This is a genomic window from Flavobacterium zepuense (assembly GCF_007097145.1).
In the GTDB taxonomy this organism is placed as follows: domain Bacteria; phylum Bacteroidota; class Bacteroidia; order Flavobacteriales; family Flavobacteriaceae; genus Flavobacterium; species Flavobacterium zepuense.
The window spans coordinates 288,358-403,700 of record NZ_VJVZ01000001.1 but is presented as its reverse complement, the minus strand read 5'-3'; the positions used below and the strand labels follow the sequence as shown (position 1 = coordinate 403,700).

Genomic DNA, 115,343 nt, shown 5'->3' with positions numbered 1-115,343 from the left:
AAAATTAAGGCTGCCACTAAGCACTGCCTGGATTTTATGCACCCTGTCGCCACTGGCTATCAGGTTTTTAAGCGTGTCGATAATCGGAAGGCCGGCACCCACATTGGTCTCGAACAAGAACGGGGCATTGTACTGGCGACTTAGGTTTTTAAGCAGTTTGTAATTTTCATATTCAGATGAGCAGGCCACCTTGTTGCAGGTAACCACGGCAATACTGTTCTTTAAATACTGGGCGTAGGTAGCAGCAACCACATTGCTGGCCGTGTTGTCTACAAAAATACTGTTGCGCAGGTTAAGCTGCTTAATCGCGGCAATAAAGCCATCGGTAGTGGTAGGTTCGCCGGTTTCCAGTGCGGTTTTGTAGTTGTTGAGGTCGATACCTTCTTCTTCAAAATACATTTTACGGGAGTTGGAAAGGCCGGCTATACGAACGTTAATCCTCAGATTATCTTTAAGGTAGGCGTACTGCGACTTAATTTGGTCTAAAAATTTTTCGCCCACGTTGCCCACGCCCATAACAAACAGGTTAAGCTGCACGGTAGCATCTTCAAAAAAGGTTTCGTGCAGAGTATTCAGGGCTTTTTTAACGTCTCTGCTATCAATAACGGCAGATATATTACGCTCTGATGCGCCCTGTGCAATAGCGCGAATGTTGATATTATTCTTACCCAGCGTGCTGAACATGCGTCCGCTTAAACCCTGATGGTTCTTCATATTTTCGCCCACCACGGCAATAATAGACAAACCATTTTCTATAATGGCAGGGTATATTTTAAGTTGCCTGATTTCGAAATCAAATTCGGCATCAATGGCGGCTTTGGCTTTTTTAGCCTCTGCATCCACAATTCCTAAGCAAATACTGTGTTCAGACGATGCTTGTGTAATGAATATAACGTTGATATTCTCTTTACTAATAACCTCAAACAGGCGTTTCGAAAATCCGGCAACACCCACCATACCGGGGCCTTCCAGCGTAATAAGCGTAATATCATCTACGTTACTGATGCCGCGAATAGGGTTCTGGCTCTTAACCTCGGGCACTTTGCTAATGGTGCTGCCGTGGGCTTCGGGCTCAAAAGTGTTTTTTATATGCAGGGTTATATCCTTGGTCAGGATAGGCTGAATAGTAGGGGGGTATAGCACTTTGGCACCAAAGTGTGAAAGCTCCATAGCCTCTTCAAAAGTTATGTAGGGTATCGGCTCGGCCTGTTTAACCAGTTTGGGGTTGGCGGTATAAATACCGTTAACATCGGTCCATATCTCTAACGACGGTACATTAAGTGCAGCGGCAATAATAGCAGCGGTATAATCGCTTCCGCCACGCCCCAGCGTAGTGGTATAACCGTCGCCCGATTGAGCTATAAAGCCCGGCAGCACGGTAATATCGTTTTTATTTTCGGCAAAATAACCTGCAATCAGGCTATTGGTCAGTTCAAAATTAACCACGGCCTTACCAAAACGGCTGTTGGTTTTAATCAGCTCGCGGCTGTCGGCTAATACGGCATCTTCGCCATGGCCTTTTAACACTTCAGATATGATGTAGGATGATAGTACTTCGCCAAAAGAAAGTATCAGGTCTTTAGTACGTTCAGATAATTCCCCTAACAGGTAGCAACCGTCTAAAAGTGTCTCCAGGCGGTTTAATTCGCGCTTGGCATGGCTAAGTACCGAACTTTGTTCTGTGGCCGGCAAAAGCGTTTTAATAACCTCCAGATGGCGTTCTTCCAGTTGTTGTAGTACAGGCTTGTAATCTTCATTTTTTTCGGAGGCGTTAATGGCTGCTGCAAGTAGCAGATCGGTAACCCCGCCAAGGGCCGAAACTACCACGACTACAGGCGCTTCCTGTTTTTTTTGTTTGATTATGGTTATACAACGGGCTATATTTTGGGCATTAGCTACAGATGTTCCGCCAAATTTAATGATGTTCATACACGGTTGGTTTATGGTAAAGATAGATTTTTGACACGGATGTTTATGCTATTTTCTGTTAAGAAAATAACCCTTAATCGGCTATATGTAATGATTATAACCCCAATGGGGTTGTAGTGGTTGTAATAATGGTAATAGCAGCAACTCCGCAGGATGCAGGGGCAGGTATAGTTAAATATTTGTTGCTGTTAACCGTCATATACTTACAAATGTAATAAATTTACGTAGCTGCAAAAGAGCTGCTTAGCTTTTTACCAAATTTTTATAATTACAATAATTATACTGGCAAATGAAGATTTTTGATACCATAAACATACGCGAGGCTGATAAAACCACAATAACAAACCAAAATATAACCTCCTACCAGTTAATGGAGCGTGCAGGGCTTGAGGCTTTTTTATGGATTAAAAAGCATTACCCCGATAAAGAGACTACCTTTCATGTTTTTTGCGGACAGGGCAATAACGGTGGCGACGGGCTTGTAATTGCACGCCTGCTGTATGAAGACGGTTACCCGCTTAAGGTTGATATAGTGGAAGAAGCAGGCAATCCCACTCCTGATCATGAGTCTGCCCTTGCGGCCTTCACATCTACAGGTGCTGTTCACGATGAAAATTCGGAATATGAGTATGAAAAAGGCAAGCTGATATACATAGATGCGCTGTTTGGTATTGGGCTTAACCGCGAAATGCCTGATAGTGTAAAAAAGGTGGTAGATTACATTAACGCTTGCGAGGGGCAGGTACTTAGTATTGATGTGCCAAGTGGTATGTTTATGGATAGGCCTACCAATTTTGCCGTTAAAAGCGATATCCTGCTCACCTTTATGTTCCCTAAACTGGCGTTTTACCTGCCGGGCAATTGCGAATACATCCGCCGTATAAAAATACTCGATATTGGACTTGATAAAGATTTTATAAAAAACTACGTGTCAGATTATTATTTGGTTAGTCCGGCGCATGCCAACCAAATTTACCATCCCATACAACCACATGCCCACAAAGGTACGCAGGGCCATGCACTTATTATTGGCGGCAGCTATGGCAAAATAGGGGCGGTGTGCCTTGCGGCAAAAGCAGCGCTAAAGTCGGGTTGCGGGCTGGTTACGGCTTACATTCCCAAATGTGGGTACAACGTGATGCAAACCGCTTTTCCCGAGGCTATGGTACTTACCGATGGTGATGAGTACATAACGAAAATAGGCTTCGATTTGCAGCCTAAAGCCATTGGGATAGGTCCGGGTATAGGGCAACATCTTGAAACACAACAGGCTATAAAGGAGTTTCTTAGCAAGGTAAATGTACCGCTGGTAATAGATGCCGACGCGCTTAATATACTTTCATCTAATAAAGAGTGGCTGGAATTATTGCCGGAGAACACCATTCTTACCCCACATCCTAAAGAACTGGAACGCCTTATGGGTGGCTGGGATACCGATTTTGATAAGATAGAAAAAATGAAAGTCTTTACTAAACAGCACAATATTATATTAGTAGCTAAAGATGCGCATACTATGGTGGTGTATAAAGGCAGTATTTTTATCAATACAACGGGCAATGCTGCGCTGGCAACAGGCGGCACGGGCGATACCCTTACCGGCATAATAACCGGCCTGCTGGCACAGGGGTATGAGGCGGCACATGCGGCCATCTTTGGTGTTTACCTTCATGGCCTTACGGCAGATGTTGCCATTAGCGAAACAAGCATGCAGGCATTTACAGCTATGGATGTTGTTACGTATTTGGGTAAAGCCTATCTTAAAATTGAGGCAGAACGCAGGCAAAAATGAAAATATAACAAATAAGTTGTTTTTTAATTGCCGATTAGTGAATTTTGGGGATTCTAAGCTGATCAACATTATGGACAACATACATTATATTAGTACCGATATATTATCCCTTGAAACTGTGAACGATATCCTGCAACAGGATAAAAAATTAGCCTTATCGGAAGAGGCGCGGGGTAACATAGAAAGGTGCCGCGCTTACCTTGATAACAAAATGGCATCTTTAGATAAGCCCATTTACGGCATTAATACAGGGTTTGGGTCACTTTATAATGTAAAAATATCTAACGATAACCTCTCTAAACTTCAGGAAAACCTGGTAAAATCGCATGCCTGTGGTACCGGCGATGAGGTACCCGAAGCTATCGTTAAAATAATGTTGCTGCTTAAAATACAGTCGCTTAGCTACGGTAACAGCGGCGTGCAGCTGCAAACGGTTGAACGCCTTGTCGACTTTTATAATAACGAAATTTACCCCGTAATATACACCTTAGGTTCGCTTGGCGCTTCGGGCGACCTGGCTCCGTTAGCGCATTTATCGCTGCCGTTACTGGGTGAGGGTGAGGTGTATATGGATGGTTTCCGCCAGCCTGCACACAAAGTACTGGCTAAAATGGGGTGGGAGCCTATTGTTTTAAAATCAAAAGAAGGGCTGGCGTTGCTTAACGGCACCCAATTTATGAGCGCTTATGGCGTTTATGTGCTTCTAAAATCGATAAAGCTTAATTATTTAGCCGATGTTATTGGCGCAGTATCCTTAGAAGGCTTTGACGGACGTATAGAACCTTTTGATGAGCACATACACATGGTGCGCCCCCACAAGGGCCAGATTGTAACTGCCCGCAGGTTTAACGACCTGCTTGAGGACAGCGAGATCATAGCCCACCCTAAGCAGCACGTTCAGGATCCATATTCATTCCGTTGTATACCGCAAGTACATGGGGCTACCAAAGATACAGTTGACTATGTAAAGAAAGTATTTAAGACCGAAATTAACTCGGTAACCGATAACCCTAACATATTTGTAGAGAGCGACCAGATCATTTCGGGCGGGAATTTCCACGGGCAGCCGCTGGCACTAACGCTTGATTTCCTTGCAATTGCTATGGCTGAGTTGGGTAGTATATCCGAAAGGCGTACGTACCAGCTTATCTCCGGCCTGCGTGGGCTGCCCCCGTTTTTGGTAAGCAATCCGGGATTAAATTCAGGGTTTATGATTCCGCAATACACTGCCGCAAGCATTGTGAGCCAGAACAAACAGTTGGCAACCCCTGCAAGTGTAGATAGTATAGTGTCCAGCAACGGGCAGGAAGACCACGTGAGTATGGGTGCCAATGCTGCTACAAAAGCCTACAGGATAGTTGAGAATATAGAGCGTATACTGGCTATTGAGCTTATGAATGCCTCGCAGGCATTGGAGTTCCGCAGGCCATTGAAGTCAAGCGATTTCATCGAGATGTTCATAAAATCATACCGCGAAGAAGTGCCATTGGTTACCGAAGACCGCATCCTTCACTACGATATTGAGAACACCATTGCCTTCCTGAATAATCTGCATCTGGATGAGAGTGTGATAGAGTAGGTGGAACGTGGATGCGGTAATACGTGGATTTGGTGATTTGGAGGAGGTGAATACGGTGATGCGTGGATTTGGTGATGCGTGAATTTGGTAAAATCAGTAAGGAACATTGAATGCGGCTCAGGTATATGATACTACACTCCTTTCTTCACGCACGTCTTTGCGAGCGGAGCTTGCGAAGCGCGGCAATCTCATCGTTGTTTGTCAGAATTATGAGATTGCTTCGTCGTGCCTTCTCGCAAAGACGCATTCGGGTATAGTACGGTAAATACAAACAACCATATCCACGCCCCTCCAAATAATCAAATTAACGAATAACCAAATAACCACATCCACACATCCACCCTCAAACAAATCTCCACATCAACAAATCCGCAATAAATTGAATACCTTTGCACAAGCCTCTTAAATTTGGGTACTATGAAAACTTTGTTTGCTTTTGCCGCTGCTGCGTGTTTTGCTGTTTTTGCCCCGGCCATGATGGGTATAAAAATAGGGAGTAGCGAGGAGACCGTTAAAAAACTGGCACTTAAAGAGGTAACGCATACCGAGGGTATGTACAAATACCGTACGGATAACGGCAACGACTTTTCTGTAACCATAGAAGAAGGCAAGGTTGTTTACATGGAAAACGACTGGCTTCAGCAGCCTGAAGGCGCGCAATCGTTGCTGCCGGGCTTTGTTTTTGGCAAAACTACCCTTAAAGATATTCGCCAGCGTTTTGGCAGCAAAGGCTTTGTTTATGCCGAAAACCAAAACATGGTTACTAAAGAATACCTTTACGAGTTTACATGCTACGAGATCACATCGCTTAATAATGAGGTACTTGTGGTGGTTACCAAGATACCGTTTAGCACCACTGTGGGCGAAAATACGGATGTTTCTAAACTCCTTACCCTTGATGCCATAGTGGTAGCCCGTAAAGAATACCTTGAATATTTATGGGGCGAACAAAAGGCGTATAGCACTGGCTATAAAAAGATTATGCTGTAACGTTAATTTAGTGTAAAATCTTTACATAAATACTTCTCCGGAGCATCCTACGTATAAAAAAAGTAGTACTTTAGATTGCAGTAATTATAACAAAATGCTTGAGAAAGTAATAGTAGGAAGCGAAGAGTGGTGCGCATTCCCGGAGTTGGGAATACCCACCATTAAAGCACGTGTAGATAGTGGCGCCAAGACTTCGGCGCTGCATGCCATCAATATTGCCCCCTTTGAAAGGGAGGGCGAAAGTTGGGTAAAATTTGATATCAACCCCATACAAAATAACTCCAAGGCCGTGATACACTGCCAGGCCCCGCTTGTAGATAAGCGTGTGGTTAAGAGCAGTAGCGGGTACCGCGAGCAGCGTTATGTAATAAAATCGCGCATTCAGGTGGGCGATATCGACTGGGATGTAGAAGTTACGCTAACCAACAGGGACTCTATGGGTTTCCGTATGCTGCTGGGCCGCGAGGCCATGAGCGGGCGCATATTGGTAGACCCGGAACAAAAATACCTGTTAGGCCAGCCTACCCGCGAAAAATTAATGGAACTGTACGAAAAAGGCGAAGAGCCCAAACGTGGCCTGCGTATTGGTGTACTGGCCAGTAACCCAGAGTTGTACAGCAACAAGCGCATTATGGAAGCCGGTGAGAGCCGCGGCCACGAAATGCACTTTTTAAACCTTAAGTACTGCTACATGAAGCTGGATGCCGATACGCCAGAAATTCATTACCGTGGCGGCAGGGTGCTTAACGACTTTGATGCCGTTATACCCCGCATTCGCCCCAGTATGACGTTTTACGGCTGTGCCCTGACCCGTCATTTTGAGGCGCTTAAGGTATTTTGTTTAAACTCGTCGGCTGCCATTAGCCAGAGCCGTGATAAACTGTATTCGTTACAACTGCTATTAAATAGCGGAATCGATATCCCAACCACGGGCTTTGCCAATTCCCCGCTTGATACCAACGACCTTATTAAAATGGTTGGCGGTTCGCCGCTTATCGTTAAATTGTTAGAAGGCACGCAGGGTAAGGGCGTAGTTTTAGCCGAAACCAAAAAAGCCGCAGAAAGCGTTATCAATGCCTTTAAAAGCCTAAATGCCAATATACTGGTTCAGGAGTTTATTAAGGAAGCTAATGGTAAAGACATCCGTTGCTTTGTGATAGACGGCAAGGTAGTGGCTGCCATTCAGCGTGAAGCGTTGCCGGGAGAATTCCGCGCTAACATTCACCTTGGGGGTACGGCATCGGTAATAAAAGTAACAGCCGAAGAAAAGCGTATTGCCATCCGCGCCGCTAAAGCTATGAACCTAAAAGTGGCCGGTGTAGATATCATACGTTCCTCTAAGGGCCCACTTTTGCTGGAAGTAAACTCTTCTCCCGGACTTGAAGGTATTGAGGGAGCTACCAATAAAGATATAGCCGGAGAGATGATCCGCGCTATAGAAAAGAACTTTAAGCGCATTAACACGCCCCCCATCATACCGGAAGGTACTGTATAAACTTCTTATGCCTTTGTGGTTCGGTTTTAGTACCAAACTACAAAGGCAATTTTTAAATTCAACTTATTTTAAAGGATATAACTGCCGGCCATCATAGCCGGTCAGCTTGTTGAACCTACTACAAAAAGTCATAGAAATATGAAAGGGAAACTGAAATACATAGCGTTAGCCATAGCTGTTTTTGGCGTGTTTAGCTTTGTCGCGGGCAACGTTTTTAAGCTGATGCACTGGCCGTATGCGTCTGAAATTAAAATATTGAGTTACCTATTGCTTATTTTAGCAGCATTACTTACATTTATATGCCTTTTTAAAGCAAACCGACAAACCCAGTAGTGCGCGTATGATAAAAAAAATTACCCTCTTAGCTGTTTTTACCCTACTACCTTTCTTCGGCTTTAGCCAAAGCAATGGCTGTGAGCATCTTAAAAACGGTACTTTTAAAGTTACCGACCCAGCATCTAAAAAAGTATGCATTATAAAACGCGACGGCAATGTGCAGACCGAGCGCATGGAGGAATCATCTGAAACCTATGATTTTGACCTTGCCTGGATAGACGATTGCACCTACACCCTTAGCCCTACAGCGGGTACGCTTTCTCGTAACAGTAGTGTTGCCAAGGCTGGCATCATGACTGTTAGGATCATTAATGCGAAAGACAGCACCTACACGCAAAAGGTTACGGTTTCTACAAACAAGAAATTCCGAAGGATAGACCAGGTTACGATGATAAAGGACAGGAAGCAGTAAAGGTCATCAGGATAATAGCGATGTTGTAAAGAAGTGATTTATGTAATATAAATCAGTACATTAGCGCAATACATTAACCTGTTATGAAAAACCTTGCTGCATTTTTGTTATTGCTATTGCTGTTGTGTTCCTGTACCGGCGAGCGCAAAAAGATTGATAATACCTTTAGTTATAACGAAGAAATTGAAGAGTTAGCATCAGACTTGTTTGCCCGTTATAATAAGAACACCTTTTTTGGTTATGATAACGTACAGATGTTGCTGCTCACAAAAAAGCAGCAGCGCCTGCTTGCCAAAAAACTGAAATGCACCGACGTAAGCGTAATTTATACTGCAAAAGACACCACAGGCACCGATAGTATTGTACTGTTCAGGTCGCCATCCCAATATTATGGCAACTATTACACCATAGCCGTCGATATGAAGAAAACACCTGTACACAGGCCTACCGAAGCGAATAGCGTACGGATATCAGGTAGGGTGTATTATTACCAGTTTCGCAGGCCGTTCTATTTTAGCAGTTTAGAAGCCACGACGGTACCCGATAAACCTAAACATTATTGCAACTAAACTGTCCCATACACACCCTGCAACTGGCTGTAATGCACAGCAATAATCTACTCAAACAGCCGTAGGTTTGTAAAAAAAATACATGGCCAAACAAAAACTATCTGACGAAGATCAGGTTACGCAATATATAGCAACATCAATACACCCGCTGGCAACCACAATGCAGGCCATACGGGAAGTAATTTTAAGCACGGATGCAACTGTATCTGAACAAATTAAGTGGAACGCCCCCGCCTTTTACTATAATGGCGCAATGGCAGCCTTTGATGCGAAGGAATATAAGCGGGACATTGTGGTATTTAACCTGCGAAAGGATAATTACATATTGCTTATCTTCCCTACCGGGTCAGTCATAAATGATACTACAGGAATTTTAGAAGGTAATTATACCGATGGCCGACGCATGGTTGCAATTCATGGTGAGGCTGATTTCAACACCAAAAAAGTCGCCCTTCAACAAACAATAAAATTGTGGTTGGCACAAGTTGAAAAATAATAGTATTATACCGATTGGTATATTTTGTGATTTGGGTTAAAAATGCAATCTAAAAATATACCAATCGGTATATTTTAGTACTTTTTGAGGCTTATTTATGGTAAGTTTAACCCCTCACTATGTACGATTTTGTAACTTTAAACGAAATCCAAAAGTGAAATATCAGTGTTAAATTCTGCCCCAAACCTCTTTGCTTCGCTTAATGCCGACAACCTAAAATTAAAAAACCGCATTGTTATGGCTCCTATGACGCGCTCCCGAGCCATTGGCAACGTACCAAACGACCTTATGGCCCAATATTATGTCCAACGGGCATCGGCAGGGCTTATAATTACCGAGGGTACGGCGCCATCGCCCAATGCTTTAGGCTACCCGCGCATACCCGGTATCTTTGATTATGAGCAACTTGAAGGCTGGAAAAAGGTTACCGAAGCAGTGCACGAAAAGGGAGGTAAGATAATAATGCAGCTGATGCACGTGGGGCGGATCGGTAATTATGAGAATATGCCGGAGGGTACCACACTTGTAGCACCATCGGCTATTAATGCTGATGCAGAAATGTTTACAGATGCTAAAGGGTTGCTTAAAACAAATACTCCAAAAGAACTGGATTTAAGTAGCTTACATGCAACCATTGAAGAATTCGTAATAGCCTCTAAGAACGCAATTTCGGCTGGTTTTGATGGTGTGGAGCTGCATGGTGCCAACGGTTATTTACTGGAGCAGTTCCTAAATCCGCATACCAACACCCGTACCGATGAGTATGGAGGAAGTATAGAAAACCGCTGCCGTTTTGTAATTGAAGTAACCCAGGCGGTTGCCGAAGCTATTGGTAGCAAGCGCGTTGGAATACGTTTCTCACCTTACGGAATCTTTAATTCTATGCCTAAATATGACGAAGTATACACTACGTATGAATACCTTGCAAAAGAAATGAACAAGCTGAATATCTTATACTTACATGTTGTAGATGCCGCCGCAAGGCAATCGCAGGAAGGTATAGGGTTGATTTCGGCCATGCGTGGTTATTTTACTGGCTTACTGATACTTAACGGCGGCTATACAGGGGAAAGGGCTACTGCTGCAATTGAGAGCCGCGAGGCCGATATGGTGTCGTTCGGGAGTTTGTTTATTGCTAACCCTGATTTGCCATATCGCCTTGAGCACGATAAGCATTTTACTCAACCTGATGAGGCTACATTTTACACTCCCGGCGAAAAAGGTTATACTGATTATCCCCTCTACAAAGAGTAGAAGTAAATGTGTTTAAATGACTGTATATTATTTTGTTGTGAATTTTTTTTTAATGTGCTTGCCTCAAATAACCAAATCCACAAATCCCCAAATTAAACATTCCGGAGTATCCATTCTGCAAATTCCGGGAAGGAGTAAAAAATCTCGTCGGGGTTAAGGCGGATAAGCTTTTCGGGTTCAGCGGTTTCGGCCCAGGCGGCGGCAACTATCGGTATGCCCACCTCCCTGCACGCAATAATATCGCTTGGTGCATCGCCCACATATATTACCTCGTTAAGCGGCACATTATTAAAGGCCCTGAGTATCGCTTCGATACCATCGGGCTTACGCGGACCCTCGGGCATACCGGTTTCAATAAACTCAAAATACTGGCTTAAGCCGAATTTATCTATCGAAACATCGGCGCTGGCCTTACCTTTACCGGTAACCATAGCAATGCGGATGCCTTTGCTTTTAAGGCTGTCCAACAGCTCTTTAACGCCATCAAAAGGGGCGGGGCACATTTCGTGGTAAGCCTGGTAATGCATAAGGTAGTCGGCCACACCTTGGTCGTAATGATCGGGCGCCAGGGCCATAATAGTTCCTTCTTCAGATGGGCCAAAGGTGGCGATGATCTCCTCATCGGTTACACTACGGTTAATCAATGGCTCTACCGAGCTACGGAACGCTTTAATACAAAGGGGCAGGGTATTGGCGAGGGTGCCATCAAGGTCGAATATTACGGCTTTTAGTTTATGCATGGCTTTAATTTTTAATTGATGTTTTAAAGTTAACTATTTACCCTGAAGTATACAGTTGCTTTTAGGCATTAAAATTACATGTTGGTATTTCTAGCCGTACCGTACTTTTTCCTGTCAATATAATTTCTTAATCTGGTTCAATGCTTATTAAGTTGCGATTGGTAAATATTTGCATCCTCAGAATTGCTGAGGATTAATTTAATTTTAGATACACAAACTATGAAAATTTTAAGTTGGCTGCCACTGTTATTGTTTTACAGCGTGGCATTACAAGCCCAATCTAACATTACCATAAAGGGTAATATTATTAACGATCTTGAAGGATACGACGAAATTTATTTTAAGTACAAAGGAGAGCCTTTAGATACGGTTAAAGTTGTTAATGGCAATTTTGTGATTATAATGCCATTTAGAAAAGATGATATGCCCTGGATATATGACGAATATACATTGAAAAAACTTGGAGAAAGGCCATTTGGTTTGATGGCAGAGCATCCCGGAACTATTGTACTAAACGATATAGATGTTAGAAGTTTCTCATTCCGCATTTCGGGCATGCAATCTGCTATAGATTATGAGGAATTTAATACTTTAAGCCAAAGTACACATACAGATATCGTTAAAGAGCTCCAAAAAAAATATCCGGTAACTCCGGAATATACCAGGGGTGGCGATGTCTCGTCAGAATATAGAGCATATAACAACGACTATATTGAACTGTTTAACAAATATACCGTTATTGTACTCGAAAAATTTATTAAAAATCATCCTGATTCTTTTGCAGCTGTACGTGTGCTAAAATGGAATATGGAAGGGATGGATGCCGAAACTATAAAAAAATATTATGCCCTGTTAAGTAAAAAAAGGCAAAATTCTGATGAAGGCAAAGAAATCGTTACATTTATAAATGCCTTAAAATCATCTGCTGTTAACAACCAGATCAAGGATTTTGTTCTTTTGGGCCCTGATGGAAAAAATGTCAGCACAAAATCATTACGGGGTAAATATGTACTGATTGATTTTTGGGCCAGCTGGTGTGGTCCCTGCGTTGCCGAATTTCCTAATATCAAAGAGTTATATGGAAAATATAAGAATGAAAATTTTGAGATACTAAGCGTTTCTATCGACAAGAGTAGTAAGGCGTGGCTTAACGCTTTAGAAAAGCACCAACTTCCCTGGCTACAGGTAAGAGATGAAAAAAATTCGGAAGCTTATAATTTTGCGGTATCAGCAGTTCCTGTAAAAATTCTGATTGATCCAAAAGGAAAGATTATAATGAGAGACGGAGATATTGAAAAAAAACTTAGTGAACTATTTGGAGTCAGGTAAGTTTGCTAAAGTAACGTTTAGCGAAAAAATTACCTCTTAAAAAAAGACCTATACAATTTGTATAGGTCTTTTTTTAAAGAATATAAATGAAATGGAGGCTTTTAAGCAGTTAGGGGTTGGGTTGCTGTTGAGTATTACTGGTGCGATCGACATGCTCGTACCCTAATATTTATGGTTTTACCGGCACGAGCGAGACGCTCGCGTTAGCAGATGTTTCGTAGAGACGCAATGCTTTGCGTCTTTTCAATGTTTATTTATGGGAGACGCAAAGCATTGCGTCTCTACAACCCAAACATACCAAAAAATCCCTTACAAAACCCGTAGCCTCACAAAACAAAAAACCGCACAATTACGTGCGGTTTTTAGAATAAAAAAGTAACATATATATAACCTAAACGGTAATGGCAGGGGCAGGTGTAGCGGGCTCAAAGTCCAAAATAACCTGGTTGCGTACAATATCTTCAAAAGTTTCGCGCTGCCTTATCAGGTGGCCTTTGCCTTCATACCAAAGTACTTCGGCAGGGCGCACGCGGCTGTTATAGTTACTGCTCATGCTAAAGCAATATGCTCCCGCATTGCGGAAACACAATATATCGCCCTCCTTAATCTCGGGTATGCGGCGGTTGTTGGCAAAAGTGTCGGTCTCGCAAATGTAGCCAACCACGCTGTAAAAGCGCTCTTTGCCTTTAGGATTGCTAATGTTTTCTATATGGTGGTGGCTGCCGTACAGCATAGGGCGAATAAGGTGGTTAAAACCACTGTCTATCCCCGCAAATACGGTAGATGTTGTTTGCTTAACCACATTTACCTTAGCCAGGAAAAAACCGGCTTCGCTCACAAGGAATTTACCCGGCTCAAACGTAAGCGTTAAGTCGCGCCCATACTCAGCACAGAAAGCGTTAAAACGCTTGCCCAGTTTTTTGCCCAGCTCTTCAATATCAGTATGTATGTCGTCTTTCTTGTAAGGCACTTTAAAGCCGCTTCCAAAATCAAGAAATTCAAGCTCCTTAAACTGTGCAGCGGTTTCAAACAAGATCTCGGCAGCGTATAAAAACACCTCGATATCAAGAATGTCAGAACCCGTGTGCATATGGATACCGTTAATGTGCATGCCCGTATTTTGAACAATGCGCAGCAGGTGCGGCATCTGGTGGATAGAGATACCAAATTTACTATCGATATGCCCAACCGAGATGTTGCTGTTGCCACCCGCCATTACGTGCGGATTGATGCGTATACACACCGGGGTAGTGGGGTGCTTGGCGCCAAATTGCTCTAATATAGAAAGATTGTCTATGTTTATCTGAACACCCATAGACGCAACTTCTTCTATCTCTTCCATAGATACACCGTTAGGCGTATAAATGATCATTTCGGGCTCAAAACCGGCTAATAGCCCCAGGCGTACTTCCTGTATGGAAACGGTATCTAAACCAGATCCCATTTGTTTTAGCAGCTTTAAAACCGATATATTACTTAATGCCTTTACGGCATAGTTTATCCTTAAATGTTGTACTTTAGAGAATGCTCTCTCCAGTTTGTTGTACTGCGACTGTATCTTTGCCGCGTCGTATACATACAGCGGACTTCCAAATTCGTCTGCCAATTGTACCAGTTGTTTCGCTTCCATCTTTTTTCCTTATAAGAGTACAAAATTAGGTATCAAATACCACGCAAACAAGCAAATAACGCAGGCTTAACAAAAAATAACAAAAAGTTACAAATATAACAATAATTAAAAAATACTATTATATTTATAACTTTAAATTGTGTTTACAAGCGTATTTACCAGTTGTTTTTGTACCAGGTATCGCTGTAGCCGTTGTGTTCGTCGCTTTTGTAAAACAATATTACAGGAAGCGCCAGGATTAAAATGATGATCTCTTTCATACCTTTTTTGTTTAGTGTGGAGGCGCCGGTAATGCCCAAAAGTTAATAATTAAGTATAAAAGCAAGGTGAGCCTTCTTACTGCCGGGGCAGCATAATTAACTATTTAATCTAAAAATTCCTGATAATTTGTAAGAACGTAACTGCATACAAAACCGTAACGGTATTTGTTAAAGGTTCGTATTTAGTAAATTCAATTATATTAATACTATGTTATGAGATAAACAAAAAACACCACTACTTACCGCACAGTGAATTAACTGTGCTAATAGTAAGTAATGGTGTTGTATATTTAACTTTTTCATCCCGGTTTTTTATAATAGATGCATAAAAACCGAAAGGTTGCGTTACAAAATAAAAAGATGCGCGTTAAAAGTTTGTTAACGCACAAATATAAGGTTGTAGTGCCCGGCGTAGGCATTGTGTATTTTAAGGGTATCGTTACTAATGCTCATACATCCGCCTATACCGTCTTTATCTCTAATGGTAAAAATTTGCGTGCATTCGCCCGAAGTTATATTACTTATTTTATAGTTATACGATCCGGTTTGCATACCTGTAAATTCAGGCCCTTTAATATGGTTTTGTACATTAACCGTACCTGCATTTTCTGTAAATGTCCAGTTAATGTCGCCATCTTCATACTCAGATCCCGGCTTACCAATAGAACTTGTTATTTTAATAAGTTTCCAGAGGCCTTCAATAGAGTCGGTTTTTTCAACAACCGGATCTTTTTCCTGCGTATCATCAGTACAGCTTAAAAAAAGCAATACGGGCATCATCATATATAACATTCTCTTTTTCATACCATAAAGGTATTCAAAAGATGTACCAATAATCAAAATTTAACTATAAAATAGACCCAAAACAGTGTTAACGTACAAATGTAAGAATATCGCCATCTACATGAGCACTGCTTACCCTAAGTGTGTCGTTAGTTATTGATATACAGCCATAAGCATCTTCTTCAATAAATAAAGCATCATTACAAACCTGGTTCTCGGCACCAATGGTATAGCCATAATTGCCGGTTGCCAGTGCGCTGTAATTATCTGCCGATGCGCTATTAACTACATCGATTTCTCTTTCCTGCTCGTCAAAAGTCCAGATGACTATGCCTTCGTCATACCCAATGTTCGTTGCGCCAAAGCCGTTGTGTATTTCTACGAGGCTCCATGAGCCCTCAAGCCCTGCTGTATTAATTTGGTCATCATCGCTGCAACCGGTTATTGCCAGTGCAGGCAGTAATAGTATAAGGAGTATCTTTTTCATGGTGGTTGTTTATTTATAGATGCTGCAAAGTTAAATTAGTTGCGTTGCGTTATCACTTTTTTAAGCAAATGTAAAGCTATACTTTTTTAGCAGGAAAAAAATTGAAAACCTTTCGGCTATACAAATGTAATTTGCTATTTTTGTTCCACTTTTAATAAGATAAACGCATTTAATATGAATTTACACGAATATCAGGGAAAAGAAATACTGGCAAGCCACGGCGTGCGCGTGCAGCGTGGTATTGTAGCAAATAGCCCTGCCGAGGCTGTTGCTGCTGCTAAAGAGCTTACTGCCCAAACAGGTACAGGCTGGCATGTTATTAAAGCACAGGTACATGCGGGTGGCCGCGGTAAAGGTGGTGGCGTAAAGCTGGCTAAAAACCTACAACAGGTAGAAGAGATTGCAGGACAAATAATAGGTATGGACCTTATTACACCGCAAACTCCTCCTACAGGTAAAAGGGTACACAAGGTACTTGTTGCCGAAGATGTTTACTATCCCGGAGAAAGTGAAACTTCTGAGTTTTATGTGTCTGTACTATTAAACAGGGGTAAAGGCCGCAATATGATCATGTATTCTACCGAAGGTGGTATGGATATAGAGGAAGTTGCTGAGCACACCCCGGACCGTATTTTTACCGAAGAGATAGACCCGGCTGTTGGCCTACAGGGCTTCCAGGCGCGAAGGATAGCTTTTAACCTTGGCCTTAGCGGCAATGCGTTTAAAGAAATGACTGTGTTTATCGCTTCGCTTTACAAAGCATATATTGATAGCGATGCATCAATGTTTGAGATCAACCCGGTGCTTAAAACATCTGATAATAAAATTCTTGCTGTAGATGCTAAAGTTGTTCTTGATGACAACGCACTTTACCGCCAAAAGAAATATGCAGAAATGCGCGATGTTCTTGAAGAGAACGCTATTGAGGTTGAAGCAAAAGAAGTTGGCCTTAACTACGTAGACCTTGATGGTACTGTGGGCTGTATGGTAAACGGCGCAGGCCTTGCCATGGCAACTATGGACCTTATTAAATATGCAGGCTTTGAGCCGGCTAACTTCCTGGACGTGGGTGGTACTGCCGATGCTAAGCGTGTAGAAACGGCTTTCCGTATCATTCTTAAAGATGCTAACGTAAAAGCTATCCTTATCAACATATTTGGTGGTATTGTACGTTGCGACCGTGTTGCTCAGGGTGTTGTAGATGCTTACAAAAACATGGGCGATACTATTAAAGTGCCTATTATTGTACGTTTACAAGGAACAAACGCAGAGCTTGCCAAAGAAATTATAGACAACTCAGGCATGCCAATCCTTTCTGCAACATTGTTCCAGGAAGCCGCAGACCAGGTTAAAGCTGCTTTAAGCTAAGAATTAGTTTTGTTGCACCGTCCGCGTCATTGCGGGAAGGAACAACGAAGCAATCTAATATAAAAAATCCCACGCCACAACGGCGTGGGATTTTTGTTTTGTGTAGGAATTGGTCTTTCACGGTTAAACTTTTAAAGAATAAATACTTATAGTAATTACCGGAGGAGACTTTTAAAATCTATTGACTTTAAAGGATTTACATCTAACATTTACTTTAAACAGCTTGGGTAAAGTTGAGCGTAAAAGTTGTGCCTTCGCCAATTGTACTTTTTACGTTGATATCGCCACCTTGTGCCTCCATAAACTCCTTACTAATGGCAAGGCCGAGGCCTGTACCTTCTTTTTCGGTACCCGGCACCCTGAAATATTTATCAAAAATACGGGTCTGGTACTTAGGTTCAATACCCGTACCTGTGTCAGTAATTAGTACTTGTATGGTGTCGTTATTCTGTAACGTTTTAACTGTTACAGAAGTATTTTCATAACTGTATCGTATGGCATTAGATAAAAGGTTAGAAACTATCCAGGCTGCTTTTTCTTTATCTGCAAAAATTAGCGGTAAATCAGGAGCTGTATCAATGTTTAATCGGATTCCTTTATAATCGGCCAGTTTTTGTGTGGCAGCAACCGCATTACTAATGATAGAATTAGCTGTGCAGGCTTCCATTTTTATTTGAGAGCGCCCTGTTTCTACCTGGGTTATGTTAAGCAGTTCGCCTGTAGTGCGCAGCAGCCTTTCAGCATCATCGTTAATGCCTTCTACCAGGCCTTTTTGCTCGTCATTGAGCTTGCCTGTTTGTTCATTAGCGAGTAATTGCAGGCTCATTTTTATACTTGCGATAGGTGTTTTAAACTCATGCGATACTGTTGCTATAAAATTAGTCTTGGCAAAATCAAGTTCTTTGTAAGCCGTTACGTTGCGCAATATTATAAAAGAGCCAATGGTTCTGTCGTCGGTTTCGCCGGTAGGCACAATACTTATAGGTGCCAGGAGTTTCTCAAAATAACTCTCCTTATCATCTGCATAAATTTTAAGGGTACTATTGGTATTATTATCTGCCTGCTGTAAAAGCGATCGTATAAGATCGTTGTGCAGGGCAACCTCTTCGGCTTTTTTACCAATGGTTTGCTGCCTTTTAAGTCCGGATACCTGTAACGCTTTTTCGTTAATAAACAAAATTGTGTTATTCTCATCAAGCCCTAAAACAGGATCGTGCAGGTTATTAACCAGTGTTTCAATACGTTTTTTTTCTATCAGCAGCTTATCAAGGTTGCTGTTGCTGTATTCCTGCAGCTTCTCTGCCATGGTATTAAAAGATCTTGCCAGTGTGGTGAACTCATCATGGCCTTTAAAGTATACCCGCTGCGCGTAGTTTTTGGCGGCTATCTGGCGGATGCTCTCGGTAAGGTCGCGTATGGGGTTCGCAATATAACCGGGAAGGTTAAAAATAAGTGTGAAGCCTAACATAAAGCACACTGCGCTGGTGCAGGATATCCACCAGACGGAGCTTTCTGCTGTTTTTTCAGCCGTAAGGCTTTTACGCTGAATGGCATCCATATTAAGCTTCATGATACTGTTGAGCCCCTGCCTGAAGTTTTGAATGTATACCCCATTTTGCGGATCTGACTGCAACCCTGCAAAGTGTCTTGCAAGGTCATCGGTAAGTTCTTTTTCGCCTATTTCTGTGATGTTTTGCTGTTGCTTTACAAGATAGCCCTGTAGGGTGGCAAGGTCTTTTTGGGTCAGAGCAGGAGCATCGGTAACCTTGTACATATTGCGGGCGTAATCTAATGATATGTAGTTAGCTACCAGTATGTTTTTGGTGTCTTGTGCTAAAAGGTTTACCTGCCGTATAGCCAGCGCCGAAAGCAGTGTAATAAGCAAAAACAGCATACCGGTACCTATAGCCAGCTTGGTTTTTATTTTCATGATCTATGAAAGTATAATAAGGTCAATATCACTCGAAGATAATTTATTTAAAAGAGCCTTAAAAATATTGGTAGACAAAATAACCTTTAATAATTTAATATGCGGTTTACCAATGCAAATGGTTGTTATTTTACGTTCTTCGGCTTGTGCGGTAATCGTGCCGGCAACGCGGCTGCTTTGCACTTTTATTACTTCGGCACCCAATTCTGTAGCCAGTTTAAAGTTATTAATTAGGTGGCGTTGCTTATCAAGGGCTATTTTGTCGCTGCTTTCATTCGGGGTTTCCACATACAATAATATCCATTTACTGTGGTAATAGTTAGCAAGGCGCGCCGTTTTTCGTATTACCGTTTTTGCCGTATGGTGGTTACTGCTTATGCAAGCCATAAAACGTTCCTGCTTAAAAGCGCTTGTGCCGGTAATTTCAGCCTCTACTTTGCGCTCCACCTGGCTCGCTACTTCTTTTAAAGATAGCTCCCTGAGTTGTAGTATATGCTCTGCCTTAAAAAAGTTATTTAGTGCCTGCGGAATTTTATCGGGCGTATATATTTTGCCTTCTTTTAGGCGCGTAATAAGCTCATCCGCAGTAAGGTCTATGTTTACAACCTCATCGGCAGCTTTTAATACGCTGTCGGGTATGCGTTCCTTAACCTCAATACCGGTTATTGCCCTTATGTCGCCGTTGAGGCTTTCTATATGCTGAATGTTAACCGCGCTTATCACGTTGATTCCCGCATCAATAATATCCATCACATCCTGCCAGCGTTTTTCGTTCCTGCTGCCCTCAATATTAGTATGAGCAAGTTCATCTACAATAACAACTTCTGGCCTAAGGTTAATTACAGCCTGAACATCAAGCTCCTGTAAAAACTTGCCCTTATAAAATATAGAGCGTTGTGGCACAATGGGCAGCCCATCGAGCAGGGCGTGGGTTTCTTTACGGTTATGGGTTTCTATAAACCCTATCTTTACATCAATACCATTGCGCAGCAGGGTATGGGCTTCCTGTAGCATACGAAAAGTTTTGCCTACACCGGCACTCATGCCAATGTAGACCTTAAACTTTCCTTTTCTCGATTTTTGTATTAAATTGAGAAAATGCTTTACATTATCATCTCTTTGTTCCATTAAAATGAAATTGCCAGTGCTGTAGATACAAACGTATTGCTGTTTTTTGTGGTGTCGCCTTTTACAAAAACATCATCTTTACTATTTAAGCTGCGTGCTTCTATACGCCACATTACATTACTGTATATGCTGTAATCAAAATTTAGCGAGTAGCCAAAGGTTTTAAACCCATTAGCTGTTTCTGTGCTGATGATAACACCATCTTCATCGGCATAATATTCGCCCCGCGCACTAATAGCAGCTTTATTGCTAATGGCATACTTTGCAATAAGAACAGGCGAATACCAACTACTGTAACTTTTACTGCCTTTTGCCTTTTGCTCGGCACCAATATCAAAACCGGCAATTAAACCCAGTTTGTCGTTAAGTTGAAACTGCCCGTAAAAGTTATGGAAGTACCGCATACGCTTATCAATTTCGGGCCTATCGTTACCCACGAAAGAGCTACTGTTTAATGTAACCTTTGCGGAAGGCTTAAAGGTTAGCTGATGCCCAAAAGCCAATGTTTTGTTACCGTCCGGCCTTTGTATGCGCTGCCAGCCATTAAGCACCAAGCCACTAATAAACCATTGCCCGGATGGTGATGTGTACGATATTTTTGCCCCTGCCTCATAATAAGGAGAGTTGTCTGCCAGTATGCTACGGGTTAAATTCCAGCAGTCTTTACCAATGGCGCTCTCAAACCCAATGTGTGAGCCAAAAATACCCGCATCTACCCAAAGGTTAGCAGTTTTAGATAGTTTAACGCCCGCATTAGCCTCATATATATTTTTCATTACACCTTCCTCTGCGGCAAGGTTAGCATTGGCATAAGTACCTGCCATAAGCGCTAAATTGCCGCGTGTGCTACCATTATCATAAGCAGCTTTTATAAAACCCAGATTAAGCGCCACCTCGTTATGGCGGTTGTGCGAATAGATAAACGCAGGGCGGGTGTTATTTTCAGGCTCATTAAAATCGTAAGTGTAATAGGTTTCTATGTAACCGCTGAATTTTAAAGACGGAATTTCTGATAGCGGAAGTATTTTAATGGTATCTGTTTGTGCTGTTGCGGCAAAGCCTGTTGCAAGCAGTGCGGCTATTTTAAAGATGGTTTTCATTACTTTAGTTTGTCGAGTGCTAAGTTAAGTTGCAATACGTTAAGTTTTTCGGTTCCTAATAAACCTAAAAGCGGTTTTTCGAGGTGTTGTGCTATAAGCTGGTTTACTTGTATCTCGCTTACATTACGTGCCTTTGCTATACGTTTAACCTGTATGCTGGCAGCGGCCAGCGAAAGGTGGGGATCGAGCCCGCTGCCACTGGCCGTAACCATTTCGGCTGGGATGTCCTTTTTAGCGATACCGGGATTTTTTAGTAAAAAGGTGTCTATTCGGGATTGCACAAGGGCAAGGTAATCAGGATTAGAAGGCCCTTTGTTACTGCCACCGGACCCTGCGGCATTGTAATCTACCGCGCTGGGACGGGGCCAAAAATATTGGTCTTTTGTAAATGCCTGTGCTACGTTAGTATGGTAGCGCTGGCCATTGTTGTTTGTTACAAAGCCATCACCTTGGTTAGGTGCCAGTTGTGCAATACCCCAAATACTCATGGTGTAGAAGCCAGAAAAGAACAGGGCGCAAAATAATGTTAGCCTGATGGCCGGTATGATGTTATTTTTCATTATGTTATGATTTAGAAGAATAGGGAAACCAGCATATCTATCAATTTGATGCCGATGAACGGAATTATGATACCGCCAAGCCCATAAATGAACAAGTTGCGACGCAGCAGGGCAGAAGCCCCTATGGGTTTATATGCCACCCCTTTTAATGCCAGAGGTATAAGGAACGGAATTATAATCGCATTAAACAGTACTGCCGATAAGATGGCGCTTTCCGGGCTGTGCAGGTGCATAATGTTAAGGCTTTGTAATTTAGGTATCGCTACAATAAACAGTGCCGGAATAATGGCAAAATATTTGGCTACATCATTAGCAATACTAAAAGTTGTAAGGGTGCCACGTGTCATTAACAGCTGCTTGCCAATTTCTACAATTTCAATAAGTTTGGTGGGGTCGTTATCAAGGTCTACCATATTACCGGCCTCTTTTGCAGCCTGTGTGCCGCTGTTCATGGCAACGCCCACATCGGCCTGGGCAAGGGCAGGTGCATCATTAGTACCATCGCCCATCATGGCTACGAGCTTGCCACGTGCCTGTTCGGCTTTAATGTAGTTCATCTTATCTTCGGGCCTGGCTTCGGCAATAAAATCGTCAACACCGGCTTTTTCGGCAATAAACTTGGCGGTTAACGGGTTATCTCCGGTAACCATTACCGTTTTTACACCCATTTTACGCAGGCGCTCAAAACGTTCTGCAATGCCGGTTTTTATGATATCCTGAAGCTCTATTACACCCAAAACCTGCTCATTTTGAGCAACTACCAGCGGCGTTCCGCCATTACCGGATATCTTTTCTACCACTTGTGTAACTTCGGCAGGAAATATATTGCCTGCTTTTTCTACAAGGTTTTTAATAGCATCAAAAGCTCCCTTGCGAATGCGGGTTTCGTTAAAGTCGATACCCGAACTGCGGGTTTCGGCAGTGAATTTTATAAACCTCGGACTCTGGATGTTGAAACTTTTAGGATCAACAGCCCCAAACTCAATAATCGACTTACCTTCGGGCGTATCATCGCTCATAGAACTTAACACGGCGGCTTTTATAAAGGCTTTCTCATCTATACCTACAGCGGGGTAAAAGTGGGTGGCTTTACGGTTGCCTATAGTTATGGTACCTGTTTTATCAAGCAACAGTACATCTATGTCGCCCGCTGTTTCTACCGCCTTGCCCGATTTTGTTATAACATTGGCGCGTAAAGCCCTGTCCATTCCAGCAATACCTATGGCTGATAGCAACCCCCCAATGGTGGTAGGGATAAGGCATACAAATAAGGATATGAATGATGCAATGGTTATGCTAATGTTGGCATAATCGGCAAAGGGTTTTAGTGTAGTACAAACAATGATAAACACAAGGGTGAATCCTGCCAGGAGTATGGTTAAGGCAATTTCGTTAGGTGTTTTTTGGCGCGATGCGCCTTCTACCAAGGCTATCATCTTATCCAGAAAACTTTCCCCTGCATTGGTGGTTACCTCGACGATTATTTTATCGGACAATACTTTTGTACCGCCCGTAACCGAACTTTTATCGCCGCCTGCCTCGCGTATCACCGGGGCACTTTCGCCGGTTATGGCACTTTCATCTATAGTGGCAAGGCCCTCAATTATTTCGCCATCGGTAGGGATTATATCACCTGCCTCACAAACAAACCTATCGCCTTTTTTAAGGGTAGATGAGGGAACAATTTGTATTTCATCTTTATAAATTTCGCCAATAAGTTCTATCTTTTTAGCAGGGGTTTCTTCCCTTGTTTTCCTAAGGCTGTCGGCTTGTGCCTTACCGCGTGCTTCGGCAATAGCCTCGGCGAAATTTGCGAACAACAGGGTAAACAACAGTATCAGGAATATTATAAAATTATAGGCAAAACTGCCTTGGCTTGTCTCGCCGGTAAGTATCCAGATGCACACACACAGCATAATGGCAGTACCAATTTCTACAGTAAACATTACCGGATTTTTTATGAGCGTAGCAGGGTTAAGTTTTATAACAGCCTGTTTTAGAGCCTGCTTTACCAATATAGGTTGAAACAGGCTTGCATTTTGAGTTTTCATTTAAATGTTTTTATTGGTATAATGAAAAATATTCGGCTATTGGGCCCAATGTAAGTGCAGGGAAGAAGGACAGTGCCGCTACTATAAAAATTACTGCAAAGACCATAAAACCAAAGGTTGAGGTATCGGTTTTAAGTGTGCCGGAACTTTCGGGTACGTGCTTTTTAGCGGCAAGCAATCCTGCAATTGCTACGGGGCCTATAATAGGCAGGTAGCGCGCCATTAGCATGACAATACCTGTGGCAATGTTCCAAAACGGGGTATTATCACCCAGGCCTTCAAAGCCACTGCCGTTATTTGCCGATGATGAGGTAAACTCATACAGCATTTCGCTAAAGCCGTGGTAACCGGGGTTGGCCAGCCAACCGGCATAGGCTTCCGGATTGCCTGCATAAAGGTGGCTTGCCAATGCAGTACCTGCCAGTATAAGGAACGGGTGCAGCAGCGCTATTATCATGGCGATCTTCATTTCTTTAGCTTCTATTTTTTTACCAAGGAATTCCGGTGTGCGGCCTACCATAAGCCCACTAATAAATACACCCAGTATTATAAAGATGTAAAAGTTAAGGAACCCTACGCCTATACCGCCATAAAAGCAGTTAACCATCATGCCCAATAGGGTAGTGGCACCACCAAGCGGGGTAAAACTATCGTGCATGGCGTTAACTGAGCCATTACTGGTACAGGTAGTATAGGTAGCCCAGTTTGCCGATGACACTGCACCAAATCGTACCTCTTTACCTTCCATACTGCCCATGTTTTGCGATATGCCCATGTTATCGATAGCAGGATTGCCGCCTGTTTCTCCAATAACGGTAGGCAGTAGCAGTAACAGGAACCCAAGCGTCATTACACCAAAAATGGTATAGGCTAATTTTTTGCGCTTTAGCACATAGCCCAATGCAAATACCAGTGCTATGGGAAGTAATACGATGCTTACGCTTTCTACAATGTTGGTAAGGTAGTTAGGGTTCTCCATAGGGTTGGCAGAATTAGGCCCGTAAAAGCCACCACCATTTGTACCCAGTTGTTTTATGGCAACAAAGGCTGCCACGGGACCACGGCTTACATCCTGGGTTTTACCCTCTAATGTGGTAATATGGTCTTTGCCCCCAAAAGTCATTGGTGTGCCGTTAAATACCAGTATAGTAGCTACTACTATGCACAAAGGCAATAACACACGTGTAGCAGACCGCACAAAAAAACTGTAAAAGTTACCCAGTGTAGTTGATGTTTTTTCTTTCATGGCCATAAAAACCACAGCACAAATTGCCATACCACAAGCCGCACTAATAAACTGCCACAGCATAAGGGTTAACTGCCCTAAATATGACAGGCCGGTTTCTCCGCTATAATGTTGCAGGTTAGTATTGGTTATAAAGCTTACTGAGGTGTTAAAAGCGAGGTCGCTGGTCATGGCAGGATTAGCATCGGGGTTTAGCGGAAGCCAGTCCATGTTAAGCAATACGAACATAGAGAGCAGGAACCACACAAGATTAATGGTAAGCAGTGCACCAAGGTGCTGTTTCCAGTTCATTTCTACTTTATCATCTATGCCTCCCATTTTAAAGAAAAAGCGGTCTATGGGATTAAATAGTTTATCGGCCCAGGTAGGTTCATAGTTAAATATTTTGCCAATGTAACGCCCTAATGGGATGGCAAGCAGCAATACAATGCCGTACATGGCAACGATGCCTAAAATTTCAGTGTTCATTAATTAAAATTTTTCGGGTTTAACAAGTACATAGCACATGTATACAAATACAAGTAGTGCTGTAATAAATAATGCTGTCATAATTTGTTTTAGATTTTGTCGAAAAAGTCGACCGATTTAATAAAGAGTAGACAACGATATGCCTGCCACGATGAGGATAATTGTTGTTTCCATAATGTAGTGCTTAAACCTCCGAGGTGTTTATCTGGGAAATATATTCCTGTTTTAAAGATGGTGGGAAGAGCTTTGACACGGTGCAGTGTTTCAGTTCCATAAAAGTGGAAACGGAATATACATACACGTTACCAATGGCATTTTTTGTTTCGTTACTATCGGTACTAAATAGTAGTTCGGCTATATCAAGGCATTTTTTCGCACGGAGTATGTTGCCAAGCCGTATGCAGTTTTTTGTTATCTCTGCAAATTGAGCAGCTTTTGCGGCAACTGTTTTCACATTGTTTTTCATTTTAAAACTTATTTGATGTTCTGTACCTGTATAGCCAAACACATACCCTTTTGGTGGTGTAGTTTTAAATGATTTATTATTAGATGTTTATGTTTTAAGTGATACCTGTGCCAAATAAAAACCCTATCATTTTGATAAGGCCGATGCTTTCAAAATGATAGGGTAGTAGGAAAGAATGTGTAACTTTAACTAAGATATACTGTATTCGTCTATCTTACGGTATAGGGTAGCGATACCAATATTAAGCAGGCGCGCCGTTTCGGCTTTGTTGCCATTGGTATGGTTAAAAACTTTTTGAATGTGTAATTTTTCGGCAGAAGCCAATGAAAATGCCGATAAAATCTTTGTTTCGCCATCCGAAGCATTTTCTGTTTGCGCCAGCCTTATTTCGGCAGGTAACGTGTCAACCGAAAGGGTGTTGCCTGTTTCTAAGATAACGCTGCGTTCTATAACATTTTTAAGTTCGCGAATATTGCCCGGCCAGTTATGATGCTTAAGCGCCGCTGTAAAGTTGGGCGACAATGCTGTAATTTTTTTATTTATTTTAACGGCAAATGTTTTCAAGAAGCCGTTAGCCAGGGCCTCAATATCTGCAACGCGCTCCCGCAGGGCAGGCAGTTTTATGGCAAATATAGAGAGGCGATAAAAAAGGTCCTGACGAAACCGGCCTCCTTCGATCTCTTTAGGCAAATCGCGGTTTGTGGCGGCTATAATACGAACGTCAGCTTTGGTTATTTTGCTTTCGCCTACTTTAATATACTCCCCATTCTCTAAGACGCGCAATAATTTTGCCTGCAGGTCAAGCGGCATTTCGCCTATTTCATCTAAAAATAAGGTGCCCTTGTGGGCTTCTTCAAAAAGGCCTTTTTTGTCTTTAACAGCACCTGTAAATGCTCCTGCAATGTGTCCAAACAATTCGCTTTCCAGCAGGTCATGACTAAAGGCAGAGCAGTTAATAGCAACAAAATTTTTATTTTTTCTGGGGCTTGCCTGGTGTGTGGCATTAGCAAACACCTCTTTACCTGTACCTGTTTCGCCGGTTAGCAAAACAGTGGTATCTGTACCGGCTACTTTTTTGGCAAGCTCTATAGCAATGGCAATGGCTTTAGAGGACCCTGTAATACCATCAAAAGAATATTTTTTTTCGAGTTTTTCTTCTAATTGTACCACGCGGCGGCTAAGGCTGTTCTTTTCGAGCGCTCGCTGCAAAAGCGGGATGATCTTATTGTTGTCATCGCCTTTAACAATGTAATCAAAGGCACCATTTTTTATGGCCTGCACACCATCGGGTATGTTTCCGTAAGCGGTAAGGAGTATTACTTCGGTTTGTGGGTAGGTTTCCTTAATTTTCAGCGTGAGCTCTACACCGGTGCCGTCGGGCAGCTTTACATCGCACAGCACGATGTTAACCTCTTCTTTAGCCAGTTTAGCCAGCCCTGTTTTGCAGTCGGCCGCCTGTATTACATCAAAACCTTCCAGCGTTATTATGCGCGCCATGAGGTTTCTTAGCTTTTCCTCGTCGTCTATTATAAGGATCTTACTCACAACAATTTTTTGTGTAAAATTAGCAATTATAATAGTTTAAATACAAAACTAAATCTTGGAGTGAATGTATTGTATAGCAAATGTTAAACCCATTAGCATTTTAAATATATTGGTACTATATTTGCACTATAATAACTACTATTTGGGGTCGACTGGTTTTGACAGCAGGCCGAACTGAACAGTAAGCACGTCGAGAACTGAGACAATTCTCGTTAATAAATGGTCTTACAATTTTAAACGGCGAAAATAACTACGCTCTAGCTGCATAATCTAAATTAAAGTAAGATTAGCCTCGTTCCTGCAAGGCAGGAAAGCGAGATTCTCCTAAAAAGCCCTGGTTTATGGCGTTTTGTATAGGGGAACCGTAAAAGTAAACCTGGGGGTCTTTTTGCTTCGCGGAGGCCCTGAGAAAACAGAAGCTAAGTGGTGTGTGGCGGTTTCTGGCCTTGCACACTATCGAAAAACCAAGCAGAAACTAAACGTGTAGAAAGCTCTTTGCTTCCCTGTTTGGACCCGGGTTCGATTCCCGGCGATTCCACAAGAAAGATTAAAAACGCCATTGGAAACAGTGGCGTTTTTTTTTGGTACACTCTATGAACCACGGTTTTTTACTTTAAATCTCGTTACCTTTTTTAGTTTAGCTTTGTAAGGCTTTTACCTGTTATTACATTGGCTATATTTATTAGAGTATGACTTGGAACTTGAGGTAAAAAGTAAGGTAATTAAATATGGGAATATAACAACGAAGAATGATGTTTAGAAAATTTATTAAACCGATTTCAGCGGGTGTGTATGAATGTATTAAATATGCATTATACATTTCAAATGGTTTTTTTAGTAATTATTTAAAAACAAAGGAACCTCAATTAAAAGAATCTTCGCTAAACTCCTTAAAAATGCTAATGTTCTTTGTTTTGTTTCTGTGTTACATCATTGTATTCGGTTTCCTTCTTAACTTCAATGTAATTGCTTTCAACAATTTTTTTATAATCGCATCAGCTTTTATTATTTATATATCAATTCATTTGTACGTTAAACATAAGGTCAATTACGAATCTATAATCCATTGTTTAAAAAATAAATACAAATGTAACGAGCCAAAATTCACATCTACTTTTTTTTTAATGTGGTTTTTTACTGTTTTTATATTTTGGCTTGTACCAATGCTTTTTAACTTGTATAAATAATATAATGTGACAATCAAGTAAGTTTAATAAGATCACGAATGTTGGAATTTGATAAAACTCCCTACTCACTCCACCAAAAAAACTCTAAAAAACTGTCTAAAATGTTTTATAGTGGCTTTTATTTATCCAATACTTATCAGCCTTCATCAATTAATAATTTATAATATCGTTAGATTAAAGGTTATGACTTTTTTGTAATATTTTTGGTTTTTAAAATGGAATATTGTTATATTTGAATGCTATTATTTAATTTTAAGTGATAAATTTTTAATACATCGTTTTCGTATTTAATAAAGTCACAAATTCAAAACCAAATTTGTAAATAAACAGCTATGAAATTTGCAATTATAAAAGAGAGAAAGTCGCCGCCGGATAAAAGGGTTGTTTTTTCGCCCACTATGTTATTAGCCTTTAAAGAACAGTTCCCTCAGGCAGAGATCATGGTAGAATCGTCTGACGTGCGTATATTTAACGATGACGAATACCGCAATGCAGGCTTTGATGTTAAGGATGATGTATCTGACTGTGATGTATTTATAGGTGTTAAAGAAGTACCCGTTGATGCTTTGGTGCCGCATAAAAAATACTTTTTCTTTTCGCATACCATTAAAAAACAGCCGCATAACCAAAAGATGCTGCAGGCTATTATTGATAAAGAAATTACCCTATACGACCATGAAACCGTTACCGATGCCAACCATAAAAGGCTAATAGGCTTTGGCCGTTATGCCGGTATAGTGGGCACATACAACGCATTCAGGGCTTTTGGTCTTAAATTTGAGTTATACAACCTGCCAAAAGCGGAGACCTTACAGGACAGGGATGCTCTTATAGCAAGGCTTAAGAGGATCGTGTTGCCACCCATAAAAATTGTGGTTACCGGTAAGGGTAAAGTAGGTGGGGGCATTAAAGAAATATTAGATGCCATGAAAATTAAGGAAGTATCGGCAGATAATTTTCTTAACAAGGTGTACAGCAGCCCGGTGTATACCCAGCTTGATGTACTTGATTATAACATGCGCAAAGATGGGGTTGTAGCAACTGCTGCGGAGGATTTCTTCGATCACCCAACAGAATATGTTTCTAACTTCAGGCGTTTTAGCAATGCATCTGATATTTTTATAGCAGGCCATTTTCATGGAAATGATTCGCCGGATATCCTTACCCAGGATATGCTTAAGGATAAAGACTGCAAGCTAAAGGTAGTGGCCGATATTTCGTGCGATGTTGCAGGCCCTGTTGCCTGTACGGTACGGGCTTCCTGCATTGCAGAGCCATTATATGGCTACAATCCGTTTAGTGGGGAGGAAACCGATGTACACCATCCTGCGGCTATTGTGGTTATGGCGGTAGATAACTTGCCGTGCGAACTGCCACGCGATGCCAGCGAGGGTTTTGGCGAAATGTTCTTAAAACATGTTGTGCCTGCCTTTTATAATAATGATAAGGATGGTGTGCTTAAAAGGGCCATGATTACCCAAGACGGCAAGCTGACCGAAAAGTTTAAGTACCTTAACGAAAATTACATTCAAGAAAACGTGCCCCACATATAGGGGCATTTTTTTTGGCATCAATCCAATTATCTTAATTAGTTTTATAACTTTGAGAAGCTAATTTTTTTTGATAATGCAATTAAAGCAGCGCTTATTTATACTTCTCATAATTTTATGTACTGTTACGGGCAATGCCCAGCAGGTGCTGCCTTTTGTAGAAAACTTTACCAAATCTGACTATGCCGGCGATAACCAGGTATGGAATGTAGCACAGGGCAACGATAATGCCTTATACTTTGCCAATAATCATTTCTTTTTGCGCTACAACGGCATTAAATGGGAAAAATATGCCTTGCCCAATAAAACCATACTACGGTCGGTTTTTGCCGATGGCGACAGGATATATTGTGGGTCGTATAAAGAATTTGGCTACTGGAAACGCATTAAAGGGCGCATGCGCTATTTTTCGCTTTCAGAAAATAAGGAACTCTTTTTAGGCAATGCCGATAATGAGGAGATATGGAAGATATTTAAACACGGCAATACGGTTTACTTTCAGTCGTTTAACGAAATTTACCTGTACAACGGCAAAACAGTTAAAAAGGTAAAGTTCCCCTCGCAAATATCCTATTGCTATGTTATAGAGAGTACAATTTACGTGGCTTCTGTTCGCAACGGCATGTACATTATGCAGGGCGAAAATTTTACCGAGGTTAAAAACTGGCCGGAGCTTAAAGACAACATTATCCACGGGATGGAGAAGATTGGGGGCAAGCTGTACATCTTCACAAAAAATACCGGAATTTATACTACCACAGGGGATAAGTTGCAACCCTGGGCCAGTCCTATAAACACCCTTTTAAAGAACGATGTGCTGCTTACCGCAAAGTTTATAGATGCCAATACCCTTGCGGTGGGTACGGCATTACGCGGGCTCTATATTATAGATATGCCCACAGGTACCTATAAAAATATCAACCGCAATAATTCGCTTAAAAACAATGCGGTACTATCCATCACTTTAGATAAGGAAAAAGACCTGTGGCTGGGACTTGATAACGGCATATCGCACATAGAGAACAACTCGCCGGTATCGCTGTTTACAGATAATTCGGGGATATTGGGGTCGGTGTATTCCTTATCGCCGCTACAAAACGGTTATCTGTTTGTTACCAACCACGGTATATTTAATTTTAGTAATAATAGCCTGCAATCGGTACCCAACTCGCAGGGGCAGGTTTGGGATATCTATAAAAATGATAGCGAGTATATCATTGGCCATAACGACGGTACTTTTGTTTATAACGGCAGCAGCCTGAGGAAAGTAAACCCCGTAAACGGAGGCTGGAAATTTTTAAAAAGCAATTTTGATGAGGCGTATTTTCAGGCCAATTATTCGGGTATTGCGGTATATAAAGATATAACTGACCTTACCCACTGGAAAATACTCGACAGCATAACCAAACCCATACGCAACATTTCCCAAAACAGGCCCGGCGAACTTTGGGCCGCAGATAATTACCGCAGCCTATATAGGATTACGTATGATAAGGATTTTAAAGTGAAGCGTGTAGAGAATGTTTCGGCGCAAAATAAGATAGGCAGCGATTATGGCGTAAAGATTTTTGGGTTTAAGGGTGAATTGCTGTTCCTTATCAATAACAGCTGGTACCAGTACAACAGCCTTTCGGGCAGGCTGGAAAAGAGTGGGCTGTTTAATACCTCATTCAATAACATATCTGATATTATTTCGGTTAACGAGGATAGTTTCCTGGTGATAAAAAACGGATTGCTTTACCTGATAACACAGGTAAAGGATGCCTTTAGATGGAAGCTACTGCCCGAAAAATATTATCAGGGCAGGCTTATTTTAGAGAATACCCAGGTTTGCAGCAATGGTACCGATTTATTAATAAACCTGGACGATGGCTTTATAGCTTTTAATAAAGACGCAGCCAACACCGTTAAGCAAAACATTAAGGTTGAAGCTTTTTATGACGGAAATTTAATTGATGCCGATACTAAAATTAAGTACAACCAGCCGGTAGAGATAAACGTGGTAAGCGAGTATTATGGCTATAACCGCCCCGATCTTTACTATACCATTAACGATGATGATGCAATGCTGCCTGTAAAGAACGGCAATATTTTACTGAGCAGCCTTAGCAGTGGCAGGCAGGAAATTAAAATTTTCTGTAACAATGGCAATGGTAATACTCAGGTGGCATCTTACGTATTTTATGTAGCGCTGCCGTGGTATTTTTCGTTTTGGATGATACTATTGTACGTGCTGTTACTTATAGGGCTATTCTTTTTGTATTACCGATGGAACCAGGTAAAATATACCCAGAAAATTCGCCTTAATGAGGAAGAACTGCGCCACCGCACCCAGATAATGCAATTGGAAATGGAGGCAGAGAACCGCCTGAGGCAGCAGCAACACGAAAAGCACATGCTGGAGATGGAAGTGCAAACAAAAGCATCTGAAGTAGCAGGGAAGTCGCTATCTATTGCTAAGCATAGCGAAATGATTGAAGGCATACAGGCCGTGTTAGAGTCGGATACTGGGGAGCAGTTGAAGAATAAGATTAGGAAGATCATCAAAACAAATTCGATAAGCAAAAACGAATGGCAGAGCTTTGAAAAAAACCTTTTAAAGAGCCATGAAGAATTTGTTACGCGGCTTTCTCATAAATACACTTCACTTACCCCTAAAGATATTAAGCTGGCTATTTACCTAAAAATGAATTTATCCTCTAAAGAAATTGCTCCAATGATGAACATCTCGTTCAGGGGAGTGGAGCTGCACCGTTACCGTCTGCGTAAAAAGTTAGGTATAGAGCAGGAGGAAAGCCTTTATAAGTTTATGATAAATGTATAAATTGTAGTATTAAATTACAGCCTCAGCAATATTTTATTTATAATTCCTCACTATTAATAGTACATCACTACTACATCAAATCTATTTTTATTGATGTGTATTGGCTATATATAAATTACTGTAAATCAATATTATAATTTTAAAAGATGCAATTTTGATGTAGCAACGATTAGTAATTACAATGTAAACTACATCGTTTTAGTTATTACATTTGGATTATCAAACTATATCCAAATTGTTATGAGGAATTTTTTACTCAAAATCACATTTTTATTATTAGCAGTAAATGCCTTTGCGCAGGTGCTGCCTACGCAATTAGATTCGGTTTTTAACGACTCCGTTTTCTTTAAAAATGAAATGACCGAAGTTATCGTTGTAGGTTACGGCACCAAAAAAGCCGGGGCAATTACAGGTTCTGTCAGCCAGATAAAAGCGGCCGACATTATACGCACACCGGCACAATCGGCCATACAGGCCATACAGGGTAAAGCCGCAGGCGTAAACATTGTAACTAATGATGAGCCGGGCGCACAGCCTACCATACGCATACGTGGGCTTGGTACCATTACCGGCGGGCAAAATCCGCTGTATGTAATAGATGGTATAGAAACTTCAGGCCTTAATGGCATCAACCCCAGCGATATTGCCACTATAAATATATTGAAAGACGCCTCATCACTGGCAATATTTGGGCAAAAAGGCTCTAACGGGGTGGTTATCATCACTACCAAAAAGGGTAAAAAAGGCGAGATAAAAGTAAATTATGACGGTTACTACGGTCAAAAGTTCATTCAGCGTAAGGTTGATATGGCCGATTCGTATCGTTACGCCTACTACAACAATACTGCATTAGGCTCATCGTCTTACTTTAATTTTGAACAGCCTTACAATACCGACTGGCTTGATGAAATTACCGAAACCGGGCAGGTACTGAGCAATTCGGTATCCTTGTCTGGCGCGGGCGATAATGCTTCCTATTATTTTGGTGCCTCCAATTACCAGGAAAAAGGTATCCTTAGCGGTACCGAGTTCCAAAGGACAAACATCATCAGTAAAAACGAATTCCGCCTGCTTAACGACAAGCTTAAAATTAGCCCGTTCATTAATATATCTATCGCAAAAAATACCCCTAAACCCCTTAGCGCTTTTACCAATGCCTATAAGCAATCGCCAATAATGCCGGTAAAATATGCCAATGGCAGGTGGGCAGGGCCTTTTGTAAACGAGCTTGGCGTTAATGATATTACCGGAGACAAATACAACAACGTTGCCAACCCGGTTGCACAGTTGTATTATGCCAACCAGGAGGATAAGAACACTACCGTAATAGGAGCAGTAAATGCTGAGCTGGAACTGGCAAGTTTCTTAAAATTCAACTCTAACTTTGGGGCAACCGCAAACTGGGGCAAGGGGTATACCTTTACACCTACCAGCGATATATGGCTATCGCAAAACCCAACCGAAGACGTAGACACATTTAATACCTACAGCAACGCGTTAGAGCAGCGCAGGAGCACCAGCTACAGGTGGAACTGGGATAACTTTGTAACCTTTAACAAAACCTTTGCTGAGAACCATAACCTTACTGTGGTGGCAGGTTTATCGCGTACCACATTTGGCATCTCTGAGTTTTTAAACAGTACCCGTTATGATGTGCCTTCACAGGCCAACTACTGGAACCTTAACTTATCGTCTAATAATACTGAAATTGCACCGGGGCTTGTTACCCAAAACAGCACTGCCACGCCAATTGTATCGGTAGCTTATTTTGGCAGGGCAGAGTATGATTTTAAAGGCAAATACCTGCTATCAGCCTCTATAAGGCGTGAGGGCGTAAGTGCCTTTGAAGAAAATAAAAGGTTTGCAACATTCCCTTCGGTATCAGCCGGATGGGTGCTAACCTCTGAAGATTTTATGCAGGATATAACGTTGCTTAACACTTTTAAGCTGCGTGGCGGCTATGGCGAGGTAGGTAACGGATACACCAACAGGTCGTTAAACCAGGTGCTGTTTGGGGGAGGCTATAACTATCCTTTCGGTCCGGATCAGGCCATCAATCCGGGGTCCAGCATTCCTAACCAGGTAGACAGCAGCCTTACCTGGGAAACCATGAAGGAGGTAGACCTTGGTTTTGACTTTGCCATGCTTAGGAACAGGTTAACCGGTACGTTTGATTATTACAGCCGTAAAGCCGATAATGTTATCCTTCCTATAGCTGTACCGCCGGTACTGTCTCCAGGTACGGTGCCGCTAAACGCCGGTGCGGTAACCAACAAAGGGGTAGAGGTAAGCCTTAAATGGCAGGATGCCATTGGCGCCGACTTTAACTACTGGGTGGGCGGTAATTTTTCGCACAACAAGAACGAGCTTAAAGAAGTATATAACCCGCTGTTTGGCGAATACACAGGCGGTGGCTTAGGCAATGGCCAGTATACCAAACAGGTATTGGTAGGCCAGCCGCTGGGCAGCTTTTATGTGTATGATGTAACCGGCTATACTAACGATGGGTCTTTTACCTACAGCGACCAAAGGGTGGTGGCAGGCTCTTACATCCCAAAAATCACGTACGGCCTTAACCTGGGCGCTACCTACAAGAACATCGACTTCTCGGTAGATGCGTATGGCGTGGGCGGCAACAAAATATACAACGGTAAAAGGGCGCAGCGCTTTGGCGGAGAGAATATAGAGTCGGAATTACTGGATAGTTTCTGGACACCTTCTACACCTAATGCTGTCAACCCAAAACCGTCTAACGATGTGCCAAGGGCCTCTACCTACTACGTAGAAAAAGGCGATTTCCTAAGGATAAACAACATAACACTGGGCTACACGCTGCCTAAGTTCTTTGAAAAGATAGATAAGGTAAGGATATATGTTACGGCGGTTAACCCATTCCTGTTTACCAAATACAGTGGCTTTTCGCCGGAGGTTGTAGGCGATAACTCGGGCGACCCGCTGGGTACCGCAGGTATAGAGCTGGATGCCTATCCTACCAACAAAACATTTTTATTTGGTCTTAACGTAGGTTTTTAAGCAGTAGAATTTAATACAATCCAAATGAACAAGAAAAATATATATAAGGTTTTTGCAATTGTAGCGCTGGCATCGGTACTGGTAACATCGTGTGATGACGACCTTAACGTAGATCCTAACGATGTTATAAACGAGCAGGATTTCCTAAACGACCCGGATAATGCCATACAGCTGGTAAACGGTGTGTACAACAAAATGCTGGATTACAACATGTACTCCTTTTCCTGGATAGGCATTACCAGTATTACATCAGACGATGCCGATAAAGGCTCAACCCCAAGCGATACGGGTGCCGATAAAGTAAAGCTGGACAACCTTACGTTCGATAGTCAGGATGTATCGTTTAACGATGTTTGGAAGGGCCGTTACGAGGGCATTTACAGGGCCAACAATGCCTTGTTTTACCTGGAGCAGCTAACTATAGACCCTAACCTTAAAAACCGCCTTATAGGCGAGGTTAAGTTCCTTAGGGCATTTTGGTATTTTGATCTGGTGCGCTGTTTTGGAGGTGTTCCCCTGGTTACCGACAATATAGGCCTGGGCGATACCGAAGCCATTAACGAGCTGGTATTCACTAAAAAAACAAAGCAGGAAGTGTACGCGCAGATAGAGGCCGACCTTGCCGATGCCATAGAAAAGCTTCCGCTGAAAGGCACCTACGGCAGTGCCGACCTTGGCCGTGCCACAAAAGGGGCTGCACAGGCACTATTGGCTAAAGCCTACCTGTACCAGGAAAAATGGAACGAAGCCTATGCCACGTCCGGCGAAGTAATGGGCTCCGGCCAATACAGCCTTTTGGCAAACTATGCCGATGTATGGCGCGAAGTGGGAGAGAATAAGGAGGAGTCGGTTTTTGAAGTTCAGGCAACGCTGGGCAAGGGTATCATACAGTACACCGATGTTCAGGGGCCGCGCGGCACGCCCGATCTTGGCTGGGGCTTTAACACGCCATCGCCATTGCTCTCTAACTCGTATGAAACAGGCGACCTGAGGAGGGCAGCTACCATACTTTTTGTACCGTCTACCCTTTGGGATGGCTTTGAGGCACCCACTACCTGGAACAACCCTATGTACAATTACAAAGCCTACCAAAGCAGTATAGCCGAACCGTGGAATGGTAACAAAGGCGAAACCGCTAAAAACCTAAGGCTGCTAAAATACAGTGATGTAATGCTTATACGTGCCGAAGCCGCCATGCACAACGGCCTTACAAACGAGGCGCTTAGCCTTGTAAACGAGCTAAGGGTACGTGCCGGGCTGGCAGAACGTACCGGGCTTACCATGCAGGAGCTGTATAACGAGAGGCGCTGGGAAATGGCTATGGAGCACGAGCGCTGGTTTGATTTAGTGCGCACCGGCCAGGCGGTAACCGCAATGGCTGCAAACGGAAAAACTTTTATTACAGGCAAACACGAAGTGTTCCCAATACCTGACCCGCAGATAGTTGTAAGCGGCGGCAGGCTCATTCAAAACAACGGATACTAATACTAACTTTAATTTTATAAATCCTTATTACTATGAAAACAATCAAAATTTTGGCGTACACCCTTGCACTTACCTCGGGTTTGGTTATAACTTCTTGCGGTAGCGACGATGAGGGCGGCACAGCAGCCCTTCCGCCAATAGGTGGTTACAATACTGCAGACGAAGTTGGAGCTGCCGATCTTATAGCATACTGGTCTTTTGATACAGATGGAAAAGAAAGCATATCAGGCACTACACCTAATGGCAACAGCAACGTAACCTTCGTAGATGCAGTAAAAGGAAATGGGGCTAATTTTAACGCCGGTTTCCTTAAATATCCTGCAATAGCAAATTTAAGTAATTCATTATCAAGTTTTAGTATTTCTACATGGGCTAAAGTTACTAATAACGGAGCATCAGGATCGGTATTCCTTTCATTAGCAAGGCCTAACGAGTGGGCTGGTAACATCAACTTCCTTTCAGAAACAGGCTGGGCTCAGGCAACATCCGATTCTATAACCGTTAAAGGGCAGATAGTTTCTAACAATACTTTAGGATGGCAGGACTCAAGGAACACCATCAAATCTAATGCTGAAGAACTTGCCGATGGACACGTACCATTTCCTAACAAAGTTGGCGGCCAGTGGATGCACGCTGTCTTAACATGGGATGGCCCTACCAGGATGTTAAAGGTTTATGTAAACGGCGAAAAAATATCTAACCCTAAATGGGAGCTTAGAGGTGCTGCCGATTCTCCGGGATTAGAATTTACGACACCTACATACCCTGTAATTGGCGCATTTGCAACTACTGCAAACGGTACAGCTACAGATGCGTGGGATAAACCGTTAACTGGCCAGCTTGACGAAATGAGGGTTTGGAAAAAAGCACTTAACGGAGCTGATATCAACTCATTATACGAGCTTGAAAAAGCAGGCAGGTAATTTTTAAGGTTACATAAATTACAGTTCCCGGCCTGCCCGGCCGGGTTCTTTTTTTTGATTATTTAATAATAACCGGTATGCCCCCAATCGTACCGTTTTTATAAAACATATACAACAAATCATCAATCAATAAAGCGAATGCAGGCTAAAATTATACAACTCCTGTTCATCTTAACCTTTTGTATGTCATGTTCTTCATGCGCTACAAAGAACGATGACGATGAAGAAGAACCAACACCCACGCCACCGGCAGAGCAGCTGTATACCGATGAGCAGCTGCTGGATATGGTGCAAAAGGACGCCCTTAAGTATTTTTGGGATTATGCCGAGACCAACTCTAAACTGGCACGGGAGCGTTACCATGTAAACGAGGCATCGTTAGATGCGCACCTGGTTACTACGGGCGGCTCTGGCTTTGGCCTTATGACGATACTTGCCGGTATAGAAAGGGGCTTTGCACCCCGTGCCGAAGCCGTTAACAGGTTGCAAACCGCGCTTAACTTTTTAGAGTCGGCCGACAGGTTTCATGGTGCCTGGCCCCACTGGATGGATGGTACCACCGGCCATGTGGTGCCTTTTGGCACGGTAGACAATGGCGGCGACCTTGTTGAAACGGCTTTTTTATGCCAAGGACTTATTTGCGTGCGCGAATATTTTAATAACGGCACCGAGGCAGAGCAGGCGCTCGCCCAGCAGGCCGATGAACTATGGAAAGGCGTGGAGTGGGACTGGTACACTAAAGGCGGCGAGGATGTGCTGTACTGGCACTGGTCGCCACAATATGAATGGCAGCTTAACTTTAAGCTGGAGGGCTATAACGAGTGCCTTATTACCTATGTAATGGCAGCGGCATCGCCCACGCACCCTGTAGGCGCAGCAGCCTATAACCAGGGCTGGGCAAGGAGCGGGGCTATTACCCATCCTGGCGTTAAGTACAACCTGCCCGTGATCTTTAACTATAATGGTGCCACAGGTAATGTGGGGCCAATGTTTTGGTCGCATTACTCGTACATGGGCTTAGACCCGAGGGGATTAACCGATACGTATGCTAATTACTGGGATGTGGTGCAAAACCACAGCAAGATAATGCATGCCTTTTGTGTGGCCAACCCCAACCAGTTTAACGGCTATGCCGACAATTGCTGGGGGCTTACCGCAAGCTACAGCCGCAATAGTGATGGCAGCACCGGGTATAGCGCCCACCAGCCCAATAACGACAGGGGCGTGATATCGCCTACGGCGGCACTATCGTCATTCCCGTATACACCGGCAGAATCTATGAAGCTGTTGAGGTTTTGTTATGAAGATACCGCATGGAAAGACAGGCTTATAGGCATCGCAGGGCCCTATGATGCCTTTGCACCGCATTATGACTGGGTTACACCGCGCTATCTGGCTATAGACCAGGGTACTATAGCGCCTATGATAGAAAATTACCGTAGCGGTATGCTTTGGGACCTCTTTATGCAGGCTCCCGAAGTGAAGGATGGCCTTTTAACACTGGGCTTTCATTCGTCGCAACACGCTTTTTAAAATTAAAATTTTTTGACCAAAATTTTTCATAGCAATTTTTTTTTAGCACCGCCTTTTCACGCCATGCAAAGGCGGTGTTTTTTAAATCAGCTCAAAAAACAATATACATCGTTTTAAAAAAAGAAAAGTACCTTGCGTAGCTTTTTAAAATATACCAATCGGTATAAAACAGAAAACGAAATTAAACGCCTGAAAAAAATATACCGATTGGTATAAAATCCAAAACATCTATCCAATAATTACAATTTTATTACAATGAAAACTTACAAATTTTTACTCCTTTTACTAAGCTTTTCTATCGCAACTCATGCGCAGAAAGTGAAAAATCAAGCCAAAATCAAACCCCGGAACGAGTTTATAAGCGAGCTGATGGGCAAGATGACCATCGACGAGAAAATTGCCCAGTTAGTACAGTTTACCGCTGACGGAACCGTTACCGGTCCCAAAGGCGGCGATAACTTTATAGAAGAGATAAAAAAGGGCAATGTAGGCTCAATACTCAACGCTACAGGGGTTAAGTACACCCGTGAGCTTCAGAAGCTTAACCTCGAAAACTCAAGGCTTAAGATACCTTTGCTGTATGGCTATGATGTTATTCATGGCTACCGCACAATATTTCCTATAACCCTTGGGGAATCAGCCAGTTGGGATCCTGCAATGGCAGAGCTTTCCAGCAAAGTGGCTGCCGCCGAGGCTGCCGCAAGTGGTGTACACTGGACGTTTGCCCCCATGGTAGACATAGCCCGCGACCCGCGTTGGGGCCGTGTTTCGGAGGGTTCAGGAGAGGATACTTACCTGGGTTCCAGGCTTGCTATGGCGCGTGTTAAGGGTTTTCAAGGGTCTGACCTTGGGGCGATTAACACCATCTTAGCCTGTACCAAACACTTCGCTGCCTATGGCGCTGCCGAGGCCGGCCGTGATTATAACACAGTAGATATGAGTGAGCGCGTACTGCGCGAAACCTACCTGCCGCCGTTTAAGGCCACGGTAGATGCCGGGGTGCGCACGTTTATGACATCGTTTAACGAGATATCGGGCGTTCCGGCAACAGGTAACAGGTTCTTATTGAGGGATATACTTAAAGGCGAATGGAAATTTAACGGCTTTGTGGTGACCGACTATACTGCTATTAATGAGCTGATTCCGCACGGTTTTGCCCAGGATGCAGCCCATGCCGGGGAACTTTCGCTAAACGCCGGGATTGACATGGATATGGTAGGGGGTATTTACCTTAAACACCTTAAAACCCTTCTAAATCAGGGTAAAGTAAAGGAAACTGACATAAACGATGCCTGCAAAAGGATACTGGAAGCCAAGTACGACCTGGGCCTTTTTGAAGACCCATACCGCTATAACGATGAGAAGCGCGAGGCGGCAACCATCTATAAAAAGGAGCACTTAGATGCTGCATTACAGGTAGCTAACAAAAGTATGGTGCTCTTAAAGAACAACAATATACTGCCGCTTCGCAGGGAGCAAAAGGTTGCTTTTGTGGGTCCGCTTATTAGCGATGAGGCCAATATAATAGGCTCATGGGCAGCAACAGGCGACCGTACCGGCTATGCCGTAAGTGTTGAAGAAGGTGTAAGAAAACTGATCACTGATAAGGGCAAATTAACCTTTGATAAAGGTGTGGAAATTGTAGATACAAGCAAATCGCAAATGCAAAAAGCACTTGATAACGCCCGACAGGCCGATGTAATTGTGGCAGTTATGGGTGAGTTTGAGAACATGACGGGTGAGGCTGCATCGCGTACCGATATTAATTTACCGGGCATACAAAAAGAGTTTCTGGCTGAGCTTAAAAAGCTCGGGAAGCCTTTGGTACTGGTACTTATGAACGGAAGGCCGCTTACCCTTAGCTGGGAAAACGAGAACATGGATGCCATTTTAGAAGCATGGTTTCCCGGTACTATGGGTGGCGATGCCATTGCCCAAACGCTTTACGGCATTAACAATCCGGGTGGCAAACTGCCTATGACGTTTCCGCGCACATTAGGGCAAGTACCTGTGTATTACAATCATAAGAATACGGGCAGGCCGTACCTTGGCGCGGCAGACCCCGAGCAGAAATACAAATCGCGTTACATAGATTCAGATAACAGTCCGCTCTACCCATTTGGTTACGGATTAAGCTATACTACGTTTGCTTATTCTAACCCAAAACTGTCGGCTAACACGCTTACTGCCAGTGGTTCAATAAAAGTAAGTGTAGATGTAGCCAACACCGGTAATTATGATGGCGAAGAGGTGGTACAGTTGTACATTCAGGATAAGGTGGGGTCGGTTACGCGCCCGGTAAGGGAGCTTAAAGGCTTTAATAAAGTACCGCTTAAAAAGGGCGAGAAAAAAACGGTTGAGTTTACCATTACTGCTAACGACCTGAAATTCTATGATATAAACATGCAGTTTGTTGCAGAGCCGGGCGACTTTAATGTGTTCGTCGGCGGAAGCTCGGCAGCAGAACTTACAGATAAATTTGTGTTAGTTAAGTGAGTTTAATTTTTGTTGATTTTAAAGTAAAGGCTGCCCAAAAGGCAGCCTTTTTTGTAAATGAATATTAGCAATGAATTTAATATTGTTATATTTGAAAATATATTTAATGATATGTCAGGAAAAATTTTTATTAGCCATTCCAGTAAGGATAAACAAATTGTATCAGCATTTGTAGATAAGATTCTCAATTTAGGTTTAGGTATTGATAGAGATGATATATTTTATACATCTGCGACAGATACTGGAGTTAAAAGTGGAGAAGACTTTAAATCTGCAATTAAAGAAAATATTAAAAATTCAATATGTGTAATACAAATTATTACTGAAAATTATAAAGCGAGCGAAATATGCATGAATGAAATGGGTGCAGCTTGGGTTTTAAGTAATAATGTCATTCCTTTTGTCTTTAGTAATTTTAGATTTGAAAATGTAGGCTTCATACATAATAACACTCATATTCTAAAATTAGATAATGCAGAAGATCTTTTTAAATTTCAAGATGATCATCCTGAATTATACGGAGAGAGAAAGATCAAACAGTCGAATTATCATACTCAAGTTAATGAATTTTTAGGCCTAGTTAGTGGCAATAATCTACGTTATGGAGGAAGCTATTTTAGATAATCTATCAATAAGAAATGTTTATTCTAAACAATATTTAATTTCACATTGCACAGTTTATTCAACCTGCTGTTCTTACAAATTGAAAAGAAAGTTATGCATTTTTTTGTTTCTCCTAGGAGTTACTTTCGGCTATAGCCAGCACAAAACCTATTGCAACCCTATAAATATAGATTACGGCTACTGTCCCATACCTAATTTTGTTACGCAAGGCAAGCACCGCGCTACTGCCGACCCTGTAATTACCTATTTTAAAGGCGAATACTACTTGTTTAGCACCAATCAATGGGGTTATTGGCATAGTAAGGATATGCTGGACTGGAAGTTCATACCCCGAAAATTCCTTAGGCCGGAGCACAATGTGTACGACGAACTTTGCGCACCTTCGGTTTCGTTTGTAAACGATACACTACTGGTTGTAGGCTCTACACATACTAAGGAATTCCCCATCTGGATGAGCACAAAACCTGACGGCGACAACTGGAAAGAGCTGGTACACAAGTTTGAAGCAGGTGCCTGGGATCCCCAGATTTTTTGGGATAAGGACAAGGATGAAGTGTATTTATACTACGGTTCCAGCAACCTGTATCCATTATATGGTGTAAAACTCAACAGGAAAACGTTTCAGCCGGAAGGCGAAGTAATTCCCGTTCTGGCACTTAACGATGATGAGCATGGCTGGGAGCGCTTTGGCGAACATAACGACAATACATTTTTACAGCCTTTTACCGAAGGCGCTTTTATGACCAAACATAACGGTAGATATTACCTGCAATATGGGGCTCCGGGTACCGAGTTTAGCGGTTATGCCGATGGTGTATATGTGGGCAGTAGCCCGCTTGGGCCATTTGAATATCAGTTGTTTAACCCATTTTCTTACAAGCCGGGCGGTTTTGCACGTGGGGCAGGGCATGGGGCTACTTATAAGGATATTAACGATAAGTACTGGCATATCAGCACTATAGTAATTTCTACTAAAAATAATTTTGAAAGGCGCCTGGGCATCTGGCCTGCCGGTTTTGATGCCGATGGCATTCTGTACTCAAACACGGCCTATGGCGATTACCCTACGTTCCTTCCGTCTGAAAATAAAGAACATAGCAGCCTTTCGTCTTTTAGCGGGTGGATGCTGCTTAACTATAACAAGCCGGTTCAGGTATCGTCTACTTTGGGTGGATTCAGTCCCAATTATATAACCGACGAGGACATTAAAACCTACTGGAGCGCTAAAACGTCCAATAAAGGCGAGTACCTTATATCCGACCTGGGAGAAGTAAGCACAATCAATGCAATACAGATAAATTATGCCGACCAGGACGCCACACTTATGGGCAAACCCGAAACCACAACCGGGCATAAATATATCATTTATGCCTCTAACGACGGTAAAAAATGGAGCGTGCTGGTAGATAAGAGTAAAAATAATAAGGATGTTCCGCATGATTATATAGAGCTGCAAAAACCCGCTTCGGCACGTTATTTAAAGCTGGAAAACCTGCAAATGCCCACAGGTAAATTTGCCATAAGCGGGTTCAGGGTTTTTGGTAAAGGTGCTGGTGCTAAGCCGGGTACAGTACAAAATTTTGTGCCGCTACGGGCAGAGGCACGCAAAAAAGGCGAGCGCCGCAATGTGTGGTTTAAATGGCAGCAAGAGCCGCAGGCTGATGGCTATGTGATATATTTTGGCAAGTCGCCCGAAAAATTATATGGCTCAATTATGGTATATGGCAAAAATGAGTATTATTTTAGCGGACTGGATAGGAGCGATGCCTATTATTTTGCCATAGAAGCTTTCAATGCAAATGGCATAGGGCCGCGCTCAGAAATTAAACGATCAGAATAAATTTAGAAACCCATTTTAATAAATATTATAACCCAAACTTTCCATTAACCCAAAATTCACACTATGAGTACAACAAGTACGCAAACCAAGTGGGGCCAGTTCATTCCCTTGGTTACTGTTTTCTTCTTTTGGGGATTTGTTGCTGCGAGCAACGACATCCTTATACCTGTTTTTAAAAAGGCTTTTAGCCTGGAAGACTGGCAAAGCCAGTTAGTTTCGTTAGCCTTTTATATAGCCTATACTGTGGGCTCTTTTATTTACATTATTATATCTGCCATAAACAAGCAGGATATAGTGGAACGGCTGGGGTACAAAAATTCACTGGCATTAGGCCTTGGTATATCTGCTGTGGGTACGCTGTTATTTTATCCTGCTGCCGAGACCGGATCTTTTGCCCTGATGCTTTCCGGCCTTTTTATTGTTGCACTTGGTTTCTCATTACAGCAAACTGTGGCTAACCCATTAGCTATTGCACTGGGACCAATAAAAACGGGTTCTCAGCGCCTTACGCTGGCAGGGGGTATCAATAACTTTGGTACTACAATAGGCCCGCTAATTGTAAGTTTTGCCATATTCGGTTCCGCTTCAGCGCCATCGGCTGATGTAGACTTAAATAGTGTAAAAGCGCCTTATCTTATTCTTGGTGCTGCATTTTTACTTGTAGCGATAATGCTTAAATTCTCTTCGTTGCCCAACCACCCTGAAACTATAGAGGAAGAAGTAGTGGTAAAAGAAGGTATCATTAAAAAATCAGCATTGCAGTACCCACAGCTTGTAATGGGTATGTTTGCCATATTTTTATATGTAGGTGTAGAGGTTTCTACGGCAAGTAACCTTCCTGCTTACTTAGAAAACAACCTGGGCTTTGCTACAAGCGCTGTTGCCCCTTATGTATCGCTTTACTGGGCCAGCCTTATGATAGGCCGTTGGGGAGGCGCTGTTGAGGCTTTTACCGATAATAAAACATCTCAAACCATACTTAAAATTGTTGCACCGTATCTTGCATTTGGTGTGTTCCTTGGGGTTAATGCCTTTATGGGGCACGACCTTGCACCATTTTATGTATACGCTGCAATTATAGTAGTGCTTATTATTGCCGACTTTGCCAGTAAAGGTAACCCGGCCACCATGCTTGGCTTGTTTTCTATACTTGGTATTGTTGCCCTTGCTATTGGTATGCTTACCGATGGTAATGTAAGTGTTTACGCCTTTACAAGTGTTGGTTTATTCTGTAGTACACTTTGGCCTTGTATCTTTACACTTGCTGTAAGTGGCTTAGGCAAGCAAACTACACAGGGTAGTACCTTCCTTGTAATGATGATTATGGGAGGCGGCTGGATAAGCCTTTTACAAGGCTGGGTTGCCGGTATTATTGGCATCCATGCCAGTTACGTAGTAGGTGTGGTATGTTTTGCTTACCTTGCTATTTATGCCTTTACAGTTAAGGGTATCCTTAGCCGCCAGGGCATTACTTTTGATAAAGTAACAGGTGGCGGGCACTAATTAGATCCCGAAAATTATATATACAAACCGTTCTGTTTTACAGGGCGGTTTTTGTTTTTTATAACATTTAGCATGTGCGAAAACACTTATCTTTACCGCAAAATAAAACCATATGAAAAATACAATGTTATCTCTTGGCATGGCTGCACTACTTTTTGCTGCCTGTGCCGAAAAAAAAGACGCTAATGCCACCGAAGGCGATGTTGCTGTAGATACTACTGCAAATGAAGTTGTTGCCGATACCGTACAGGATGCGGCTGTTGCAACAGATACAGTTACTGATGGCGCTAAAATTACTGTAGAGGGTAAGGTTACCGAGATAAATCGTGGTAAAGATGGCTATTCTGCAAAAATGCAAACTGCTGAGGGTAAATTTTACACCGCTACCATTAGCATTCCTAATATGACCGACCCAAAACAATACCGATCTGTAGCTGTAGGCGATGTTATTAATGTTATCGGAGAATTACACGATGAAATTATTGTAGTAAGAGAGCTTAAGAACTAAAATTCTCCCTGCTCTTCTTTTTTAATATCGGTACTTTCCCAGGCATGGTCCTGGGCACCAAGTTGCGAGTACAGGTCGTTTTTAATAAGCTGTTCCTGTATTTCTATTTCCTGTAAAGTACTCATTAAAAGGGCTTTTTTGTCATGGCGTTTTTCTGCCAGGCGATGGGTGGCCTCTTCATCATACTTTAAAAACCGCTGCCCCTGGCGGGTGGCGGTATATCTTCTCTGGCCCATTTCTACAAGGGCATCAACACCAAGGTTTACAGCACTATACAGGTTTTCGCGGTAAAAATCCTTTACGCCCATATCTACCAGCTCAAACGCATCGTTACGGTTACGCGCACGTGCAAATATCTTAAGGTGCGGAAAGTGTTTTTTAATCATCTCTACCACCTGCAGGTTTACCCTTGGGTTATCTATAGCGGCAATAAATATTTTGGCATTTTCGCAACCGGCAGCCTTAAGTAATTCCAATCGAGATGCATCGCCATAATATACCTTAAAGCCCATTTTACGTAGCGAATCAACCCTGTCAGAGTCCATATCCAATACTGTTGCCGGAATTCTGTTGGCTTTAAGAAGGCGGCCTATGGTACTGCCAAAATTCCCAAAACCTGCAATGATAACATCATTTTGCTCATCAATACTATCGTACTTGTTTTTAGGCTGTTTTTCTTTCACTCCAAAAAACGGGTCAATCCATTTTTCGTTGATAAGCAATAAAAATGGTGTTCCTACCATACTAATGGCAATAACGGCCATCATTTGGTTAGAGAGTACTACAGGCAAAAGGTTAAGCTGCACGGCAAAGCCCAATATCACAAAGCCAAATTCTCCGGCCTGGCTTAATGCAAAGGCAAAAAGGAGGTTTTGGTCGGCGCTTTTTTTATAGATCTTACCAACCAGTAAAAGTACAAGGAACTTAATGCCGTTAAAGATGGTGGAGAATATGATGATAAAAGCCGGATCGGCCATGATGATATTAAAATTGATGGAAGCACCCACCCCAATAAAGAACAAGCCTAACAGCAGGCCTTTAAAGGGGGCAATATCGCCTTCCAGTTCATGGCGAAATTCGCTGTTTGCCAATACAAGCCCGGCAATAAAAGCGCCAAGTGCAGGGCTAAGCCCTACAAGTTGCATCATATACGATACACCCATTACCAGTAACAGCGCAGATGCGGTAAATAGCTCCTGTAAGCGCGTTTTGGCAACAATGTGAAGCAATGGTATAATTACATATCTTCCACCCAAATAAACAAGCCCTACGGTGCCAAATACAATAGGGGTTTGTGCCCAACCGGGTAAATCGGATATCAGGGAATGGTTTGCGTTGGCGTTATTTACATGGCCGTCGGCCAATAGGGGTAATATGGCGAGTATGGGGATAACCGCGATATCCTGAAACAACAGCACCGCGAAAGACGACCTGCCCATAGAGGTTTTGGTAAGCCCTTTCTCCTTAAGGGTTTGCATGACAATAGCTGTAGACGACAGCGTTAAGGCTAACGATATGGCTACAGTTGTTTGCCAGTCCCAGTTTAGTACTATAGAGCATACAATAAATAGCGTTCCGGCAGTTATCAGTAATTGCATCATACCCATACCAACAATAATGCGGCGCATGCGCCAAAATTTTTGCGGGTCGAGTTCCAGCCCAATGAGGAAAAGCATCATGGTTACGCCAAACTCGGCAAAGTGCATAATGTCCTGGCCTTCCTGACCTATAAGCCCAAGCACATATGGGCCGATAATGATACCGGCAAACAAATAACCCAATATAGAGCTAAGCCCAAGCTTTTTAGCGATGGGAACACATATTACGGCGGCCAAAAGGTATATTATGGCCTGAAAGAAAAAACCATCCTGCATAATTACCCAATTTTAGTTTGTATGTAGTCGTTAAAATAAGAATATTTGTCCAGTTCTGCAAAGTTCAGCTTTTTGTGTTCAAGAAATAGCAGTACCTGCTCATACAACTTACCGTATTTTTTGTAGCCATCGGCATCCATAGAGTGTGTACCGTGAACCACAAACGGCGGTAGGTAGGTCATGTTACATACCTTTGCCGTTTGGCAAAAGGGTTCCATTAATTGTAATATTGTAAAGTTGTTACTGCCTGTAGCGCAGTAATTTTCTTTTTTGCCACCGGTAGTTATAGCCTGTAAGAGCAATTTGCCTTTAAGGGCAAAGCCATCCCGGCCGTACGCCCAGCCATGCTCTAAAACAAGGTCTATCCACTGCTTTAAAAGGGGAGGGCAGCTGTACCAATACATAGGGTGGTGCCAAATAATAATGTCATGCAGTACAAGCAGTTCCTGCTCGCGCTTTACATCAATATCAAAATCAGGGTATTCCTGGTACAGGTCGTGAAAAGTAATGTTAGCCGACTCCGGTATACTTTGTACCAATGCATCATTAGCGTTTGATTTCTCAAACAGCGGATGGGCAAAGAGTATAAGTATCTTGTTTTGCATGTAGCGGCCTGTTTAAATTTGTTAGAGGTAAGAATTTCGTTATTTTCAAAAATAAGCTATTAAAATTCTTACGAAATAAATTTAAACAGGCTTTAACATATATTTATAGATTGCTGATAAAGAATTTTGTTACAGGCTACAATTACTATTATTTATAGTGTATGCCGTAACAGGATTTGCGTTGTTATACAAGTAAACATCCACGTCAGTTCCGGTAGGGGTAAGCCCCGTTATAGCGCAAAGGTTTTGTAGCGATTCATTATACGTTACATTTAACTGGCCGAGAAACGGGTTAACATTTTGCAATCCATTAAGTGATGTAAGTGCATTATTTGAACTTATACTTATCCTACTTACCTGATTATTAGAAGGCGGTATAATTTGCGTTAACGTAGAAAGCTGCTCTATAGTTACTAAGGCTTGGTTGTTGTGAACTTCGAGCAAACCAACGCTTAGTAAATTTTGCAAACCTTGTAAAGAAGTAAGGTTTGTGTTTTCCTGTATTGTTAAATCCTTAATTGTTGTAATTTTTTCAAGCCCTTGCAGGGATGTCAGGCCGTTGGCTCCTATAATTTCTAAAATCTCGGCATTTTCAAGGTTATGAAGGCCTTGTAACGAGTTAATAAGCGGATTGTTTTGAATAGATGCGTATTGTATTGAAGTTGCATTATGGAGGCCCTGTAAAGAGATTAGGGCATTATTTTCTACTATCAAAAGATAAGATAGGCTGGTTACGTTTTTAAGGGCTTCTAATGATGTAAGCGTGGTATTACCCCCTATGGTTAACGATTGTAGATTAGATACATTATCTAAACCGGTAAGCGATGTAAGCTTAGGGCAGTTGCTAATATCAAGGCTGCTTATTTTTGTAACGTTTGTAAGCCCGGCTAAACTTTCCAAAGCCTGGTTATTATCTATGCGTAGCCAGGGAAGCTCAGTGATTTTTTCTAAGCCTTTTAAATCTTTAAGAAATTGATTGTTAGAGATAATAAGATAACCGGGACCGTCCTGGCCTACACCTTCTAACGAGCGTAGCCCCTTTAAATCAGTGATTGAATTTGACTTGATCTCTACAGATTCGGCATGCTTTAAATTATGTAAACCTTCTAAGCTTGAAAGCTGTGTGTTGCCAAAGATTTTTAACTCGCCACTTACATCGGTAAGATGTTCAAGCCCTGAAAGATCGGTAATATCAGTTTCTTCGTAATAGCTGCCAATTAATAACGTACCATTTACCGATGAATAATTTGATGCCACAAAAGCATCTACCTGTGCCTGTGTAGTAAGCTCCATAGAGCTGCTCATAGTATAGGTTATGTTATCGTCATTATTGCACGAAAACAGTAGCGATAACAATAGTAAGCTGAATAATTTTTTCATGATAGGTAGTATTGGTTGGTTTTCAAATCTATGAAATTATTTTAAGCTACACTGTTATCCCTAAATAATTTGCAGGTGTAATTTTAAGCAGTTCAGCCCTAACTTCATCGGTTACGTTTAATGTATTGATAAAGTTGTGTATTGCATTTTTATCTATAACCGTGTTGGTACGGGTTAGGTCTTTAAGTGCCTCATACGGGTTAGGGTATGCTTCACGGCGAAGGATGGTTTGTATCGCCTCTGCCACTACGGCCCAGTTACGCTCTAAGTCCTCAGCAAATTTATCGGCGTTAAGCAACAGCTTGTTAAGTCCTTTAAGGGTAGCTTCAAAAGCTATGATAGTATGGCCAATAGGTACGCCAATGTTCCTTAAAACAGTACTATCAGTAAGGTCGCGCTGCAGCCTTGAGATAGGCAGTTTAGCCGAAAGGTGCTCAAAAATGGCATTAGCAATACCTAAGTTACCTTCAGAGTTTTCAAAATCTATAGGGTTTACCTTGTGCGGCATAGCCGATGATCCTATTTCTCCGGCCTTTATTTTTTGTTTAAAATAATCCATAGAAACGTAGGTCCAGATATCCCTATCCAAGTCTATTAATATGGTATTGATACGCTTAAGGGCATCAAAAAAGGCAGCAAAATGGTCGTAGTGCTCAATTTGCGTGGTTGGGAACGAGTGTTTAAGGCCCAGTGTGCCTTCTACAAACGTGTTGCCAAATTGCCTCCAGTCGGTTTGTGGGTACGCCACAAAATGTGCGTTAAAGTTACCGGTAGCGCCGCCAAATTTAGCTGCGAACGGTATATTGTTAAGGTAGCGTAGCTGCTCCTCTAAACGCTCTACAAAAACGTGAATTTCTTTACCCAAGCGTGTTGGCGATGCCGGTTGCCCGTGCGTGCGTGCCAGCATTGGTATGTCCATCCACTCGGTACTAAGCTCCTTAAGTTTAGCAACAAGGCTAATGAAAGAGGGCATGTAAACCTTTTCAAACGCCTCTTTAGTGCTAAGCGGTATAGCAGTATTGTTTATATCCTGAGATGTTAAGCCAAAGTGTATAAACTCTTTATAAGCATCAAGCCCAAGTTTATCAAAAGCCGATTTTATAAAATATTCAACGGCTTTAACATCGTGGTTGGTAGTTTTTTCTATTTCTTTTATCTGAAGGGCATCATCAGACGAAAAGTTATTGTAAATGTCCCTAAGCGGGCCATATGTGCTTTTGTCTATGCCGGTAAGTTGTGGTAAAGGTAATTCGCAAAGTGCAATAAAGTACTCTATCTCTACAAGTACACGGTATTTTATAAGGGCTTCTTCTGAGAAAAAAGCGGCTAATGAAACGGTTTTGTTCCTGTACCTGCCGTCTATAGGCGATATTGCATTCAGTTCAGATAATTGTTGCATAAATATTCTGTTGTTGTATTTATGCGCGCAAATATAGGGTTTTAAGGTGAATTAAGAAAATGGGATTGTTCATTAAAATTTAAGGTCTTAGTAGAATTTTTTCTTTAAATCCATTCTGCTATGAAGTATCCTTACAATTTCAATTTCCTCATTATTTATTATGGTATAAAAAACAACATGTTCGCCCAATTTGTAACCTAATAATAAATTACCTATTTCGGTGTATAATTTGCCGAGATTTGGATTATTTGCGAGTTGTTGGCAACCATCTGAAAGTAATTCATAATATTTATCGGCTTGTTGTTCTGACCATGCATCAAAAGTATAATTCCAAATATCAGATAAATCATCAACTGCCCTGTTAGTGAAATAGTATTTAGCCATTAGATGTTCTTTTGGCTTTAAGTGATGCAAGATGCTTTTTAGGATCAAAATCGGTTGCCCGGCCGCTATCAATACCTTCATTAATTGCATTTTTGAGCAGTATCAGGCGATCTTCTTCCTCTTCAAGCAAGCGTAATCCCGCCCTAACAACTTCGCTTGCGTTTTTAAATCTTCCATTAGTGACCGTTTGTTCAATAAAACTTTCAAAATGATGGTCTAACGATATTGAAGTGTTTTTTCCCATGATTAAATTTTTTATAAAGTTACCAAAATTTGGTAATGTAAAAAAAAATTATCATCTAAGCCTAACTATTAAATATAAGGATTAAACTGCTACATTGCAGTTAGCCTTTAAAATCAATTTACAATGAGTATAAAAAACACCTTGCACATAATTTTCAGTATTCTTTTAACGACCAGTGCGTATGCACAAAACAAACGCGATATTGTTATTAAAGAGAAAATACTGCCTGTGCTAAATTCAGGCTATGAAGATAAAGCTGCCTATAACACCGTAAAAGCTGAAGTTTCCCTCCTGGAAAAAGGATACGGTCATGAAGTTTTACTAAAAAGGCGGTTATTAGAACCGGCTTATTACCATAACGATATAAACTATTTTAAGAATGAGCTAACCGTATTGGTAAAAAACCACGGTTTTGATGCCGCATACCTTACAGGAAACGAAAATTACTTTAATGCTATTATGAAGGGCAACCTTGCCTCGTGGTTTAAAGAAATGTATTTGAAAAACCACACCATTTGGCTGACTAATAATTTTGATAAACAGGCGGACTTAAGAAAACTGAATACCATTAACGAGAAAGACCAGTACATTACTGCCTTTGCAATGAAGGTTTTAAATATTCCCGGAATTGATTCTTTACAACAGGAAACCATTAAAAATTATCTGGCCGAATATCATTTTAAAAATATTGAGCCTATTCTAACTATTGCTACTAAATGGGGAGTGTATGCAGGCGATAAAAGTTTTGCATGCATTCAGAATGGTTTTGATACTACCCTAATTCATAATTTTCAGTTTGAAAAGAACCAGCGCGAGGTATGGGAGGCTTTATTCCCGTCAATAAAAAAAGCCTACTTAAACAATGAAATTACCGATGTAATTTTTCGTAATTACGATTTTTACCATTACCTGCACTTTGGCAGCCAGGTATTTAATTCCTTTACTTTACAACAAATGCCGGAGCAATTTAGAAAAACCCAAACGGGACCTATACCTATAAAAGACACTAAATGGCTGGAGCAAATTAAAAAAGAGTTTAAGTGGAATGACTAAGATTACTTTAAATCACTATAATGTATTTGTTTTACAAAGTCATATAAGCCTTGAATCCACTTTAATAACTTACAATGCAGTTCATAATACAATATTTCGTTTTTCGTTTTAAATTGTATGTGGTCAGAAAAAGATATAGAATACAATGAGCTTCTTAAAAATCCATCTTTTGTATTGATAAGATATTCATGACTGCCTGTATCGTCTGGCACGTAGTGGTTTGAATAAGGTGAATAAATGGGTTTAAGATCAGAAAATCCTACAGCTATCAACTCCGTTAGTTTTTGTTTAATACTTTCAGGAATCATACCTTCACAATAAAAATCGGGCTTACCGAGAATTTTTATTTTAGGATCAAAATACCTAAAAACCATCCTATAATTAAGATCATGGTCTATCGCCAGCTTACAACCAAACAAATCATAGGTAAAACCCGGTGATGAATAATAATATAATAAGTTGTTTTCATCGCCTTTGTAAAGTTTTTGTAACTCTTTAAGTTTAGATCCCATTATTGTTGTCTTAATTTGGCTGCTACTATCTCCATACCCTCACTTGCCAGTACCGGGAAAACCTCCAGCGGGTTGCGCAGGTTGGGTATACCGGCAGGTTTAGGGTCTATGTAATAAATTTGGGCATCGCGAGTGGCAAAATCTAACAATCCGGCGGCGGGGAACACCTGTAATGATGTGCCAATAACAATAATATAATCGGCCTGCTCAACGTAGGGTATGGCCTCTTCTATAGCCGGTACGGCCTCGCCAAACCACACTATGTGCGGCCTGAGCTGGTAACCATCGGTATGCAGGTCGCCCAGGTTTATATCGCCTTTAAAATCTATAATATCGTTGGTGTTATATACGCTACGGGCTTTAAGCAGCTCGCCATGCAGGTGCAGTACGTTGTTGCTACCGGCGCGCTCGTGCAGGTCGTCTACATTTTGGGTGATGATGGTAACCTCAAAGTCGGCTTCTAATTCGGCTGTAATAAAGTGCGCTTTGTTGGGCTGTACCTCAAAAAGCTGCCGGCGGCGCTTGTTATAAAAGTCCAGCACCAGCGCCGGGTTTTTGCGCCAGCCTTCGGGCGATGCTACTTCCATAACATCATGGCCTTCCCACAGCCCGCCTGCATCCCTAAAGGTATTAATACCACTTTCGGCACTCATGCCGGCACCACTAAGCACTACAACTTTTTTCATATTCAAATTTAACTTCTTTCGGTTTATTAAACAAAAAAAAGGAAGCCCTAAAGCTTCCTTTCTCAATATCATATCATTATCTATTTATACTTTACCTAACGTATACAGCTGCTCCATTGTAGGGCTTGGGCTACCACCGGCAGGCTCTAATGTTATACCAAAAGCTTGTGCACCATCGTTGTTATCCACCTTAAAGATACCGTAGTTGGCATTCTTATCGGCAATAACGCCAATGCTGGTAGGGGTAATAGGGTCTAACCTAAGTGCCCATATTTGGTACACTTTACCCTTAGGCGGGGTAGGCAGGCCGGCAAGGTCTACATAAATTTCCTTCTTATTTTTGTTAAGGTACACCTTTGCGTAAGATTGCGGAGCCACTTCCTGACCTGCAAGTTTAACTACGCTGGTGGCGTTGTCGCGCACCACGTTAAGGGCTTTTTCGGCCTGGTTGTTTTTTTGCTCTAAGCTGGCAACAAGCTGCTCATATTTAGATGTTTTGGCGTTTGCCGACTGTATCTCTTTAGTAGCTTCATCAGTTTGGTAGTACTGGTAAGCAAGCCCAAAAGAAAGTATAACCGCTGCCGCCCAGCCCATATACTGGCTCATGCCACGCTTAGGCTCCATTTGTACCACGCCGTTGTTATTGTTGTGTTTATCTATAAGCTGCTGCCTTATTTTCTCGTAATTGGCTGCCGATAAATGCGGCGCAACAGAGTACGACAGGTTTATAACCGCCTTTTCTATAGAAAGTATTTCTGCCTGTACAGCCTCATGTTTATGGGCCATATCATTTACCTCTTTATTCTCGTTTTCAGATAATAATCCAAAAACGTAGAGCTCCAGTATCCCGGATGCTATGTATTCTTCGGTGTTCATTGTACCTGTAGGATGTTTCTTAATTCACTAATGCAATTTCTGTTTTGTGTCTTCACAGTGCCCAAAGGTATTTCAAGCTCCTCACTGGCCTCCTGCTGGGTATACCCTTTAAAAAACAGCAGGTCGATAAGCTTTATGCATTTTGGCTTAAGCTTGTTAATAAACTCCTTTATGCCTATTGCGTCTATCTTGTTGGTCACACTTGTGTTATGGTCAAGAATATGTACGAAATTGTCGGCACTAAGGTTTTTTAAACTGTTATTATGGCTTTTAGATCTAAGCCTGTCTATAGAGGTATTGCGGGCTATATTAAGGATCCAGGTAAAAAAGCGGCCTTTTGTTTCGTTGTAAGAATCTATGTTCTTCCAAATTTTTACAAATACTTCCTGTAGTACATCTTCGCTTTCTTCGCGGTCTTTTATAAGGTTATAAATTACGCCGTAAAGACTTTTAGAATACATGTCGTACAGTGCAGTAAAGGCTTTGCCGTCTTTTTTGTAGATTTGCGCAAGTAATTCTTCCTGTGTCATGGTTGGATTTTGGTTACCCGAATTTAGTGAAAAAGATTTAAACTCTAACATACAGATGCGAAATACTTGCGATACTGATTACCTTGCTTACCTTGAAAATTTTATAACCGAAGGCCGCCGCGACCGGTTTTTACAGGTGCTATCCCAGCGCAGCAAGCACTTTACTGTGGTTATAGAAGATATCTTTCAATTGCACAATACCAGTGCCGTACTGCGCACCTGCGAGGTTTTTGGCATACAGGAACTAAATGTGGTGGAAGAAAAATACGGTAAGACTATTGACAAAGAAATTGCCCTTGGCGCACAAAAATGGGTAGATGTTAATCGTTTTGACAGTACCGCTGCCAGTATTAAAGCCGTTAAAGATCAAGGTTACCGCATTATTGCCACATCGCCGCACGACGATTCCTGCCTTATGGAAGATTTTGATATCAGCCAGCCCTCTGCGTTATTTTTTGGGACTGAAATTAACGGGTTGAGTGATGAAGTGCTGAGCCAGGCCGACGGTTTTTTAAAGATACCAATGGTTGGCTTTACTGAGAGTTTGAATATATCGTCATCAGCGGCCATAATATTGCAAAACCTGAGCAGCAGGCTGCGCCGATCGGACATCAACTGGCAATTATCTGTAGATGAAATACTGGCAAAGCGTATCGACTGGGCTCAAAAATCTATAAAGGATATCGATTTTATAACCAGGAAATATTTAGAGCAAACCGTTTAGGGATATTATTTATCGCGGTGCAGTACTTTATACTCCTCATAACAGCCACTTATGGCGTCCATTATCTGCAAATCGTTTGCAGTGGTTATAAAGTCCTGAGAGTAGTTGCAGCGCGTTAATACATCGGCAATATCATCTTTGCTTATACCCAGCAGGGCAGCAAGGGTTTCGCGGTCAAACTTATTGGCAAGTGCATTGCGCACGGTATCATCTTTTTTCATTTCCTTAAGCCTGCGCATTTCTGCCGGTTTTTTTCCAAAAACGTTGTGCAGTAAATCGGCCGGGTTAAAAATGGCGCTTACAATTTTTTTATAGGCAGTAGGGGAGTTCTCTCCGCCTTCATACCCCTGTGGTATACCGGCAATGGCATAGCGGTAGTTTTCTTTTACCGGTGCCAGTTTACTGTCTACCTGTAAATAGCCTGTAAGGTTGTATTTGTTTATCACAACTTCTTCAAGCGTATAAGCCCTCTCTGTTAGCGGAATTTTTGTATTGGTGGCACTCTTAACCCAGTCGTTAGTTACACGAACTTTGATGGACTGGTAACCCAGATACGATACGTGAAGTGTATCATTAGCAGCTGCCTCTAATGTAAAGTTACCTTTTGCATCGGTAGTGGTGCCTTTAACCCTGTTGATGTTAATAATGCTTACCCCGCCAATTGGGCGCAGGGTAATATCTGACACGATGGTGCCCGATACACTTTCCTGTTTTTTAGCCTCGGTTTGTGCAAAGGCAGAAAGTGAAAGTAATGTAAATAAAAAAACTACAAAATATCTCATTGATTGTTTATGTGCTGTAAAAGTAATAAACAAACGGGATATTTTGTAGTTAGTATTCAATTATGCTAAAAAAATTTATTGCTTAGCTTCTGCGGGGCCTTCTTTCCCTTTCAGAAGAATCACTTCTTCTTGCCGGGCGGCTATCTCCACCACCTGCTGCCCTTGGCGGACGGCTATCGCCACCTGCTGTCCTTGGCGGACGGCTGCCACCAAAACCACCACCGCTGCGTTCTCCGCCACGGCCACCACCAAAGCTTCCACCGCCAAAGTTTCCGCCACCGCTACGGCCGTTATGGTCCCTTCTGCGATTGCTGCTGCCTTCGTTTTTAGAAACCTCTACGTTTATACGTCGGCCTTCAAGGTGCATGCTGTTAAGTGTATCTAATACAACCTGAGTGTGTTCGCCATCGGTATTAAAGAAAGAGAAACCTTCTTTAACATCAACTTTAAATACATCATCACGGCCAAGGCCAAGGGTATCGCGAAGGAAATCCTTAAGGCTCATCCAATCAAAATTATCTCTTGAACCTATGTTTACAAAGTAACGTACAGCGCCATCAGAGCTGCCGCCTTCCCTTGAAGTGCTTTCGCGCCTTTCGCCGGCTTGTTGTGTAGAAAGGTCCCTGTTCTTTTTATAGTAGCTGATGAACCTGTTAAACTCTACCGATACCATTTTCTTGATAAGCTCCTCTTTAGTAAGGTCTTTCATAACCTCATAAATAGCAGGAAGGTAAGAGTCTATTTCGTGGTCTATCTCTACATCATTAATTTTGTTTGCAAGGTGCAGTAACTGTATCTCGCAAATTTCGATACCTGAAGGGATTGTTTTTTCTTCAAACTTTTGTTTGATGATCCTCTCGATAGCCGATATTTTACGGATCTCGCTTTTAGTGATGATAACGATAGATGTACCCAGTTTACCGGCACGGCCCGTACGGCCAGAACGGTGGTTGTAAGTCTCTATCTCATCTGGTAGCTGGTAGTTAACTACGTGTGTAATATTATCAACATCAATACCACGAGCAGCAACATCGGTTGCTACAAGCATTTGTATCTGCCTGCCGCGGAACGATTTCATTACAGAGTCACGCTGCGCCTGAGAAAGGTCTCCGTGTAGTGCAGCTGCGCTGTAACCATCTTCGATAAGTTTTTCGGCAACAGCCTGGGTATCTCTTTTGGTACGGCAAAATATAACTGAGAAAATATCCGGGTTAGAGTCGGCAAGGCGTTTAAGTGCCTCATAACGGTCTCTTGCGTTAACCAGGTAAAACTCGTGCGATACGGTAGATGAACCTGAGTTTTTGTGGCCCACTGTAATTTCCAGTGGTTTCCTCATGAACTCTTTAGCAATACGGGCAACTTCCTGCGGCATGGTAGCCGAGAATAGCCACGTACTCTTATCATCAGGAGATGTAGAAAGGATGTTTACGATATCATCATAAAAGCCCATATTAAGCATTTCATCTGCCTCATCTAAGATACAAAAATCTATTTTAGAGATGTTTACAAGACCACGGTTAATCATGTCCTGCATACGGCCCGGGGTAGCAACAATAATTTGTGCACCGCGTTTAATTTCCCTTGCCTGCTCTGTAATGCTGGCTCCGCCGTAAACCGCAACTGTATTAATGCCTTTAATGTACTTAGAGTAAAGTTTTATCTCGTTAGTAATTTGAAGGCAAAGTTCGCGTGTTGGTGATAATATAAGGGCTTGTGTGTTTTTGTTATCCGGGTCAATCTTCTGGATAAGCGGAAAACCAAATGCAGCGGTTTTCCCTGTACCAGTTTGTGCAAGGGCCACAATATCTGTATCTTTTTCCAATAATAGGGGAATCGCTTTTTCCTGTACTTCTGACGGATTTTCAAATCCTAGATCGTTTATCGCCTTCAGAAGCGATTCATTCAATCCTAATTGTTCAAATTTATTCATATATGATTTTAAAATAGCTGCAAAGGTACTGTTTATTAGCGATATAAACTAATGTGACTCTTACAATTATTTTAATTGACTAAATTGAAAATCAAGTTGTTACCTTTTTAAGAAATCGGTAAGCTGTTTTACGGCCCTGCCGCGATGGCTAAGCTGCGCCTTCTCATCCATAGAAATCTGCGCAAAAGTGTGGTTTAATCCTACAGGCACAAACACGGGGTCGTAGCCAAAACCTGCGTTCCCGGCTCTTTCAAGGGTTATATTACCGTCTACAATTCCTGTAAAAAGGTGCTGCTCCCCGTTAAGGTTAAGGGCAATTACGGTTTTAAAGCGGGCAGTGCGGTTAGGGTTACCGTTCAATTCGGTTAAAAGCTTGTCCATATTGGCTTCGGCGCTTTTTTCTTCGCCTGCATAGCGTGCCGAGTATACCCCCGGTGCGCCGTTTAGGGCATTAACCTCCAGGCCGGTATCATCGGCAAAGCAATCATAGCCATAGTTTTTAGTAACATAGTCGGCTTTTAGTATAGCGTTACCCTCTATAGTATTGGCCGTTTCCGGGATATCCTCATGGCAGCCTATATCTTCCAGGCTAAGCAGCTCTATCGCATTGCCAAGCTGGTGCTTAATTTCCTGTATTTTATTTTTATTGTTAGATGCAAAAACAAGTTTCATATTCTAAATTTATCGCGGTTTTGTTTGCTGGTAAGGGCATCGGTAATATTGGCAATTAAAAACCAGCGTACATTTTTGCCCTTGCGCACCTGTGCTGCGGTAGTGATTACAGCAAAAAATTCTACAATATTCAATAAAATTATAATCGAAATATAAAGCACATAGTACAATGATAGCGAATCGAAAAATTCTGAGGCAAACATTCCGCTAAAGGTGTAGTGGTTTGGGGTGTCCTGCTCTAAAAAGTCCTGGCTGTTGTTAAACATTATTTTAAGCGTCCACGCAAAAGCAATGCTGTTAAAGGGTATCATTACCGCTTGCGATAGCACCGACTGTATGCAGTGCCAACGCACAAAATAACTGGCATTACGGTGTGCCAGGTAAAAGAAAAACGATGCTATTACATTGATGATAGGCAGCGGCAACCCTGCAATTACCGATACTACAGCCATTAAGTAGCTGTTAGAGGCCTGCTCCAGCTCGGTAACATAAATGTGGGTGTTTTGTGTTTTGTATTCGCTCATAATCCTTTATTTATATTCCATATCCAATTGGCTACAACTAAAAGTATTAAAATTGCGGCTACCCATTTTGTTTTTACGGCCTGCTCAAACTTTTGGTAGGCAAGATGTAGGGTATTCTTTTTTAAGATAACATCATACAGCAGCCAAAACGGCCCAATAAGCATTATGGCGGCTATTATAAGCCCAAAAGGGTTTAGCATAAATGCCGATGTAAAATTACCATTTACTAATAACACCACAGAGCGTGTAGAACCACAAGAGGGGCAGGCTATACCGGTTGCATTTTTAAATACGCAGGGCGTAAATGTACTATGCGTTTGCTGCTGGCTTATAGCGTATGCCAGATAAATGTATCCGGCAATTAAAGCGATAAAAAACAGCAGGTATAGCCTGTTTCTTGTCATACTATTGCAGGAACTGCTGTAATTTTTCCATGTTTTTTTGGCGTGTAAGGTCCATTATAAGGAACCAGTCTATTAAAGCCCAGATACCAAGGCCACCGCAAGTTAATAGTTTAGCAACGCCTAAGCCTGTGTCGCCTATCATAAAACGGTCTATACCTAAGCTACCCGCTACTATAGATACTATTAGTATGGTTGTAGGGTCTTTAAGGTCTATACCCTGTATCATAAACCATTTAGACTCATCTAATAATAAAAGCCTTTCGCGTATGTAATTTAAGTGCTGTGGCTGAAAGAACTTAGCGTTTGTCATTAAGTAAAGGTCAACTTTTTGTGAATCCATGATGTTTTTTTTTGATTTTGGTTATTATATGGTTTGCGTAAATAAATATAAAGTGCCAAATATATATTTTATTTTACAACATATAAGTGTTATAATACATACAATTGTTACAAAGTGGGTTAAAAAAATATTATGATGTAAGCAATTTAATATTTACTTTTGGTGCGTTTTTAAAAAAGCACACTAAACTTTGAATTATGGTTAAAGATCTATTTGAAAGGATTCAAAAAAATAAAGGCCCGTTAGGCAAATGGGCGTCACAGGCTGAAGGTTATTTTGTATTCCCTAAGCTGGAAGGGCCACTGGCTAACCGCATGATTTTTCGTGGAAAAGAAGTTTTAAACTGGAGTATAAACGATTACCTGGGGCTTGCTAACCACCCGGAAGTACGTAAGGTAGATGCTGATGCTGCTGCCGAATACGGCGCTGCTTACCCAATGGGCGCAAGGATGATGAGCGGCCACACATCATACCACGAGCAATTGGAGCAGGAACTTGCTGCTTTTGTACAAAAAGAATCGGCTTACCTTTTAAATTTTGGCTACCAGGGTATGGTATCTACCATAGATGCCCTTGTATCTAAAAATGATGTTATTGTTTATGATGTAGATTCGCACGCTTGTATTATAGATGGTGTACGCCTGCATATGGGCAAGCGCTTTACCTACAAGCACAACGATATAGAAAGCCTTGAAAAAAACCTTGAGCGTGCCACTAACATGGCCGAAACTACCGGCGGTGGTATACTTGTTATTACCGAGGGTGTTTTTGGCATGAGGGGCCAGCAGGGTAAACTTAAGGAAATTGTTGCCTTAAAAGAAAAATACAACTTTAGGCTATTGGTAGATGATGCCCACGGTTTTGGTACACTTGGTAAAACAGGTGCCGGAGCAGGTGAAGAGCAGGAATGCCAGGATGGTATAGATGTGTACTTTAGCACATTTGCAAAATCTATGGCCGGTATTGGTGCTTTTATAGCTGCCGATAAAGACACTATAGACTTTTTAAAATACAACCTGCGTTCGCAGATGTTTGCAAAGGCATTACCGATGATATTTGTTAAAGGCGCGCTTAAACGCCTTGATATGCTACGTACCATGCCTGAGCTTAAAGCCAAGCTTTGGGAAAATGTAGATGCATTACAAAACGGACTTAAGGCTAAAGGCTTTAACATAGGCGATACCAATACCTGCGTTACACCGGTATACCTTGAAGGTAGCGTACCGGAGGCTATGGTAATGGTTAACGACCTTAGGGAAAACTACGGTATATTTCTTTCTATTGTAATTTACCCGGTTATACCTAAAGGCATTATCCTTCTTAGGATGATACCTACTGCCACACATACTATTGATGATATTAACCAAACGTTAGTTGCATACGAAGATATCCGTGAGCGTTTAGAGAACGGTACCTACAAAAGGATTGCCGCTGAAACTAAGGTAGACTTAGATGCTGAACAGGCTTAATAACCTGTAGTATATAAAAATCAAAGCCCCTGAAATTTCAGGGGTTTTTGTTTTATAGGTCTTTGCGGTAAGTACACCTGCGTTTGTTAATAACAGGGTCAAAATTCTTCCACATGTTGTGTATGGCGTGATTTTCTTCCAACTCCGGTGTGCGTATGCAGTTGCGGATATTAAACTTTTTAAACACGCGGTAATATTCTTCAAACACAATGGCCGTAACACCTTTGTTTTGATAGTCTTCGGCTACGCCTATAAGATAGAATACTACATCTTTGCTCTTTTTCTTTGCTTTTAGCAAATGCAAAAAACCAAACGGGAACAAATGCCCGTTAGCTTTTTGAAGCGCCTCTGCAAACGAAGGCATTACAATACTAAACGCCACAAGGTTTTCATCTTTATCTACCACAAAGTTAATGTACTCCGGGTTGATAAGTCCTATATATTTTTGCTTAAAATATTCTTTTTGCACATCCGATACTGCCACGAAAGACGCCAGTTTGGCATAGGTAGAATTAAACAGGTCGAACATTTTATCTACATAGGGCATAACATCTTTAGTAGATGTAAAGCTTAGTGAACGAAGTTCGTAGCGTTTTTTGATAAGCTGCGATGCCTTCATGAACATCTCGGGCTTTACATTGCTAAAAGGGAAAATGCTTTCCTGGTATTCTTTTTCCTTAACAAAGCCCAGTTGCTCAAAATGGTCTTTAAAATAGGGGTGGTTGTACCATGTTATGGCGGTACTCATTTGGTCGAAACCCTCTGTAAGCACGCCCACTTTATCAAGGTTGCTAAAGCCTATGGGGCCTTCTACGTGATCCATACCATGTTCACGGCCATATTCGTATACTTTCTCCAGGAGTGCCCTGGTAACCTCTATATCATCTATAACATCAAACCAGCCAAAGCGCACCTTTTTTTTACCCTGCTCATTAACTTCCTGCCAGTTAACAATGGCAGCGGTTTTACCAACCATCCTGCCGTCGCGGTAAGCTATGTAAAACTTAGCTTCGGCATGGGCAAAAACAGGGTTTTTATCTTTGTCAAAATTTTCAAGCTCATCGCTTATAAGCGGCGGAACCCAGTAGGGATTGTTCTTGTAAAGTTCAAAAGAAAATTTAATAAAATCTTTAAGCTCCTTTTTAGTTGTAGCTTCTTTTATAGTTATCATGGTGCTTAAGTATCTATTCTGTTTGTGGCTCCGGTAGAGGCTCTTCAATTTTTTTGCGTCGTTCTTCGCGTTCTTTTTTCTTCTTGTCCCTATCGTCTTTTTTCTTCTTTTGCTCGGCGTTGTATTCGTCTTCTTTATCGCCTTTGCCCGGCAACAGGATATCCCTGTAATTGGCATCAAACCTCCATGCAAAGCCTACACTGGCATACATTATAGATGGAGTGTCTTTAAAGTTAGAGCTTATAGAGGCATCTACCTGCATGGTATCGGTAAGCAGGTGTGCAGCGCCCACCCTAAAGATACCATCGGCATAATAATCACTTGAGTACCCCTGAAACTCCACAAAACCCGACCATTTTTCGTTAAAACCGCGTGTAAGAGTGGTTATAAGGCCATAGCTTGGGTAGTCAGTTGTAATCTTATCGGCAATAATGTTGTTTACCCAAACCCATTTACCAAAATGGTTGTGGGCTATTGCAATAAGCTTAGGGCTTAAACCATCTGTAGGAAAACTGTATGGGTTGTCTTTGCTCATTAAGTTAACACCGCCATATACGGCTACAGCAGGTATAAGGCTCCTCCACTTAAACTTGTGGTTTGCCTTCCAGCTGTACAGGTTAAGCTCCGGTGAGTAATTTTTATCAGGGTCGTATATAAGGTATTTTGCTCCCAGCGTTAAAGACCGTACATCGTTACGTCCATAATTGTAAAGAGCGTCTTCATAGCGGTCAAACTGGTACTGCACACTGGCAATAAACTCCAGCTCTTCTAAAATGGCGCCATACCTAAGGGTAAGATCTAAGCCAAGGCCTTTAACATCGTAGTTAAGCACATCGTGCTTTTCTTTTATGCCATAAATTCCGGTTTCTATCTGAAAGATACTTTCGCCTACCGAAAAACCTGACATAGACTGCCCGGGCCGGTTGGTGTTAATCTGGTCAGTATATTGGGCTTGTGCCGCTCCTGCGCTTAAAAGCAGTAACAGCCTAAAAATATTTTTGGTGCGCCTCATGTTTGGCTCATTTTTTGGTTGTGGTTAGGTAATGTTCTTCAAAAATAAGATATTTTATTATTATTTTAAGAGCTATGATTTAATTTTAAAATGCGGATTGCGTATTTTTGACAAAACTTTATGATAATGGATACAGCATCATTTTCTGGCCTTATAAGGAATTTAATTATTATAATACTGGCCTACTACGCTTTAAAGTATATTATGCGCCTTTTAGCCCCGGTAATTGTACAGCAGGTGGTAAAAAAAGCCAGCGAAAATATGTACCAGCGCCAGCAGGACAATTTTAACCAGCAGCAGGCTAAACAGGAACCCCAAAAGCAGGCACCGGCCGAAAAGAAAAAAGTAGGAGAATATATAGACTTTGAAGAAATAGACTAAAAAGGCTAAAAAGAAAGCCCTTACCTATACAGTAAGGGCTTTCTTTTTGTTTTATATTTTTTATAAGCTTAAAATAAAACTGTCTTTATTAAGGCCATCTACAATATACTGCCAGTTAATGTGCACTACATCGCTAAGCACTTTTTTAAGCATGTTAAAGTCGTTAGGCTTTTTAATATAAACATTAGCGCCGGCAACAAAGGTATCTTCTATATCCTGCTCTGATGATGAGGTAGAGTATATAGCAACCGATATTCTTTTAAGCCTTTCGCTGTTCCTTATTTCCTTAAGGCATTCCATACCCGATTTTCGTGGCATATTAAGGTCCAGGAACACAATATCCGGCAATGGGTTGCCATCAACGTTAAGGTATTCCATAAGTTGTTCTCCATCATTAAATGTAGTGATGTCGTATTTAATCTTAACTTCTTCAAATGCCTCCTTAAAAAATAAGCGATCATCTTCATCGTCATCGGCAAGCATTATGTGTAGGGGTGTTGGACGCATTTACTTTTTCTTTCTTGTCTTATTTAGTTTCTATGTAACGCTTTTGCCTCATAATTTTTTGAAAGGCAGTAGGGGTAACCCCCGTAATATTTTTAAATTGTTGAGAAAGGTAGGCCACGCTGCTGTAATTCATCATAAACGATATCTCTGTTAATGACATATTCTCTGTAAGCAGCAGTTGTTTTACCCGCTCAATTTTATGCAAAATAATAAAATTTTCGATAGATATAAAAGTAACTTCCGAAAAAACCTGAGATAGCGTGCGGTAACTCTCGTCTAATTTCTCTGAAAGGTAAGATGATATTTTAAGCGATTGCATGCCTTTATCGGCATACAGCATTTCTATAATTGCATTCTTTATTTTTTGTACAAGTATACTTTTTTGGTTATCTACAATTTCTATCCCGTACTGCTTTAAAGACTCTATAAAGCTATTGTAGGTTTCCATGGGTATGTTTTCTTTAAACTTAACGTAGCCGGGCTCTGTAACTTTGCAATTTATGCCGAATTTATCGAGCTGTTGCTGTAACAGTACCTTACACATCATGTCAATGTTATACTTTATGTATAGCTCCATTATGAGTTGTTAAATTTAAGGGAGTAAAAATACAAAAATTAGTACTCGTTTAATAGGCTATTTCTTAAATGTATAATTTTATAACATTCTAAATAAGAAAATGTGTTAAAATATTGTTATATAAAACTTTAAGTACAAAAAGGGTTATGTTGTAAACTATAAAACTTTACTAAAAACATCTTACCGTTTAAAAAAAAGCAATAATTTTATTACAAAATAGTATCTAAATTATGATTTTATACCAAAAACCACCCGATGGCGGTATGGCGTATGCCGAAACGAACCTAAATCATTTTTTTCCTGAGCCTTTTAATACTATTACTTCATGCTTTTTTCTTGCCATTGCTATTTACTGGACGGTAAAACTATGGGGCAGAGGCAGGGAACATACTTTTTTATCGGTAGCGCTGCTCCTGCTTTACATAGGGGGTATAGGCGGCACCATTTACCACGGGCTGCGCCAATGGAGCTTTTTTATAATGATGGACTGGCTGCCTATTATGATACTGTGCGTATCGGCCGGGGTATATTTTTTGGGTAAGCTTACCCGCTGGTATTATGCTGTGGCTTTTGTATTGCTTTATGCCGGTTTCCAGCTTTATGCGCGGCAGCAAATGATGGAGCAAGGCGATATACAACTCTTTATAAACATAAACTATGCTGTGCTGGCCGGTATGGTACTACTGCCGGTATTGGGGTATTTAATAAGCACAAAGTTTAAAAATGGGCGTTGGGTAGGCTTTGCGCTGCTGGCATTTGTTTGCGCCCTAACCTTTAGGGTGGCCGACAAATGGGGCTGGATAAGCGAAGGCACACACTTTTTATGGCACACCTTTGGCGCTGTGGCGGCGTTTTGCATGTTTCAGTACATTTACCTGATCAATAAAAAAGACCCTGATGTAACACCTAATCAGTAAAAATAGTTTGGGTTATCGTGCACAAGAATATGATTTTATGAGAAACGTTTTTATGCTTTATTTAATATTTTGATGGGAAAACCATAGCATTATAACCTGTAACTTTGAAAGTGTATAAAAACATCTAACACTAAGATTATGAAAGTCAATTTATTAAAGAAGTCGCTATTTGCAGCAATGCTGTTAGCGGGCTTAACCTTTACATCTTGTAAAGACAAAGCAGAAGGCGAAGGCGATGCAGTTGCAACAGATACCATAGCAAGCGAAGATTTTAACGCAACCCCAGCCGATACGGTTGTTACCGATAAAGATACGGTTGTAGAAATGGGTACCGATATAGATTCTAAAGAGAATGCAACGGGTACACAGGTGCCTTAATACGATAAAATTTGGGAAGATGAAAAGGGCGATCCGTATTTTGGACCGCCCTTTTTTGTTGCACTTTCACCATCTTTTTTGACACTGATTACACAAATTTAATTGGTGATAATTAGTGCAATTCGTGGCTAAAAATTATACTAGAAATTAAAACATCAGTTGTAGCCCAATGGTAAGCCTTCCGCCATCGCTGGAATTAAAAAAGGCAACGTTTGCTGTTGTAAAGCCTGCAAGGTTAAATAACAGGCCACCACCTACAGAGGTATGCCATTTATCCGAATTTTCGCCGTCTATCCATACACGTCCGTAATCAAAGCCACCGTAAACACCCCACGATGCGGGTATAAAGCTGTTTGACAGCCTGCCTAAAGACAAACGCAGGTCAGAGTTTTGGTAGTATGATGTTTTACCGCTAAAACGCTGTTTCCTGAATCCGCGCAGCCCATCCTGGTCGCCAATAGTGGCAGCCTGGTAAAACTCAAAATCGTTATTAAAAATATGCTGGGCCTTTAATTTGGTGGCATAGGTTAAAATACCCTTGCGGTCAATCTTAGTAGTTAGCCTAACCTCTGGAACAATATAGGCATAACCTTTATCTTCATCAAAATTAGCTTTGTAACCACCGCTAAGGCTAAAGCCGATACCTTTTTTAGGCAGGGCGGCGTTATCAAAGTTGTTGTAGCTGTAAGATGCTTCGGCGGTATAAAATGTTTGCTCGTCGAACACTTTAGGGTTTACGGGCGCTATTGCTATGTAACGGTCTTCTGTTTTTTCCGACTCAATATTCTCATATTTAAGCCCAAAACGTATTATGCTGCCATAATAACCCCTGTACAGTAACGATGGGTTAACGTAGGCCGTCCTGATGCGAACACGGTTATAATCCATGTTATCGTTATCTGGCGTAGTATTACCAAAACCAAAAAAGTTATATGCATAAAAAGGGGAGGTATAGCCCGCGCCAATACCCAGGTTAAGCTTGCCCAATACGTGGGCAAATTCGCCTGCGTAGCTAAGGTTTACGCCACTTGTAGCTGTATAATACAGTGCCTTAACATTGTGCTGCGCCGTAAATGGGTTGCGCACAAGGCTATTTTTAGTATACGAAAATGCAGCACCCACAGCAAGCCCATCATCGGGGTTAAAGCCTATTTGTGGGAGTATCTGGCTGATGTCTTTACGGCCCTTCATAAAGTCGTAGGTATTAACCTCATAATCATCGGTAAGGGTTTTGCATCCGGAAGTTTCAAACGTATTTGGCATGCTTTTTTGGTCGTACACATGTACGTTGCTTTTCCTGTTAATGCGGTAGGTATCGTTGTTTTTTCCACCAATTATCTTAATAGGGATGGTTTTATTGCCGTCGCCTTCTACCTCAAAAATATCCTTATCGTCAAGCCCGTAGATCCAGATCTCTTTGGTAACTTTTTTATCGTAATCTACGTCCCAAAACAGCGTGCCTTTTTGTCCCTGCTGGATACGATAGCCCTTAACGTTGGTAACGCCATTGGGTTTGCGGGTTATTATGAACCAGTCGTCTTTATCGGTGCCGGTTATCATTACAAACGATTTTAAGTAGCTGTACACATCGTGCGAAAGCTCTTCAACCTTACTAATCCTGCCTAAAAAAGCCGCTTTTATCTTCGCTTTCTTCGCTTCATCCAATCCTTCGGGAAATTTAGCAAAGGCTTTGTCTACAATCTCGGGGGTTAGGTGCTCTTTAATGTATTTGGCTTCGCGAGCCCAGTCTTCCTCAGTATCGTTTATAAGCACGGCACGGTCTACATCATCGCCGGCATCGTTAAACCAGCGAATATGTTTATATTTAGGGGTATAACGCTGCATAAAACGCAGTGGCGGATTAAGCGTGGTAATTGCTCCTATCATAAAACCATCAAAATCAGAAAATGCCTGGTCGCGGTCGCGGGGTATAGGGGTATAAAACAGCGTGCCGTCTTCTTTTTTATCTTCCGTCCAGCGCCACTGGTCGGCATGGCGGTCAAAATCGCCTAAAATATTATCCAGCAAACGGGTGCGTATGTATACATTTTCATTAACGGTAACCTTGTCTTTCCTGCGCATTTCTTCTAAAAAATCTCCGGTACCTATAATTTTATCGTGGTAGCCAAAGCCGGCATTTTTACCCTGCCCGTCGTTTGCCTGCTCTTCAATAAAATACACCTGGTCGCCATAATTATCGTTATAATTGCCCAAAGCCTTTTGTTTTGGGATGTAATACACCTGCGGGTTAGCATGGTAAATTTCTAAAGCATCGGCAATATCGCCCATGGTAAGGGCAGCGTAGGGGTTAGCGGTAGTCCAGTAATCTTCTAACAGCTTAATAAAGTAGGTATCGGCAACATCGGGGGCTAAATACTGCATTTTAAATAAGAAATACTGAATGAAACGCAGCGCACTCTTTTTAGTATTACGCATGGTGTACTCTGCAGCTGATTTGTCTTTAAGGCGTAACGAATTTGTTTGGTGCCCGCCACCTTTGCGCACAGGGGTAAGGCCACCATATAAGGTGTCTAAGAGCGCTGTTTTAAGCTTTATGGGAGCAAGGTAGTCGTTACGGTAATGGTCGCCCCAAAGGGCTTTAAAGATGCCGGAATGCTCCAGCTCTTCTTTGCTGTAAATGCTTTTCTCTACATATTGCGGCGACTGGTATTCATTATAATCGGGCAGATCTAATTTTTCGTCGGGTGTTATAATTATCGATTCAAATAATGGTGCGCTAAAGTTGTTAGATTCGCCATAAAAAGCCACGTTAAGCGAGCCGTCTATATAGGCTGTTATTTTAGAAAAGCCCGCTTCCGCCGAATTAAATTTACTATCCGGGCCTTTTGCAATGCCATTGCCACTTGCCGCCGAACCCGCAATAATTACAGGTACTTCGTCTTTACCGGTAATATATTGCATGTTGTTTTCATGGCCCGATACAAACGCTACGTTTTTAAAACGCAGTGCCAGGGTTATAAGGCGGCTGCTTAGCTCCTTATAATATTTATTGTTAAGCTGCTGCGGACTGATGCCAAACGCATAGCTGCTGCCATATTTGCCATAGCTAACAATAGGGTGGTAAAGGGCTATCAGTACGGTTTTGCCTTCGCTTTTTACAATCTCTGCCTCAACTTCAGTGTAAAACTGGTTCTTGCTTTTAATGTCGCAGTCATCGTTAATGCCGGGCAGCTTGTCCCAGTCCGTAAGTGCCCATTGCGAGTCGAGTATCAGCAGGTCTACATCACTGTTTATCTTGATTTTCTCCATCGGGCAGCCCTTTTGTGGCTTAAAAGCCTTTTCATTACCTAACGCTTTGGTTATAAAGTCGGCTTCCTTTTTTAAGCCTTTAAGACCCTTATGCCAGTCGCTGTAGCCCGGCATAAAAAACACATTGCCTTTAAAACCCTTAAGCAGGTTGGTTTGCAGTGTTAACCGCTCTACAGCATCGTCGTTATCTTCGCTAAAACCTTTGGCAGATGCATTATTGCCTAAAAACAGCACGGTGGTATTATCGCCTGCATTTTTAAGGCTATTACCCAGCGCTGTTAGTGCCGCGTTGTTGTTGCTTTTATCTCCTGTATTGCCTATGGTATAAAACGTATGGCTTATACCATCGCCGCCCTGTTGTGCATAGCCCCATAAAAGGCTAAACAAAAAGAGGATTGTAATTTTTGTTTTCATAGCTGTTAATATTAGGTAGTGGTTGGGTTATGTATGTGTTTAAAATTGCGCCGATACTGCCAGGCCCACCTGTTGCCCATTGTAAAAGGGTAGTATGAGTCCGCTTACTTTCGTGTTGTTCTTTTCTTTGCTGCCAAAAAGTGTTCTTTGTATAAAAGGGTGCATCCAGTAGGCGGCCTTGGTGCCCAGTATGCCTATGCCCGCGCCCGTAATAACATCTGTAAACCAATGGCGGTCGTTATATATCCTAAAGATACCGGTACCTGCAGCTATGGCGTAACCACCTATGCCGTACCAAACCGATACATCTTTATATTCCTGGTATAAAAACTCTGCCCCTGCAAAGGCCGATGTAGTGTGCCCGGATGGGAACGAATCGTTAGATGTGCCATCGGGCCGCCTTACATGCACCACCTCTTTAAGGCTGGCAACAGTAACGTTTACAAGCACCAGCGATGTGAGTATTATAACCGTACGGTCTTTAAAATTATGCTTACCCTGCACGCCTGCCAGGTTAAGGCCGTATACAGTTGCCACGGGTACATAACGCGAAAAATCGTCTATGGTTAAACGGCTGTCTATACCGGGGCGCACGCGGCTGCGTATATCGCGGTTAATGCTTTTAATCCAGGTGCTGTTTAGGCCTATGGCACCATAGGCTATAAATGCCCCGGGTATTATGAGCTGCTTGTAGCGAAACTTATAATCGTTAGTACCTTTCTCTTCAATATTACTATCGTTAATACTATCATTTTGGGCAGGTACAAGCTGTCCGTATGCAGTAAACATATTAAGGAATAAGACTATAACGGAGAGTTGGCGTATCATAAATTACAGTTTAAATTAAATGGCATTATCTTAATTATAAACAAATTACCAGCCAGAACCGGATTATTATACTAATAGCGATGTAGTTAAGTAATTTTTTTGTAAGATTTCTTGTAAAGTTAGATATTAAACCTTTGTTCTATAATAGATTAGGTAATTACAATTAGAATTTGATAAAAAAATTTAACAGGATTAAATTTATGAAATTGTTTTTATGTAAAAACAAGGTGTAGACATAAAATAACGATATATCGTGAAAATATAATTTTGTGACGAAATATCGCAGGGAGGCATACTGTATTTTCTTAAAATATAAATCCCCGCCAGTTGGATGAGTGACGGGGATTAAAAACAAAACATTTAAAAGAAAAACCCTCCTTCTGTAAAGAAAGAGGGAAGCCATTAAAACCACACCTTACTTTAATTTAAATGGCTTTTTTTTTAATTAGGGGCAATGCATTAGTAATTTTACTGAACATATATACGTAGGAATTATTTTAATGGTTTTGCAAAAAATAAAAAAAGTTGCATTTTTTTTGCACTTACTGTTTTGGTACGATTATTTAAACAAATCTTTATATTTACAACTATATTACCTGTGCCGGTTAAGGCCCTTTATTTTTATGGAAAACATTACTGTTATTATAATGCTGTTATTTGGGGTTGCTTTTTTAGGCATCCTTAGTACAAAATATAAATTCCCGTTCCCTATTGTGCTGGTATTATGCGGGGTGGTTATAAGTGTTATACCCGGCCTGCCTGTTATTGCCCTTAGCCCCGATGTTGTATTTATAATATTCCTGCCGCCATTGCTGTATCATGCAGCCTGGCATACCAGCTGGCACGACTTTAAAGGTTCTATACGGTCTATAAGCCTTGCCGCCATTGGGCTGGTAATATTTACCACGGTAGCTGTAGCTGTTACAGCCCACTATTTGATAGATGATATGGGCTGGCCGCTTGCCTTTTTAATAGGTGCTATAGTATCGCCGCCAGATGCCGTTGCAGCAACATCCATCACTAAAGGGCTGGGGTTACAACCCCGCCTTATAAGCATTTTAGAAGGCGAGAGCCTTGTTAACGATGCCAGCGGCCTTGTGGCCTATAAATATGCCCTTGCAGCCATTACCGCAGGTAACTTTGTATTATGGGAGGCCGGCCTTAATTTTTTAGTTGTAGCCGGTGCGGGTGTATTGGTAGGATTAGGATTGGGTTACCTTATGTACCAGGTACATAAACGATTTGTAACCGATCCCGTTTTAGATGTTACCCTTACTTTTCTTACCCCGTTTGCATCCTACCTGCTTGCAGAGCATTTTCATTTCTCGGGCGTACTGGCGGTGGTAACAACGGGCTTGTACCTGTCGTTCCGCTCAGATGAAATATTAACCCATCGCAGCCGGGTAATGAGCACCACCGTGTGGGATGTTGTTACCTACATACTAAACGGACTTATTTTTATTTTGATAGGCCTGCAACTGCGCCAGATAATGGATGGAATGGGCGATTACAGTAAAGTATCGCTTGCACTGTGGGGTGTTGCCATAAGCTTTGTAGTAATAGTGGTGCGTTTTTTTTGGGTTATACCGGCAGCCATGCTGCCGCGCTATCTGAGCAAAAAGATTCGTACTACCGAGGAGTTCGATCCGCGTAACCTTGTAGTCTTTGGCTGGGCGGGTATGCGGGGCGTAGTATCTATGGCGGCAGCGCTCGCGTTACCGTTAGCACTGCCCGATGGTACCATATTCCCGCACCGCAACCTGGTAATTTACCTTACGTTTTGCGTAATACTTTCTACCCTTGTGCTCTTGGGTTTCACACTGCCGTGGATCATCAAAAAAATGAAGATGGAGCCGTATTCTATCTATGCTGAGGAATATGAAGTGCGTAATATGGTGGTATCGCAAACCATTACCCATATAGAAGATAATTTATCGCTCCTGCAAGACGACCTGCTGCATAATATAAAAAGCAAGTATGAGGTTAAGTACAACCGCCTGCAAAAGACCGATTTGCCCGCTAACTTTTTTGGTAAAGGAGAAACGCTTGCCGGAAATATTTTTAACGAATTTACCCAGTTGCAAATAGACCTTTTAAATGTAGAGCGCAAAAAAGTACAGGAACTACACCGCAACGGCAGCGCTAATGAGGAGATACTTAGAAAGATAGAGCGCGAGCTGGACCTTGAGGAAACCCGCCTTTCTATGGATATGTATGATGGGTAAGATGTATAATGTTTATGCAATAACTGTTAATATTCATAAATTGAATTAACAACTCTTTAACAGTTCTTTTTATACTTTTACTTCGTGACCAAAAAAGTAAAAAAGATAACCTTACTACATATGCTTATGCATTGCCCATACAGCATTGCTGCTCATAAGGCAACGGTGTACACTGGCATGGCATATGTTTCAATAAATCTACATAATATTTAAGATGGTATTAATAGTAGATGACATACGGGCAAACATCCTGGCCTTACAAAAAATACTCGAACTTCATAACATACCGGTAGATTCGGCGGAATCGGGCGAAGAAGCGCTTAAAAAGATACTTAAGACAACCTATTCGCTCATCATTATGGATGTGCAGATGCCCGGTATGGACGGCTTTGAGGTAGTAGAGATACTTGCCGGAAGCAACCGTACCAAGGATATTCCCGTTATATTTTTATCGGCTATCAATAAAGAAAAAAAGTTTATCTCTAAGGGGTATGAATCGGGCGGGGTAGACTACGTTACCAAACCGGTAGACCCTGATTTGCTTATCCTTAAAGTAAAAACCTTTCTTAAGCTTGCCGAACAAAAACAGGAGTTAAGGGATATTCGCGACCTGCTGTCTAAAGAAGTAGAAATTAGGAAAGAAGCCCAGGAAAACCTGGAACAAAAGGTAGCTGAACGTACCAGCGAACTGCTGCTTAAAAATGAGGAGCTCGAGATGAAGAACCATGAGCTTCAGCAATTTTCGTGGGTGGTATCGCACGATCTTAAAGAACCGCTAAGGAAAATTGAAACCTTTATCAGGATCATACAAGAGCGCTATATTGTTAAAGACGATAAAGCTACTGATTATGTAAACCGCACGATACGATCAGCAGACAGGATGGCGAAACTAATAACGGATTTGTTAGAATATTCGCGGCTTTCATCTACCGTTTTACCCGAAAGAACCGACCTTAACCTTATCCTTGAGGAAGTGCTATCAGATTTTGATTATCGCATCGAACAAAAAAATGCGGTTGTAAAAACAAGTAGTTTACCAGTTATACAAGGTATTCCGAGTCAGTTACGCCAGCTTTTCCAGAACCTTATAGGTAACTCGCTAAAATTTACCAACGAGGGAATAGCACCAGTTATAGAAATAACATCTGAGCGCATAGCCGACAAAGATTTTGACAGCCCGGCATCGGCCAAAGGCTGTTATTGCAAAATAACAGTATCAGATAACGGCATTGGCTTTAACGAGGTGTATCTGGATAAGATATTTAAGATATTCCAGAGCCTTAACGACCGTAATGCCTATGAGGGTACGGGTATAGGCCTTGCCATAGCCAAAAAAATAACCGAAAAACACAACGGCTTAATTACAGCCAAAAGCACATTGGGGCAGGGCTCCAGCTTTATAATAGTTTTACCAATATAACCATTACTATGAACGGTAATTTTAGAAGAAATTTAATACTAAGCTCGGGGGCATCCATGCTTATCCTTATGATAAGTTCTATAGCTTCGTTTTTAAGCATCAGGAGCCTGTTAGACAGTACCGCGTGGGTTAACCACACCCAGGAGGTTATTTACAACCTTAACGAGGGATCATCTATAATGATAGATGCACAGGGCGGTATGCGCGGCTTTTTAGTTACAGGCGATGATAATTTTCTGGCTAACTATAGCACAGCCCGCGAGCGGTCTGAAGGATATTTTGAAAAACTGGCCGTTTTAACTAAAGACAATGAGGCGCAGCAAAGCAGCCTTAAAGAGCTGGCACCGCTTAGGGCGCAGTTCTTTAAATATTTAGATACCCGCATATCTCAAAAAAGAAAAGGCTGGCCTGTAGTGCCCGATGAAATTAACCAGGGCAAGAACCTCATGGACAGCATACGCACCATTTTAAAGCGTATGGAAACCGAAGAGCGCAGCCTGCTTGACGAAAGAAATTCGCAATCAGAGCGTTATGGGTTTTACAGTTCGGTGCTTATTGTTATTGCCGCAATTATTGCGCTATTAATAAGTGCAGTGTTCTTTGTACGGACTATAAGGGATTATAACCAAAGGCTTAAACTTCAGCTACAGCTGGAAAAAAATGACAGAGAAACTGCTGAGCGCATCCGCGTTATAAGCGGTGTAGCCGGGCAAATTGCAGAAGGTAATTATGATATCAGGGTGGAGGATAGCGAGAGCGATGCCCTGGGCAGCGTAGGTTTATCGCTTAATAATATGGCGGTGGCACTTAGTGCATCGTTTAAATCACTGTCTGATAACGAATGGCTGCAAGCCGGCGTGGCAGAGCTTAATACGGTTATGATAGGCGAGAAGCCGCTTAACCAGTTAACTAAAGATATTGCCGAATACATAGCGCTGTATACTAAAAGTAATGCGGCAATATTGTATTTGGTAGAGGGGGAGCACCTTAAATCATACGCGGGGTACAGCTACGTACCAAGCAAAGACAGGGAATACCTAACCATAGGCGACGGGCTTACCGGCCAGGCTGTGGCATCTAACAAATTAATGCAGCTTAAGGCGCTTTCGCCGGAAGATATTACCATATCCTACGCCCTTGGCGATGTTAAGCCGTCCCACATTGTGGCGCTGCCGCTTGTAGATAATAAGGTTGTTGGGGCTTTAGAGCTGGCTTCGGTTAAGGAATTTACAAAGCGCGACCTCGAGTTTTTACGCTCGGTTGCCAATAATATTGGTATTGCCATTACTGCTGCCCAAAACAGGAAACGTGTGCAGGAACTGCTGGAAGAAACCCAGGCCCAGGGCGAGGAGCTAAGAGCACAGCACACCGAACTTGAGGGCATGAACGCCGAACTGGAAGCGCAAACCCAAAAACTACAGGCAAGCGAGGAAGAGCTTCGCGTGCAGCAGGAAGAATTGCAGCAAACCAACGAGGAGCTTGCAGAGCGCAGTGTGTTGCTGGAAGAAAAGAACATGGAGATCCAGAAAAAATCAGAAGACCTGGAGCTTACCACACGTTATAAGTCAGAGTTTTTAGCCAATATGTCGCACGAGCTGCGCACGCCGCTTAACTCTATATTGCTTTTAAGCCGTTTATTATCTGAAAATAACGATGCCAACATGAACGGCGAGCAGGTAGAGTTTGCTAAGGTTATAAACAGCTCGGGCAACGGTTTGTTAGGGCTAATTGATGAGATACTGGACCTTAGTAAAATTGAGGCAGGTAAAATGGAACTGGAGTTCCTGGATGTTGCCACTAAAGAAATTACTGATAGCCTTAAAGCCCTGTTTACAGAGGTTGCCAAGCAAAAAAATATCGAGTTTAAAATTGTAGCGAAAGATGCGCCGGTGGTTATCCGTACCGATAAAATGCGTTTAGAGCAGATACTTAAAAACCTGATATCTAACGCGATTAAATTTACTTCACAAGGCTCTGTAACGTTAGAGGTTAAAAAACACCCTACTGATAGCAAGCTGATGATGTTTGTGGTTAAAGATACAGGCATTGGTATACCAAGGGAAAAGCAGCCATTGATATTTGAAGCCTTTCAACAGGCCGATGGCTCCACCAAACGCAAGTATGGCGGTACCGGGTTGGGGCTTTCCATCAGCCGTGAGCTGGCTAAATTGCTTCGTGGCGAAATTACGCTTAAAAGCGCGGTAGGCGAGGGTAGTGAGTTTACCATAACCGTGCCTATTATAGGCTCTGTTATTGCAGCTCCGGTTGAAAGGCTTGAGGAAACATCAGCCTATAAATCTGAAACTACAGATGCACAGGATAAAAAGGATGCCGAGATAAAACAATACATAAGTCCGTCGATACCCGAGGATGTGCCCGATGACCGGGAGGCCGTAGGCGATAACGACAAGGCCATTTTGATTGTAGAGGACGATATTAACTTTGCCAAATCGCTATTAGAATTCACGCGTAAGCGTGGTTATAAAGGTATTGTTTCCGTTCGTGGTGACCATGCCTTAAATCTTGCACTGGTATATAAACCGGTGGGCGTGTTGCTCGATATTCAGCTGCCTATAAAAAGCGGGTGGGAAGTTATGGAAGAGCTTAAAAACAATGCCCAAACCAAGCACATACCGGTACACATTATGTCGTCGCACAAACTTAAGCAGGAAAGTTTGCTAAAAGGTGCCATAAACTTTTTAGATAAGCCGGTGGCCTTTGAGCAAATGCCCGATATCTTCAGGAGGATTGAGCACATCATCAGCCGCGAATCGCAAAAGGTGCTTATTTTTGAAGATAACCCGCAACATGCCAAAGCGCTTGCCTTCTTTTTAGAAAGCAACAATATCAATTCTGAAATTAAAAGCGAGATAAACGAGGGCGTAAACACGCTGCAAAGGGCAGAGGTAGACTGCGTTATACTTGATATGGGTATTCCTGACAAGCAGGCATATGAAATACTGGAGAACGTTAAAAAGAACCCGGGCTTAGAGAACCTTCCTGTAATTGTATTTACGGGCAAGAGCCTTAGCATGAAAGAGGAGCTTAAGATTAAAAAATATGCCGACTCGATAGTTATTAAAACCGCACATTCGTACCAAAGGATGCTGGATGAGGTTTCGCTTTTTCTTCACCTTGTAGAAGAAAAGAAGGGGGCTAACGGTAAAAAGGATTATAAAAAACTGAACCAGTTAAACAATGTATTAAGCGATAAAACTGTGCTTGTGGTAGATGATGATGTGCGAAACATTTACTCGCTTACCAAGGCGTTAGAATCGCTTAAAATGAATGTCATAACGGCCATTGATGGCAAGGAGGCGCTAAAATCGCTGGGCGAGAACCCCGGGGTAGATGTGGTGCTGCTGGATATGATGATGCCTAATATGGATGGCTACGAAACCGCCACCCGCATTCGCGAAAATAAAAAATACAAGAACCTGCCGGTAATTGCCGTAACAGCAAAGGCCATGACGGGCGACAGGGAAAAATGCATCAACGCAGGTGCAAGCGATTATATAACAAAACCGGTAGATATAGACCAGTTATTGTCTTTATTAAGGGTTTGGCTGTACGACCAGCATTAATAGTAATACATTAAAATGAGCAAGAAAAGAGTTTTAATTGTAGATGATGATGCGCGCAACATTTTTGCGCTATCGGCAACATTAAGGGCACGCTCGTTTGAGTGCCTTTCGTGCACCAGTGCTAAAGAGGCGCTGGAATTGCTTAAAACCGATGAACCTGTAGATGCAGTGCTTATTGATATGATGATGCCCGATATGGACGGTTATGAGGCTATACCGCTTATTAAAAAGATACCGGCCCGCAAGGGTACGCCAGTAATATCGGTAACGGCGCAGGCTATGGTGGGCGACAGGGAAAAATGCCTGCAGGCCGGGGCAGATGATTACATATCCAAACCTGTAGATGTAGATAAATTACTGCAATTATTAAGTACGATATAAATGGTTTTAATAGATGATCGTGAGCTGGAGCTGTTGATAAATGATGTATTTGAATATCACGGTTTTGATTTTAGCGGATACTCCAGGGCATCGCTTAAACGCCGTGTAGACCGGCTTATACATTTAGACGGCTTTAAAAATTTTGGCGAGCTGCTGTACAAAGTGCGCACCGAGCCCGATTATTTTAAGCACATGGTAGAGGAAATTACGGTTAACGTTACCGAGATGTTTCGCGACCCGCTGTTTTACAAAGTGCTGCGCAACGAAATTTTGCCCATTATAGGCACCAAGCCGTTTATACGCATTTGGCATGCGGGCTGCTCTACAGGCGAAGAGGTGTACTCTATGGCCATATTGCTTAAAGAGGCCAATTTGCTGCACAAATCGCTGCTGTATGCTACCGATATTAATGGCCTTGTGCTGGATGTGGCCAAGAAAGGCATTTTCCCGCTGCACATGATGAAACAGTATTCTGAAAACTATATGGTTTCGGGCGGTAAAAAAGATTTTTCGCATTACTACACAGCAAATTACGGTTATGCAAAGTTTGGAGAAGACCTTTCTGAAAAAATGGTGTTCTCGCAGCATAATTTGGTGTCAGACGGTTCGTTTAACGAGTTCGACCTGATACTGTGCCGTAATGTATTGATATATTTTGATAAAGAACTGCAGGAAAAGGCCCTGGTACTTTTTGATGACAGCCTTGCCAAGCTGGGCTACCTGGCGCTGGGCACTAAGGAAACCATTAAGTTTTCGCCCCTGCAAATGAGGTTTAAACAAGTAGACCGCGAAAAATTATGGAAAAAGATACTGTAACCCCACGCTGCAAGGTTTTATTAATAGGGGGGTCGGCGGGCAGCCTTGAAGTACTTATTAAAATACTGCCGCGCCTAACGGCCATACCCACATTTGCCATTGTAATTATTGTACACCGCAAAAGCTCTGAAGACTCTACCCTTGAAGAATTAATTGCCGCAAAAACTACCCTGCCTGTTAAGGATGTAGAAGATAAAGTGGTATTAGAGCCGGGAAACATATATGTTGCGCCGTCTGACTATCATTTGCTTTTTGAGAAGAACAACCTGCTATCGCTGGATACATCCGAAAAAGTGAATTACAGCAGGCCAAGCATTGATGTTTCGTTTGAGTCGGCTGCCGACGCCTTTGGGCCGGAAGTGGCAGCGATACTACTCTCGGGTGCCAATTCAGATGGTACGCATGGCCTTGCCGAAATTAGGGAGGCCGGGGGTATAGTTGTTATTCAGGACCCGGAATCAGCAGAAATACCGTTTATGCCCCGCAATGCACTTGAAAATGTTGCCGCAAACTATATACTTGATGTAGAGGGGATACTGAGGTACATACAATCTTTATAACCTTATTTACAGGCGTATACTTTTACGTTTGGCCTTATATTTCATTACATCTTTGGTAATGGACTTATCTTCTTTATTAAAAAATATAAGTTCAGAGGCTACAGCAGGACTGGCCTCTAAATGTTCGGCAATAATCTCGTAAGCAATATCTTTTACAGGCTCTTTAAGGCTGTCGTGTTTGGTATATTCCACCTTAATGGCCTCTAAAAATATCAGTCGGTTTTTAGCATTCGTTTGCTTATAAATACTGTTTATTTCATCCTCTAACGCGGCATCCGTTTCAATATTAGCAAAATAATTGTTCAGGCAATTGTAGGGGTCTTTGTTGGTGTTCCAGCCTTCAAGCAAAATATCCTGCGCCAATGCCGGTACGCCTATCTTATATTTATAAATAAGCGAAGCCTTTACAAACTGCGAGCCCTGTTTATAATCATCGGCAACGAGGTTGTAGTAGGTATCGGCATCCTGTTTACGGTTAAGGAGGGTGTACAGATCGCCCACCTTTTCGTGTTGCTTCATTTCTTTATGCAGGATAATTGCCTCATTGTATATTCTGGCCTTCTCGTAGCATTCTGCCGCCTTAACCTTGTTTTTGCAATAGTTGAGGTATATGGATGCTGCTTCGGCATAACAGCCGCCGTCTTCCAGCACCTGCGCCGCTTTGGGGTAATTCTTTAAAAGTTTCAGGTAAATATGCGCTGCCTTTTGGTAGTCGCCCTGCGTAATATAATTGGCCGCCATGTTTTCGTAGCGTTTTTGCAGGGTGGTAAACCTTTCATTATCCAGTAACACGTTGCTGCCACCACTGCCGGAACTGCTGCGCGGAGCGGCATTTTTGCTGCCTGAAAACCTTTCTATAAGTACTATCGCAATAATGAAGATAAGCATTGGGAAGATATTTGGTTTTCCCTCCCAACCGCTGGCCGACATAATAAGCGCAACCAGCCCGGTAAATAGCATTGCTATTATGAGAAGGCTGCGCTTAGACGACTTTGTTAGCTGGCCGGTAGTATCGCGGGTTAGGCCTAATGCTTTACTTAATCCCAAACCAAGTCCTCCACCAACACCTTTACCAAACGTAAATTTGCCCTTATTGCCGCCGCGTGACGTTCCCAACGTATCTAAGGGAATGGCAAATTTTAAAGCCAAATCGGGGTTTTTATCTAAAAACGCGAGGAATTTATCCATTTCCTTTTGGTTGCCTTTAAGCAGTTTTTGCACATCAAACGGCAGGTTGTCAAGGCCTTCGTCGCCAAAAGGCTTTTCTACGGCGGCGGCGAGCGCTTCGGGGTCGGCTTCAATGTACATGGTGCTTATCTGCCGCGGAATGGCAACACTTTTTAAAGGCGCAGTTATGTGCAGGTTTGCCTGCTCAGGAAGTGTAATAAGCACCTGCCAGTTAATGGGTTCGGCTACTTCTGCCAGACCAATTTCAGGATGGTGAATGTAGTAATGACTGCCAAACAGCTTTTGCCATTCACTCTCAGATAATTGCGGACTAAGTGTACTGTATTCCGGTATAAATATTTTATCGTTAACCAGTTGCAGGAGGGCGTTGCTGTTGAGTTCGGCAATAGTTACGTGCTCCTTTAAAACAACAAGGCAGCCAAAAACCTCGTTAGCCTTTGTGTCCGGCACGGGGTAAGCCGTAATATCCTGTAACGCAAGCCCCATACGCTGTATTTGTGCAAGCCATACCATAGGCAATGCGCTTTTTATAAGCACGCCCCTTTTTGGGTAACTGTTTTTATGATACGGCTTTATGCTAAGCTCCATGGTTTAAAATGGTATTTATAAACGGCTCAAGGTATTTATGGTTAAAACTGTTCACGCTTATTTTTAACAGTGGCGCATTGCTTTTATCCTTATAAAAATAGTCATTTCCGGCAAAATCATCGCCGGCAGCAAGGCCAAGATTGTAATCCAGGCTTGCAGGCAGGTATATTTTTGGTATGGCGGGGTTACTGCTTATCAGTATAAACATACCGCGTTTATCCCTTATAATCTCACTGCCATCAGGGAAGAGCAGTTTGCTTTTATCAGTGCTGTTGTCATAATGCGCGTTGACCTGTGGAGTGTAACTGCGATTGCTATACATCCTGAACGTGCTGTGTACCTCATTGTTGTGCAGGTTTACATTAAACTCATGCTTGTACAAGTGCAGCTTACCTTCGGTATCTATACAGGCGGGCAAAAAGTTTTTAAGAATGTTGCTCCCGGGGTTGTAAGTATAATTACCTAATTCGGCTTTATATTTATTGTACTCATTTTCTACCTTAATGTGCGATCTTACTATTTCTATTTGTAACCCTCTATCGTTTTTTGTAATATTTTGATTCTCTGTAAGAGCTTCATCAATCATGCAATACGTATTTACTTCGTTAAAATAAAAGAGATTATAATTCTTATCCTTTCCCTCAAAAGGCAATTTGTGATATTCGGATGTATTTAAATTATGATAGCTAATAATACCTTCCCTCTTGTAATAGGACACAAGAATGTAGTGGCCGTCCTCGCGGCCCAGTGCATGCAAACCTCCCGATTTTATTGACAGGTTCTCTAACAGCAGTTCGCAACCCTTATGTTTATGGTTAATAGGAGAATACTCTCTTTCCGGAATATTTTTTAAATAGGTGCGGTACAAGCTCCTGTTGGCCGTAAGGAGGTAAATGTACCCATTAAGCCAAAACTTATCAATAATATTGGCTCGCAAAGGGAAAAGGATGGGGTAATCAGGTATTGAAACCGCCGAATTGGCTTTTCGTGTTTTACCTTTTGCTGAATTGTCTTCTTTAGGCCTGTTTTGCCAAAGTTCTTCTAACGGAAGGTACAGGTGCAGCACCAGCTTGCGCGCACGGTTTTGTATCTTATAAAAGTTAAGGTTGCCCTGATGGTCGGGCTCTATAACGTACTTTATTTTTTCGTGATGGTCGTTAAGCACCTTTTGCACCGCAGGCAGCTTTAAGGCACCGCTTGTTGAGATTACAAATATCTCAGGGCTGCCTTTGGTATGCTCGCTTTCTAAAAAGGCGCTTAACCCGGCTGATGCATCCAGCTTGCCGCTGAGGACATCCAGCCCAGTAATAACATCCTCTACCGATGTATAATACACTTCCTGGTACTCCTGCGCTACGGCAATTATTTTGCACTCAATATTGGTTTTAGGATGCGTAGCCACACCCAGTGCGGCTGCATACGCCAGTATCTTAGGTGTGCCCCAGTTTTTTAAGGAGACATCTACCAGTAATATCCTCAAAAATTTGTCATTTTCGGGCGGAACCTCGCGCTCTATGTACAAGGCCTCATTATTGGCAAGGCGCTGCATAAAAACATCATCATCGTTAGCAAATTCTGAGATGAGCAGCTTGTCAAAATCGCCTTTATTGGTCAGGTCGGATATGCCGCCCAGCGGTTGCCTGCCACCCGCAAAATGGTGCATGGGTATGTTGAGGCCCGACCAGATGCGCTTTATAAGGCTGCCTACCGGGAATGTTCGTGGGTCCTGTATAAGCTGCTGAACAAGATCAGGCTGGGTGGTGCTTACCGGCTCTTCGGCTATTGCCTCTGAAATTTCAGGGAGCTGCGGCAGGCCTCCTATGGCAAGAAGTATATCATCTACCGATGTATACTTTTTATTTAGTAAAGCCAGTGTACGAAAGTCTTTCTGAAACGTAGCAAAACTGAAATTTATCTTACTACCTGCTCGTAACAAGTGATGGCGGTGCTGTTTATATTCGCCTAAAATAGTTTTTGCTTTTTCGGAAGAAATCCTGTTATGGCAACCCGAAAACACAGCTTGTAATACCTGTTTTCTTTTATTGCCCAACTTATAATTTTGTGGCAGTGCCGCAAGTTTATCTAAAAACGCCCTTGATTCGGCCAACATGTCGATTATCGAAGGATTGTCTTTAAAAGGCTTGGATTCATCTGCAAACACTTTACCCATGGCGGCTTGCGAATTAGAGTTGGTAGCGATAAGGGCAAGCAAAAGCGAGCCGAAAGGCGGTATGCTTTCTTCTGCAAGGTATTCTAAAACCTCCATAATATAAGCTTCGTATCCTATGGTGCTACCGTTTACGATAGTAGCCGATTCATAAACGCCTTGAGGCGAATGTACCTCGTTTTCCCATTCCCAAAAGTAACTGCTGTACGACTGAAAATACTCTTGTAACTCCATAATTAAGCAGTAGGGTAGGTTAAACGGAATGAACTGATGGATAGTGGCATAACGGCCTCTTTAGGCAGTAGGGTATAGCTGCCATTTATTTGCCAAATAATAAGATGGTTGCCATCGGGGGCTATCAGGTTCTCTACGGTGCTGTACAGCAGGGGCAATTCAAAATCATAGCCTGCGGGCAGCAGCATGTTGTTTACGCGCCAGTAGGTTTGCCCGCTAACAGGTAGCAGGGGTGTGCCCAGTATAAGTATGTTATCATCAATACCTGAATAATGCAAATTTTGAAGGCGCACTTTAGGCGCCGATGTTATATAGCTTGCGGCTGCATCGCGATTTAGCAGCAGGGCGTACGGTTCCTGCTCTGTAGCCGAAGGGATTATGTTTACAGAAACTCCATTGGTAATCCCGAAAAAATTATGGTTTAGCGGGGGCAGGCTTACCGGCAACAACCTGTCTAAAGGCGACCATAGCAGTGCCGACCTCATTTTTTTTACGGGCAACAGGCTGCCTTTTACAAACAGTAAATTATCTTTTTGGTAGTACAGTGTTTTATACGGTATCGCCATAATTTCGGGGCTATCGGCCTGCTGCTGCGTAATATCCTTTATCCAGATGGTAGCATCATCGGTAGCGCCCTTTAGGTTATCCCAATGGCGTATGTGCCCTAATAGCAATGTATTAGATATGGGTATTTCTAAAATATAGGTAGTTATATGGTTTGCAGTATCTTCTGCCATAGCGTTTCTATCTCCTTGCCAATATACTGTTTTTGCTCGTTGTTTTTAACCCAGTCGCAACGCGATTGCAGGTAGCGCAGCTTGTCTTTTATAATGTTCTTTTCTTCAAAAGACAGCCCTTCCTGCAGCCACTTTTCGTTTAAGTGCTGCACCTCTTTAATAAGCTCTTCGGGGTTGGGTGTTTTATTAAAAACCGCCTGCGGGTGGGCGTTGGGGGCTTCGTCTTTTTCTATCACGGCGTTAATAATACCCTCTAAGACTTCGATTTGCTCCTCGGTATCCCAAATGTATTTAAGCACCCAAAGATCCGACAATATTGCCTCCTCGCGGCCGCACATAAGGGCGCTGGCAGCAATAAGGTTTTGCAGTTTAACCGCCCGCCTGTCCGACACTTTTATGCCGGTATTGCGCAGGCTGTGCACCACATCTACATACTGTAGCCTTATGTTGTTAAGGCTAACGCGGCGGCTTGCGGCCTGTAGCGCCTTAACCTCTTCGGCAGATACTGTAAGGCTTTCAGCGGCAGCGTTATTTTCCAGTTTCCACCCGGCAAGCAGTACCTCGTGCAGCAAATCCGGGTCTACGTAATCGCATTTAATGCGCACCAAAAAACGGTCTAACAGGGCATTAAGTGCCTCATCTTCGGGTAGTACGTTGCTGGCACCCACAAACATTAAGGCGGGCAGTTTGCGGGTTTCTTTACCGCGGCGAAATATTTTTTCGTTAAGCGCCATTAACAGGCTGTTGAGTATGGCCGAGTTGGCGTTAAATATCTCATCCAGGAAAACCATGCTTGCCTCGGGCATCATGCCATTGGTATTGGTAACAAGCTCGCCCTCTTTTAGTTTACGAATGTCGAACGGGCCAAAGATCTCGTTAGGCTCGGTAAAGCGGGTTAGCAGGTATTCAAAGTTTTTGCCTTCATCTATTTTATTGGACAGGGCGCGCACAATGGCGCTCTTTGCCGTACCGGGAGGGCCCAGTAAAAAGGCATTTTCACGCGCTATAAGGCTGATGCCCAAAAGGTCTATAATTTCATTCTTGCCTACAAAGGTATCTTTAAGGCTCTTTAAAACTTCATTAAGCTTTTCTATCGAAGTCATTTTGTATTGTATAATTATGGCTTTGTAGCCGATATTTTAATTTATTAAATCTATTTCCCGCCAGAACAATGCTTTATGGTTACCCAGGTTAGCCAGTACCTGCTCTTTTATGGCGGGCAGGGCAGCCCATTTTGCGGCTTTGCGTTCGGTTACCCTGTCAATATACAACTGCCTGAAGCAATCGTTTTTAAACAGCGGTTCGATGGCAATGTCTTGAATTTCAACATCAAACACTATGGCAGAATAATGAAATTGCACCAGCCTTTGCCTGAGCACTGCGATAAGCGGGTCTTCGGCATCTATATTATGCAGTTGCCAGGCCACCTGCGGCAAAAAGCGCAGGCAGATATCAGCCGAGAGCATTGCCGAAGCATCGGGCGTACCGGGAAAAGGTGGCAGGAGTGCAGCTAATTCAGCCGATTTAGTATCGCGGTACACCATCAGTTGCGCGGCATTATAAAGCGTTTTGGCACCCCATAACGCTGCGGCGGCATCAAACTTTGGTGCTGTATACGGATAGCCTGTTGCCTCACGCTCGTATTCCGACTCCAAAAAATCGACCGCTGCGGTTGCCTCACTTGCAGGGATTTCGGCCATTTTATTGTATAAAATAACCTGCTCTATCGTGCGCAAATGGTATAGGGTTTCTAAAAAAGGCTGCTTGGGCTGTTCCATAATCGCAGATAGCCGGAAAGGTGATTGATAAACCAAAGAAACAATTTTATAGCAAATCGGCAAAAAAATATTGGGCTAAAGATGCTATTAATTTTTGCAAAGTTACAACGGGATAAAATAGGTAGTACTGAAGCCATTACTTCAGTACTACCTGCGGATATTTTTATTATGGGAGGAAAGTGAGTCTATCATCTTGCGTCTATCATCTATCCTCTCAATTCTTAATGTGCTAAATTATTATACATGCTATTTTTGCTGATCGCGAAAATCGCGATATTTAATGTACCAAAAGTGAAATATCAAAATTAAATGGTTTGTTTTCAGAACTTAATAAAACGAACTTTTACGCAATTCAAAATCCAAAAGTGAAATATTAAGCATTTTTAAAAACACCTGTTTTTGTGTAAACCACTATACATTTGTACTGTTTATTTTACAGAATCGCCCTGATTCCTGTTTTTGAGGATGGCTTCGATGTCTTGGAGTTTTATATTCTTGGCTTTCAGTAAGATAAGGAAGTGATACAGCAAATCAGCCGCTTCGTTCTTAAACAGTTTATCGTCATTGTCTTTTGCCTCAATTACAAGCTCAACAGCCTCTTCGCCAACCTTTTGTGCCACTTTATTGATGCCTCTTTTGTATAATTGGTTAGTATAAGAGGTTGGGTCATCGCCCGATATCTTCTCATCGATAATTTGCTCCAACTGATACAGAAATCCTTTGTAAGTACTTGAATTAAAGCAGCTTTCGTTACCGGTGTGGCAGGTTGGCCCTTCGGGGACTACGGTTATAAGCAGCGTATCGTTATCGCAGTCGGGCAGGATCTCCACCACATTCAAATAGTTGCCCGATGTTTGGCCTTTAGTCCACAGTTCGTTACGGCTTCGGCTAAAAAAGGTGACTTTTTTCTCGGATACCGTTTTTTGGTAGGCTTCTTCGTTCATGTACCCCAGCATCAGCACTTTAAGGCTAAATGTATCCTGAATAATTACAGGTATCAGTCCGTTTGTTTTGTTGAAATCTAATGTCATCGTATAGCAATGTTTTCTGTTTTTAAATAATCCTTAAGTTCCTGAATGCCAACCTCTCCGTAATGAAAAATGCTGGCTGCAAGTGCCGCTGTAGCCTTAGTTTTGGTAAAAACCTCCTTGAAATGCTCCTTGCTCCCCGCACCCCCCGACGCAATCACCGGAATATCAACACTATCGCATACTAAATTGAGAATATCGATCGCGAAACCGGACTTGGTACCGTCGTTATTCATAGAAGTCAGGAGCAGTTCTCCGGCACCTAATTGCGATGCTTTTTTAGCCCATTCTATTGTATTTAAGCCTGTTGCAATTTTTCCGCCGTTTATAAAAACTTCCCACTTACCGTTAATAAGCTTAGTATCTATGGCTACTACAACTGCTTGTGTACCAAGTGTTTTGGCAATATCAGTAATCAATTGCGGGCTTTTAACAGCCGATGAATTCAGGCTGATTTTATCAGCTCCGCTGCGGATAATCTTATCAGCATCAGCTACTAAGTTAATGCCGCCACCCACCGTAAACGGTATGTTGATTTCCGCAGCAATTTGAGAGACCAGGTCGGTTAGCGTTTTTCGGTTTTGCTCTGTAGCCATAATGTCCAGAAATACAAGCTCATCCGCGCCGGCAAGGGCGTATTGTGCCGCTAATTCCACAGGATTACCGGCATCCCGAAGCCCCACAAAGTTAATGCCCTTAACCACGCGGCCATCTTTGATATCAAAACATGGTATGATTCTCTTTTTCAGCATAATACGCTCAATTCTTTTAATGAAATTTTGCCTTCGTAAATGGCTTTTCCTATTATTACACCCTCACAACCAATCTGTTGCATTTGCAGTACATCATCCATTGAGGATATCCCTCCGCTTGCGATCAGCTTAACGTTGACACTACTCAAAATATCTGTATACAGCTCATTAGAAGCACCTTGCAGCATTCCATCCTTGCTTATATCAGTACAAATAACATTACTGATTCCCTTTTCCTTATACGCTTTTATAAAGTCGATCACATCTAACTCACTGTTTTCCAGCCATCCGGCTGTAGCTATTTTACGGTTAAGGCAATCAGCTCCCAATATGATTTTGTCCGCACCGTGCTTAGTCAGCCATTCGTAAACAGTTTCAGGGCTTTTAACGGCTATGCTTCCTGCTGTAATTTGCTGTGCACCAGCATTAAAGGCTATATTTAAATCGGTTTCGGTTTTAATGCCACCACCAAAATCAATGTTCAGATTGGTTTGTAACACTATGGTTTCCAGTACTTTATGGTTAATTATCTTACCTAACTTTGCGCCGTCTAAATCTACCAGGTGCAGGTATTTAATGCCTTCATTTTCAAACTGTTTAGCGACTTCTATTGGGTTTTCGTTGTATATTTTCTGTGTGCTGTAATCGCCTTTGGTAAGGCGCACGCATTTGCCGTTAATAATATCTATTGCCGGTATAATCCTCATAATTTCAGGAAGTTAGTAAGTATTTGTTCGCCCACTGTGCCTGATTTCTCGGTGTGGAACTGAACTGCGTAAAAATTATTCTTTTGCAGGGCGGCACTAAAAGGCAAAATATAGTCGCATTCGGCAATGGTAAATTGCGATAATTCAGCATAATAGCTGTGCACAAAGTAAACATTATCATCCGGTAAAAGACGGTTAAATAGTTGGTTTTCAGACTTTGAAATCGTATTCCATCCCATATGTGGTACTTTGTCTTTTGGTGGGAATTTCTTCACATCCACATCAAAAATCCCAAGGCCATTTGTGTCACCTTCTTCAGAATACCTACACATCAATTGCAGGCCGAGGCAAATCCCTAAAACGGGTTGTGTCAATGATTTAACTACCTCGTCCAGATTCTTTCCCCGCAAATATTCCATTGCCGAAGCTGCCTCTCCCACACCCGGAAAAATTACCTTTTCAGCGCTTTGCAGTAATTGCCTGTCATCGGTCACAACACACTCATAACCAAGCCGTTTAACAGCATTTTCTACCGATTGTGTGTTGCCTGCATTGTATTTTAGTATGGCTATCATAATGTTCCTTTGGTGCTTGGTATTTTAAAGTTGTCGGTTTGCTGCACAGCCATCTTAATGGCTTTGGCAAATGCCTTAAAAATCGATTCGATCTTGTGGTGCTCGTTGGTGCCCTCGACCTTAATGTTCAGGTTGCATTTGGCACTGTCACTGAATGATTTAAAAAAATGCATGAACATTTCGGTAGGCATTTCGCCAATTTTTTCGCGCTTAAAGCCAGCATCCCAAACCAGCCAGGGGCGACCACCAAAATCTATGGCAACCTGCGCCAGGCAATCGTCCATAGGCAGTAAGAAACCGTAGCGTTCAATGCCTTTTTTACTACCCAAAGCCTGTAAAAAGGCATCTCCCAAAGCTATGGCAGTATCTTCAATCGTGTGGTGCTCATCAATTTGCAGGTCGCCGTCAACCTTAATTGTCAGGTCTACGTTACCGTGGCGCGCCAGCTGGTCGAGCATATGGTCAAAAAATGCCAGGCCGGTACTTATGTTGCTTTTACCACTACCATTTAGATTTACTTCGACAAAAATATCGGTTTCATTGGTTTTTCGGATAACTGTGGCGGCGCGGGGCACTGCTTTTAAAAAGTTATAAATGGCCTCCCAGCTTTGGGTCACTAAATCAGCTTCGCAGGCTTCAGCGCCCATGTAAATCGACTTACTCCCCAAATTTTTTGCCAGTTGTACATCGGTTTGCCTGTCGCCAATAACGTAGCTATTTTTTAGGTCGTAATTGCCTTTTAGATAGTGCGTTAATAACGCAGTGCCGGGCTTACGCGATAGCAAATTTTCATGCGGAAAGCTCTTATCAATAATGATCTCTGCAAACGTGATGCCTTCATTTTTAAAGGCCTGTAGCATTTTGTTGTTTGCCGGCCAAAATGTGTCTTCAGGAAAAGAGTCGGTGCCCAGGCCATCCTGATTTGTAACTATTACCAGCTCGTAATCCATTTCACGCACAATGCGCGATAGGTTAGAAAAAACGCCGGGATAAAACTCCAATTTTTCAAGGCTATCTAATTGGTAATCTGTGGGTGGCTCGATAACAAGCGTGCCGTCGCGGTCTATAAAAAGTACTTTTTTCATGCTGATATGTTTTGTAAAGCGGTTAGTAATGCTGCATTTTCTTCGGGAGACCCCACCGTAAGCCTCAGGCAGTTACGTATCACTTTATTTCGGTTTCGTATAATTATATTTTGTGAAGTTAACGCATTATAAATCCCATCTGCATCGGTAACTTCAATTAAAATAAAGTTGGTTTCTGATGGATATATCTTTTTTATAAGGCAGATATTCTGAAGCTCTAACAGCATTTTTTCACGTTCCCGTATTAATATTGCTTTCTCATATTCGTATCTATCTACTTCGTTTAAAGCCTGTAAAGCAGCCTGTTGGTTAGGCGCACTAATATTATATGGCGGCTTTACTTTATTCAGAAAGTTAATAATTGCCGAATTTGTAAACGCAATACCCACTCGTGCTGCTGCCAGTCCCCAGGCTTTGCTAAGGGTTTGAAGAACAATTAGGTTAGGGTATTGATCGATTTTTTGGGACAGCGATTCCTTATCAGAAAAGTCGATATAAGCTTCATCTACAACCACTATGCCTTTAAAGTTTTGGATTATAAACTCCACAGCATCAATACAATTAGCAGTTGGGTTGTTGGGCGAACAGATAAAGATAAGTTTAAGGTTAGCATCGCTGAGCAGGGTCAGAGCTTCGTTTTTGTTGATCTGGAAATTCTCGTCTAAATAAACCTTAATCAATTCTACATTATTAATGGCGGCGGAAACCTCGTACATGCCGTAGGTAGGCACAAAGGTTAGGGCTTTGTCTTTACCCGGCTCGCAAAAAATACGGAAACAAAGATCAATTATTTCGTCGCTACCGTTGCCTAAAAAGATATTTTCGGTTGCAACCGACTTAATTTCAGATAGTTTCTGCTTAAGCTGTTTTTGGAATGGATCTGGGTAGCGGTTCAGGGTGCCAAATGGATTTTCGTTGGCATCCAGGAAGATACCTTCCGAACCGGAAAATTCATCCCGTGCAGAAGAATAGGGCTCAAGGTTGAGTATGTTGGGGCGGACTAACGTGTTGATATTAAACATTATTGAGGCTTTTTAAACGGATGGTTACGGCATTTTTATGGGCTTCTAATTGTTCGGCGGCAGCCATAAGTTCTATGGCAGGGCCAATATTTTGGAGGCCTACAGCACTGATTTTCTGGAACGTAATTTTTTTCACAAAGCTATCTAACGATACCCCACTGTAGCTTTTGGCGTAGCCGTTAGTAGGCAGCGTGTGGTTGGTGCCGCTGGCATAATCGCCGGCGCTTTCGCAGCTGTAATTACCCAAGAAAACCGAGCCCGCCGTAGTAATTTTTGTAATGAAACCTTCGGCGTTGTCTGAAGCTATAATTAAATGTTCAGGAGCGTAAAGGTTACTGAATTCAACACATTCATTAATAGTTTCAAGTACTATTGCCTTGCTGTTTTGCAGGCATTTAAGCACCGTTTCCTTACGAGGAAGCGCTTTTGTTTGCGATTCCAAAGCCTTAATAACGGCATCAGTAACTTGCTCATTATCTGAAAGTAAAATAACCTGACTGTCAGCACCATGTTCGGCTTGAGATAGCAGGTCGGCAGCCACAAATTCCGGGTTGCAGGTGGCATCGGCAATAACCAAAACCTCACTTGGCCCGGCAGGCAGGTCGATAGCCACACCATAATTTAGTGCTGCCTGTTTAGCAGCGGTTACATACTGGTTACCGGGTCCGAATATTTTATCAACCCTTGTAATGCTTTCGGTGCCAATTGCCATAGCGCCAATAGCTTGTATGCCACCAATAGCATAAACCGCGGTTATGCCCACCAACTGTGCCGTGTACAAAATAGCAGGGTTAATATTCCCTTTTTTATCTGGAGGCGAGCAAAGTATAATTTCTTTACAGCCCGCAATCTTTGCAGGAATACCTAACATCAAAACCGTGGAGAACAAGGGTGCAGAACCACCGGGAATGTAAATGCCAACCCTTTCAATTGGGCGGCTTTCCCTCCAGCATTCTACACCGGGTGTTGTTTCAACAACCTTTACATCTTCCTGTTGCGATGTGTGGAATTTTTCTATGTTGCTTTTAGCCAGATGGATGGCCCGTTTTAAATCGTTAGGAATTTGTTTTGCTACTGCGTCAATGGCTTCCGCCGAAACTTTTACGTTTTCAACTATTGCATCATCAAAAAAGCCGGTGTATTTTTTGACAGCTTCATCGCCATTGCGTTTAATCTCAGTAAAAATTTGCTGCACCAGTTCCTGTACATCAAGTTGGGGCAGGGCGGGGCGTTCGCAAAGGGCCTGCCATTGGTCTATATCAGGATTTATTATCTTCTGTATCATGGCTTAAAGTATCATTTTTTCTACATTAATAATCAGGATGCCTTCCGCGCCAAGCGCTTTTAATTGGTCGATTATATCCCAAAACTCATCTTCTTTAACTACCGAATGGATGCTGCTCCATCCCGGTTCTATCAGCGGCAGTACCGTCGGGCTTTTCATGCCGGGCAGTATGTTGGATATCTTTTCTATCGATTCGTTAGGCGCGTTAAGCAGTATGTACTTATTCTCAGCCGCGTTCCTGACCGACTGTATCCTGAACAACAAACGCTCTAATATTTCCTGCTTTTCAGCACCTAGGTTAGGATTGCTTATTAAAACGGCTTCACTGTTTGTAACCAGTTCAACTTCTTTAAGCCCGTTGATTTGCAGGGTGCTGCCGGTGCTTACAATATCAAAAATGGCATCGGCAAGGCCAATACCCGGGGCAATTTCTACACTGCCGCCAATGGTCTCAATTTCAACATCAAGATTGTTTTGTTTAAAGAATTTATCCAGAATTCCAGGATAACTCGTAGCCACCTTTTTTTGGCTGAAGTAGCTAAGGCCTGTGTAGTGCAGCTCCTTAGGTATGGCAAGCGAGAGCCTGCAATTGGCAAAACCCAGTTTTTTTGTGATGACAACGTTTTTATCTTTTTCCCAAACCTCATTCTCGCCAAGGATGCCAACATCGGCAACGCCCTGCTCTACATATTGGGGGATATCGTCATCTCTTAAAAAGAGTATTTCGATAGGAAAGTTAGACGATGTGGTTTTTAGCCTGCGCTCGCCATTACTTAGCTTTATGCCGCATTCTTTTAATAATTGCAGCGATTTTTCGCTTAACCTGCCGTTCTTCTGGATGGCAATTTTTAATGTACTCATGGTTGTTTTAATAAGCCTGAGTAAAATAAGAGGGGGGAAGTTGCTGTAAATAAAAAACCCGTCTGATTTTACTCAAACGGGTTTAGAAAAATTATTTTAGGTTACTACCATATCATTTCCTTCTCGCGTAAGAGCCAGTTTGAAAATGATGATGATGTAGCTGATTGAATATCATAAATTGGTATCAGTTCTTTGTCTGATTTGCTGCAAATATATACATAAATGTTATTCGACCTAAAAATTTTAATAAAAAATTAATTATCCTGTCGGTTCACGTAGATCCATCCGGTCTTGGTTTCGCCATTAGTACGCTCAAAAGTGTAAAAGTATGTACCCGTTGGCAACTCATCTCCACTGCCGGTTTGCCCGTGCCACTCGTTAGTATAATTGGTTTTGTGATACACCTCTTTACCATAACGGTTAAAGATGCTTATGGTTTTAACGCCAAGGGCAGTAAGCTCAAAATTGTCGTTAAAGCCGTCGTTATTAGGCGATATACCGCGCTGAACTTCGCACATCGTGTCGTCTACCTCAATGCTGGCTTCTATAGCGCAGCTGCCGTTTAATGGCGTAATGGTAACGGTGTATGTCCCCGGATTAGTTATCACTAACGTTGTACCACTGCCTGATTTAGGACCCTCCCATGCAAAGATGGCGTTGTCCTGATTGTAAGTGTCATTTAAGAAAATAATACTTAGTTCGTATTCGTTATCATCGTTACAGTTTTGGGCAAGGTCGATTTCCGGAGACGGGGTAACCGTTACCGTAAAGCTGATTTCATCAAAACAATCTGTATTGGTGCCCGACTGTGCGTACACATAAATTAGCTGCGTATCGATGATAACATCGCCTGCATATAGCTGTGTACCTGTACCATTTGTACCCGTATAATAAGCATTATCTGTGCTTAGCGGAAGCAGCGTATAGCTGTCGCATACGGCTATATCAGCTACAACATCGGCAACCGGACTTGGTGTAACTGTTACTGTAACCTGCTTGGTAGTTATACACCCTGAATTGTTTACAGTTACTGTATAAATACCAGCATCTGTCACAGTAATAGAGGTAGTCGTATCAGGCAATGTACCACCGTTGAACGTCCACGTAATGGTAACATCATCATCGGCGGGGTCAAAGTTTGCAGGGGTAATGTTTAGCGTAACGTTAGATGCTGCACATATAGTGGCATCTCCTGTCAGCGTAAAATCTGGCGTAAGGTTTTGTACGATCAGTTTAAAGGTTTTGATGCCGTAGCACTGCGTAACGTTATTGTAAATCCTTACATAGATGGTCTGCTCAAATTGCGTTGTATTTTGGTATGATAAGTCTAAAGCACCTGTGTTAGCAACGGCTTCTGTCTCTGTAGTATGGTAGCTAACAGCATAATCTGCTGGGTTAAGTCCTGTAAGGATAGTTGCTGTATTCTGAGAAAGGTCAAACGTTGCAAAGCCATCGGCATCGCAAACGGTAAGGTCTGTAGGGTTTGCTACAATATCCTCTACTGCCGGGTAAAATTCTATCACCACTTCATCAGTCACTTCACAGCTTGTACCGGTAAGTGTAGCAGTTACTCCATACGTTCCCGGCTCTGTAACTACAAGATTAGGAGTTGTTTGGTTAGGAATTAGCTCGCCGCCCTTAGTCCATTCAAAATCAAAAGTAGCATCGCTAAGGCCTGTTGAAATAGTAACCTCTTCGTTAGCACAAATAGCGTTGTTGGTAGCTACAAGCAGGTCGACACCCAGGTCAAGGTTAGCAATAGCGTTGGCTCCACCCTGGATAAATACACCTGAATCAAGGTTGTTATCGGTCTCTGCAATTGCAATTTTAAGGTGGTACTGCTGGTTAACCTGTAGTGGTGCCGTTGCTGTCATAACCACCGTTTGCCCTGCAAAAGAAGTAGGCGAATAATCATTTTGGCCAAAGATATTGTACTGCGCAAAGTAAGGCAGGTTGTAACCCGGGCATACGCCAGGATAGGCTGCACCGCTTATGTTCCATACCGATATGGCATCGTCTGTTTCCGGTATCACAGCAATATTTTGGGTAACACCGTCTGGGCCAGTAAGTAATAGTGCAAAAGTATCATAGCTGTAGCACTGTATATAATCGCCATATTCCATTGATGCAAACAAAAAGTCTAAGTTTAATGTAGGGGTAGCCGGGATAAAGTCGAATTCAATTATCGATGCATTAGTGGATGGCTGAAACGGTGGCCCGCCTAACATATTTTCCATAACGGCATCAATATCGGTATCGCCAAGCCAAACGGCCGATCCCTGCTCCATTGACGTATACGCCGGGCCGGGAACCCTGGTTACATCTCCGGTAGTCATTACAATACCTTCGGTTAAAGGGAAAGGAGATCCGTTTTGATTAAAGTAACCTATACCGTTAGGGTTATCGCCAAAAATATTATCAGGATCCGGAAAATTAGTACCGGTAGACCATGTTACATTGCTTACCTGTGTACAGCTTTCGCCGAAGAGCACATCGCTTACCAGTTGCTCTACGGTATATTCTGTAGTGCTTACCGATACAGGTTGTACCGGAACCTTAACACAAATTTTAAAGGTTGATGTCTGGTTGGTATCTTCATCCGGGCTAAATACCCTGATAGTATAAACGTTGCCTACAGTTAAGTTGTTCATCAGGGCCGTGTTAGACTCAAGGCCATATTCATTATAAGCGGTAAAACAGCCACCACCCCACTGGGTAAGGCTACCACAGCCGTTGCCTTCATAAATTACATACATTAACGATGTGTTGCCACCCGGAAAGGTAGAACCATTACTGCTAATATCTAAGAATGACAGCGTGTGCAATGCATTTGTGGCCGTAAACTGGAACCACACATCATCATCAGCATTGGTCCAGTCGCCACAAGGGTTTTCCTGTGGTGATGCCGTAGCGCCATTTAACGTACCCGATGCATAAACATCGCAAGCAGGGCCTACGTTTACAGGTATTATAGTTGCAGTATCGCAATCATCGTTGGAAATTTGAGTTACAAAATCAACCACGTCGCTTGGGTTGCTGGTTACACCTTCGCCACATACTGATTTAACGATAACATGGTATACCGTACCCGATTGTAGCGGAGTACCATCGGCAAGAGTAGTAACAGTAGCTGAGTTAGTTGCCGCAGCCTGGCCGGTTGCAGGTACGTCCTGCCCATCGGCATATACAATTACTTCCCAGGCGGTTTCAGTGCCACCTGCCGTCCAACTTATGTCAGCCGAGTTTTGTGTAATATCGCTTACCACAATATCAAGTGGCTCGGCACAAGCCGGTATAGGCTCTACAATCACATTGTCAATAAATAACTCTTCGCCATATTCATCTGCAGGCGGTACCTGCCATGCAATATAAATGGTGCCGGTATAACCCGCTAACGATACTACTTTCTTTTTATAACCGGTATTATCATAAGCCGTTTCCGGAACCAATACCTCGGTAAAATCGGCAATATCCGTTTGCGATGTAGAAAGCAGTACTTTAAACGTAGTATTGCCTTCAACTTTATAATGATACGTCAACCTTTGGTTAGCCGTTAGCGTAATAGCCGGAGAGATAAGCCAATCGTTATTGGGCGCATTGCCGGTGTACATATTGGCTGCTTCATCGCCTTCAAAAGCGTTGTTGTTATCCATATCCCACGAAGCCCAGTCGCCGTTGGCATTCCTCACGGTCCAGCACAGTTGCGTTTCCGAATCTGAGTTAAAGCCCTCAAAGAACGGTACTGCCACGGCATTACAGCCTGTGGTAAAGAATATTGGTCCCGTCCATGAGCTGTTGCCATCGGTGCCGCACATAGAGCGTACATAAATGGTATAAAATGTACCCGGAGTTAAACCTGTAGCAGGGTAAGGGTTAGTTGCTGGGAGTCCTGATGTAGTATCGTCAGGGATAATACCTGTATCAGGATCGGCAATAAATACCTCCCAGGCCGTTTCATCACTTCCTGCTGTCCATGAAATGGTGGCTGTTGTACCAGTAATGTTACTTGTAGTAAGCTCTGTAGGCTCTGCGCAGGCAGGCAGGTCTTCTATAATTACATTATCAAGCAATAGCTGATAGCCTGCATTTAAACCGCCAGGTACCTGCCATGCTACGTAAACAGGGCCTGCAGGTATATTAGCAAGGCTTATGGCTTTTTCCATAAAACTGGAGTTTGCATAGCTTGTTAGCGGGAATAATTCGGTGGTAAAATCCTCCGGATCAGTACCTGTGGTAGAAAGTACCACTTTATAAGCTATCGCACCAAAATCATCCGTTTTAAAGCGGAATTTAAGGCGCTGGTTACCCGTAAGCTGTATAGCGGGAGATATAAGCATATCGTTATTATCTGCACCATTCATGCTGGCATCAAACTGTGCAGCTTCGTCGCCTTCATAAACTTCATCAGCAAAATCAAGGTTCCACGTACTTTCCGGGCCTTCTAAATTGGCAACCGTCCAGCAAAATTGCGTTGCCGAATCGCTATTAAAGCCTTCAAAGAAAGGTGTTGGGAATACATCGCAAAGGGTATTGAATATGTACGGGCCTGTCCAGCTGCTAAATGTGCCGTTGCCACAGTTGGCACGTACATAAAATTCATATTGCGATGCAGCAGGCAGCGTTAAGGTTGCCGATGGGCTTGTAACTGGTGTACCCGCGCCCATAGGCAGGCCTATACCTACCGCCTGATATACATATTGCCATGAGGTTGCAGTGCCAGCTTCGGTCCAGTTTACGGTTATTCCAGTGGTTGAAGCGCCACTTGTGTTAAGATTGGTTGGTGCATCGCAGTTTTCCTGCTGTATGTTAAGGGTATAGCCTGTAGATGTGGCAAACCACGTAGATATTACAATATAATATGTAGTACCTGCCGTAACCGCCATCTGGCTAATATTAAGATCAGTCGTCTGCATAAAATCGTTTACTGCGCCCTGATAGCAGTTGATGCCAATGTTGGCACATGAGGTATATACAAACATACCTGCGTAATCATCGGTAATATTGGTAAGGTTTAGGCTAACCACACCGGTAGCAGCAGGGGTGTAGGCATAAATAACATCGTTACCATTAAGGTAATCGCCCGATGCACATCCTGTACCAGCACTGCCATTTATATTGTCCTGAAAAGTTACCGTATTGTCAGACGATGTAAAGGGCAGGCTGCTTACCGTTATGGGAAGCGTACAGCTATCGCCATACTTTGCTGTCCTGAAGTTAAAAGGGCCAACCCATTCGCTCTCGTTATCGGCACACACGGCACGTACAAGATATTTATATTCAGTATCCTGTAATAGTCCGGTTGCCACATATGGTAATGTACCGCTATAAGGCACACCGGTACCCGTAAAGGAAACATTATCCTGTTGTACTTCTATTTCCCAAGAGGTAACATCGGGGTTATCCCAGCTCAGTTCAGCCTCATCTACATCGGTTACAACGGCCGAAAGGTTTGTTGGGTCGGGACATTGCGATAATACGCTTACATTATCTATAACCCAGCGTTCGCCGGCGTTGCCCATCATTACAAAGGCAATATGTACGGGTGTGCCTACAGGAAACAAAGTGTTATCTATGTTTACAGTTTTTTTAACCCATTGTGTTTGTTGTGGGTTAAGTTCCAGCTCGGTCCAGCTTTCCAACTCATCATAAGCGGCCATGTTTAGCTGTTGGGTAAGGGTGCCGGTTTCATCGGTTATCATAACCTTAAACTGCGTGCCCTGGTCCAGGTTAAAGAACAGGCGCGACCTAAAGGTTAGCTGGCCGTTTTCCGGCATTGGGAATGCAGGGGTTATTAGCCAGTCATCGCTAAGGTTGCCGGGGCCAACATTTTCATTATTTAAAAATGCTGAGTGCGCACTCTCATAAGCGGGCTGTGCGCTGCCGCCGTTGCCCTGTGCCCAGGTAACGGTTGTACCGGCATTGTTAATAATGGCCCATCCTGTGGGGCCGGCAAGCCCGGATGTTCCCGTAAGGGGTGTCCAGGTGTTTTCAAAACCCTCATTGGGCAACTGGGCAAAACCTGTTGCAAAGAGTAGTGAAAAGAAAAGCATTAAGGTAAAATTTTTCATAGTAATCTTTCCCATTTTTAGTTAATAATTGGGGTTAATCAATAGCAATAAACTCCGCGGGATAAAAAGCAGGAAGTAGCTTTTGGGGGCGGCTATGCAATTTTATTGCGGAGCTGTGCAACAACGTTAACACAAATTTTACGCAATATTACGATTTGGCCTTAAAATGAAATGGGAAACAATAGGACAATAGCCGGAAAAAACCGGACATCATTATGCTATATTGTTGATATGTAGTCGTATAGCGCTATATTTTCGGGCAAATCCATTTTAGCGGCCATACGGTCTTTTCGCTTGCGGCAGGCCTCTATAGTGATGTTTAATATGGAGGCAATTTCCTTTACAGAAAGGTTCATATAGATGTATGCAAGGAAACGGATATCGTTTGGTGTAAGGGTAGGGTGCAGGGTTTTTAAGCGGACCAAGAAGCCGTGGTTAACCTCTTCAAAGTGGGTTATAAAATTGTCCCATTCGCCATCGTTGCGCAGGTGCTCTTTAAGGTTTTTTATCTGGCTGGCAAGGGTTAGGTCTTTAGAAAGCTTTGGCTTTTTAGCCAATGATGTTATAATATCTTCAATAAGTTGGTTCCTGTCAGACAAATATAATGCCCTTGCCGATAATTTTCGGTTGCGCGCTTCTATCTCGTTCTTAAGGCGTTCCTGTTCCTGTAACGACAGGCTTGCGTTTTCCTTATAGCGTTTTTCCAGTAGCAGGTTATCTTTCTTTTCCTGCTCAAGTTCTAAAGCAGTGATGCGTTGGTTGCGTTCGGCGATAAGTTTCTTTTGCCTGAATATAAGCACCGTAACGGTTACCATTGCAATAATAATGGCAAAAAGCGAATACACAATTTTACGCTCCATAGCCGCCTTTTCTTCCTCTGCCGCTACCTGGTTCTTGTAGTTTTGCATCTCAAACTTAACACGGTTGTTCTCAAACAGCCTGCCATTCTTAATTTCGTTCAGTTTGTTGTCGATGCTTATAAGCGAATCTTTATACCGAACCGTGTTTGGATAAGCTCCGCTTTTAAAATTAATATCGGCAAGCAGCTCATAAATCCTCCTGCGGGTTTCAAGATTGGTATTTTTATTTATTGTACCCAAAGCGGTCTCGGCAGCAAGGGCATAATTACCCTCTTTAAAATAGCTCTTGGCAATGATCTCGTGCAGCGGAACACTAATGTCATTAAACTCAACATCGTCAGTTTGTTTAAGTAAATTCTGGGCTTTTTCGCGAGCAAAGGCAGTATCGCCCTCCAGCAGGTCAGCCTCGGCAATGATCATCTCTGCCGCTACTATCGATTGTGGCCAATACTGTCTAAGATTAGGCATAGCCTCCTGTATATATTGCCGTGCTTTTTTAGGATTATTGAGGATATTCTCTATATTACCCAGATTTATAAGGTAAATACCCAGGCTTTTATACTTTTCTTCCTTTGCAGTATCGTATGCTTTTTGGTAATATTCCCGTGCTTTTTTATAGTTTTTATCGGCGGTATAAATAATGGCAATGTTGTTAAGCATTATCATTTCAAACTCCGGACCCAATTCTTTAACGGAAAGGTTATATGCTTCAAGGCAATAGTTAAGCGCCTCGCCATAATCCATCATGTGTATATAGTTAGACCCTGTGTAGTTAATAGCCCAAAACAGCTGTTTGTGCCAGTTGCGCTTCTCTGCAATTGTACGCGCCGTAGCAAGCAATTCTAACGATTTTACGTAGTCTTTACCCGCCGTGGCTTCCTTTGCCTTTTGGATGATAGAGTCGCAATAAGCCTGCGTTTGCGCTTTTGCTCCTGTGCACATAAGCACAAACAGCAATACAATAAACAACGGCTTACTATAGCTTTTTAATCTAAACATAGTTACAGGCAAAATGGGGAGATAGCAATTTTGTGCAAAAGTATAAATTTATGTAAATATACACTTAAATAGTTTGCAGCCCCGTATAGTTAAAACAGGCTTAGTGCATTACAATAGCATCGCCTTCCATATCGGCAAGGGAGGTTATATTACGCCTGCCCACAAGCAATATTACAAGGGCTATAAGCGTACTACCGGCCATGATAGCTACTATAGGCACCATAGAGTCTTTTACCAGCATTCCCACCGCCATAGAGGCAAGCGCACCTAAGCCCAACTGCAACGCACCTAATAATGCCGAAGCACTACCCGCATTGTTAGAGAATGGCGCAAGCGATAATCCTGCCGTATTAGGGTTGGTTAAGCCCAGGCAGCCTAAGTATAAGAATAGCATGGCAATGGTTCCATACAGGTTCAGCCAGTGGTATATAGCGGCTATCAGGAAAGTAATGCTTATAAGGCTTTGCAATGCCAGCCCCACAAAAACCAATTGCTCGCTTTTGTATTTTTTAAGCAGGACTGAATTTAACTGGCTGGTGCCGATGAAACTAACCGACATGAATGCGAAAATCCAGCCGTAAATTTCACCAGACACTTTAAAGATATCCATAAACAGTAGCGGAGAGCCCGCTACATAGGTAAATAACCCTGAAAAAGCCACCGCGCCTGATAATGCATACGTATAAAACTGCGGATTTTTAAGCACCGTTGCAAAGCCCTGTAAGATAGGTTTTGGTTTTAAGGAGATGGAGGGATCCGGTTTATGGGTTTGCGGTAACCCAAAACGTGAAGCAAGTAAAACGGCAAACCCCATTAGTGCAAGAATGATAAAGATACTGTGCCACCCAAAGCCTTTAATTACATAACCGCCAACGGTGGGTGCCAGCATGGGCGAAAGGCCTACCACGAGCATTAACAGCGAAAATACCTTGGGGCTGTCTTTTACCGGAAAAAGGTCGCGCACCATAGCCATAGATGCCACGGCAGCAGCACAACTGCCCACGGCCTGTATAAACCTTAATGCTATAAACACATTAATGTCAGTTGCTACAGCACAGCCCACAGATGCAATTATATATACGGCAAGGCCTATATATAATGGGGTTTTACGCCCAAAGCGGTCTAACAACGGTCCATAAAGCAATTGCCCGGCAGATATGCCTATAAAATAGCTGGAGAGGGATAATGATACTTTGTTGGCCGTAGTATGTAAATCGATTGCAATGGCATTAAAGCCCGGCAGGTACATATCTATGGAAAATGGGCCAAGGGCAGTAAGCGAACCCAAAATAAGTATTAGCGAAATATATGTTTGTCTGGTCACGGTGGGGATTTCAAAAAATTATTGTGCAAAGGTAACAGCAATACCCGCTGCAAACATTGACTTGCATCAATTTTATTGAAAAGTTAATAGGCCTGCCCTAAAACAAGAACGCCCGGAAATATCCGGGCGTTCTGTAATTGTTTGTATCTGTTTATTTTGCAGGCACTTCCTTAATACTGATGGCAAAACCACCACCCGGAGCCATAAATTGCTTTAATGTAGTTTTGCTGTCTACCTTCATGGTGCTTACAACATAACTTTGTTGTTTGCCGTTCCAACTGGCATCTTTGCCATCGGCATAAATGGTAGCAATATATTTTTTGCCTTTTGGCAGATAGTCAAATTTTAGGTTTGCAGTCCTGCTGTTTTCATCGGTAACGCTGCCCACAAACCATTCGTTCTTACCTTTGGCTTTACGGGCAATGGTAACATAGTCGCCGGGTTCCGCTTCAAGCACATAAGTATTATCCCAGTCTACAGCCACGTCTTTTATAAATTGAAATGCATCCGGGAAGCGGTCGTAATTTTCAGGAATATCAGCCGCCATTTGTAACGGACTGTACATAGTAACATAGTAGGCAAGCTGTTTGGCAAGCGTAGTGTTAACGTGCTGGTTACCGCCGGTATTATAGTAAGTAAGATCGGTCTGGAAGATACCCGGAGTAAAATCCATAGGGCCACCCATTAGGCGCGTAAACGGCAAAATGGTAGTATGGTCAGGGTTTAAGCCGCCCATAGCTTCAAACTCGGTACCACGGGCAGATTCCTGTGCAAACCAGTTAGGGTAGGTGCGGTGCAGGCCTGTAGGGCGCACAGCCTCGTGGCTGTTAACCATAATTTTATAATCGGCAGCCCTTTCGGCTACATTTATGTAGTGGTTAACCATCCATTGGCCATCATGGTGCTCACCACGCGGAATAATCTGGCCCACATAGCCCGTTTTAACTGCTCCGTAATTATTATCTTTCATAAACTGAAAAGCCCTGTCCAGCCTACGCTCATAATTTGTAGCCGAACCCGATGTTTCGTGGTGCATTATTATCTTAACGCCTTTAGAGGCTGCATAATCGCGCAGTTTTGCCACATCAAAATCAGGGTATGGGGTTACAAAGTCAAACACTTCTTCTTTCCAGTTGCCTATCCAGTCTTCCCAGCCCACGTTCCAGCCCTCAACAAGTACGGCGTCAAAGCCATTTTTGGCAGCAAAATCTATGTAATGTATTACCCTCTCGTTAGTAGCGCCGTGTTTGCCGTTTGGTGTGAGCTTACTAAAATCCTGGCCAAGTTTTACGTTATTTTCTTTACCGTAAGCCCAGGTGCTTTTACCGGCAACAAAATATTCCCACCATACGCCTATGTATTTTACCGGCTTAATCCAGGAAACATCTTTGTATTTGGTAGGCTCATTAAGGTTAAGGATAAGTTTAGATGCTAAAATATCAGTTGCCTTATCGCTTACCACAATAGTACGCCAGGGAGTTTGAGTATCGGTTTGCATGTAGCCTTTATTGCCTACTGCATCGGGCACAAGGTGGCTTTTAAACTTAAAACTGGAAGCATCAACTTCCAATTGCATAGCAGGGTAATTGATTAAAGCAGCCTCGTGTATGTTAATGTAAAGGCCGTTGTCTGATTTCATCATGCTTGGCGTTTGCACCGATGGCTTGCTTATAGGCTGCTGTGCATTGATCTCTATAGTAGCTTTTTTTTGCAAAGCCGGTATCTCTGCGATTTTAGATGTGGTATAGGCATACTCATTGGTATCATAATCGCCCGGTATCCAAAAAATTTTGTGGTTCCCGGCAAGGTTAAACTCGGTGTGCTCTTCCTTAATCACAAAATAATTAAGGTCGGCTTGTTTAGGGAATTCATACCTAAAGCCAAGTCCGTCATTAAAAAGACGAAAACGTAGTTTTATAATACGGTTATTATTTTGGGACTGAGCCAGTGTAACTTCAAGCTCATTGTAATGGTTGCGAATTGTTTTTTCTTCGCCCATAACAGGTTCCCAGCTGGTATCAGACGTAAGCTGTGCCGATTTGCTAATGGTAAACCCATCCATAAACGATGGTGCATCTTTAACCTCTATACCCAGTTTGCTGGATTTAATAACAGGTTTGTCTTTATAGGTAAGGCTGTAGTAAGGCCTGCCGTTTTCTTTTAGCTCAAATTGAAGCGAAAAGTTCTTATCCGGCGATGTAATGGTTTGAGACGTTACGAGCAACGGACTAAGCAATACTAAAAATGCTGTAATAAAGCGCAAGGCTTTCTTCTTGTAGTTTGGGTTCATTAGGTATTTGTGCATATTTGGGTTATACGAAGCAAAGATACCTTAATTCTGTAATATTAATTATAAGATTATTTTTAGACTGTAAACTCTTAATACTTTGAAAATAAGAACCTAAACTTAAATATATGTTCGATAGCCAATAGGGAATGTTCAATGCGGTAAACGCTTGATAATAGGTTAGCGCTAATTCAGCCATATTTGGCTAATAAGCGGTATAACTTAGCGAAATATAACTGCTTTTATTTTCAATTTGTTGAATAACAAATTTTTAATTTCATGGCAAGCCCCTTGTTTGATACTTAGCCTATACATTCTTAACAGTAAATAACACTATATCTAAGTAGCTAACACGCAATGGCCCTCTTACAAAGTAGCTTTGTACTATAATAAATCATCACAACCACATTAATCAATAAAATTATAATTATGGAAAAATTCGACATTGTAGTTATTGGATCAGGCCCGGGCGGCTATGTTGCAGCAATAAGGGCATCGCAATTGGGTTACAAAACCGCACTCGTAGAAAAATACACAACGCTGGGTGGTACTTGTACTAATGTGGGTTGTATCCCTACTAAAGCATTGTTAGACAGTACCGAACATTACCATACCGCTGCCACAAAATTTGCAACACACGGGATTAAGACAGATAACCTTTCGTTGGATTTTACCCAACTAATTAACCGTAAGAGTGATGTAGTAAAGCAAAATATCTCCGGCCTTAATTATCTCATGAGCAAAAATAAGATAGAGGTTATTACCGGTACAGCTTCTTTTATATCGAACAGGCAAGTAAAAGTAACTGCGGCCAACGGATCTGAATCTACAGTAAACAGTACTTACTTTATAATTGCAACAGGTTCTAAACCGGCCACCATACCGGGTGTTACAATAGATAAAACCCGCATTATTACCTCTACCGAAGCTTTATCGCTGCCAGAACAACCTAAAAGTATTGCCATTATTGGCGGCGGGGTAATAGGGGTAGAGATGGCTTCCATTTATGCGAGAATAGGTACAGAGGTTTCCATCATTGAGTATGCCGATAGCCTTATACCCACTATGGACCGCGACCTGGGCAAGGAACTGAAAAAACTGTTTACCAAAAGCGGTATTAAAGTACTGTTGAGTCATAAAGTGCAGTCGGCGGTAAATAACGGAGATACGGCTACAGTTAAATTTTTGGATAGTGCAGGTAAACCGCAGGAAATAACAGCCGATTATTGCCTTGTTGCCGTAGGAAGGAGGCCATATACCGAAGGGCTTGGTCTTGAGAATACTAACATACAGCTTGACACCAAAGGAAGGATAACTGTGAATGAAAAATTGCGTACTACCGAAGAAAATATTTATGCGATAGGCGATGTAATTGCCGGGCCAATGCTGGCACACAAGGCCGAAGAAGAAGGCGTTTTTGTAGCTGAAAATATTAATGGACAAAAACCGCATATTAATTATAAACTTATACCGGGCGTGGTGTATACCTGGCCGGAAGTAGCCTCGGTTGGGTTTACCGAAGAAGAACTTAAAAAAGAGAACAGGGAATACAATGTGGGTAAATTTCCGTTTTCGGCAAGTGCGAGGGCACGGGCTGCAATGGAAAAAGATGGATTTGCCAAAGTGCTGACCGATCCTAAGTACGGGGAAATATTAGGGATACACATTATTGGCCCACGTGCTGCCGACCTTATAGCCCAGGGTGTTATTGGTATGGAATATGAAGTTACCGATGAGGATATGTTCCGTATTTCGTATGCACATCCTACCTATTCTGAGGCACTTAAAGAAGCATATTTAATATCATCAGGGCAGGGTTCACTTAATATATAACTATAAAAACAGCCTTTCCGTAATTTGAAAGGCTGTTTTATAGTATACAAATGCTTTAATATTTACCGCTTAACAGGGCTCCGCCCATAGGTACTTTAGTATCAAGCCCCAGCTTTTTAAGCATCTCATAGGTAGTACAAACAGCTGCTGAGGTTACAGGAATGCCAATCTCTTTTTCAATGGCATCTATAGCTTCAAGCGAAGGCATTTGCACGCATGCCGATACCACCAAAACATCTGCGCCCTCTAAATTAAGGCGTTTATAAATGTCCAGCAGATTCATAGGGTCTTGCGCTGCCACTTCTAAATTATCCGGAATTTCGAGAGCTATATAATCTACCACTTCAAACCCCTGGTGCTGAATGTAATCTACCACCATTTCGGTAAGGGGTTTCATATAAGGTGTAATAACCGCTACTTTTTTAGCACCCAGTACTTTGAGTCCGTTTATTAGCGCACCGGCACTGGTAACAATAGGTGTAGGTGAACCGTTTTGCACGGTTTCTTCGTGCAGGTTGGTTTCGCTAACGCAATGATAGCCGCGCCCCATGCTCATAATAGCAACAAGGCAGGCATAACCCATAACATCTACCTGCGCATCAGACAGTTCCTGTGCACATTTTAGGCTCATGGCATCCATAGCCTCTAACTCTTCTTTGGTAACTTTTTTCATTCGCATACGGCTCGAATGAAAAGTAAAACGCTCCGGTGCAATAGTTTCGCGAGAACGCAGCAGTGCCGGTATCTCGGTTTCCATAGTTACGTTAGAACTGGGCACGATCTGCCCTATACGGTAAGTCTTTTTCATAAAATATAGGTGGAAATTCCAAAAATCAAGCATCAAATTCTAAACTTTTAACGGCAAGTAATGTTTGTAATTTGAGATTAGGAACTTGGAATTTTCTTTTAGTTATTTGGAATTTCCTCTTTGTTATTTGTTGTTTATTCCTTCTGAGTCTACTACGGTGTTCCTAAGCGTACCAATACCCTCTACGGTAGCTTCTACCACATCGCCCGGCCACATAAATTCCTGCGGACTACGGCCTGCGCCCACACCTGCCGGGGTGCCTGTAGCAATGATGTCGCCAACGTCAAGGGTGAACACAGTGCTCAAATCGTGTATCAGGTCGGCTATATTAAAAAGCATGAATTTAGTGTTGGAATTTTGTTTCTCAATGCCGTTTACAGTAAGTGATAGATTGAGGTTCTGCGGATCCGGAATGTCATGTGCTGTAACCAAAACCGGACCCATAGGTGCAAAGGTATCCTGCCCTTTAGAAACGATCCATTGCCCTGCACGGCGGCAATCGCGCGCGCTTATATCGTTAATTATAGTATAGCCATACACGTAGTCCATAGCGTTTTCTTTAGGCACGTTTTTACCCCTTTTGCCAATAATTACAGCAAGTTCCACCTCATAATCAAGTTGCTGGGTTATTTTTTGGTTGTGGATGATATCTGCTTCATTGCCCACTACTGCTGTTGGTGGTTTTGAAAAGATAACGGGCTGTTGCGGCAGCTCTTTAGAAGTATCCAGTGTGCGGGCAGATTCGGCAACATGCTCGGTATAATTTAGCCCGATGCCAAAAATGTTTTTGCGGGGGCGTGGTATTGGCGCAAGCAGCGTAGCATTGGCAAGCGGTATAGAGCATTCTTCCAATTCTTCGGCAGTAGCGGTGTTTATAAGGCGCACGGCCTGATTGATACCTTCAGTACCCAGATCTATAAAATCGAGCATATTATCCGGTAGAGGACTGTTTTTTATGTGGCCCAGTTTTTCGGCATCAATAATCATACTTTCTTCTACAAAGCCAAGGCGTGCAGCGGTATGGTTTATTTTATAAGTAACTAATTTCATTCTATATTTTAATTGTTTGTTGTTTGATTTATTTAATTTCCTGGTATCCGTCCGGGTGTATTTTTTCCTGATACAGCCCAAGCGATGTAATTACCGGTAAATCGTTAAAAGAGAACAGGCAGGCATCTTCCGTTTCGCTAAGGTTTATATGTTCGTGGTATGCCCATGATGGTACGCAAAATATATCGCGCTCCTTCCAATCGAAACGTTTTCCATCTATAACAGAGTAGCCTTTGCCTTTAGCGCACTGGTACACAAAAGATCCTGTGTGTTTGTGGGCTTTAGTATGCTGAGCAGGCCGTAACAGTTGCATACTCGCGCCCATAGTCTGCATAACGTGGCCGCCCGTAAGCGGATTGGTATAGTGCATTAAAACGCCATCATATTCCGATCCTTCGTTAACTTTTGCGGCTTCCAGAAGTGCAGGATATACTTGTTTCCAGGAATATTTAAATAGGGGAGAATACGGCTTATTCCATTCGTTATCAGCCGGAATTAACCCTGCACCGCTATAACTTAGCGGCGAATGGTTCAAAGGTTTTGTAATCGGCTGTTTACCATCATAAACGGCATAATCGTTAGCTTCCAGCGCATTTACAAGCGGAATATCAAGCCCGTCCTGCCAGATACATGTTTTACCGCCGGCCTCAACGCCATGTTCGTGCCAGGTGCTGTTAGGGGTAATAACAAAATCGTTAACCTCCAGCATTATCTTGTTGCCATCTACCACGGTGTACCCAAGTTCGCCTTCCATAATAAAACGCAGGGCAGAGGCTCGGTGCCTGTGTGCAGATGTGCTTTCGCCCGGGCGGGTAACCTGGATACCGGTGTACAGCCAGCCTACGGCAGCGCTAACATCGCGACGATTATCATTAACAAGGTACACAACACGTCTTCCTGCCTGCTCGGGCGTAACAAGCTCTGATGATTTTAGTACCAGACTACGCAGGTCTTCGTACCTCCAAAGCATGGGCACCGATGACGATCGGGGTTCCCAGGGTTCGATATCGTTAGCAACCGTCCAAAGGGCACCTGCACCAAGGTCTTTTAATTCTTTATAATAAGCTTCCAGTTCGGGGGTATCCTGTACGCGGGCACGACCCAGAACGCTATCGTCATGTTTTGTATCCATAATATATGCGACTTTATATTAAAGTTTGGAAGCAAGGTCATCGCTGCCATCGGTAAACGTTATATTTTTTCTTGGTGATGTATTAACCCTCAGGTCGAAAATATCAAAGCGGTTGTAGTGCCCCAGTATATCGTGCATTTGCTTGGGCTGTATGCATTTAGCAAGGTCGATATCAGCATATACAATACCCTCATCATCAATAAGCGGTTCGCCAATAACAGCACCGTTAGGCCCAATAATTCCCGAAAATGCGCTGTTCTTTCGTGTTAACAGTTCTTCGGCGTTGGGCACATCTTCTTTCATACTATCAATGATCTCTTTGGTGATGGTAGAGCACGACACTATGGTAAACAACTTACCTTCAAACGAATGTGCCGCTGCCCTTATCTTAATAGCTTCTGCCATATTATAATCGGGTGGGGCAACCGGTAACGAAATGTAATTGGCAATGTGAATTAATTCTCCCTGAGATAGTAATGTAAAGCGAGCAAGCGTATTGGTGTTCTCGCCGCAGGCAAGCGTACCAATGGGACCAATCTCGGTATTATATACTTTAAGAGATGAGCCATCGCCGCCCGTCCAGGTTAGTTTCTCTGCCCAGGTAGGTACCAGTTTGCGATGTTTGCCAATAAGGTTGCCCTTATTATCTATAATTAAATTGGTGTTGTACAATTCGCCAAAACTCTGCCCGCGTTCGTTAACGCCTATAACAATGTGGCAATTATTATCGCGTGCGGCCTGGCAGATCCTTTCGGTTTCCGGACCCGGAACGGTAATGGAATTGCGATACAATTTCTCGTACCAAGGGCTGCCCTGTACGGGTGTCATGATCCAGTTCCAGTAAGGGTAACCGGCTATAAAAACCTCCGGAAAAGCCACCAGCGATGCCCCGTTAAGAACAGCCTCTGCAATTATAGCACAGGCCTTATCTACAGTAGCATCTACATCTAAAAATACCGGTGAAGCCTGTACCGCAGCCGCCTTAAATTTTGGTAAATCCAACATAACTAATTATGAATTTTAAATATGAATTACGATTGCTCGTATTATCGATATTATTTATGAAACAGTCTATCATCTCCTGTCTATTATCTATTCTCTCTTCAAATATTTCTCCAATATCTCCCGCATTGCAGGCGGAAAAGCACTTGCTTTTATCTCTTTCCTGTCGTTTAAAAAATCAACACGCACAAGGGTTACTTCGCCCTCAAGGCAAACAGAACTGTCAGGATATTCAAACTTAAACCCGCAGGCCATAGAGGCAGAACCAAGATTATTGATCCATAAGTATTTGGTAAGCTCGTCGCCTAATCGTGCTGCTTTTTTAAACTGAATTTTAAGGTCGACCGTAGGGATGCCGCCAGTTTCATGCAGGTTTTTAAAAGGCATGTTTAAAGCCTCTTCATAAAAATCTTCCACCAGGCAGTTAAGCATCTCTAAAAAGCGGGGATAGAATACTATACCTGCATAATCAACATGCTGAAAGCGTACTTTTTCTTTTTTTATAAATGCATTCTCCATTAGGCTTGTACAATATTTTTTAATTTAAAACGCTGAATTTTACCGGTTTCTGTTTTGGGCAGGGCATCCAGGTATTTAATTTCGCGCGGGTATTTATAGGGCGCTGCCACCTCTTTAAACCAATCCTGTAGGGCTCGGGTAAATTCGGCACAGGCCTTATCTTTTTCTTTTAAAACAATGTAAGCACAAACCAGCATACCGCGGTTTTCGTCGGGAAGCCCAACAACAGCACATTCGGCAATATCGGCGTGGGTAAGTAAAACGCTTTCTACCTCAATGGCAGCAATATTATAGCCCGATGAAATGATCATATCATCGCCACGTGCTACGAACCAAAAATACCCATCGGTATCCTTACGAAAAATATCTCCAGTAATGTTCCAGCCATTTTGTACGTATTCTTTCTGTTTATCTTTACTATTCAGGTATTTACATCCTGTAATGCCACGAACGGCCAGCCTGCCGGGTGTACCATAGGGCACCTCAACGCCTTTTTTGTCGACAATTTTGGCCTCATAACCACGTATGGGCAATCCCGTAGCGCCTTTGCGCATGTTATCTTCTGTTGATGAAATAAATATATGAAGTATTTCGGTCGACCCAATGCCATCTATTATTTTTAAGCCGGTAGCTTCGTACCAGTCTTCCCAAACTTTTACGGGAAGGGTTTCTCCTGCCGATACGCATTTGCGCAGCGACGAGATATCATACTCGTTTACTTTTGATGTAAGTACCCGCCAAGCTGTGGGGGCTGTAAAGCAGATGCTTACCTTGTACTCTTCTATAGCTTTGAGCAGCAGCTCCGGCGATGGTTTCTCGATAAGGAAGGTTGATGCCCCGTAATAAAACGGGAACAGCACCAAACCGCCCAAACCAAAGGTAAAACCCAATGGCGGGCTGCCTGTAAATACATCATTAGGTGTAGGTTGCAGCGAATATTTTGGGAAAGCCTCGCATATTAATAAAATATCTTTATGATAATGCGATGTCATTTTAGGCTTGCCTGTAGTGCCCGATGTAAACCCTATGATTGATATAGAGTCGGCAAGGGTATGGTAGTTTTTAAACACTTTAGGCTTATTACCCATTAGCGTTTCAAGCTTAGAAACGCCTGCACCTGAACCGTCAAAGGTAATGGTGTGCTTAAGGTAAGGCGATTTTACCAGTAGCATTTCTTCC

The 115,343-nt window shown here is 42.4% G+C and carries 94 protein-coding genes and 1 other RNA gene (2 of these 95 only partly in view); 36 read left to right on the top strand and 59 right to left on the bottom strand.

What is annotated here, in order from left to right:
* Nucleotides 1-1,929 carry the 5' portion of a bifunctional aspartate kinase/homoserine dehydrogenase I gene (gene thrA / locus FMM05_RS01750; RefSeq protein WP_143371614.1) on the bottom strand. 522 nt of this gene lie to the left of the window's left edge, so the window shows 1,929 of its 2,451 coding nt (coding positions 1-1,929); it begins with the start codon at nt 1,927-1,929; the stop codon falls past the left edge of the window.
* Between the two features lie 289 nt (nt 1,930-2,218).
* On the opposite strand from thrA, the gene FMM05_RS01745 reads away from it, so the two are divergent.
* From FMM05_RS01745 to FMM05_RS01705, 9 genes are all read left to right on the top strand, one after another.
* Complete coding sequence (locus FMM05_RS01745) at nt 2,219-3,718, top strand: NAD(P)H-hydrate dehydratase (RefSeq protein WP_143371613.1); 1,500 nt, start codon at nt 2,219-2,221, stop codon at nt 3,716-3,718.
* A 70-nt stretch (nt 3,719-3,788) separates the two neighbouring features.
* Nucleotides 3,789-5,297: a histidine ammonia-lyase gene (hutH, locus tag FMM05_RS01740; RefSeq protein WP_143371612.1), complete on the top strand. Its 1,509-nt coding sequence runs from the start codon at nt 3,789-3,791 to the stop codon at nt 5,295-5,297.
* A gap of 417 nt (nt 5,298-5,714) precedes the next feature.
* On the top strand, nt 5,715-6,287 hold the full coding sequence (locus FMM05_RS01735) for a hypothetical protein (RefSeq protein ID WP_143371611.1): 573 nt from the start codon (nt 5,715-5,717) through the stop codon (nt 6,285-6,287).
* A 94-nt stretch (nt 6,288-6,381) separates the two neighbouring features.
* Nucleotides 6,382-7,782, top strand: a complete 1,401-nt coding sequence (rimK, locus tag FMM05_RS01730; protein ID WP_143371610.1) for a 30S ribosomal protein S6--L-glutamate ligase — start codon at nt 6,382-6,384, stop codon at nt 7,780-7,782.
* Between the two features lie 138 nt (nt 7,783-7,920).
* Nucleotides 7,921-8,115, top strand: a complete 195-nt coding sequence (locus FMM05_RS01725) for a hypothetical protein (protein ID WP_143371609.1) — start codon at nt 7,921-7,923, stop codon at nt 8,113-8,115.
* A gap of 7 nt (nt 8,116-8,122) precedes the next feature.
* Nucleotides 8,123-8,530, top strand: coding sequence for a hypothetical protein (locus tag FMM05_RS01720; protein WP_143371608.1), 408 nt, complete (start codon nt 8,123-8,125; stop codon nt 8,528-8,530).
* 83 nt (nt 8,531-8,613) lie between these two features.
* Nucleotides 8,614-9,099 carry a hypothetical protein gene (locus FMM05_RS01715; protein WP_143371607.1) on the top strand — a complete coding sequence of 162 codons (486 nt, stop codon included), beginning with the start codon at nt 8,614-8,616 and terminating at the stop codon, nt 9,097-9,099.
* A gap of 82 nt (nt 9,100-9,181) precedes the next feature.
* Nucleotides 9,182-9,595, top strand: coding sequence for a DUF1801 domain-containing protein (locus FMM05_RS01710; protein ID WP_143371606.1), 414 nt, complete (start codon nt 9,182-9,184; stop codon nt 9,593-9,595).
* Nucleotides 9,596-9,760: 165 nt separating this feature from the next.
* Nucleotides 9,761-10,849, top strand: a complete 1,089-nt coding sequence (locus FMM05_RS01705) for an alkene reductase (RefSeq protein ID WP_143371605.1) — start codon at nt 9,761-9,763, stop codon at nt 10,847-10,849.
* A gap of 92 nt (nt 10,850-10,941) precedes the next feature.
* Here FMM05_RS01705 and FMM05_RS01700 read toward each other — a convergent pair whose 3' ends face one another.
* Nucleotides 10,942-11,589 carry an HAD family hydrolase gene (locus FMM05_RS01700; RefSeq protein ID WP_143371604.1) on the bottom strand — a complete coding sequence of 216 codons (648 nt, stop codon included), beginning with the start codon at nt 11,587-11,589 and terminating at the stop codon, nt 10,942-10,944.
* A gap of 219 nt (nt 11,590-11,808) precedes the next feature.
* Here FMM05_RS01700 and FMM05_RS01695 point away from each other — a divergent pair, with 219 nt between their 5' ends.
* Nucleotides 11,809-12,918 carry a TlpA family protein disulfide reductase gene (locus tag FMM05_RS01695; protein ID WP_143371603.1) on the top strand — a complete coding sequence of 370 codons (1,110 nt, stop codon included), beginning with the start codon at nt 11,809-11,811 and terminating at the stop codon, nt 12,916-12,918.
* A gap of 391 nt (nt 12,919-13,309) precedes the next feature.
* Here FMM05_RS01695 and lysA read toward each other — a convergent pair whose 3' ends face one another.
* The 3 genes from lysA to FMM05_RS01680 all read right to left on the bottom strand — a co-directional run bounded on the left by lysA (nt 13,310) and on the right by FMM05_RS01680 (nt 16,078).
* Complete coding sequence (gene lysA / locus FMM05_RS01690) at nt 13,310-14,548, bottom strand: diaminopimelate decarboxylase (RefSeq protein ID WP_143371602.1); 1,239 nt, start codon at nt 14,546-14,548, stop codon at nt 13,310-13,312.
* A gap of 638 nt (nt 14,549-15,186) precedes the next feature.
* A complete protein-coding gene (locus FMM05_RS01685; RefSeq protein WP_143371601.1) occupies nt 15,187-15,612 on the bottom strand; it encodes a hypothetical protein in 426 nt (141 codons plus the stop codon).
* Nucleotides 15,613-15,679: 67 nt separating this feature from the next.
* Nucleotides 15,680-16,078, bottom strand: a complete 399-nt coding sequence (locus FMM05_RS01680; RefSeq protein WP_143371600.1) for a hypothetical protein — start codon at nt 16,076-16,078, stop codon at nt 15,680-15,682.
* 174 nt (nt 16,079-16,252) lie between these two features.
* Here FMM05_RS01680 and sucC point away from each other — a divergent pair, with 174 nt between their 5' ends.
* Nucleotides 16,253-17,446 carry an ADP-forming succinate--CoA ligase subunit beta gene (gene sucC / locus FMM05_RS01675; protein WP_143371599.1) on the top strand — a complete coding sequence of 398 codons (1,194 nt, stop codon included), beginning with the start codon at nt 16,253-16,255 and terminating at the stop codon, nt 17,444-17,446.
* A 214-nt stretch (nt 17,447-17,660) separates the two neighbouring features.
* Here sucC and FMM05_RS01670 read toward each other — a convergent pair whose 3' ends face one another.
* The 9 genes from FMM05_RS01670 to FMM05_RS01630 form a co-directional block, all read right to left on the bottom strand.
* Nucleotides 17,661-19,376, bottom strand: a complete 1,716-nt coding sequence (locus FMM05_RS01670) for a sensor histidine kinase (protein WP_143371598.1) — start codon at nt 19,374-19,376, stop codon at nt 17,661-17,663.
* Nucleotides 19,377-19,379: 3 nt separating this feature from the next.
* Entirely contained in the window at nt 19,380-20,504 is a 1,125-nt protein-coding gene (locus FMM05_RS01665; RefSeq protein WP_143371597.1) for a sensor protein KdpD, read from the bottom strand.
* Entirely contained in the window at nt 20,504-21,604 is a 1,101-nt protein-coding gene (locus tag FMM05_RS01660) for a porin (protein WP_143371596.1), read from the bottom strand. The genes FMM05_RS01665 and FMM05_RS01660 overlap by 1 nt, the downstream gene beginning before the upstream one ends.
* Complete coding sequence (locus tag FMM05_RS01655) at nt 21,604-22,164, bottom strand: K(+)-transporting ATPase subunit C (protein WP_143371595.1); 561 nt, start codon at nt 22,162-22,164, stop codon at nt 21,604-21,606. The genes FMM05_RS01660 and FMM05_RS01655 overlap by 1 nt, the downstream gene beginning before the upstream one ends.
* Nucleotides 22,165-22,175: 11 nt before the next feature.
* Nucleotides 22,176-24,215 carry a potassium-transporting ATPase subunit KdpB gene (kdpB, locus tag FMM05_RS01650; protein WP_143371594.1) on the bottom strand — a complete coding sequence of 680 codons (2,040 nt, stop codon included), beginning with the start codon at nt 24,213-24,215 and terminating at the stop codon, nt 22,176-22,178.
* Nucleotides 24,216-24,225: 10 nt separating this feature from the next.
* Nucleotides 24,226-25,929: a potassium-transporting ATPase subunit KdpA gene (kdpA, locus tag FMM05_RS01645; protein WP_143371593.1), complete on the bottom strand. Its 1,704-nt coding sequence runs from the start codon at nt 25,927-25,929 to the stop codon at nt 24,226-24,228.
* A 3-nt stretch (nt 25,930-25,932) separates the two neighbouring features.
* Nucleotides 25,933-26,010, bottom strand: a complete 78-nt coding sequence (locus FMM05_RS21280) for a potassium-transporting ATPase subunit F (protein WP_143371830.1) — start codon at nt 26,008-26,010, stop codon at nt 25,933-25,935.
* Nucleotides 26,011-26,113: 103 nt separating this feature from the next.
* Entirely contained in the window at nt 26,114-26,395 is a 282-nt protein-coding gene (locus tag FMM05_RS01635) for a DUF7674 family protein (protein WP_143371592.1), read from the bottom strand.
* A 189-nt stretch (nt 26,396-26,584) separates the two neighbouring features.
* On the bottom strand, nt 26,585-27,940 hold the full coding sequence (locus tag FMM05_RS01630) for a sigma-54-dependent transcriptional regulator (protein WP_185965486.1): 1,356 nt from the start codon (nt 27,938-27,940) through the stop codon (nt 26,585-26,587).
* A 144-nt stretch (nt 27,941-28,084) separates the two neighbouring features.
* Between FMM05_RS01630 and ssrA the strand changes: the two genes are divergently transcribed.
* The 12 genes from ssrA to FMM05_RS01570 all read left to right on the top strand — a co-directional run bounded on the left by ssrA (nt 28,085) and on the right by FMM05_RS01570 (nt 47,446).
* Nucleotides 28,085-28,481: a transfer-messenger RNA gene (gene ssrA, locus FMM05_RS01625) on the top strand.
* A 978-nt stretch (nt 28,482-29,459) separates the two neighbouring features.
* Entirely contained in the window at nt 29,460-30,680 is a 1,221-nt protein-coding gene (locus FMM05_RS01620; protein WP_143371591.1) for an NAD(P)-dependent oxidoreductase, read from the top strand.
* 73 nt (nt 30,681-30,753) lie between these two features.
* A complete protein-coding gene (locus tag FMM05_RS01615) occupies nt 30,754-33,501 on the top strand; it encodes a helix-turn-helix and ligand-binding sensor domain-containing protein (RefSeq protein ID WP_143371590.1) in 2,748 nt (915 codons plus the stop codon).
* 240 nt (nt 33,502-33,741) lie between these two features.
* Complete coding sequence (locus tag FMM05_RS01610) at nt 33,742-36,534, top strand: SusC/RagA family TonB-linked outer membrane protein (RefSeq protein WP_143371589.1); 2,793 nt, start codon at nt 33,742-33,744, stop codon at nt 36,532-36,534.
* 24 nt (nt 36,535-36,558) lie between these two features.
* On the top strand, nt 36,559-38,019 hold the full coding sequence (locus FMM05_RS01605; RefSeq protein WP_143371588.1) for a RagB/SusD family nutrient uptake outer membrane protein: 1,461 nt from the start codon (nt 36,559-36,561) through the stop codon (nt 38,017-38,019).
* Between the two features lie 32 nt (nt 38,020-38,051).
* Complete coding sequence (locus FMM05_RS01600; protein WP_143371587.1) at nt 38,052-38,942, top strand: LamG-like jellyroll fold domain-containing protein; 891 nt, start codon at nt 38,052-38,054, stop codon at nt 38,940-38,942.
* Between the two features lie 138 nt (nt 38,943-39,080).
* Nucleotides 39,081-40,475, top strand: a complete 1,395-nt coding sequence (locus FMM05_RS01595) for a glucoamylase family protein (protein ID WP_143371586.1) — start codon at nt 39,081-39,083, stop codon at nt 40,473-40,475.
* Nucleotides 40,476-40,730: 255 nt separating this feature from the next.
* On the top strand, nt 40,731-42,971 hold the full coding sequence (gene bglX / locus FMM05_RS01590; protein ID WP_143371585.1) for a beta-glucosidase BglX: 2,241 nt from the start codon (nt 40,731-40,733) through the stop codon (nt 42,969-42,971).
* 111 nt (nt 42,972-43,082) lie between these two features.
* Nucleotides 43,083-43,595, top strand: a complete 513-nt coding sequence (locus FMM05_RS01585; protein WP_185965485.1) for a toll/interleukin-1 receptor domain-containing protein — start codon at nt 43,083-43,085, stop codon at nt 43,593-43,595.
* 103 nt (nt 43,596-43,698) lie between these two features.
* Nucleotides 43,699-45,435 (top strand): family 43 glycosylhydrolase, encoded by a 1,737-nt coding sequence (locus FMM05_RS01580; RefSeq protein WP_235894337.1) that lies wholly within the window; start codon nt 43,699-43,701, stop codon nt 45,433-45,435.
* 63 nt (nt 45,436-45,498) lie between these two features.
* Nucleotides 45,499-46,938 carry an MFS transporter gene (locus FMM05_RS01575; RefSeq protein ID WP_143371582.1) on the top strand — a complete coding sequence of 480 codons (1,440 nt, stop codon included), beginning with the start codon at nt 45,499-45,501 and terminating at the stop codon, nt 46,936-46,938.
* 112 nt (nt 46,939-47,050) lie between these two features.
* On the top strand, nt 47,051-47,446 hold the full coding sequence (locus tag FMM05_RS01570; RefSeq protein WP_143371581.1) for a hypothetical protein: 396 nt from the start codon (nt 47,051-47,053) through the stop codon (nt 47,444-47,446).
* Here the strand turns inward: FMM05_RS01570 and FMM05_RS01565 are convergent.
* The 6 genes from FMM05_RS01565 to FMM05_RS01540 all read right to left on the bottom strand — a co-directional run bounded on the left by FMM05_RS01565 (nt 47,443) and on the right by FMM05_RS01540 (nt 53,332).
* Nucleotides 47,443-49,320 carry a monovalent cation:proton antiporter-2 (CPA2) family protein gene (locus FMM05_RS01565; protein ID WP_143371580.1) on the bottom strand — a complete coding sequence of 626 codons (1,878 nt, stop codon included), beginning with the start codon at nt 49,318-49,320 and terminating at the stop codon, nt 47,443-47,445. The genes FMM05_RS01570 and FMM05_RS01565 overlap by 4 nt on opposite strands.
* Before the next feature lie 2 nt (nt 49,321-49,322).
* A complete protein-coding gene (locus FMM05_RS01560; protein ID WP_143371579.1) occupies nt 49,323-49,925 on the bottom strand; it encodes an NAD(P)H-dependent oxidoreductase in 603 nt (200 codons plus the stop codon).
* Nucleotides 49,926-50,054: 129 nt separating this feature from the next.
* On the bottom strand, nt 50,055-51,305 hold the full coding sequence (locus FMM05_RS01555) for a leucine-rich repeat domain-containing protein (protein WP_143371578.1): 1,251 nt from the start codon (nt 51,303-51,305) through the stop codon (nt 50,055-50,057).
* A 46-nt stretch (nt 51,306-51,351) separates the two neighbouring features.
* Complete coding sequence (purB, locus tag FMM05_RS01550) at nt 51,352-52,704, bottom strand: adenylosuccinate lyase (protein WP_143371577.1); 1,353 nt, start codon at nt 52,702-52,704, stop codon at nt 51,352-51,354.
* An 87-nt stretch (nt 52,705-52,791) separates the two neighbouring features.
* Nucleotides 52,792-53,088 (bottom strand): type II toxin-antitoxin system RelE/ParE family toxin, encoded by a 297-nt coding sequence (locus FMM05_RS01545; RefSeq protein ID WP_143371576.1) that lies wholly within the window; start codon nt 53,086-53,088, stop codon nt 52,792-52,794.
* Nucleotides 53,081-53,332, bottom strand: a complete 252-nt coding sequence (locus FMM05_RS01540) for a type II toxin-antitoxin system ParD family antitoxin (RefSeq protein ID WP_143371575.1) — start codon at nt 53,330-53,332, stop codon at nt 53,081-53,083. Before FMM05_RS01540 ends, FMM05_RS01545 begins: the two co-directional genes overlap by 8 nt.
* A gap of 123 nt (nt 53,333-53,455) precedes the next feature.
* On the opposite strand from FMM05_RS01540, the gene FMM05_RS01535 reads away from it, so the two are divergent.
* Nucleotides 53,456-54,385, top strand: coding sequence for a hypothetical protein (locus FMM05_RS01535; RefSeq protein WP_143371574.1), 930 nt, complete (start codon nt 53,456-53,458; stop codon nt 54,383-54,385).
* Between the two features lie 2 nt (nt 54,386-54,387).
* Here FMM05_RS01535 and FMM05_RS01530 read toward each other — a convergent pair whose 3' ends face one another.
* The 4 genes from FMM05_RS01530 to FMM05_RS01515 form a co-directional block, all read right to left on the bottom strand.
* Nucleotides 54,388-54,897: a hypothetical protein gene (locus tag FMM05_RS01530; RefSeq protein ID WP_143371573.1), complete on the bottom strand. Its 510-nt coding sequence runs from the start codon at nt 54,895-54,897 to the stop codon at nt 54,388-54,390.
* Nucleotides 54,897-55,583, bottom strand: a complete 687-nt coding sequence (locus tag FMM05_RS01525) for an SIR2 family NAD-dependent protein deacylase (protein WP_143371572.1) — start codon at nt 55,581-55,583, stop codon at nt 54,897-54,899. The genes FMM05_RS01530 and FMM05_RS01525 overlap by 1 nt, the downstream gene beginning before the upstream one ends.
* Before the next feature lie 84 nt (nt 55,584-55,667).
* A complete protein-coding gene (locus FMM05_RS01520) occupies nt 55,668-56,459 on the bottom strand; it encodes an anti-sigma factor (protein ID WP_143371571.1) in 792 nt (263 codons plus the stop codon).
* Complete coding sequence (locus FMM05_RS01515) at nt 56,456-56,989, bottom strand: RNA polymerase sigma factor (protein ID WP_143371828.1); 534 nt, start codon at nt 56,987-56,989, stop codon at nt 56,456-56,458. The genes FMM05_RS01520 and FMM05_RS01515 overlap by 4 nt, the downstream gene beginning before the upstream one ends.
* Before the next feature lie 55 nt (nt 56,990-57,044).
* Here FMM05_RS01515 and FMM05_RS01510 point away from each other — a divergent pair, with 55 nt between their 5' ends.
* The gene (locus FMM05_RS01510) at nt 57,045-57,713 is read left to right on the top strand and encodes a TrmH family RNA methyltransferase (RefSeq protein ID WP_143371570.1); all 669 of its coding nucleotides are present in this window, start codon (nt 57,045-57,047) and stop codon (nt 57,711-57,713) included.
* Between the two features lie 5 nt (nt 57,714-57,718).
* Here FMM05_RS01510 and FMM05_RS01505 read toward each other — a convergent pair whose 3' ends face one another.
* The 6 genes from FMM05_RS01505 to FMM05_RS01480 form a co-directional block, all read right to left on the bottom strand.
* Complete coding sequence (locus FMM05_RS01505) at nt 57,719-58,495, bottom strand: carboxypeptidase-like regulatory domain-containing protein (protein ID WP_143371569.1); 777 nt, start codon at nt 58,493-58,495, stop codon at nt 57,719-57,721.
* 82 nt (nt 58,496-58,577) lie between these two features.
* The gene (locus FMM05_RS01500; protein ID WP_143371568.1) at nt 58,578-60,425 is read right to left on the bottom strand and encodes a DEAD/DEAH box helicase; all 1,848 of its coding nucleotides are present in this window, start codon (nt 60,423-60,425) and stop codon (nt 58,578-58,580) included.
* Nucleotides 60,426-60,524: 99 nt separating this feature from the next.
* Nucleotides 60,525-61,097 carry a non-canonical purine NTP diphosphatase gene (locus tag FMM05_RS01495; RefSeq protein ID WP_143371567.1) on the bottom strand — a complete coding sequence of 191 codons (573 nt, stop codon included), beginning with the start codon at nt 61,095-61,097 and terminating at the stop codon, nt 60,525-60,527.
* Nucleotides 61,094-61,621: a hypothetical protein gene (locus FMM05_RS01490; RefSeq protein WP_143371566.1), complete on the bottom strand. Its 528-nt coding sequence runs from the start codon at nt 61,619-61,621 to the stop codon at nt 61,094-61,096. The genes FMM05_RS01495 and FMM05_RS01490 overlap by 4 nt, the downstream gene beginning before the upstream one ends.
* Nucleotides 61,618-62,025, bottom strand: a complete 408-nt coding sequence (locus FMM05_RS01485; RefSeq protein WP_143371565.1) for a DUF2752 domain-containing protein — start codon at nt 62,023-62,025, stop codon at nt 61,618-61,620. The genes FMM05_RS01490 and FMM05_RS01485 overlap by 4 nt, the downstream gene beginning before the upstream one ends.
* A gap of 1 nt (nt 62,026) precedes the next feature.
* Complete coding sequence (locus FMM05_RS01480; protein WP_143371564.1) at nt 62,027-62,365, bottom strand: TM2 domain-containing protein; 339 nt, start codon at nt 62,363-62,365, stop codon at nt 62,027-62,029.
* A gap of 197 nt (nt 62,366-62,562) precedes the next feature.
* On the opposite strand from FMM05_RS01480, the gene FMM05_RS01475 reads away from it, so the two are divergent.
* Nucleotides 62,563-63,834 (top strand): aminotransferase class I/II-fold pyridoxal phosphate-dependent enzyme, encoded by a 1,272-nt coding sequence (locus FMM05_RS01475; RefSeq protein WP_143371563.1) that lies wholly within the window; start codon nt 62,563-62,565, stop codon nt 63,832-63,834.
* A gap of 52 nt (nt 63,835-63,886) precedes the next feature.
* Here FMM05_RS01475 and FMM05_RS01470 read toward each other — a convergent pair whose 3' ends face one another.
* Nucleotides 63,887-65,005 (bottom strand): GTP cyclohydrolase, encoded by a 1,119-nt coding sequence (locus FMM05_RS01470; protein ID WP_143371562.1) that lies wholly within the window; start codon nt 65,003-65,005, stop codon nt 63,887-63,889.
* Between the two features lie 13 nt (nt 65,006-65,018).
* Nucleotides 65,019-66,017: a transporter gene (locus tag FMM05_RS01465; RefSeq protein WP_143371561.1), complete on the bottom strand. Its 999-nt coding sequence runs from the start codon at nt 66,015-66,017 to the stop codon at nt 65,019-65,021.
* 126 nt (nt 66,018-66,143) lie between these two features.
* Between FMM05_RS01465 and FMM05_RS01460 the strand changes: the two genes are divergently transcribed.
* Nucleotides 66,144-66,398, top strand: coding sequence for a DUF4834 domain-containing protein (locus FMM05_RS01460; RefSeq protein ID WP_143371560.1), 255 nt, complete (start codon nt 66,144-66,146; stop codon nt 66,396-66,398).
* Between the two features lie 60 nt (nt 66,399-66,458).
* On the opposite strand, the gene FMM05_RS01455 is transcribed toward FMM05_RS01460, so the two are convergent.
* A complete protein-coding gene (locus tag FMM05_RS01455; RefSeq protein ID WP_143371559.1) occupies nt 66,459-66,905 on the bottom strand; it encodes a response regulator in 447 nt (148 codons plus the stop codon).
* Between the two features lie 19 nt (nt 66,906-66,924).
* Nucleotides 66,925-67,482, bottom strand: a complete 558-nt coding sequence (locus FMM05_RS01450; protein ID WP_143371558.1) for a helix-turn-helix domain-containing protein — start codon at nt 67,480-67,482, stop codon at nt 66,925-66,927.
* A gap of 230 nt (nt 67,483-67,712) precedes the next feature.
* Between FMM05_RS01450 and FMM05_RS01445 the strand changes: the two genes are divergently transcribed.
* Entirely contained in the window at nt 67,713-68,399 is a 687-nt protein-coding gene (locus tag FMM05_RS01445; RefSeq protein WP_143371557.1) for a hypothetical protein, read from the top strand.
* Nucleotides 68,400-68,537: 138 nt separating this feature from the next.
* A complete protein-coding gene (locus FMM05_RS01440) occupies nt 68,538-68,777 on the top strand; it encodes a hypothetical protein (protein ID WP_143371556.1) in 240 nt (79 codons plus the stop codon).
* Between the two features lie 147 nt (nt 68,778-68,924).
* Here the strand turns inward: FMM05_RS01440 and FMM05_RS01435 are convergent, their stop codons facing one another.
* Entirely contained in the window at nt 68,925-72,461 is a 3,537-nt protein-coding gene (locus FMM05_RS01435) for a ShlB/FhaC/HecB family hemolysin secretion/activation protein (RefSeq protein WP_143371555.1), read from the bottom strand.
* A 39-nt stretch (nt 72,462-72,500) separates the two neighbouring features.
* Entirely contained in the window at nt 72,501-73,289 is a 789-nt protein-coding gene (locus tag FMM05_RS01430; protein ID WP_143371554.1) for a phosphatase PAP2 family protein, read from the bottom strand.
* Nucleotides 73,290-73,912: 623 nt separating this feature from the next.
* On the opposite strand from FMM05_RS01430, the gene FMM05_RS01425 reads away from it, so the two are divergent.
* From FMM05_RS01425 to FMM05_RS01400, 6 genes are all read left to right on the top strand, one after another.
* Entirely contained in the window at nt 73,913-75,514 is a 1,602-nt protein-coding gene (locus FMM05_RS01425; RefSeq protein ID WP_143371553.1) for a Na+/H+ antiporter, read from the top strand.
* Between the two features lie 214 nt (nt 75,515-75,728).
* Entirely contained in the window at nt 75,729-76,934 is a 1,206-nt protein-coding gene (locus FMM05_RS01420) for a sensor histidine kinase (protein WP_143371552.1), read from the top strand.
* A gap of 8 nt (nt 76,935-76,942) precedes the next feature.
* Complete coding sequence (locus tag FMM05_RS01415; protein ID WP_185965484.1) at nt 76,943-80,518, top strand: response regulator; 3,576 nt, start codon at nt 76,943-76,945, stop codon at nt 80,516-80,518.
* Between the two features lie 15 nt (nt 80,519-80,533).
* Nucleotides 80,534-80,899: a response regulator gene (locus tag FMM05_RS01410; RefSeq protein WP_143371551.1), complete on the top strand. Its 366-nt coding sequence runs from the start codon at nt 80,534-80,536 to the stop codon at nt 80,897-80,899.
* Nucleotides 80,900-81,715: a CheR family methyltransferase gene (locus FMM05_RS01405; RefSeq protein WP_143371550.1), complete on the top strand. Its 816-nt coding sequence runs from the start codon at nt 80,900-80,902 to the stop codon at nt 81,713-81,715. It abuts the gene before it with no gap.
* On the top strand, nt 81,697-82,275 hold the full coding sequence (locus FMM05_RS01400) for a chemotaxis protein CheB (protein WP_143371549.1): 579 nt from the start codon (nt 81,697-81,699) through the stop codon (nt 82,273-82,275). Before FMM05_RS01405 ends, FMM05_RS01400 begins: the two co-directional genes overlap by 19 nt.
* Nucleotides 82,276-82,281: 6 nt before the next feature.
* Here the strand turns inward: FMM05_RS01400 and FMM05_RS01395 are convergent, their stop codons facing one another.
* From FMM05_RS01395 to FMM05_RS01315, 17 genes are all read right to left on the bottom strand, one after another.
* A complete protein-coding gene (locus FMM05_RS01395) occupies nt 82,282-84,051 on the bottom strand; it encodes a hypothetical protein (RefSeq protein WP_143371548.1) in 1,770 nt (589 codons plus the stop codon).
* Nucleotides 84,041-86,452 (bottom strand): hypothetical protein, encoded by a 2,412-nt coding sequence (locus tag FMM05_RS01390; protein ID WP_143371547.1) that lies wholly within the window; start codon nt 86,450-86,452, stop codon nt 84,041-84,043. The genes FMM05_RS01395 and FMM05_RS01390 overlap by 11 nt, the downstream gene beginning before the upstream one ends.
* 2 nt (nt 86,453-86,454) lie before the next feature.
* Nucleotides 86,455-87,189 (bottom strand): hypothetical protein, encoded by a 735-nt coding sequence (locus FMM05_RS01385; protein ID WP_143371546.1) that lies wholly within the window; start codon nt 87,187-87,189, stop codon nt 86,455-86,457.
* Nucleotides 87,162-88,292 (bottom strand): AAA family ATPase, encoded by a 1,131-nt coding sequence (locus FMM05_RS01380; protein WP_143371545.1) that lies wholly within the window; start codon nt 88,290-88,292, stop codon nt 87,162-87,164. The genes FMM05_RS01385 and FMM05_RS01380 overlap by 28 nt, the downstream gene beginning before the upstream one ends.
* 36 nt (nt 88,293-88,328) lie before the next feature.
* Nucleotides 88,329-88,967, bottom strand: coding sequence for a hypothetical protein (locus FMM05_RS01375; RefSeq protein WP_143371544.1), 639 nt, complete (start codon nt 88,965-88,967; stop codon nt 88,329-88,331).
* A gap of 428 nt (nt 88,968-89,395) precedes the next feature.
* Nucleotides 89,396-89,998 (bottom strand): bifunctional phosphoribosyl-AMP cyclohydrolase/phosphoribosyl-ATP diphosphatase HisIE, encoded by a 603-nt coding sequence (gene hisIE, locus FMM05_RS01370; protein WP_143371543.1) that lies wholly within the window; start codon nt 89,996-89,998, stop codon nt 89,396-89,398.
* Nucleotides 89,995-90,747, bottom strand: coding sequence for an imidazole glycerol phosphate synthase subunit HisF (hisF, locus tag FMM05_RS01365; RefSeq protein ID WP_143371542.1), 753 nt, complete (start codon nt 90,745-90,747; stop codon nt 89,995-89,997). Before hisF ends, hisIE begins: the two co-directional genes overlap by 4 nt.
* Entirely contained in the window at nt 90,741-91,454 is a 714-nt protein-coding gene (hisA, locus tag FMM05_RS01360; protein WP_143371541.1) for a 1-(5-phosphoribosyl)-5-[(5-phosphoribosylamino)methylideneamino]imidazole-4-carboxamide isomerase, read from the bottom strand. The genes hisF and hisA overlap by 7 nt, the downstream gene beginning before the upstream one ends.
* Nucleotides 91,451-92,029: an imidazole glycerol phosphate synthase subunit HisH gene (gene hisH / locus FMM05_RS01355; protein ID WP_185965483.1), complete on the bottom strand. Its 579-nt coding sequence runs from the start codon at nt 92,027-92,029 to the stop codon at nt 91,451-91,453. The genes hisA and hisH overlap by 4 nt, the downstream gene beginning before the upstream one ends.
* Entirely contained in the window at nt 92,026-93,114 is a 1,089-nt protein-coding gene (gene hisB / locus FMM05_RS01350) for a bifunctional histidinol-phosphatase/imidazoleglycerol-phosphate dehydratase HisB (protein ID WP_143371539.1), read from the bottom strand. Before hisB ends, hisH begins: the two co-directional genes overlap by 4 nt.
* Nucleotides 93,111-94,136, bottom strand: a complete 1,026-nt coding sequence (hisC, locus tag FMM05_RS01345; protein WP_143371538.1) for a histidinol-phosphate transaminase — start codon at nt 94,134-94,136, stop codon at nt 93,111-93,113. Before hisC ends, hisB begins: the two co-directional genes overlap by 4 nt.
* A complete protein-coding gene (gene hisD, locus FMM05_RS01340) occupies nt 94,129-95,421 on the bottom strand; it encodes a histidinol dehydrogenase (protein WP_143371537.1) in 1,293 nt (430 codons plus the stop codon). Before hisD ends, hisC begins: the two co-directional genes overlap by 8 nt.
* 3 nt (nt 95,422-95,424) lie before the next feature.
* Complete coding sequence (gene hisG / locus FMM05_RS01335; RefSeq protein ID WP_143371536.1) at nt 95,425-96,282, bottom strand: ATP phosphoribosyltransferase; 858 nt, start codon at nt 96,280-96,282, stop codon at nt 95,425-95,427.
* Between the two features lie 254 nt (nt 96,283-96,536).
* Nucleotides 96,537-102,350 (bottom strand): choice-of-anchor J domain-containing protein, encoded by a 5,814-nt coding sequence (locus tag FMM05_RS01330; RefSeq protein ID WP_185965482.1) that lies wholly within the window; start codon nt 102,348-102,350, stop codon nt 96,537-96,539.
* 218 nt (nt 102,351-102,568) lie between these two features.
* Entirely contained in the window at nt 102,569-104,209 is a 1,641-nt protein-coding gene (locus FMM05_RS01325; protein ID WP_143371534.1) for a tetratricopeptide repeat protein, read from the bottom strand.
* A gap of 100 nt (nt 104,210-104,309) precedes the next feature.
* A complete protein-coding gene (locus tag FMM05_RS01320; RefSeq protein WP_143371533.1) occupies nt 104,310-105,533 on the bottom strand; it encodes a multidrug effflux MFS transporter in 1,224 nt (407 codons plus the stop codon).
* A gap of 151 nt (nt 105,534-105,684) precedes the next feature.
* On the bottom strand, nt 105,685-107,838 hold the full coding sequence (locus FMM05_RS01315; protein ID WP_235894336.1) for a glycoside hydrolase family 97 protein: 2,154 nt from the start codon (nt 107,836-107,838) through the stop codon (nt 105,685-105,687).
* 411 nt (nt 107,839-108,249) lie between these two features.
* Here FMM05_RS01315 and lpdA point away from each other — a divergent pair, with 411 nt between their 5' ends.
* The gene (gene lpdA, locus FMM05_RS01310) at nt 108,250-109,653 is read left to right on the top strand and encodes a dihydrolipoyl dehydrogenase (protein WP_143371531.1); all 1,404 of its coding nucleotides are present in this window, start codon (nt 108,250-108,252) and stop codon (nt 109,651-109,653) included.
* Nucleotides 109,654-109,708: 55 nt separating this feature from the next.
* On the opposite strand, the gene FMM05_RS01305 is transcribed toward lpdA, so the two are convergent.
* From FMM05_RS01305 to FMM05_RS01280, 6 genes are all read right to left on the bottom strand, one after another.
* Nucleotides 109,709-110,461: a maleate cis-trans isomerase family protein gene (locus tag FMM05_RS01305; RefSeq protein ID WP_317129553.1), complete on the bottom strand. Its 753-nt coding sequence runs from the start codon at nt 110,459-110,461 to the stop codon at nt 109,709-109,711.
* 123 nt (nt 110,462-110,584) lie between these two features.
* Nucleotides 110,585-111,511, bottom strand: coding sequence for a fumarylacetoacetate hydrolase family protein (locus FMM05_RS01300; protein ID WP_143371530.1), 927 nt, complete (start codon nt 111,509-111,511; stop codon nt 110,585-110,587).
* Nucleotides 111,512-111,539: 28 nt separating this feature from the next.
* Nucleotides 111,540-112,643, bottom strand: a complete 1,104-nt coding sequence (locus FMM05_RS01295; RefSeq protein WP_143371529.1) for a cupin domain-containing protein — start codon at nt 112,641-112,643, stop codon at nt 111,540-111,542.
* Between the two features lie 18 nt (nt 112,644-112,661).
* Complete coding sequence (locus tag FMM05_RS01290; protein WP_143371528.1) at nt 112,662-113,648, bottom strand: carbon-nitrogen hydrolase family protein; 987 nt, start codon at nt 113,646-113,648, stop codon at nt 112,662-112,664.
* A gap of 87 nt (nt 113,649-113,735) precedes the next feature.
* Nucleotides 113,736-114,164, bottom strand: coding sequence for an acyl-CoA thioesterase (locus tag FMM05_RS01285; RefSeq protein ID WP_143371527.1), 429 nt, complete (start codon nt 114,162-114,164; stop codon nt 113,736-113,738).
* A protein-coding gene (locus tag FMM05_RS01280) for an AMP-binding protein (RefSeq protein WP_143371526.1) crosses the window boundary here: on the bottom strand, nt 114,164-115,343 show its 3' portion. It continues 437 nt past the right edge of the window; 1,180 of the gene's 1,617 nt are visible here — the last part of the coding sequence; the start codon falls outside the window, past its right edge — the gene reads right to left on this strand; its stop codon occupies nt 114,164-114,166. The genes FMM05_RS01285 and FMM05_RS01280 overlap by 1 nt, the downstream gene beginning before the upstream one ends.

Excerpts from the sequence above, each read along its gene's own strand:
- FMM05_RS01745 (WP_143371613.1), top strand. The coding sequence starts at position 2,219 with ATGAAGATTTTTGATACCATAAACATACGCGAGGCTGATAAAACCACA.
- hutH (WP_143371612.1), top strand. The coding sequence starts at position 3,789 with ATGGACAACATACATTATATTAGTACCGATATATTATCCCTTGAAACT.
- FMM05_RS01735 (WP_143371611.1), top strand. The coding sequence starts at position 5,715 with ATGAAAACTTTGTTTGCTTTTGCCGCTGCTGCGTGTTTTGCTGTTTTT.
- rimK (WP_143371610.1), top strand. The coding sequence starts at position 6,382 with ATGCTTGAGAAAGTAATAGTAGGAAGCGAAGAGTGGTGCGCATTCCCG.
- FMM05_RS01725 (WP_143371609.1), top strand. The coding sequence starts at position 7,921 with ATGAAAGGGAAACTGAAATACATAGCGTTAGCCATAGCTGTTTTTGGC.
- FMM05_RS01720 (WP_143371608.1), top strand. The coding sequence starts at position 8,123 with ATGATAAAAAAAATTACCCTCTTAGCTGTTTTTACCCTACTACCTTTC.
- FMM05_RS01715 (WP_143371607.1), top strand. The coding sequence starts at position 8,614 with ATGAAAAACCTTGCTGCATTTTTGTTATTGCTATTGCTGTTGTGTTCC.
- FMM05_RS01710 (WP_143371606.1), top strand. The coding sequence starts at position 9,182 with ATGGCCAAACAAAAACTATCTGACGAAGATCAGGTTACGCAATATATA.
- FMM05_RS01700 (WP_143371604.1), bottom strand. The coding sequence starts at position 11,589 with ATGCATAAACTAAAAGCCGTAATATTCGACCTTGATGGCACCCTCGCC.
- FMM05_RS01695 (WP_143371603.1), top strand. The coding sequence starts at position 11,809 with ATGAAAATTTTAAGTTGGCTGCCACTGTTATTGTTTTACAGCGTGGCA.
- lysA (WP_143371602.1), bottom strand. The coding sequence starts at position 14,548 with ATGGAAGCGAAACAACTGGTACAATTGGCAGACGAATTTGGAAGTCCG.
- FMM05_RS01685 (WP_143371601.1), bottom strand. The coding sequence starts at position 15,612 with ATGAAAAAGAGAATGTTATATATGATGATGCCCGTATTGCTTTTTTTA.
- FMM05_RS01680 (WP_143371600.1), bottom strand. The coding sequence starts at position 16,078 with ATGAAAAAGATACTCCTTATACTATTACTGCCTGCACTGGCAATAACC.
- sucC (WP_143371599.1), top strand. The coding sequence starts at position 16,253 with ATGAATTTACACGAATATCAGGGAAAAGAAATACTGGCAAGCCACGGC.
- FMM05_RS01670 (WP_143371598.1), bottom strand. The coding sequence starts at position 19,376 with ATGAAAATAAAAACCAAGCTGGCTATAGGTACCGGTATGCTGTTTTTG.
- FMM05_RS01665 (WP_143371597.1), bottom strand. The coding sequence starts at position 20,504 with ATGGAACAAAGAGATGATAATGTAAAGCATTTTCTCAATTTAATACAA.
- FMM05_RS01660 (WP_143371596.1), bottom strand. The coding sequence starts at position 21,604 with ATGAAAACCATCTTTAAAATAGCCGCACTGCTTGCAACAGGCTTTGCC.
- FMM05_RS01655 (WP_143371595.1), bottom strand. The coding sequence starts at position 22,164 with ATGAAAAATAACATCATACCGGCCATCAGGCTAACATTATTTTGCGCC.
- kdpB (WP_143371594.1), bottom strand. The coding sequence starts at position 24,215 with ATGAAAACTCAAAATGCAAGCCTGTTTCAACCTATATTGGTAAAGCAG.
- kdpA (WP_143371593.1), bottom strand. The coding sequence starts at position 25,929 with ATGAACACTGAAATTTTAGGCATCGTTGCCATGTACGGCATTGTATTG.
- FMM05_RS21280 (WP_143371830.1), bottom strand. The coding sequence starts at position 26,010 with ATGACAGCATTATTTATTACAGCACTACTTGTATTTGTATACATGTGC.
- FMM05_RS01635 (WP_143371592.1), bottom strand. The coding sequence starts at position 26,395 with ATGAAAAACAATGTGAAAACAGTTGCCGCAAAAGCTGCTCAATTTGCA.
- FMM05_RS01620 (WP_143371591.1), top strand. The coding sequence starts at position 29,460 with ATGAAATTTGCAATTATAAAAGAGAGAAAGTCGCCGCCGGATAAAAGG.
- FMM05_RS01615 (WP_143371590.1), top strand. The coding sequence starts at position 30,754 with ATGCAATTAAAGCAGCGCTTATTTATACTTCTCATAATTTTATGTACT.
- FMM05_RS01610 (WP_143371589.1), top strand. The coding sequence starts at position 33,742 with ATGAGGAATTTTTTACTCAAAATCACATTTTTATTATTAGCAGTAAAT.
- FMM05_RS01605 (WP_143371588.1), top strand. The coding sequence starts at position 36,559 with ATGAACAAGAAAAATATATATAAGGTTTTTGCAATTGTAGCGCTGGCA.
- FMM05_RS01600 (WP_143371587.1), top strand. The coding sequence starts at position 38,052 with ATGAAAACAATCAAAATTTTGGCGTACACCCTTGCACTTACCTCGGGT.
- FMM05_RS01595 (WP_143371586.1), top strand. The coding sequence starts at position 39,081 with ATGCAGGCTAAAATTATACAACTCCTGTTCATCTTAACCTTTTGTATG.
- bglX (WP_143371585.1), top strand. The coding sequence starts at position 40,731 with ATGAAAACTTACAAATTTTTACTCCTTTTACTAAGCTTTTCTATCGCA.
- FMM05_RS01585 (WP_185965485.1), top strand. The coding sequence starts at position 43,083 with ATGTCAGGAAAAATTTTTATTAGCCATTCCAGTAAGGATAAACAAATT.
- FMM05_RS01575 (WP_143371582.1), top strand. The coding sequence starts at position 45,499 with ATGAGTACAACAAGTACGCAAACCAAGTGGGGCCAGTTCATTCCCTTG.
- FMM05_RS01570 (WP_143371581.1), top strand. The coding sequence starts at position 47,051 with ATGAAAAATACAATGTTATCTCTTGGCATGGCTGCACTACTTTTTGCT.
- FMM05_RS01565 (WP_143371580.1), bottom strand. The coding sequence starts at position 49,320 with ATGCAGGATGGTTTTTTCTTTCAGGCCATAATATACCTTTTGGCCGCC.
- FMM05_RS01560 (WP_143371579.1), bottom strand. The coding sequence starts at position 49,925 with ATGCAAAACAAGATACTTATACTCTTTGCCCATCCGCTGTTTGAGAAA.
- FMM05_RS01555 (WP_143371578.1), bottom strand. The coding sequence starts at position 51,305 with ATGAAAAAATTATTCAGCTTACTATTGTTATCGCTACTGTTTTCGTGC.
- purB (WP_143371577.1), bottom strand. The coding sequence starts at position 52,704 with ATGCAACAATTATCTGAACTGAATGCAATATCGCCTATAGACGGCAGG.
- FMM05_RS01545 (WP_143371576.1), bottom strand. The coding sequence starts at position 53,088 with ATGGCTAAATACTATTTCACTAACAGGGCAGTTGATGATTTATCTGAT.
- FMM05_RS01540 (WP_143371575.1), bottom strand. The coding sequence starts at position 53,332 with ATGGGAAAAAACACTTCAATATCGTTAGACCATCATTTTGAAAGTTTT.
- FMM05_RS01535 (WP_143371574.1), top strand. The coding sequence starts at position 53,456 with ATGAGTATAAAAAACACCTTGCACATAATTTTCAGTATTCTTTTAACG.
- FMM05_RS01530 (WP_143371573.1), bottom strand. The coding sequence starts at position 54,897 with ATGGGATCTAAACTTAAAGAGTTACAAAAACTTTACAAAGGCGATGAA.
- FMM05_RS01525 (WP_143371572.1), bottom strand. The coding sequence starts at position 55,583 with ATGAAAAAAGTTGTAGTGCTTAGTGGTGCCGGCATGAGTGCCGAAAGT.
- FMM05_RS01520 (WP_143371571.1), bottom strand. The coding sequence starts at position 56,459 with ATGAACACCGAAGAATACATAGCATCCGGGATACTGGAGCTCTACGTT.
- FMM05_RS01515 (WP_143371828.1), bottom strand. The coding sequence starts at position 56,989 with ATGACACAGGAAGAATTACTTGCGCAAATCTACAAAAAAGACGGCAAA.
- FMM05_RS01510 (WP_143371570.1), top strand. The coding sequence starts at position 57,045 with ATGCGAAATACTTGCGATACTGATTACCTTGCTTACCTTGAAAATTTT.
- FMM05_RS01505 (WP_143371569.1), bottom strand. The coding sequence starts at position 58,495 with ATGAGATATTTTGTAGTTTTTTTATTTACATTACTTTCACTTTCTGCC.
- FMM05_RS01500 (WP_143371568.1), bottom strand. The coding sequence starts at position 60,425 with ATGAATAAATTTGAACAATTAGGATTGAATGAATCGCTTCTGAAGGCG.
- FMM05_RS01495 (WP_143371567.1), bottom strand. The coding sequence starts at position 61,097 with ATGAAACTTGTTTTTGCATCTAACAATAAAAATAAAATACAGGAAATT.
- FMM05_RS01490 (WP_143371566.1), bottom strand. The coding sequence starts at position 61,621 with ATGAGCGAATACAAAACACAAAACACCCACATTTATGTTACCGAGCTG.
- FMM05_RS01485 (WP_143371565.1), bottom strand. The coding sequence starts at position 62,025 with ATGACAAGAAACAGGCTATACCTGCTGTTTTTTATCGCTTTAATTGCC.
- FMM05_RS01480 (WP_143371564.1), bottom strand. The coding sequence starts at position 62,365 with ATGGATTCACAAAAAGTTGACCTTTACTTAATGACAAACGCTAAGTTC.
- FMM05_RS01475 (WP_143371563.1), top strand. The coding sequence starts at position 62,563 with ATGGTTAAAGATCTATTTGAAAGGATTCAAAAAAATAAAGGCCCGTTA.
- FMM05_RS01470 (WP_143371562.1), bottom strand. The coding sequence starts at position 65,005 with ATGATAACTATAAAAGAAGCTACAACTAAAAAGGAGCTTAAAGATTTT.
- FMM05_RS01465 (WP_143371561.1), bottom strand. The coding sequence starts at position 66,017 with ATGAGGCGCACCAAAAATATTTTTAGGCTGTTACTGCTTTTAAGCGCA.
- FMM05_RS01460 (WP_143371560.1), top strand. The coding sequence starts at position 66,144 with ATGGATACAGCATCATTTTCTGGCCTTATAAGGAATTTAATTATTATA.
- FMM05_RS01455 (WP_143371559.1), bottom strand. The coding sequence starts at position 66,905 with ATGCGTCCAACACCCCTACACATAATGCTTGCCGATGACGATGAAGAT.
- FMM05_RS01450 (WP_143371558.1), bottom strand. The coding sequence starts at position 67,482 with ATGGAGCTATACATAAAGTATAACATTGACATGATGTGTAAGGTACTG.
- FMM05_RS01445 (WP_143371557.1), top strand. The coding sequence starts at position 67,713 with ATGATTTTATACCAAAAACCACCCGATGGCGGTATGGCGTATGCCGAA.
- FMM05_RS01440 (WP_143371556.1), top strand. The coding sequence starts at position 68,538 with ATGAAAGTCAATTTATTAAAGAAGTCGCTATTTGCAGCAATGCTGTTA.
- FMM05_RS01435 (WP_143371555.1), bottom strand. The coding sequence starts at position 72,461 with ATGAAAACAAAAATTACAATCCTCTTTTTGTTTAGCCTTTTATGGGGC.
- FMM05_RS01430 (WP_143371554.1), bottom strand. The coding sequence starts at position 73,289 with ATGATACGCCAACTCTCCGTTATAGTCTTATTCCTTAATATGTTTACT.
- FMM05_RS01425 (WP_143371553.1), top strand. The coding sequence starts at position 73,913 with ATGGAAAACATTACTGTTATTATAATGCTGTTATTTGGGGTTGCTTTT.
- FMM05_RS01420 (WP_143371552.1), top strand. The coding sequence starts at position 75,729 with ATGGTATTAATAGTAGATGACATACGGGCAAACATCCTGGCCTTACAA.
- FMM05_RS01415 (WP_185965484.1), top strand. The coding sequence starts at position 76,943 with ATGAACGGTAATTTTAGAAGAAATTTAATACTAAGCTCGGGGGCATCC.
- FMM05_RS01410 (WP_143371551.1), top strand. The coding sequence starts at position 80,534 with ATGAGCAAGAAAAGAGTTTTAATTGTAGATGATGATGCGCGCAACATT.
- FMM05_RS01405 (WP_143371550.1), top strand. The coding sequence starts at position 80,900 with ATGGTTTTAATAGATGATCGTGAGCTGGAGCTGTTGATAAATGATGTA.
- FMM05_RS01400 (WP_143371549.1), top strand. The coding sequence starts at position 81,697 with ATGGAAAAAGATACTGTAACCCCACGCTGCAAGGTTTTATTAATAGGG.
- FMM05_RS01395 (WP_143371548.1), bottom strand. The coding sequence starts at position 84,051 with ATGGAGCTTAGCATAAAGCCGTATCATAAAAACAGTTACCCAAAAAGG.
- FMM05_RS01390 (WP_143371547.1), bottom strand. The coding sequence starts at position 86,452 with ATGGAGTTACAAGAGTATTTTCAGTCGTACAGCAGTTACTTTTGGGAA.
- FMM05_RS01385 (WP_143371546.1), bottom strand. The coding sequence starts at position 87,189 with ATGGCAGAAGATACTGCAAACCATATAACTACCTATATTTTAGAAATA.
- FMM05_RS01380 (WP_143371545.1), bottom strand. The coding sequence starts at position 88,292 with ATGACTTCGATAGAAAAGCTTAATGAAGTTTTAAAGAGCCTTAAAGAT.
- FMM05_RS01375 (WP_143371544.1), bottom strand. The coding sequence starts at position 88,967 with ATGGAACAGCCCAAGCAGCCTTTTTTAGAAACCCTATACCATTTGCGC.
- hisIE (WP_143371543.1), bottom strand. The coding sequence starts at position 89,998 with ATGACATTAGATTTCAACAAAACAAACGGACTGATACCTGTAATTATT.
- hisF (WP_143371542.1), bottom strand. The coding sequence starts at position 90,747 with ATGCTGAAAAAGAGAATCATACCATGTTTTGATATCAAAGATGGCCGC.
- hisA (WP_143371541.1), bottom strand. The coding sequence starts at position 91,454 with ATGAGGATTATACCGGCAATAGATATTATTAACGGCAAATGCGTGCGC.
- hisH (WP_185965483.1), bottom strand. The coding sequence starts at position 92,029 with ATGATAGCCATACTAAAATACAATGCAGGCAACACACAATCGGTAGAA.
- hisB (WP_143371539.1), bottom strand. The coding sequence starts at position 93,114 with ATGAAAAAAGTACTTTTTATAGACCGCGACGGCACGCTTGTTATCGAG.
- hisC (WP_143371538.1), bottom strand. The coding sequence starts at position 94,136 with ATGTTTAATATCAACACGTTAGTCCGCCCCAACATACTCAACCTTGAG.
- hisD (WP_143371537.1), bottom strand. The coding sequence starts at position 95,421 with ATGATACAGAAGATAATAAATCCTGATATAGACCAATGGCAGGCCCTT.
- hisG (WP_143371536.1), bottom strand. The coding sequence starts at position 96,282 with ATGAGTACATTAAAAATTGCCATCCAGAAGAACGGCAGGTTAAGCGAA.
- FMM05_RS01330 (WP_185965482.1), bottom strand. The coding sequence starts at position 102,350 with ATGAAAAATTTTACCTTAATGCTTTTCTTTTCACTACTCTTTGCAACA.
- FMM05_RS01325 (WP_143371534.1), bottom strand. The coding sequence starts at position 104,209 with ATGTTTAGATTAAAAAGCTATAGTAAGCCGTTGTTTATTGTATTGCTG.
- FMM05_RS01315 (WP_235894336.1), bottom strand. The coding sequence starts at position 107,838 with ATGCACAAATACCTAATGAACCCAAACTACAAGAAGAAAGCCTTGCGC.
- lpdA (WP_143371531.1), top strand. The coding sequence starts at position 108,250 with ATGGAAAAATTCGACATTGTAGTTATTGGATCAGGCCCGGGCGGCTAT.
- FMM05_RS01305 (WP_317129553.1), bottom strand. The coding sequence starts at position 110,461 with ATGAAAAAGACTTACCGTATAGGGCAGATCGTGCCCAGTTCTAACGTA.
- FMM05_RS01300 (WP_143371530.1), bottom strand. The coding sequence starts at position 111,511 with ATGAAATTAGTTACTTATAAAATAAACCATACCGCTGCACGCCTTGGC.
- FMM05_RS01295 (WP_143371529.1), bottom strand. The coding sequence starts at position 112,643 with ATGGATACAAAACATGACGATAGCGTTCTGGGTCGTGCCCGCGTACAG.
- FMM05_RS01290 (WP_143371528.1), bottom strand. The coding sequence starts at position 113,648 with ATGTTGGATTTACCAAAATTTAAGGCGGCTGCGGTACAGGCTTCACCG.
- FMM05_RS01285 (WP_143371527.1), bottom strand. The coding sequence starts at position 114,164 with ATGGAGAATGCATTTATAAAAAAAGAAAAAGTACGCTTTCAGCATGTT.